We start from the raw sequence: 115,343 nt of genomic DNA, 5'->3' as shown, positions 1-115,343 counted from the left end.
TGAACAGCGGTTCGCTGCCGGCGGCGCGAAACAAACGCTGCAACAGGGACCGGCGCCGGCTGTAGGCTAGCTCGATGCGCCGTTTCAGGGCCGGCCGCAGCCACAATCGCCGGCAGCGACCGCTTTCCGGATCTTGCAGTGCCAGCAACCCCCAATCCGGCAAGGCGCGGTATTCGGCGGCGTCCCAGATCAACAACGGCACCAGTTCGTGGCGACCTACGCTCGCCAATAAAGCAGGCAATTGCGCGGTCGGCCAATGGCCGTCGCCGAGCAAAAACAACAAGGCCCGCCGCCGCGGCAAGTAAGCGCCGGCCTGCCACAAACCTTGGCAGCCGCGTTGCTGCGGCAATTGTTCGATGATGCCGCTCAAGGACGACAACCAACTCAGATCGCCGCCGGGCGGCGCATACAACAAGGGCTTCTCGTCGGGACCGAAACCGGCAAAACCGATCCGATCACCGCAAGCCAAAGCCGATTCGGCGATGGCACGAATCAGGTCGAGCATGACTTGGCGTTTATCGAAAACGCCGCGGTAAGCCAGCGACGCCGACAGGTCCGCCAATACCATGACCTCGACCCGGTCATGTTCCTGGTAGGCCTTGACCCGGTATTGGCCGAACGGATCGAGCAGACTGGCGCGCAAATCCAGCCGGCGCGGATCGGGCCGCGCCAGTAGCGCCTCATGGCGTTTGAATAATTGGCCGTTGCCGACCATCTGGCCGGGATGGGTGCCGGGGTAAACCTCGACGGCCGGTCTGGGCAAACGATAGCAGAAAGGTTCGATACGGGAGGCCATGGCACGGTTAGCCGGAGACATGCTGACGGAATGAGGTCTGGCTATTGGGTGACGACGACCTGCACTACCAGCCCGGTCACCAGTAAATAACCCGGCAAGGCATATTTCAGCGGCGCATTCACCAGCAGTTCCACCACGCCGGAATAACCGCGCTGATTGCGGCTGTAAATCGCCTCGCCCAGCAGCCACAGCAGCGAGTCCAATATCAACAGCGCAACAATGGTGAAGAAGCCGACGTCGCTGAACAGGAACGACTTATTGGCCAACAGCGAAATGCGTTCGTTGGTATCGAAAAAGTTGGCGGTCAAAATGCCGATCATCAACGCCCCTTCGTCGAACGCGACCAGGAAGAAGGTGTAGGTAAAGCGGCGCAAGCGCGCCGAAAATCCGGCCAGTTGCGGCAAGCGCAAGGACAAGTACAGCACCGGCACGCTGACGCAAAACAGCAAAATGCCGATCACCGACAACAAAATCCAGAACTTGAAGCCGACCGCGTCGTTCAGCGCGCTGGTGTAGTAAGCGGCGTACGGAATGTCGGAATAGGCGTCCAGCATGCTGGCAATCAAGGAACTGATGATGCCGACACCGGACCAGGTCAAATAGGTTTCCAGCAAATGGCCGAGCCCGGCGTGCGGGACCAGTGCGGGTAAAAATCGTTTCCAATCCATAAGTTTAGGGTGCGGCGATGCGCTGCAAGATTTGGTTGACCAGTTCCGGAAGCAAGACCTCCCGGCGATAGGCGTAAATGGGGTTTAAAAACAGGCGATGGCTCATGGTCGGCGCATACACGGCCTGCAAGTCCTCCGGCCACAAGCTGTCGCGGCCTTCCAGCCAGGCCCTGACCTTGGCCGCACGAATCAGATAGCTCATGCCGCGCGGGCTGGCGCCGGATTGCAGCAATTGGCCGATGTCGACGTCGCTGAGGCTAATGCCGTAAGCCTGCGGCTTGGCAGTCGCCTGCCACAGCTCCAGCGCATATTTGTGCAGGGCCGGCGCGGCCTGCACCCGCTGTTGAATCGCTGCGCCCAGCGCGTTCAGGTTTTGATAACCGATCGCCGACGCCGGCATTGCCTCAATCAAGGCATCGACATCGTGGAAACGCGGGTCGAACATCAACTGATCCAGTACCGCGTCGTCATCGGGCGCGGCGATGTTGATTTCCATCAGAAAACGGTCGCGGGCGGCGGCCGGCAATTCGAAGGTCTCCTCGCGTTCGACCCGGTTGCGGTCGGCGAATACCAGCATGTGCGGCATCCGGTATTCGCGGTTGAAGGCGCCGACGGCGCGCTCGGCCATCACCCGCAGCAGCAGCGAATGCACTTGCGGCCGGGCGCGATTGATTTCGTTGAAGAAAAATACCGCCAGTTCCTCGCCCTGTTTCAGCAGCGGCCCCGGATCGACCCGCGGCCGGCCGTCCTGGTCCAGGTAGGTGTAATACACCAAATCCGACGGCATCAGATCGATCGTGCCCTCGATGCGTTGGTAACGGCCGCCCAAGCCCTGAGCGACGGTACGCAGCAAGGTGGTCTTGCCGACGCCGACCTGGCCTTCCAATAACACGTGGCCGCGGGCGAACACCGCGATGGTCAGGTTGCGCACCGCGGCCTGCTGGCCGATCACGATGCGGTTGATTTGGCGCTCGAAATTCAGGGCCTGTTCGCACCCGTCGCTGAGTTGATGTTCTGAATTCATAGTCATAAAAAAGCCCCGGCGCATTACTTTGCCGGAGCAGAGTGGTTTTATCCTGTTGGGACGCGTTTACCGCACAGTCCGTTGCCGAGAACGCTTGGGGAGATAGACCGGAATAAGCTGAAAACGCCGGAAACGCCTATCGGCTTATTCCGGCCTACGCCTCATCGACACGCTCATCCCGGACCGAATAAAAGGTTTATGATCGGCAATCGCGGAAATTAGGCCCCGCCTTCCCTGGCGGCTTCCTAAGGGTTCGATAAAGCCTGGTCCGGGTTATTTGTCTTCCACGTCGTAAACGAACTTGCCGGTTTTCGCCAGAACTTCGGTGCGTTTGGCGTTGCGCGCTTCCATTTCCTTGATCGACTGGGCTTGTTTGTTCAACTCGTTCGGATCGTGTTTCGGGTCGTATTTGCTGCCGGCTACTTGCGCCGGATAGCCAGGCTTCGGTTCCCAGCAGTTGCCGGCTTCTTTGCATTTGGTGCCGTCGTAGGCTTTCGCCGTGCCGGACAGCCCCAGGGCCAGCAATACCGCACCTAACAGTACTAATTTGTTCATGTTGATCTCCTAATAAATCAATTAATATCCCTCACCCCAACCTCTCTCCCAATGTGAGAGAGGGTTTTTTTTGGCCTGTTGCGATTTAAGCGGTTAGGGGTTATCTCCCCTCTCCCTCTGGGAGAGGGGCCGGGGGTGAGGGTGTTTATTTCAACCACTCCGCCTTCTTCGGATCGCCCTTATAAATGCTGCGCAAGAACGCCATGATGTGCAGCATGTCGTCGGTGCTGAAGTTGACGTATTGCGGGCCCATCATGCCGTTGGCGCCGCCGAACAGGATTTCGAACAAGCCCTGGTCGGTCAGACCGCGCGGATAGGTCCAGTAGTCGTCGGCCAGACCGGGACCCAGTTTGCCTTCGGCTTCGTGGCCGTGGCAGCCGGAGCAGCCGGTCATGTACAGGCTCTCGCCCTTCTTGGCGGCTTCGGCGTCGCCGTTGTAAGGGTTTTTGCCGGTCTGCATGAATTGCTTGAATTTGTCGGTATTGCCGCCTTTCTTGGCGAAACTCAAATCCAGCGCTTCGCCGGTCAAGGCATGACGCAAGGTGATGTCTGCTTGAACGGCGGACACCGTTGCCAGCGACAGAGTCAGCGCTACGCCGTTGAAAAATGTCTTCAATTTCATTAAATGATTCCTGTTAGTTCATGGACAAGGCGCTAGCGGGTTCCTCCAGCAGCGGAATACCTTCCGCTTCCAGCAGTTCCTCGATATCGTCCTGTTTCTCGCGCACGATTTTGTTCAATTGCTCCAGCAATGCGGTATCGCCTTTGCGCACCCCGATCGCGGTGCTGTAGTGCAGACCGACTTTCTCGCCGTCGGCACGCTTGGCGTTATCCGGAATCAGCGTCATCGTCAGTGGTGTCGCCGCAGCCTTCACGTAACGCGCCGCCGCCGGTCCCCACAAAATCGCGATTTCGGCTTTGCCGGATGCCACTTCGTTGACCAGTTTGTCGTTGTCGTATTTGACGTACTGGTTACGCTTGGACTTGAAGCCGGCCAATTCTTGTTGGTAATTGAACATTTCGTTGTAACGGCCGATGGTCCGCAACATGGTCTCGGCCGGCGTACCCGGCGCGAAAGCGATGCGTTTGGCTTGTTTCAGTGCCGGACTGTCCCAGTTCTGCAGATCCAGCGCATCCTGCTCGCGGCTGATAAAGACGTAACCGGAGCGGTAATACGGCGCCGTAGTCAGCAGGCGCGGATCGCCGGCATCGACACCCATCACCACGTCGCACAAGCCCTTGTCCAGGTAGTCGCGGATGAAGTAACGCGGGTCGGTCCAGGTCACCGTTTCCAGCTTGCGGCCCATTTGCTCGGCTACGTAGTGCGCCAGCTTGTTCTCGAAGCCCTCGCCGGCTTGGTTGGCATAAGGCATTTCGTTTTCGGCGGTGCAGACTTTCAACGCCGGTTGCTCGGCTTGGGCCGTGGCAAAACCCAGGCCCAGAGCCAATGCGGTAAAAATGCGGATAGTGTTTTTCATGTTTTCCAATCTGACGTAGGGTGGGCACCACGTGCCCACCGAATTCGGCAACCAGGTGGGCATAGCATGCCCACCCTACGATTTACAGCGAGAACACCATCACGCCGCCGCCCATTTGGGTGTAGTGCGCCAATTCCTTGAACGCACCCACCGCGCCCAGACCGGCGGTCGGGTCGGCCAGGTCGAATACCAAACCAACGCCCGGCCAACCGCCGACACCGTAATAAATCGCAACATACTGTTTGTTGTTGTGTTTATAGGTGATCGGGTGACCGATAACGCCGGAAGGCAGTTTGAACTTCCACAGCTCTTCACCGGTTTTGGAGTGGCGGGCTTTGATGTAGCCGTCCAAGGTGCCGTAGAAAACCAAGTCGCCGGCGGTGGCCATGGTGCCGCCCCAGACCGCGAATTTCTCCTGAACTTCCCATTCCATTTTGCCGGTGACCGAGTTCATGGCTTTGACTTGACCCAGGGTGCCTTTAGGACCCGGATACATGTTCAACGTCGCGCCGACGAAGAATTGGCCGGCCCGGTAAGGCAGCATGAACGGTTCCCAATCCATACAGATGTGGTTGACGCCCATGAAGAACAGTTGCTTATTCGGGTCGTAAGACTCGATGCCCTGGTTGTGGTAACCCATCGCCGACGGGCAGATGCCGGTGGCTTGGTGATCCATGTGGGTCGAATATTCCGGATCGCGCACCGGCAGACCGGTTTTCAGATCGACTTTTTTCACCCAGTTGACAGTGTCGTCGATCTTGAAGGCATTGATCAGATCGCCGTTTTCCCGGTCCAGGGTGTAAACGATACCGTTACGGTCCGGATGGGTCAGCAGTTTGCGTTTCTTGCCGTCGACCACTTGCTCGGACAAGCCCATGTAGTTGACGCCGGCATAGTCCCACTCGTCGTGCGGGGTTTTTTGGTAGCCGAATTTAGCTTCGCCGCTGTTGATGTCGCGGCCCCAGATGGTCATGGTCCATTTGTTGTCGCCGGGACGCATGGTTTCGTTCCACGGTGCCGGGTTGCCGGAGCCGTAGTACAACATTTCTAACTCAGTGTCGTAAGCGTACCAACCCCAGTTGGTGCCGCCACCGATTTTCCAGGCGTCGCCTTCCCAGGTTTTCAGACCCAGACCGAACTGGCCGTAATGCGGGTTAGCTTTATTGAAGTCTTTCGACAATTTGATGTCTTCGTCCGGACCGGTGGCGTAAACCCGCCACTCTTGCTTGCCGTCCTTGATGTTAAAGGCGGTAGCGTAGCCGCGCACACCCAGTTCGGCGCCGGAGGAACCGACGATGACTTTATCCTTGGCCACGAACGGCGCGACAGTCAAGGTCGAGCCCATGGCGATGTCGGAGTTTTTCCATTTTCCAACGCAGCTCGCCGGTCTTGGCGTTCAAAGCCACGACGTGACCGTCCAACTGGTTCAAGAAGATCGTGGCCGGATAATCCTTGCCGGCCGGCGCATAGGCCAGACCGCGGTTGACCACGTCGCAGCAGGCAACCGCGCGGGCCGCCGGGTTTTGTTTGGGTTTGAACTGCCACAGGATCTTGTCCGGCTCGTTCAAATCGATCGCGAACACGTTGTTCGGATACGGGGTGTGTACGTACATAATGCCGTCGACCACCAGCGGCCCGCCTTCATGGCCGTTCAGTACGCCGGTCGAGAAAGACCATGCCACTTTCAGGTTCTTGACGTTGTTGGCGTTGATGTCGATCATCTCGCTGAAATGGGTGGAGCCGTAATCCTTGGTCTGCATCACCCAATTGGTGTTTTGTTTGGAAAGTTGCTCCAGCTCTTTATTCGCTTGCGCCGATTGCGGCACGCTCAACGCTGCTCCGGTCAAAACGGCCGATGTCGCCACGTTCTTGGCAAACCGTGAAATTTGCATGAATCCTCCTATGTTGTTTATTAGAGTGCATGGCCCGGCAAATCGGTTGGTTAGGGGAGCCTTCCGTTAAAAGCGGATACGCGACGGGCGTATCCGGGCAAAATCAATAGCAAGCTGTGCTTTGATTTTGGCGTTTATCCGTTAACGCGAGACGCCGCAGTACGGCAATCTCCTGACTTTTTCAGATCAGCAGTCTCGATCAATTCGCACACATCATTGACTTAGACCTACCGGGCCATGCTGACGGGAAATGGTAAAGAAACCGCCCGGCCCGGCGTTACGGAATAATCCACGAAAAGCACGGGAAAATCGCGTGAAAAGCAGCGGAATCTTTCCCATCGCCAACCAACTGCAAACAGGAAAAGCTCCCATGGTTTCGCAGATCAAAAAACGGCATGATGGCCGCGGCCGCGAGCATAGAAACGGCCGGAAACGATTCAGCAATCCGCGAAAGAGGAAGTATTGCCTGTGGCAAACAAAATCAGCGTGTTATTGGTGGACGACCACGCCGTGGTCCGAGCCGGTTACAAGACCTACCTGTCGCTGTCCGAGCGCATCGGCGAAATCTACGAAGCCGACCGCGGCGAAACCGCCTGCCAGATTTATTCCAGGCACACCCCGGACGTCGTGGTGATGGATTTATCGATGCCCGGCCTGGGCGGTCTGGAATCGGTGCGGCGCCTGCTGAGCCGGCACCCGGCTTGCCGGATACTGGTCTTCAGCATTCATAACGAACTGGTCTACGTCACCCGCGCGATCAAGGCCGGCGCCAAAGGCTACATCACTAAAAACAACGAACCGGACACCTTGGTCACCGCCGTCTGCGCCATCGCCGAAGGCAACACTTACATCGACCCCGACCTGGCCCAGCAATTGGCGGTCAACATGGCGGTAGGCCAGGACGAGTCGTACAAGATCAAATCGCTGTCGCCGCGCGAGTTCGACATCTTCTGCCTGCTGGCCAACGGCCTCAGCACCCGCGAAGCCGCAGAAAAACTGTGTTTGAGTTACAAGACGGTCTGCAACCACAGCACCGCAATCAAGGAAAAGTTGGGCGTTAAAACGATGTCGGAAATGACGTTGCTCGCCAGCCGGCAGGGGATTGTTAAGAGTTCGGCGGCTTAAGGGGATTGGTTATCAAGACAGAGGTCAACGGTTCCGCTGTCCGGGGGCGCTTAGCAAACCCTAACCATCAAGTGCATCCAGCTTGGCTTGCACCCATTTCAAATCGTCTGCAAATTGCGGCACCTCCGGCAATACGGCGGTCAAACGCTGACAAATCGCCAAACTCTCGGCATAGGCGGCACGAGCCGCTTGCAGCCGGCCCTGGGCTTGCTTGATGTCGCCGACATTGTTCAACGACAGGCTCAAGTCGCGCAGGGTTTGCGGGGCGTCGCCCAGCGCGTTGCGCAGTTGCTGGCGCAGTTCCAAGCTTTCCGCATAGGCGGCGCCGGCCGGTTCCAGCCGGCCCAGGGCTTGCTCGACGTCACCGAGCTTGATCAACGCCACGCTCAAATCGCGCAGGGTTTGCGGGGCGTCGCCCAGCGAAGTGCGCAATTGCCGGAACAAATCCAGGCTTTCCGCATAGGCGGCGCCCGCCGCTTCCAGCCGGCCCAGGGCTAGCTCGACGTCGCCGAGCTTGATCAACGATACACTCAAGTCGCGCAGGGTTTGCGGAGCGTCGCCTAGCGCAGTGCGCAGTTGCCGACGCAGATCCAGGCTTTCCGCATAGGCGGTGCCGGCCGCTTCCAGCCGGCCCAGGGCTTGCTCGACGTCACCGACATTGCCCAACGCCACGCTCAAGTCGCGCAGGGTTTGCGGGGCGTCGCCCAGCGCGCTACGCAGTTGCCGGCACAATTCCAGGCTTTCGCCATAAGCGGCGGCGGCCGCTTCCAGCCGGCCCAGGGCTTGCTCGACGTCGCCGAGCTTGATCAACGACACGCTCAAATCGCGCAGGGTTTGCGGGGCGTCGCCCAGTGCGCTGCGCAGTTGCCGGCGCAGTTCCAGGCTTTCGCCATAGGCGGCGCCGGCCGCTTCCAGCCGGCCCAGGGCTTGCTCGACGTTGCCGACATTGTCCAACGACACGCTCAAGTCGCGCAGGGTTTGCGGGGCGTCGCCCAGCGCGCTACGCAGTTGCCGGCACAATTCCAGGCTTTCGCCATAGGCGGCGCCGGCCGCTTCCAGCCGGCCCAGGGCTTGCTCGACGTCACCGAGCTTGATCAACGACACGCTCAAATCGCGCAGGGTTTGCGGGGCGTCGCCCAGTGCGCTGCGCAGTTGCCGACGCAGCTCCAGGCTTTCGGCATAGGCGGCGCCGGCCGCTTCCAGCCGGCCCAGGGCTTGTTCGACGTCACCGACATTGTCCAACGACACGCTCAAGTCGCGCAGGGTTTGCGGGGCGTCGCCCAGCGCGCTGCGCAGTTGCCGGCACAATTCCAGGCTTTCGCCATAGGCGGCGGCGGCCGCTTCCAGTCGGCCCAGGGCTTGCTCGACGTCGCCAAGCTTGTTCAACGACACGCTCAAGTCGCGCAGGGTTTGCGGGGCGTCGCCCAGCGCGCTGCGCAGTTGCCGACGCAGCTCCAGGCTTTCGGCATAGGCGGCGCCGGCCGCTTCCAGCCGGCCCAGGGCTTGCTCGACGTCACCGACATTGTCCAACGCCACGCTCAAATCGCGCAGGGTTTGCGGGGCGTCGCCCAGCGCAGTGCGCAGTTGCCGACACAATTCCAGACTTTCCGCATAGGCGGCGCCGGCCGCTTCCAGCCGACCCAGGGCTCGGTCGACGTCGCCGGCGTAATTTAAAGCGACGCTGTAATTGCGCAATTGGTCCGATGGCGTATTTTGCGGCTCGGCTAACGGCTTCAGCAGCGGCAACAGTTGCCCGACGATTTGGCCGGCGGCGGCGTAATCCATGCGCTCCAAAGCCTCTGCGGCGGCAGCGAAGCCGGCCTCCGCCGCCAAGCGGGATTTGTCGGCGGTGGTTTGCCAGAGCCGCTGCCATTCGCGCTCCGCCGCCGAGGCTTGGCCGCCAGCCGGCGCAACGGCCGGTGTCGCGGATTCGGGTTGGCGGGCGGGCGGTTGTTGCAGCGTCGGCAGCGGCAAGTCGGCGGTAAAGCTGCGGATACTCCACAAGTCCGGCAGCATGACGGGCACTTCGGGGCGCAGTTCGGCGGGCAGTACCAGCACCAACGGGCAGGCCATGTCCCGTTCCAGCAAAAAACGCCGTTCGTTGAGGCGGGACAACAATTGCCAGACCGCCTGGCGCTGGGCGGCACCGTCCAGCCGCGCCTCCAGCCACAGCGGCGGCCGGGCGGCGGCTAACGGCCGATACCCAAACACCGCTGCCAAGGTGTCGTTCAATTGTTCGGGATGCTGTAAAACCAAGTGCCGCGCCGGCAAGGTATTGAAAGCCAGCAAATCCGACAGGCGTTGGCGTAGCGCCTCGGCCGGGGCCGGATGGCGGCTGAACAATATCGCCAGTTTGAAGCCGTCCGCCCACTCCAGATGCGGGCGCAGCCGGCGCCAGATAGCGTCCAGCTCCGCCCGATAGGCAGAATCAGCCGCCACGGGCCACGCTGTCGCGCAGCAGCGGGTGTACGTCGTACCAATCCACGCCGTTACGGTAATTGAGCAGATATTTGCCTTCGATCAGGCGAGCAAAGTCCGGCAGTTTGTCCAGGCTTTCCAAGGGCCGTTCATGAGTATTGAGTACCCGCGATAATTTTTGCCTGTCGTCGTCGGCCAACGGCATGTCGTTGCGTAAGGCGCTTTCGGCGGCATTTAATACGCTATCGGGCAGCGGCAGGCTGGTTTGGTACAAAGCCTCGGTAATGCTCAAACCGACCATGCGGAAAAAGTCGCGCAGGTCGCCGCCGGAGTTGGCGGCCAGCCGCAGCAATTGTTCCCCGGTAAAAAATTGGCTCCATTCCGGAAAACGGCGGCCAACCACTTCCACCATGGCATTCAGCCCGGTCGGCGAAGGCACTGGGGCTTTGCCATCCTCCGGGCGGTTTTCGTAAACGTGGACGCTGGGTAGCATGTAAATCCGCCCACCGGAGTATAGCGCCGCCAAACTGCCGGCCAGTGCGGTCAAATACGGCGGCACGGTGCAAACCAAATATAACGGCGACAAGCGCAGCTTGTCGGCGTGGCCGGAAAATATGGTTTCCACGCTTTTAAACACTTTACCCACGTCTTCGCTATCGCCAACCCCACGCAAACGCTCTACCGAATCCAGCAACAGCACCACTTTTTTGGCCGGATCGCCGCTTTGTTGGCGGATGTACTCGACGGTGCTTTCCACGAATTGGCGGGATTCCTGCATCAACTTGGCCACGTGGCCGCGGGTACTTTCCTGGAGCTTTTGCTTGAAGGTCGGGTTTTCGCGCAAGGACATTTTCAGGCTGGCTTTAATGTCATCTCCGCCTTCCAAACCGAGTTCATCTATCTTGACTTCGCTTTGCAAGAAATTCCAAACCCGTTCGAAAAAGCCGGTCCGCGCCGGGTCGTCGCCGAAACGTTGTTCGACTTTTTCCGACAAACCGCCCAGCATGCTGATCAGAAAGTCGGTGATTTCCACCGCCATGGTCAGGTTGAGATATTCGGCCATGTCCACGTAAAACACTTCGCAACCGAAGCCGCGCAACATTTCGGCCAGCCGCATCAATTCGGTGGTTTTGCCGGTGCCACGATTGCCGGAAAACAGATAGGTACCGCCGCCTTCGTCGAAATCGATACGGTCGGCCAGCACTTGCACCAACGCACGTTCCGAGCCGTGCAAACCTTCAACGTAAAGTTCCTGGCTAACGCCTCGTTCGATCAACGGATGGTCGCCGAAAACCACCGGCTTGGTCGCATCCAGCGCGTTAAGGCATTTTTTGATTTTTGGGCGTAACGCCGTGGGGTCGATCATGAGTTACCGGTCATTTCCGTCATTACCATTAGGTGCTTAATAGTAGCACGGGCGTTGAATTTCCAGGTCTCCCTCGTTCTACCTGGGAACCGTTTGACGGGACGCTGCGCCTCTTCAACAGCATAGCGATTGAATCGGCGTTTCGGACGCCAAATCGCCGGAAAAATGATTTTTTTGGTTCTCCTCACCCTGCCCTCTCCATCAGGAGAGGGTTATTGCGGCTTCGCCACCTTCTGCATGGATGCAGGAGGTAGAGCAACGCATGGAGCAATTGCCGAGGCCAAGCAAAAGAAAGTATCTCGGCTGTCGGGCCGAGACCCGACTTTAAAACCCGTCGCGTCAGCGACACAACTGACGTCTACAGGCGGACAAAACAGCCGCCGCTACTTCTCCAACTTCGCCTTCAACCCATTCAAGCCATCTTTAAAAAACCGGGTCATGGCCTCGACCGCGGCGGCGTCGCTGAGGTTTTCCGGCGGGGTGTTGCCGGTGTCGCCGCGGTAGAAGCGGCTTTTCAGCGTGACGACAGTGGAATCGGTGCTGTCGCCGTGCGCGACTTTCAGATCGACGGTGTGCGAGCTGGTCGGCAAGGCTTTGACGTTTTCGGTTTTCAGCCGGTAGCTGTATTCGTGTTCGGCGTCGTTGTAGTAATCGAGTTCTTCGACGATGCTTTCGCCGTTTTGGAAGGTCAGTTTGCGGGTGCCGCCGGATTGGTTTTTACCGTCGCCCTCGGCCGCCTTCAAATCCGGATGCCAATGGCCGATATCGTCGAAGTTTTTCACCGCTTCCCAGACCTTGGCGACCGGCGCCTGAATCGTCACGCTTTCTTTGGCCTTTTGCGGGGTCGGGCCGTGGGCCTGAGCTTGGCTGCAGAGCAGAGAGAATCCGAGGGCGTAAATGATCTGGCGCATACTAAATACCGGTAAAAGTTAAAACCGGCATTATCGGCAAGCGCGCACATTCTGCCTTGGGAAGAATGCCCGTTATGCGCTAGGCAGTTTTCATTTATTAAACCAGCCCTGTGGTGCCTGACCTTGGATTCGGGGCTGTTTGAACCCATGTGATGCCGCCCTCCCACACCCTCGGGACCAACGGTTTTAGGGCCGGCAAGCGCCGGCCGGCTCAGGCCGGCTTGCTGATACCCAAACGCTCCATCCGCGAACGCAACGTGGTTGACGGCACACCGAGGATTTTGGCGGCGCCCTGGTTGCCGGCGATGCGCCAGGAGGTGGCTTCCAGCGCTTTCAGAATGTGCTGACGTTCGGCTTCGTCCAGCGTCACGATCGGCGCTGAGCTCGTGGCCCCGACCGGCGCGGTGGCGTGCACGCATTCGACGTTGGCCAGTTGCGAGCCGTTGGTCAGGATCACCGCGCGTTCGATGATGTGTTGCAATTCGCGGATATTGCCGGGCCAGATGTAGCTTTGCATGTCCGACATCAGCCGATCCGGAATCGCGCTGATCTTCTTGCCGAATTTGGCGGCGTATTTGTTGATGAAATGCCGCACCAGATGCGGGATGTCTTCCTTGCGTTCGCGTAGCGGCGGCAAATGAATCGGAAACACGTTCATCCGGTAATACAGGTCGGCGCGGAACCGGCCCTCTTGAGAGAACTGGGCCAGATCGCGGTGGGTCGCGGCGATGACCCGCACGTCGCATTTCAGGGTTTGGGTGCCGCCGACCCGTTCGTATTCGCCCTCCTGCAATACCCGCAGCAGTTTGGCCTGCATTTCCAGCGGCAGTTCGCCGATTTCGTCGAGAAACAGCGTGCCGCCGTTGGCCAGCTCGAACCGGCCCAGTTTGCGGTTGATCGCGCCGGTGAAGGCGCCCTTTTCGTGACCGAACAATTCGCTTTCCGCCAGGTTTTCCGGAATCGTGGCACAGTTCAATTTGACCAGCGTCTTGTCCTTGCGTCCACTCAGATTATGGATTGCCCGGGCAATCAACTCCTTGCCGGTACCGGTCTCGCCGGTGATCAAAACCGTCGCGTCGGTCGCCGCCACCTGCTTGACCAGGGCCATGGCCTGACGCAGGCCGGCCGAGTTGCCGATCAATTCCTCGCCGTCGCGGCTGGCCAGGACTTCCTCCTGCAGGTAGGAGTTGATGCCGCGCAGGGTATGGCACTCCGCTTCCGCCTGCTCCCGCGCCTTGCGTTCGTTGATGTCGCGCAGAATCAGGATGTAGAGCTGCTGCCCGGAGGCTTCGACCCGCGATATCGTGGCTTCGATCGGGAATTCGCTATCGTCGCCGCGGCGGGCGGTCATGCCCTCGGATATCCAGATCGCCTGTTTGGCCGGCACGCCAGCGCGAAAATTGGTCACGGTCTTGTACAACTCCGGCGACAGGAAGCGATCCACAGAACGGCCGATGTTGTCGCCGGCCTTGCAGCGGAACATCTGCTCGGCGGCGGCATTGAACATGGTAATCCGCCCGTCCTGGTCCAAGGCCAGAATCGCATCCATCGCGTTTTCGAAGATGCGCGATAGGCGTTGCTCCTTTTCCTGCAGCTCGGATTTGAGCTTTTGCAAGGTCAGATGGGTTTGTACCCGGGCGATGACTTCCTCGTACTGAAACGGCTTGGTGATGTAATCGACCGCGCCGACATGAAAGCCCTGCACCTTGTTGGCAGTGTCGGCCAGCGCCGTCATGAACAGCACCGGAATCTCGCGCGTGGCCGGATGGCTTTTCAAGGTGGCGCAAGTGGTGAAACCGTCTACACCCGGCATCAGCACGTCCAGCAACACCAGATCAGGCTGCCGGCTTTTCGCCAGTTCCAGCGCGGTTTCGCCGGTCTCGGCGCGCAGCACGTCGAAACCGGCATCGTTCAATAAAAACGCCAGCTCTTCCAGATTCACCGGATTGTCGTCCACCATCAAGATGGTGGGTTTGGCGTCGGACCGGGCGGGGTTTGTCATACGCTGTGCTCAGCCAGGAAGGTTTGAATTTCAGGCTCCAGACGCCGCATCGCCACGTGCAGCAACGGCAAATCGGTTTCGGCATCGTCGAATGCGGCTTCCAGGCCGCTACTTTCCAGGCGCTGGGCGATCTGACCGAATTCGAAAGCGCCGATGCTGTTGGCCGAACCTTTCAGAGTATGGGCCGACAGGCGCAAGGCTTCGCCATCGCGGCGTTTGATCGCCTGGGCGGCGTCTTCCAGCAATCCCGACGACTGTTCCAGAAACAGCGACATCATTCTGCCCAGCAATTGGCCGCGGCCCCGTACCCGGTTCAACGCCTCCTGCCATTCCAGCGCCGGCGGCTCGGCCGCCGCCCCGCCATCCTGCGTACCAAGCTGTTCCGCTGCCATGTTCCAACACTCCACAGTTGCCAATAATTCCTGTTCCTGCACCGGCTTGGCGATGTAATCGTCCATCCCGGCGGCCAGACAACGTTCCCGGTCGCCCTTCAGGGCATGGGCGGTCATCGCCACGATGCGCTGGCGTTTTTCGGTTTGCGCTTCGGCGGCCCGGATCGATTGAGTGGCCTGAAAACCGTCCATCACCGGCATTTGCACGTCCATCAGGATCAAATCGAATTGGTCCTGCTGCAAAATATCCAACACTTCCTGGCCGTTATTGGCAACCTGGACGCTGTGTCCACGTTCTTCCAACAAGGCCACGGCCATGAATTGGTTCACCGGATTGTCTTCCGCCAACAAAATTTTCAGCAAGCGCGGCGGCTGGGCCAACATTACAGGCTGGTTGCCGGTTTGCCTTGAATCCGCCTTGCCCAGCGCGGATTGGATCGCATGCCACAATTCGGAGTGTTTGACCGGCTTGCGCACGTATAAATTGATACCCAAATCGCGGCAGCGTTCGGAATCGTCGGGACGGTCGGCCGAGGACAGCATCATGATCGTCACCGGCTCCAGCCGCGGGTCTTCCCGGATCGTTTTCGCGACCATGAAGCCGTCCATGATCGGCATCATCGCATCGAGCAGGATCAGGGAATAGGTGCCGCCGGTTTCAGCCATGCGCTGCAAGGCCTCAATCGCCGCTTCGCCGCTGTCGACCGTGGTCGGCGCCATGCCCCAATGGTGCAGGATTTCCTCGAACACCCGCAAATTGATGTTATTGTCGTCGACGATCAACACCGGCAGGCCTTTGACGTCGATCAGGGCCGGCGCCGCGGCATCGGCTTCGCTGCCGGTATAACGCTCGAACCAGGCGCTGAAATAAAAGGTGCTGCCTTTGTGCTCCTCGCTTTCCAGCCATAACTGGCCACCCATCAATTCGACCAGCCGCGACGAGATCGATAGCCCCAGTCCGGTGCCGCCGAATTTGCGGGTCGATGAGGCGTCGATTTGAGCGAAGGCCTCGAAGATTAACTGTTGTTTGTCGTGCGGAATGCCGATGCCGGTGTCCTGCACCGCAAAATGCAGCCGCACCCGGTCGTCGTTGACCGCCTCGGGTTTCACCTGCAATACGATCTCTCCATGCTGGGTGAATTTGATCGCATTACCGACCAAATTGATGATGACCTGATTCAAACGGCCGATATCGCCCATCAGATCGTCCGGGGTTTCCGGGTCGATACGCAGCATCAGTTCCAGGCCCTTTTCGTGGGAATGGCCGCCCAGCAGCTTCAAGGTGTCGCCCAGACTCTCGCGTAATTTGAACGGTGCGTGATCCAGCTCCAGCTTGCGGGCGTCGATCTTGGAAAAATCCAGAATGTCGTTGACGATGCGCAGCAAGGCGTCGGCCGAACTATTGGCCATCCCTAAAAACTCGCGCTGTTGCGGCGTCAATTCGGTACGCAAGGCCAAACCGATCATTCCCATGATGCCGTTCATCGGCGTGCGAATCTCGTGGCTCATGTTCGCCAAAAACTCGGTCTTGGCGCCGGCCGCCTGCAACGCCGCATCGCGGGCCGACACCAAGGCCAGCCGCATTTTTTCCAGATGCTCGGTCAAGGCCAACACTTCGCTGATTTTGGTACCGGAACTAAATTGGCGGGCGTGGTTGCCGGCAGCGATCTGTTCGGCTTCGTCGCGCAAACGTTCCAACGGGCTGACCAAACGGCGGCCGAACAAACCGACGACCAGCAGCGACAGCCCCAAATAAACCGCGACGAAATAGGCGCTGCGCTGGTAAATGACGACAATGTCGTGCCGCACCTGGCGTTCGTCGTAACCCAGCCGCAGCATCACCAGCGAACCGTCGCTAGGGTTGGCGACCGGCACGGCCAGAAAATAGATGTCGTCGCCGTGTTCGCCGAAAAAAAGTCTTCCTGGAATTGCTGTTTGGCGTTGAGTTCGACGTCGGCGTGCAATTCGCCGCTCTCGCTGACGATGTCGGCATAGGCCAGGCGGCCGTTCAGCAAAAACTCGCCCAACAATTCCTGCAGCTCGCGGCTTTTGGCGCCGCCCAGGCGCGGGGCGATCAAATTCCCGAACAACAGCGCGTCCGACCGGACGAAATTAACGAATTGCTCTTCGACGCTGGGTTTGATCACCCGATAAATGCCGAACAACAATACCGGTACCAGCAACAGGTGGATGCCGACCACCGCCAAAATCATCCGCCCGTTGAAACTGTGAAAAAACCGCATCATTCCGCTGCTCCTTGCCATAACACGTTTACCGCTTTGATACCTTGATTGGCCCGCACCTGGTCTTCCCACAAATAGGTCACGGTGCCGGGATGCTGCTGCAATGCCGCCAGCAAATCTTTCAGATCGCTATAGCTCTCCGGCCGTTTGCCGCCCAAGCGAAACACGACCGAGATCGTCTGGTTTTCATAGGCGTTGGCCGACATGAATGCGACTTTTTGCAGAAAAACTTCGTAAATCAGTGGATCGCTGGTATTGAGCAACGGCACCGGCCGTTCGCCGTCTTTTTCCAGCGGCACCCCGAGAAACAGTTTCCTGGCCTCCTGCACGGTCAGCACCGGAATCGTCGAGGCCGAGCCGGTCACCAGCACCAAGGATTGTCTGGTAACCGCCTTCAGGCTTGGCACGCCCAGCAGTATCAGCAATCCGAACAGGTAAAGGCCCCGGCGCAGTTTCATGGGAATACCGCGCTCCACTGAAACATCACCACGCCGAAATGGTCGTCGCGCAAATGGTCGCGCGAGGCCTCGACCTTCAACGCCATGTTGTTATTGACTTTGTAGCGTACGGCGCCCATGAAACGGTCGTCGACGAATTTGGGGAACATCGCCAGATAGGGGTCGCGGTTGGCGCCGAAAGTGCCCTCCACCCGGCCGACCAGGGTCCAGCGCGGCATCACCTCCCATTCCACCTGGCCGTAGGCGCTGAGAAAGTCGTCGTTCTTGGCGCCGCCGTGCGGATTTTCCAGCCGGTTATTGACGTAGACCAGTTCGCTGAGCAGCGTAACTGCATCGATCTGGTGATTGGCGTAGGCGGTGGCGACGTATTGGGTGACGTTGTTGACCGCCAATTCGTCGGAATGGATCTGGTTGTAAGCGCCGGAGATGCCGTACTCGTCGACGCCGAAACTGACCGGTTGATAACCGAGCCGGAACGAAGCGGCCGGTCGGTGCGAGCCGGCCGGTTCGACCAGATTGAAGGCTTCCAGGCCACGGTTGATTTGCGGGCCGGCGCCGGCGCCGATCGTGTAATAAACCCCGCCTTCGCCGAGCTGGTGCACGCCTTCCCATAGAAAACCGGTCAGATGGTAGGGAATCACGCCGCCGGCGGTTTCGAAGGCCATGATGCCGGGCCGGCTGATCGTGGTCTGCAAAAACGCGCCGTGGTGGAATTGCATGTTCCAGTAACCGATCGGGTTATGAAACCGTCCCAGCCACAGGCTGGATTCGTCGCCGAGGTGCAGGCCGAGTTGAAAGCGTTCCAGGTTATGGGTTTTGCTGCTGACCAGCCATTCGCCCAGAAAACGGAAACGCTGGTAATCGGCGGTGTAAAACACGTTGATCGCGGGGATCACGTCGCCGGTACTGAGCTTCTTTTGCGGCTCCTGGTCGTAGCGGACGATGCCGGTCAAATCCGGAAACAGCAGCAGATCGCCCGGCAACAGGCTGGAATCGGAACTCGAGGGATGGCCGGCGTGACCGGCGTGGCCGAGGCCGGCCGCTTGCACAGAACCGCCAGCGGCGGCCAAGCCGCAAATAGCCGCGGCCAGCATTCGCAGATTACGGGAAAAGTTCACTAAACGGTTCGGTCGCCGCATGTTGGGGAGTCTCTGCCGAAAGCAGCCTGGCTCGATTGCTATTGGTTGAAAGTACAAGTCCGGGTAAAAATTTAGCGGAATGTATCACATTTCCAAACATTGTTAACGCGATTTCGTAATCGCCGCCGCCAGATACTGCCATCCCGCGGCTAAGCGATAATATTTACGAAATGTCGTATCCGCTACGAATATTAGTAACGACTTTCGCCATTCCCACTCGCCGCCACCCCCGAAACATCTCCATCAAAAATCAATAAAACCTATTAGGTTCAAACACTTAAAAAAACATAGCCCGGGACTGGGTTATTTGGCCCGAGATTTGCCACAAGTGAAATAGTTCTCTTATCCGACAGCGATAAAAGTTGTTAAATCCTATTCAACCGAACCGGAGCCGATTGCCATGACCAGATCACGCCATCCTCATTTTTGCGACAGATGCGGTGACCCGCTATCCCAACACGAACAAAGACTGTTCAGCGGCGACGAAGCTTTGTGCGGATTCTGCGAGCAAATGCGCTGCGAGGCTTTGGAAATCTACCAGCAAAATTTGGCACGGAAAGCCGAGACCCCGCGCCTGCGGCCGGTCCGAAACGCTTGCTTGTAAGCCACCGGCAAATCATTAGCGCCACCAGGAGCCTGCAAATGAATCATTCCAAACTATTGGCAACTTGCCTGCACGAATTGAAACGCTGCGCCATCAGCCTGCTGTTCATAATCGTCGGTTTGTTTCTGGCTACGGCCAATGCGCCGGCGGCGGAACGCACCGAGTCAATCTATGCAGCACCATCAACAACCTTAAAGCCCCCATCGAATTTTGTTTAGTCAGCGGTAACAGCAACCTCCAGTCGGACGAACGCTAGCCAGCGTCCGTCCGGTTTTTTTGCAAGCTCCCGGTTTGACTGCGTCGATGCACGCGGTAAGCTGAAAACCACGGGGTTGGCGTCCGGTCAAGACTGTATCCCTCGTTGCGCATCCGAAGGCGATCGCCGCCATCCCCACCCGAAAACACGCCGCGACTTGACTACGCCAAGTTGCAAGGTAACTTTCCTTCGGTGGTGCTCGTGCTGATTCGGTTTAGGTTGGAGATAGCTAAAACGGACACATTAGCGCCACTGATTTGCTCAGCCAGTTGCCAAAACAAGCCCGCGCCCGGGCAACGTCGCGTTTACAACGGAATGAAAACGAAAGCCAACACATCGTTACGGTAAGCGTCCGCGGTTTTGAATTCGCGATACCCCTTTCCGGCCGCAACTCCCAATACATAATTCGCCCCCTCGTGGCGCAACAGCGACGAGCTGGTCTGGCCGTTTTTCAGTGCAAAGTGGACGTCGTCCAGCAGCAAGCGCTCGCCGATGCGGTAGTGGTTGTGGTTGGCAAGCCCCAGAATTCGCCCTTGGCGATCGGTAAAAACCGCAAAACTGTTTTTTAGCGGCGCACCGCCGGCTTCCTGCGGCAGGATTTCCCGCAGCATCGCGCTGAATTGCGGCTCGCTGTCGAATACGATGCCGATTCCGCCGACCACCCGGCCGTTATCGGTCGGATCGGTCACCGCGGCGTTATATATATAAGTGTGGCGACCTTGATAGAAGCGGGTCGGCCCGAAACCGGAGACCCCGTAATGCTGACTGTCCACGCGGCCCATGACGCTCCGGTAGCCGGTGGCCTCTTCGACCTTGCTACCGATCAGCGATGTTTGCGTGGCGTCCGATACCGCGACGATGTCGCCGTGGGCGTCGTACAGATACAGATTGGTATAGACCGTGTAGAGCGCATTGATATAAGCCAGAATTTCGCACATTTGCCGCTTCTCGGCGGCACTAATTTCGGCTTTCGCCAGATTACGGCGGAAAGCCGAAGTCAAGGCCCACCAACGGCAATCGTTGGCCCGCTCGTACAGATTGCGGTCCATGATGTTGACCGCCAGCGACGCCAGGAAACCGGCGTTGTTCAGGTGCGACGACATCACCGTCACTTCCTGCAAGCTATTCACCGACGCCGCGAAAATGCCGGCGATGTCGGTACCGACTTGCTTGATCGCTTCCAGCACCGGCATGAATTCGGCCGCGTTCTGTCGGGCGGAAGCGATTTTCCCGTTCAACACCAGCAGCCCCAAATCGGCGTTGATATCGACCGAAGCCTGACGGATTTCCTTTAACTCCTGCGGAAAGCTGTCCGATTGACCAATAATCTCGCTATAGTCGGCACCGCCGCACCCGCCCGTCTCGCGGCCGAAGGCAACATCCAGCCGCGTCATCATCTGCCCGCGCCAGCCCAAACCGCAATAACCCTGATAACCGTTACCGGGCAGGCTATTGACGATGTAGTCGTGACCCTGGAAATTGATCAGGCCGATCGCGTCGTCGCGATGGAAGCGGGTATCCACCGGCAACAACTGTTCGTTACTGCTGGCAATCACCCGCCGCTCGGTGTCGAGGATGGCAATGATGCCCCGGTCGCCCGCCGCCAACAGATCGGCAAAGATACCGCGCATCTCGTCCTCGAACCGAAAACACAGACACAGTACGCCCAGTACCCGCGAATTTTTTTGGTCGGTTTCGGTGATCTTGCAGGAATAGATCAGCGAGCGGCGGCGGTCGGCTTGCAGCGCACTGTAACGGAAGGTTTCCAGATAAGGGCTATCACTGCGTAACGTCTCCGCCACCAGCGGATCAGTATCCTCGATCCGGTTATCGGCGTCCAAATGCGCTCTGAGCCGACCTTGCGCATCGAATATGGCGATTTCGTCGTAGACGCTGTATTTTTTTACGTATTCGCGCAGCCGGTTTTCGATGAAACCGACCTGTTCCGGCTCCGGCTCAGCCTGAGCCAAAAACACCCGAATGTCATCGTCGGTGGCCAGAAAGCCGACATCGGCGGTGCGCTCGAACAGGTTGCGCACCAGCAGGTCGATCGCCACCTGCGCTTTCGACGCATTGTCCAACACCAGTTTCTGCAAGTTTTCCACCAGCAGATTACGCGTCAGCTTGCGCTGCAACTCGCCGAATTTGTTCTGGGTGCGCGCCATGTCGTCCAGAATGGTCGGCGCGACATTGTGGCTGTTGATTTTGCCGATCAGTGTGATTTTTCCCCACCAATTGTTCAGTTGCGCCAGACGGGTTTCGAAATTTCTGACGTCGACCATTGCATTCAGCAGTTTGGGCGTGTGTTTCTCGATCAGTGCATTCATTGTGGTTCAATCCCTGCAAGGTTACCGGTTACGGAACGGCAGCCGCGAATTTGCCGCGTCCTCGGCGGAGTTTGGGAGCAGGATTTGTACCACTACCAATGTCAGCGGCTTTTGTGAAATGCATCTCACCCTCAGCCAACAATGCACCAGACCGACGCATCACGCACCAACAATGACGCCGCTGCTTTGCCCAAAATTAAGCCCAAAGCACTATAACCGAGCAGAAAAGCGGGGATCGGATGTGATTTGCCGGCGCCAATGCCCGACTTTTGGGGCAGGTACGAAATGTGCTTGTCACCTAGCTGGTTTAATCACCGAACACCTGCATGGCAGCCGACTCCGAACCCGCTTCCGCTGTGGTCGAATTTTCGCCGCACCTCAGCCCGAAATTGCGCGCACTGATCCAAGACCGCGAGCGTATGCTCGGCATGTTGATGAGCAATTTGCAGGGCATCGTCTATTGCTGCCTGCTGGACGCCGACTGGACCATGGTCTTCGTCAGCGAAGGCTGCCGGGCGCTGACCGGCTACGCGCCGAGTGATTTGCTGTTCAACAAACGCATTTCCTATGAGGAATTGACCCTGGCGGAAGACCGGCGCTGGGTGCGCCAGCTGATCGAAACCTCCGCCCGGACCCGGAAAAAGTTCGACCTGGAATACCGAATCGTCCATGCCAACGGCAGCATCCGCTGGGTTCAGGAGAGCGGTTTTCCGCTGTTCAACGAGCACGGCGAGCTGGTCGCTTTGGAAGGCTTCATTCAGGACGTGACGGCGCGCAAACACAGCGAGCAAGCGGCCCGCGACGCCGAAGCGCGTTACCGTTCGATTTTCGAAAACGCCATCGAAGGGATTTACCAGACCACGCCGAGCGGCCAGTACCTGGATTTCAACCCGGCACTGGCCCGCATCTACGGTTACGACTCGATCCAGGATTTACGCAACAGCATTTCCGACATTCAACGCCAGCTCTATGTCGACCCGGAAAAACGCGCCGAGTATATCGACATCATGCAGGCCCACGGCGAAGTGCGTCACTTCGAAGCCCAGGTCTACCGCAAAAACGGCGACATCATCTGGATTACCGAGAACGCCCGCGAAGTGCGCGACCGCGACGGCCGGCTGCTGTTTTACGAAGGCACGGTGGAAGACATCTCGGAACGCAAATATTACGAGCAGCAAATCGAATACCAGGCCACCCACGACACGCTGACCGGGCTGCCCAACCGCACGGTGTTATCCGACCGGCTGCAGCAAGCCATCAATTTCGCCGCCCGCTACGGCAATATTCTGGCGGTGGCCTTCGTCGATCTGGACCAGTTCAAATTCATCAACGACAGCATGGGCCACCATGTCGGCGATTCGCTGCTGGTGGTGATGGCGGAACGGCTGTCGCAGTGCGTGCGCGACTCGGACACGGTGGTCAGGCTGGGCGGCGACGAATTCGTGCTGCTGCTGTGCAGCCTGCAAAAGATCGAAGACATCAGTCACAGCATGCAGCGAATCCTGGCTGCGGTGGCGGCGCCCTGCACCATCGACGGCCTGGAGTTTGTGGTCTCCTGCAGCATCGGTATCGGCGTCTATCCCGGCGACGGCCACGACGCGGCCACGCTGCTGAAACATGCCGACTCGGCGATGTACAAAGCCAAACAACTCGGCCGCAATAATTTCCAGTTTTACACCCGCGAGTTGAACCAGGTTTTGACCGAACGGATGGCGATAGAGTACCGGCTGCGCCATGCCATCGAAAATGCCGAATTTTTGCTCTACTACCAACCCAAAATCGAATTGGCCAGCGGCCGGATTTGCGGTGCCGAGGCCCTGATCCGCTGGCAACCGCCCGATGCGCCGCTGGTGTCGCCGTTGAGTTTTATCACGATCGCCGAGGAAACCGGCCAAATCGAGCAAATCGGCCGTTGGGTGCTGCATCAAGCCTGTCTGGCCGCCAACCGCTTCCAGCACATCCTGGGCCGGCCGCTGCCGGTCGCGGTCAACGTCTCGCCGCGCCAATTCCGCCAGCGCGATTTGATCGACACCATCGCCGAGACCCTGGCGGCCACCCAAGTTGCCGCCCACACCCTGGAACTGGAAATCACCGAATCCTGCCTGGTCCACGACACCCCGCAATTCATCAAAACCCTGCACGGTTTGAAAGCGTTGGGTTTGACTTTGGCGATCGACGATTTCGGCACCGGCTACTCCAGCATGGCCTACCTGAAGGACTTTCCGGTAGACCGCTTGAAAATCGACAAGGCTTTCGTCGGCAATCTGGAACAGGAATCCACCGACGCCGCGATTCTGAAAGCCATCATCGCGCTAGGGCACAGCCTCGGCCTCAAAGTAGTGGCCGAAGGCGTCGAAACCGCCCAGCAGTCGGCATACCTACTGGAAAACGCCTGCGACGAAGCCCAGGGTTATTGGTTCGGCCAACCGCTGCCGGAAGCCGAATTTTGCGCCTTGCTGGCCGGCCGGATTGAAGCCGGCTCATGTTCGCAACGCCGGACCTAAAATCCTATCGGCGCTGCCTGCCGGGTTTAATGCCGAACCATTGCCCTGATATTTAGCCGGCGCTGCCGTTGGGCCGCCAATCGCAACAGCTCCATTCTCGACCAGCGACGCTCCTAGCGCGGCAGCCTCGGGTCCAGCCTTCATCACCGGCTTCGGGGCGGGAGCGGTTTCCTTGGCTCGACTGACGCCGGAAGAATTGGCCTGGGTCGAGGCCAAGCCGTTGGTCAACGGCAGTAATATTTATTCCGCAAAAATCCCGTTCACGTATGACGTGCCACTCTACATCGCCAGTTATCTCGGTGTGGAAGCGCTGGGCGATGGTCTCGCCGATTTTTACGGCACCGCCTATTTCGGTATCAGCGCGCCGGATGGCAAGACGCTCGCCAGCGCCTCGGGAACCGCATATCGATCGGCTGCCGCCGTCGTGCCCGTTCCTGGCGCCGTTTGGTTGTTTGGCTCGGCCATCGCCTGGTTAGGGACATGCAGCAAGCGCCGCACCGCGCCCGCCGCCCGCTAAAGCATGGAACGCGGCTCCCGTTGCCGAATTGTCAGCCGAAGGTCGCGCCGCCATCGACCACGAGATCCTGCAAAGTGATATGCCCGGCCGCATCCGACAACAAAAAGGCGACCGCGTCGGCAATGTCGGCCGGTTGCGCCAGCTTGCCGAGCGGAATGCCAAGCCGGTGTTGCTCCAGGCACCCGGCAATGATCCGTTCTGCGCTGCCGGCACCGCTAAGCCAGTAACGGCGCTGCATTTCAGTTTCGGTGGAGCCCGGCGAGACCAGGTTACAGCGAATCCCATATTCCGCCAGTTCCAGCCCAAGACAGCGCATATAGTGGGCGGCAGCGGCCTTCGAGGCGGCATAGGCCGCCATGCCGACGCGCGGCGTGGATGCTGCGTTGGAGCCGACCGTGACGATGCCGCCGCGCCGCCGTTGCCGCATCCGCTGCGCAACCGACCGGCTCAGCGCAAACACGCCATGGGTGTTGACCGCGAAACTCTGCAGCCAATCGGCGTCGCTAAGCTCCAGCGCGCTACCCGGATACAGCACGCCAGCCACATTCACCAAATACTCTATCGCGCCGAGTTCGGATTCGACCGACGCCACCGCCGCTTCGATGGCCGCCCAATCGCGCAAATCCAGTTCCAGCGGATGTAAGCCCGGCAGTACCGCGCAGCTTGCGCGCAAGGCCACAGCGTCGAGGTCTGCGGCGGCCACCGTAAGCCCATGACCGGCCAGGGCGGCGGCAACCGCGAGGCCTATGCCCTGGGCCGCGCCGCTCACCAACGCCACGCCGGGACGCAACCCAAAGCGGGAGCCGACGGGTGTGCTACGGCTCATTCCGCAACCTCGCCGACGGTTGAACCTTGCCCCACCACCGAAGCCGCCACTGCACTGGGCCGGGAAGTGCCGGATTGGCGGCTTAGCCAAAACAACAAGCCTAAGGTCAGCAATGTCACGCCGGCGGCCAGCCAACCGACGCGCTCGAAGCGGTATAAACCGACCGTTGCGCCGGTCGTCATCATCCCGCCGCACAGAGCCGCCAAACCCGACGCGGCTTCGGTACTGGCCGTATTGATAGCCAGATAGCGGCCGCGCAGCGGCGGCGGCACCCGGCTAACCAGCCAAGCGGACGCCGGAATCGCCCGGGTCGATGTCACAACCATAAACAGGGTAAACGCCAAAGCGGTGTGCGGAAGCGGCACCGGATCGAGTCCGGTCAGCCATAGATGCGGAACGATGCTGGCGAGCATCAATCCCGCCAATACGCGGCCCGCGCCGTAACGGTCCGCGGCCAGGCCGACGGCTCGGGCCGCGGCAAAGGTCGCCAAACCGGCCCCGAGATAGAGCCCGGATAGCTCCTGCAGCGTGACGCCCAGACTGCCGTTCAAATGCGCCCCCAGATAAGGCACGATTAAAAAGCCGGCGAAGACGATACCGAAACTCAACAGCCAGCCCAGCGCCAGGCGCGGCGTAAAAAGTCCGGTATCAGCGCCGGCGGTGGCAGGCGCCGCCGGCAAAGCCCGGCGCAATATCAGCCACCAACCGGAGGCCAACACCGCCACCGCAAAGAACGGCACTCGCCAACCGCCCAGCGACGCCAGCCACAGCCCGGACGGTACCCCGAGCACCGCGCAAATGCCGAAGGCCGACATGACCCCGCCTATCGCTTGTCCGCGCCGTTCCGGCGCGATACGGTCGGCAATCAGCGCCATCATCGATGCGCTCAACAAGCCGGCGCAAGCGCCCGTCAGAGCTCGCGCCGCCAGCAAAACCCCGAATCCGTCCGCCAGACCGCAGGCCAAGGTCGCAACGACAAATCCGGCATACAACAACAACACGCTGCGCTTGCGATCGCCGCGATCCAACAGCCGCCCTCCGGCCAGGCTGGCCGAAGCCGAGGCTAAAGTGTAAACACCGACCACCCAGCCGAACTGCGCCGGCCCGATATCGAAATCGCTCATCAACGCCGCACCCAGCGGCATCAGCACCATGTAGTCGAGTAACAGCGTGAACTGAAGGACGGCGAACAGCCTCACCAAGCGCCGTTCGGCATCCAACGCCGGGACTCGGATTGTAGGCTTTACCGATGCCGCCGCCCGCTGCGGCAACGGCCGTGGAACCGGTAACGGCCAATCGGCCGGCCGAACCGGCACAACGACCGGGTTGCCGTCCGGCACCTGTAGCACATAACTGTCGATGCCGTAGAGACTACGCATCAGGACCCGATCCAACACATCGGATGGCGGGCCGCAAGCCGCAAGTCGGCCGCTGTCCAACGCGACCAGCCAATCCGCGTGGCGCGCCGCGACCAGATCGTGCATGACCACAACGACGGTCCGGCCCGCATCCGCCAAGACTCTGAGCAGTGCGAACAATTCCAACTGGTGGCCCGGGTCGAGCATACTGCCCGGCTCGTCCAGCAACAGTACCGGCGTCGCTTGGGCCAGCAGCATTGCCATCCAGGCCCGTTGGCGTTGGCCGCCGGATAAGACATCCAGCGGCTGTCCGGCAAGCTCGGTCAAATCGGTCAAAATTAAGGCTTCGCTCACACTGTCCGCATCCTCATCCGACCATTGCCGCAACCATTTCCGGTGCGGATGCCGGCCGAGCGCTACCAATTCCTCGACCCGCAAACCGGACGGCGCTGACGGAAACTGCGGTAAAAAGCCGACGCGCCGCGCCAACTCTGACGGCGGCATCCGTGGCAACGGTTCGTCGTCCAAGTAAATATGTCCGCTGCCCGGCCGATGCAAACCGGCCAGACAGCGCAGCAGCGTACTTTTGCCGCAGCCGTTGGCGCCAACGATGGCGGTAATGCGTCCGGCCGGTATCAACAGGCTAAGGTCGCGTAGCACCGACTTATTGCCGTAACCGGCGGACAGATTGTCGACTCGAAATTCGGCCATCATGCGGCTCCGTGCGGCTCCGGCCGCATCAACAACCAAAGTAAAAACGGTCCGCCCAACAGACCGGCAACAACGCCCACCGGAATTTCGACCGCCGCTGCCGATATCCGCCCGAGCAAATCGGCACTCGCAACCAATGCGGCGCCGATCGCGGCCGCCGTCCAGAATAACGCTTGCCCCTGCGAGGCCAAGCGCCGCGCCAAGGTCGGCGCGGCAATCGCCACGAATCCGATCGGCCCGCCGATGCTGGCGGCAACGCCGGCCAGTCCGGACGCCGCCAGCAATACCGCCAAGCGCAACCGGCCGGGACGCACGCCGAGGCTGCGCATGCTGTCGTCATGCAAACCCAACAGTGTCAGCTTCAATGCCAACGGCCAGCTTGCGGCCATCAGCATTAACAACAACACGGCGGCAACCCCGACCTGAGGCCAACCGCGGCCGCTAAGGCTGCCCACGCTGATGGCGTAGAGACCCGCGGCATGAAACACCGGGAGCGTGGCTAATGCAAACTCGAATCCAGCCCGCAACAAACCGGCAACGCCCAAGCCCACCACCAACACCCGGTAACCGCGACTGCCGACACCGCCCGCCGCCAAGACCACCAACCCGGCCGTCAGCAGCGCTCCGGTCAATCCACACCACCAAGGCCCCAGCAAACCAGCGGGACTCAGCACCAAACTCAGCGCCAATGCCAATAGTGCGCCGTCGTTCAGTCCCAGTACGTCCGGCCCCGCCAGCCGATTGCGCGCCAAGGCTTGCAACAACGCGCCGGCCGCGCCCAAACCGAGGCCCACGACGAATGCCGCACACAGGCGCGGCAATCTGATTTGGGTGAGCAAAGTGGTACGCCAAACCGGTCCGTTGCCGCTCAAACCGTCCAGCAATTGCACCGGACTCAAACCCGGCTGGCCCGCTGCCAGCTCGGCGTACGCCAGCGCCAACAGCAGGAGCGGCAGACCGCTACGCGAGAACGCAATCATCGCTCCGCTCCGTGCGGGCTAAAGCCAAGGTTAGGTTCTCGATGCACGATCCAGATCAACAACGGCGCGCCGATCAACGCCAGCACCGCGCCGACCGGCGCTTCGAAAGGTGCGATAGCCAGTCGGGCGGCCAAATCGGCCGCCATCATCACGATGCTGCCCAGCGGAATCGCGTAGGCAAGTTGGGCTTTTAGCGAGACGCCGGCCAGCGCTCGAGCGCAATACGGTGCGAGTAATCCCAAAAACGAAATAGGGCCCGCCAGCGCTACCGAAGTACCGCTCAACAGCGCAACGGCGCCGACGGCGCAAACCCGGACAGTCGCGGGACGATAGCCGAGCGCGCTGGCCAGTTCGTCGCCCAAGACCAGCGCCGATAGCGGCCGCACCAGAGCGACAGCCGCACACAAACCAAGGCCGATCAAAACCAATCCCGGCGCGAGCAGTCCTGCGTGCGGGTGAGCCAGCGAGCCGAGCAGCCAGAAACGGAACCGGTCCAAGTTGGCGCTACCGGCCAACGCAATCCAGGCTGTCGCACTCTGACAGGTAGCCCCAAGGGCCAATCCCGCCAACACCATGCGTAGCGGCGACATGCGGCCTCGCCCGGCGCCGGCCAAAAAGAGTACCAGCGCGCAACCGGCCAAGGCGCCGGTCAGCGCCCAGCCGATTTGATCGGCGGGTCCCGATTCTCCCAACCAGGCAATCCCGCCCGCCACGCCCAAGGCCGCGCCGCTATTCACGCCCAGCAAACCGGTGTCGGCCAGCGGATTGCGGGTCGCCGCCTGCAACAATACCCCGGCCGCGCCGAGTGCCGCACCGAGCGCCACGGCCTTCAACAGCCTCGGCAGGCGCAAGTCCACCAGTACCAATTGGGCATGTGCGTCCGCCGCGCGGCCCAGCAACCAGTCGAGGCCGTCTTGCCAATTCACTTCCCCGGGGCCCAGGCTCATTGTGGCTAACGCCAACGCCAGTGCCGCCGTCAACAGCAGAGCGTAACCGGTTCCAGCTTTGTAAACGGCCATGCTCATAAGCTGTTGCCGCGCGCGGCAAAAGCCGCTTCGATATCGTCCAGTACCGCTTGCGCCGCCACCGGCCCGCCAACGACCGTCCACAACGCCGCATCGACCTCGCGCACCCGACCTGTTTTGACGGCGCGCAGTTCGGCGAAAGCCGGCTCGTCGCGCAAGGCGGCCACGCCGCGCGGATCGGGCGAAAAGTTGCCGATGAATAGCCAATCGCCGTCGATATCCGCCAGCATTTCCCGGCTCAATGGCGGTCCATGTCCGGCGCCCGCTTGGCGTTGGGCCGGCGGTCTGGTCAAATCGAGATCGGCCAATACCCGTCCGGCAAAAGCTTCGCCGAGCATATACATTGGACCGTTAGGCGTCAGGCGAACGATGCTGACAGATTCGCCGCGGTGCCCGCTCAGCGCCGCGCGCAACTTGCCGACCCGCGCCCGGTAAGCCTGCAACAACGGCTCGCAGGCTTGTGGCCGCCCCAACGCGACGGCAATCCGCTGCAGGCTGTCTTGCCAGGGTTCGCCGGGATAAAAACTGACCACCATCGGCGCGATCGCCGCCAATTGCTCCAGCATAGCCGGATCGCTTTGGCCGCCGGCCAGGATCAGATCCGGTTGCAGCGCGACAATCCGGTCCAGCGAGGGTTGGGCAAAATCGCCGACGCTGGCTACCGCACCGGTATATTTTTCCAGATAAGCCGGCGGCCGGTCACTGCCACGGCCGTTGACGGCTCCCGCCGGAGTGACCTGGAGCGCCAACGCCGCATCCAAATCCAATTCGCTCAGTACCACAACCCGTTGCGCGGTCGCGGGCACTGCCACCTTGCGGCCGTAAGCGTCGGCGATTTCGCGCGCCGTTACCGGCGGTGCGCTGGTTTGCTGTTCCCGCCCGCAAGCCCCGAGCGCCAAAATCAACGCCAGTAAGGCGCCAGCCGCAGCGGTTTTCATCGGCACGCCTCCAGCGAGCGATGCCGCTCGTCGTGGTACTGTTCTTCGCTACGGCCCCGCCGCCAGTACGGCACGGCATACATCGCAGACAACGGCAAGCCGCGCTCCCGCAGCAGATGGGCTCTGATGGCCAACACCGCGTCGTTTTCTCCGGCTACGGTGGCAAACACATCGGCTCCGGCCGGCCACTGGGTTCGGCCGACGGCCGCCGCCAAGCCGGAAGCCGCATGCGAATGCAACCAATACGGCGTCAGTCCGGGCGGATGTTGCAAACTCAATTGGTCGGCAACATCGGCGATCTCGATCAATGCCGCACCCACGGCCGAATCCGGCAAGGCTTCGAGTACCGCGGCGATTGCCGGTAACGCCGACAAATCGCCGGCCAACAGATGAAACTCGGCCTCCGGTCGAAATAAGCGGGGTCCGCCGACGCCGACCAAACCGACGCTGTGGCCGATTTCGGCACGGCTTGCCCAGCGCGAGCCCGGACCCGCGCCGTGAATGACGAAATCGATATCCAGCGTGCGCCGGCGCGGATCGGCGCGGCGCAGGCTATAGGTCCGCGCTATCGGGTTGTTTTCGGCGGAAAATGCCGGATCGCAGTTGGCCGATTGAGCCGAGAGCGGCGTATCGCCCGCGATAGCCGGCAGCAACAACTTGAGGTGGGCGCCCGGGCCGGCATCGGCCAAGTCTTGCGGTTCCGTGGCCTGAAACCGGATGCGGCGCAGATTCCTGCCCAGACTGAAGGTCTCCCGCACTGTCAGTTGCCGAAGGCGGCGATGTCGGTTATGTTCTGAATCGGACATGGTCATGCGCCTTCTGGTGTTGTGAGTGGAGTGCGGCCACGGATTATACGGGCCGCAACCGGCCGACACGCCGCGCATCCGGCGGATTGACCGCCGCGCAAATCCTTCCGCTCGTTACGCAAAACCCGGCCGGCTCCGCAACAGTAATTCGCTGGGCGCGACGCCGAACTGGCGACGAAATGCCGTGGCAAAATTCGCGGCATTGGTATAGCCGGCGATGTGTGCTGCTTCGCCGACGCTGACCCCGTCGCGCTCCAATACGCGACGCGCTTCTTCCAGCAAGCGGCGGCGCTGGTATGCAAATACGCTGGAACCGGTGTATTGCCGAAAATAGCGTTGCAAGGTACTGGGACTCATCCCAATCCGGTCGGCCAACGCCTGCATCGACCAGCCGTCGCCTTCGCCGCTATCGAGAAATGCACGGAATTCGGCCAAGCGCCGCCGCTCGCGCGGCCGCAATCCCGAAGACTCGCGGGTGTCTACGCTGGATAAGGCGGCCAGAGCCTCCGCGGCGATGTCCAGGCAACGACTCTCCAACGATAAATTCATCAGCGGTGCGGTCGACCCGAACAACTCGAACAGGCTGCCCGCCAAGGCCTGCAACCGCGCCGACAAGCGCCATTGCTGCACGGCAAGATGCGTGCCGCGTAAACGCGCCAACCCCGGATGGCCAGCCAAAACGTCTTCGTGATCCGCCAACCAGCGCTGGCCCAATGCCAGACTCACCACCCGCCTGCGCGCGCCCGGCCGCAATCGCCGAATAAATTGTTCCCGCCGCGTCAAGCCGAGGATCAAACCTTCCCGGCCACCGCTTCCGCCACGGCCGCCCAACTGAAAGCGCCGACCACCATACGAGACATCGGCCTCGCCGTTCAGCGGCAGTACCAACAACAAGCCCGGCTGCAACACGTCGTTGACTTCCAAATCCAGCTCGTCCCTGACATCGGCCGCATACAGCGACAAGTCCGGCCGCAATTGCAATTCCCGGAATCGGCCGCTGACCACCGGCGCCCCACCGGTAGCCTCGGCGGCGACCGCGCCGCCCGGCTCGGCCACACCCGGTCTGATCAAGTCGGAACAGTCGATTTTGGGCGAAACAATGGGCTGAGTTCGATTCATAGGCATTTTCCGATTAATTCCATGTAAATCCAGGCTAAGACGCCGTCTGAGCGGCCCGCAAAGCAATCTGCTTCCGCCGCAAACGCGCAAACCGGCTTTGGACCGGATAATAGCAAACACCAAACGTTAATGTAAATCATTCTTATTTACGGCGAACCATGAAAACTCACCCATTTTTTTGCGCTAGAAATCCCCTCCAGTTAACCGCACTTGCATTGATTGCGGCGCACCAGCCGCAGGCGAACGCAGCCGAAGCTGACTCCGATCGATCAATAGTGATGGAAACCGTCAAAGTCACGGAGAAGCGAGCCAAATCGAAGCCGGCGACCGAGCAGGTCGAGGACACACCGTCGACATCGATCAAAGACGTGTTCGAGAAAAACATTTCGGTCGGCGTCGGCGGCCCCACCCAAAGCGCGCAAAAGGTTTACGTTAACGGGATCGAGGAAACCAACCTCAACGTGCAGATAGACGGTGCCAGACAATCGAATAATCTTTGGCACCACAACGCCAACCTGCTGCTCGATCCCGGCATGTTAAAGGCCGTGACTGTAGACGCCGGTGTCTCCGCGGCCGACGCCGGTCCGGCGGCGCTAGGCGGTTCGCTGCGGTACGAGACCAAGGACGTCGACGACCTGTTGACCCCCGGCAGAGATTACGGCGCATTTCTTTGCGGCGGCTTCGCCAGTAATTTGGATACCTTTACCAAATCCGGCGCGGCCTACGGGCGCAGCCAAGGCGTCGAAGCCTTGGGTTATGCCTCCCATGCCGAAGGCGGCAATTACGACGCCGGCAATGGCGACCCGGTGCCAGGCACCGGCACCAATCTGCTCAGCGCCTTGGGTAAAGTCGCTTATACGGCGGCTGGCGGCCACCGCTTCGAAGCGTCGGCCCAACATCTGGCCGACGACGAGATTCGACCGTTCCGGGCCAATTTTGCCGCCGTGCGCGGACGTACCTTATTGTCCGAAAACATCTTCAAACGCAGTACCGCCAACTTCAAATACAGCAACCGTCAACCCGGTAAATTTTACGATCCGGAAATCCGGTTCTATTACAACGATACCGCCCTGTCGCGTCCCAACGCCAACGGCGGATTCCGGCCCGGATATTTCGACTCTGCCATCGAGAGCTTCGGCGCCACCGCCCAAAATCGATTCGCTACCCCGCTCGGCGAAATCACCGCCGGCATGGATTTTTACAACGACCACGCTCAGACCGATAACTTCCGGGACGCTATGTTTACCGAAACCGCCCGCAATCTGGGCGGATTTGCCCAACTGCGCAGCCAGCCGCTGGACTGGCTGAAACTATCCGGCGGTCTGCGTATCGATTCGCAGGAATTCGATTCGGTCGACCACAAACACTTTGAAAGTACCGGCGCCAGCCCCAATGTCGCGCTCGGCATCACTCCGCTGCCCGATCTGACCTTGAGCGGCAGTTATTCCTATGTCTTCGGCGGCATCCAGCTCGCGGAAGCGGCGATATTTCACACGATGCCCTACGCAAACTATTCCGCCGGCGTTGCCGCGCAACGCGCCACCAATGCCAAAGCCGGAGTGAGTTACGTCGTTGCCGGGATTAAGTTGGACGGCGAAGTGTTTTCAACCCGCATCCAAAATACGCCAGCCTATCTCGAAGGCGAAGACAGTTTCACGCGCATCAACGGCCAGGCGGTGAAAACCGAAGGCTTTAACCTCGGTGCCGCTTACCAACTGGCGGATGCTGATTTCGGCGCCCATTACACCAACACCGAGGTCACTTACGATGATTCGCAGCTAGGTACCTTAGCCTTCTATCTGGGTTCCCCGGTCGGCGAAATTATCAAATTGCACGCCGCCTATGCTTGGCCCGAATTAGGGGTAAAAGCCGGTGTCAGCTCGGAAATCGCCTTGAAATACCGCTACGCACCGGAGTCAGGCAACCGAGATTTGGAGGGTTACCACGTCTATAACCTATTCGCCCAATGGCAACCCCGGTTTTACCGGGGTCTGACGCTGCGTGCCGAGGCCAACAACCTGACCGATGAGGAATACGTAGACCGCTACACCGCCGGCAGTGCGGTCGGCTTTATCACCCCGCTACAAAACCCCGGCCGTAGCGCCGTCATTTCCGCCCGACTGGAGTTTTGACCGCCATGTTTACCGACACCCAGCACGCCACTCCAAGTTCCAATGCCGCGCTGACCGAGGCTGGCGTAACACCGGACGCCGGCACTCTGCTAAGCCGCTTCGGCACCGCTTCCAGTTTTTTTATGGCCACGCCGGAACTGACACTACACGGCATCGGCGTCCGCGATCAGTTGCATACCGGCGCCGATCAATCCATGGAGGACGCCTTGCAACGCCTGTTTGCCCTCAACCGCGAGCACGGCGACGCCTCAAGCATTGCCGTCGGCGCGCTGCCGTTTGCAGCGGATGCGCCGGCAGTGTTGTTCATTCCGGAACGTCTGGAGCTGGCCGGACGCCTGGAGCGGCGTGGCGCGCCACCTGCGGGGCCGGCAGTCGGCGGTGCGGCGACCCAAGAACGGCCGTCCCGGGAACGCTACGCACAAGGGGTGGCACAAGCTCTCGGCATGATGCGGCAATCCGGACTCAAAAAAGTGGTCCTGTCGCGGATGCTGGAAGTCGTCGGCGAACACGACATCGACCAAGCCCGGCTGTTGCGCAACCTGGCCGCCAATAACCTATCCGGTTACACCTTCGCGCTGAATCTGCAGTCGGAGACCCGCAGCATCCGCCGCCTGATCGGCGCCAGTCCGGAATTATTGCTGCGGCGCCGCGGCATCAATCTGGAGGCTAATCCGATTGCCGGTACCGCACCGCGCAGTCGCGATCCCGGCGAGGATCTGAGCCACTCCCGCAGACTGTTGCACTCGGCCAAGGATCGTCACGAGCATGCGCTGGTAGTCGAAGCGGTCGCCGACGCTCTCGGTCCTTTTTGCTCCGCTCTCGAAGTACCGCCGATACCGGAATTGATTGCAACCGCCCGGGTTTGGCACCTTTCGACGCGGATTCGCGGGGTACTGCGCGACCGCGAATCGAGTTCATTGACCCTGGCGCGTGCCTTGCACCCGACACCGGCCGTTTGCGGCGAGCCGCGCGAGCTGGCCCGCCAGGCGATAGCCCGTTTGGAATGTTTCGACCGCGGCCTGTTTACCGGCTTGGTGGGTTGGTGCGCCGCCAACGGCGACGGCGAATGGGCGGTAACGATCCGCTGCGCGGAAATCGAAGCCAACCGCGCCAATCTCTACGCCGGTGCCGGCATCGTTCCTGATTCGCAACCCTGGCAGGAAGTCGACGAAACCTCGGCAAAATTTCGGACTCTGCTCGACGCTTTGCACGGGAGCCGACCATGACCGACGCCGACTTCGTGCCTTGGCCGGACCGGCTCGCCGCCCGCTACCGCGCGCGCGGCTGGTGGCGCGGCCAGACCTTGGGGGCCTTCCTGCGGGAGCTGGCACAGCGCCACGGCGACCGCACCGCGCTGGCCTGCGGCAGCCGCCGCTGGTCCTATCGCGACTTAGACGAAGCAGCGGACAGACTGGCCGCCGGCTTTGTCCAATCAGGTCTGCGCGCCGGAGAACGCCTGGTGGTGCAACTACCCAATATCGCCGAGTTTTTCACGGTCTGCTTCGCCTGTTTCCGGATGGGCCTGATTCCGGTGATGGCATTGCCCGGCCACCGCCGCGCCGAAATCGGCGCATTTTGCCGGGACGCGGACGCCGTCGCCTATGTGATTCCGGACCGCCACGACGGTTTCGATTACCGGGTCCTGGCGCGGGAAATCTTGGCTGTGGCGCCCAGCTTGCGCCAAGTCATCGTCGTGGGCGCAGCCGCAGAATTCACACCGCTGGACGCGCTGGACGCCGAGCCGCGAACGCTGGCGGCACCGGTAGCCGGCGACATTGCCCTGCTGCAACTGTCCGGGGGCAGTACCGGCACCCCGAAACTGATTCCGCGCACCCACGACGATTATCTCTATAGCGTGCGCGCCAGCGTCGAAATCTGCGACTTTACTGCCGATACGGTTTATCTGGCCGCATTGCCGGTAGCCCACAATTTCCCGTTGAGCTCGCCCGGCACCTTGGGCACTTTGCAGAGCGGCGGCCGTATCGTCCTGCTGCGCCGGCCGGAGCCGGAAGCCGCTTGCGCCGCCATCGCCGCCGAGGCAGTCAGCCACGTGGCCTTGGTACCGTCTTTGCTGCTGGCCTGGCTGGACTATGTCGAACGCACCCGCCCAGTCCTGATCAGCCTGCGTCTGGTGCAGGTCGGCGGCGCCAGCCTGGCCCCCGAACTGGCAGCCAGAGTCGAACCGGTATTCGGGTGCCGGTTGCAACAGGTATTCGGCATGGCCGAGGGCCTGGTCAATTACACCCGGCTGACCGATCCGGCGTCGGTCGTGCTGGAGAGCCAGGGCCGGCCGATCTCGCCGGACGACGAAATCCGCATCGTCGACGATGCCGACCGGGACGTGGCGGAAGGCGCCACCGGACACCTGCTGACCCGCGGCCCTTACACCATTCGCGGCTATTGGCGCGCCGAGGCATACAACCGCACCGCATTCAGCGCCGACGGCTTTTTCCGAACCGGCGACTTGGTGCGACGCCGGCCGGACGGGAATCTGCAGGTCATGGGCCGCGCCAAGGATCAGATCAACCGCGGCGGCGAAAAAATCGCCGCCGCGGAAATCGAAAGCTATCTGCTCAGCCATCCCAGGGTGCGCAATGCTGCGCTGGTGGCGGTACCCGATGCCCGGCTCGGCGAGCGCAGTTGCGCCTTCATCGAATTGGCCGACGCTAACGCGACCGAGGATCTGAGTCAACTCGCGCTAACGCTGAAACTGCATTTGCGCGACCGCTGCGGAGTCGCCAACCACAAAATCCCGGACCGCATCGAATTTCTCGACCGATTTCCGCTGACGGCGCCCGGCAAAATCGCCAAACCGCAACTGCGGGAACTCGCCATCAAACAGACCCGGAGCCCGATATGAGCATACCCAATATCCCAAGTTACGAAATGCCGACCGAACTGCCTGCCGCCAAAGTGCAATGGCACTTGGACCCAAGCCGAGCAGTCCTGCTGGTACACGATATGCAGCAGTACTTTCTCGACTTCTACGATCCGTCCCTAGCGCCGATCCCTACCCTTATGGAAAACTGCATCCGGCTGATCGCCGCCTGCCGCAGCCATGGCGTTCCGATCCTGTACACCGCGCAGCGCGGCGGCCAATCGGCGGCCGACCGCGCGCTTCTCACCGATTTTTGGGGCCCTGGGCTGCCCGCGCAAGCGGCATTGGAGCGCATAGCCGATGCGATTGTCCCCGAAGCGGGCGACGAGGTCCTGCCGAAATCGCGCTATAGTGCCTTCAAGCGCAGCGATCTGGAACAGCGTCTGCGCGCCATGGCGCGGGACCAACTGGTAATCTGCGGCATATATGCCCACATCGGTTGTCTGATGACGGCGGCGGAAGCCTTCATGCTGGATATTCAGCCGTTTCTGGCCGGCGACGCCCTGGCCGACTTTTCCAGGGAGGAGCACGGTATCGCATTGCGCTATGCCGCCGGCCGTTGTGCCAGCGTCTGCAGCAGCCAGGACATCGTGACGGCATTGACTTCACCGTATCCGAGTCTGCAAGCCTTGCGCCACGAGGTGGCGGCGGCGATTGCAATCGAACCCCACCGGCTCGGCGATCACGACGACCTGTTGTTGATGGGCCTGGATTCGATTGCTTTGATGACCTTGCTGCAAGGTTGGCGGCAACGCGGACTTCAAGCCGATTTCGGCGATCTGGCGCCGACGCCGACGCTGGCGGCCTGGCACGGTTTATGGCAGGGTGGCTCGGCCATTGCAGCGGCCGGCTCATGATACCCGACAGCCCCCCATTGGCATTGACCCAGGCCCAAGCCGGCGTATTGCTGGGCCAGCACCTCGCCGGCAATGCCGACGTGTTTTATGCCGCCGAATACACCGAATTGCGCGGCCCGCTGGAACCCACGCTGTTCATGGAAGCGCTGCATGCGACGTTGGCCGAAGCCGATTCGCTGCGGTTCCGTTTGATCGACACCGACGACGGTCCGCGGCAATTGCCCATCATCGCCCCGGTACCGATTCCGCTGCTGGTCGCGGCGGAAGATCTGGACGAAACCGAGTTCCTGGCCGAACTGTCGCGCCAATCCCGCCAAGCCTTCGCCTCGGAAGACGGTTTTCTCTACGAACACCGGCTCTACCGGCGGGCGGCGGAGCGCTACGTCTGGCTGCATCGAGCCCATCATCTATTGTTGGACGGCTACGGTTTTCAATTGATCGCCCGCCGGACCGCGGCCCGCTACGCGGAACTGGTCGCCGGCAACGGTCCGGTTAGTGCCGAATTCGGCAATCTGGCGGCGGTAGTCGACGCAGACCTCGCCTATCAGAATTCTGCGGCACGGGAAGCCGACCGGCAGTATTGGCTGGACACATTGGTGGGATTGGCGCCCAAATCGCTGTGTCGAAACCCGATACGCGGCATCGGCCGCGGCCGCCGAGTCGGCGGCGTACTGCCGGATACGGTGGTCACCCGTCTCAAGACCCGAGCCGTGGAGTTGGATTTGAGCTGGCCGGAATTGTTGATTGCCGGATTTGCCGGTTATCTGGCCCAATTTGGGCACGGCGACGACGCGGTCCTCGGCCTGACTACGATGCTGCGCGCGTCCGGAGCGGCGGCTCGCACGCCTTGTACGGCGATGAACGTGATGCCATTGCCGTTTGTGCACGACTGGGATCGGCCGTTGGCCGAGATCGGATCAAAATTGCGCCAAGACTTGGCCCGACACCGGCCGCACCAGCGCTATCGTTTCGAGCATTTGGAGTTCGACCTGGAACAAGCGGGTTATCCCCCAGGCTTACTCGGCACCGAAATCAATATTATGCCGTTCCAGGCGCCGACCCGCTTCGGCCCGTGCGAAGCCATGACCCGCACGTTGGCGGCTGGCCCGGTAGAGGATTTGGCGGCAGTGTTCATGGCGCGCGGCGATGTCATCGTCCTTGATCTCGACGGCCGTATCGAAAATTACGACGAACCGGCTTTGCGGGACCATTGGCAACATATCGTCGGCTTTTTGGCTCAAATTCTGGCGTAAGCTGCCGAGTAAACCCGCAATCCTTTTCACTTCCACCGCTTCGGCCGCGGGCGACAACTGCGGCCGGTCCACCACCCTAAGCTGCCGTCTCCGCATTTTGCCGCGAAGACGGCTTTAGTACGCTAAGCCCTCTGGCGAACGGCAAACTCGCCTTGCTCCAGTTCGGAATAAAGTCGGTAGCCGATTTGGTAATCCTCGTCCCACAGCGGATTTTGCAGAATGTGGTCGACATCCAGCATATACGGCGTGCGCAAACCGCGGTGTTCGCAAGGCTCTGCCACTTGGCGCATATCGAAACCCTGTTTTTTCACGGCGTAAGCCAAGGCCGGCGCCACCAGTATGAACCAGTGCTTGATGCCGTTTTCCGCCGAGTAGTCGACCGCAGCGCGGTACAGACCCCACATGATGCTGCGGCTTTGCTGGCGTAAGGTGTTGAGGTACTTGACGTTGCTGGCCGGATCGGTGTCGACGGCGGCTTGGGAGCGGGGAGCGAAGCGCCGGGCTTCGCGCAGTACGCAAAGGCGGGAAATTTCAATAGAGTCGCGATGATGGGCATCGGCCAGCGGCTGGTCCTGTTCGTATTTTTCCGCGAAAGGAAAGGTTTGCCCCTGCGGACTGACTACGCGCAATGCACCCAGCCATTGGCCGGTGAAACGGTGGCGGACAATGAAATGCACCGCATGCTGGTCCCAATCGTCGAATTCCAATTGCTGCGGAAACAGTTCCTTATCCTCGTATCCGAGTTCGTCGCAGTAAACTTGATACCTGAGGTGGTAGTGGATTCGCTTGCTTTCCGGCGTATCAGCTAAAAAAACCTCAAAACAGTTGTCGAAAGAATGCTTTTCAGAAATCAAGGTGAAACTCCATAACAAAATTAATCAAATCCCTTATTTCCAGGCGCTAGTACAACGCGTCTCTGTCTTGACCGCAAAGCGGCTTTCGCATGCGCCGTGTCGGGGAATAATGTTTTCCATTCAGCTATTTGCGTGTATTTCTGCCGATAAATCGCGATAGCGGTTTGTAAACTACAGGCCTAAGATTAAAGAAATCCTGCAATTTTGATTAAGGAAAGATTAAGAAACGGTATTCTCCAAGCAAAAAAGCCCGTCAGGACCAGGAAATTTACTAGAGCCGCAGGCCTTGTCCGACCTGGGTTTGCGGCGAATTGCCGGAATCAGTCCGCTTCCGGCGGTATGGATGAGGCAAACGGACTCGACCAGTAAGCCCGGTGCAAACTGAAATAGCGGTTGAGGCCGGCCGGCAGACGCCGGTGGCAGGAACGGCCGATTTTATAGCCCGACCATTTCAACATGGTTCTGACAAACGCAGACGGCAGCATTGCCGGAGCGTGTCGCAGTAAATAGCGGATTTCCGACACGACGAAACGCCTGCCCTCGCCGGCAGCGCCGCCGAAAGTCCGCTGCAACCACGGCACCCGGTTATGGAACACGCCGATATCGAAATAGCGGCGGAACTCGTCGGCAAAACCGTAATCGTGGGAATGAAACACCCTGGCGTCGGCGCAATATTTTATTTTCCAACCGCACAGCAACATCTTCCCGGCCGCGAAGGTATCTTCGTTCATCACCGTATGCCGCGGAAAGCCACCGGCTTGCACCAGCGCGCTACGGCGGTAGCCGGCAAAAGAATTGGAGATAAATACGGTCTTGATGCCGAAGCGGTCGCGGTCGGCCAGACCGCGCAACTGGCTGTGCTCGGGATAATTGAACAATCGGGCGTGAGCGCCGATCGGGCCGGCGCCGACGTGCGGCAATTGCCGGCCGTAGGCGGCACCTACTTCCGGATTCTCGAACGCCGCCAGCAAATTGGCCAGGGCCTCCGGATCGGCCAGTAAGGCATCCTGGGTCAGAAACAGCAAAATCTCGGCATCCGCCAGATAGTCAACCCCAAATTGGCGGGTACCGCCGTGATTGAAGTCCTGGCGGGCGATGATTTTCACTTCAAATCCGGCCGCCCGCGCCAGTTCGACGGTCGCGTCGCTGGACGACGAATCGATCAGCAACAGATAGTCCGGCTTGCGGCTTTGCCCGGCCAGCGCCCGCAACCATTCCGGCCACATCTTGCCGGCATTCAGCGTCGGCACGATCAGTCCCACTTTGCTCATGTGCGCTGCTCCGCCAAACCGGCAACCGGACCGAGTTCGGCCGGTTCGGTCAACGCCCGCCAGACCCGGTCGCCCAGCGACACGGCATCCAGCGCTTGTTCGGCATGGCGCCGCGCGGATTGCGACATCTGCCGCCAGCCGTCGGCGTCGGTCTCTTGCGCCGCCCGCAATACCTGGCAAACGGCAGTGTGGTCGCGTTCGAACACCCAGCCGGCGCCGATCTGCGGCAGATGATCCCAGGCCAAACCCTTGGCAACCAGCGCCGGCCGGCCGCAAGCCAGGGCTTCGGCGACGACGTTGCCGAAATTCTCGCGCATGCCGCCGGCCTGCTCCAATCCGGACGGAAGCACCAGAAAATGACTTTGCGCCAGCAATAGCTTGACTTCGTCGGCCGCCAAATAGCCCCGGTACTCGATCGCACCCTCGGCTGCGGCGACCAGTTGCAAAAACTCGTCGAAATAGGCGCCGTCGACGCTACGGCCGGCTACGACTAACCGGTCGTCCCTGCGCCGGGATTGCAACCAGGCACGAATAAAGCCATTGATGCCTTTCTCCTGTTGCACGTGGCCCAGAAAGCATAACTGCATGCCGGGCCGAGCCGGATAATCCGCGACCTGGAACGCCCGGCTGTCGATGCCGTTCGGCACCAACAGTATCCGCCCCTGCCCGGCCAAGGCCGCGCTAACGCCGGCAGCTTCGGTATCGCTGGTGCAATGCACCGCCAGCGCCCGGCGTAAGCTCGGGAAGGTCAGCCAGCGGTAAAACAGCCATTTGTGCGGCTTGCGGCTTTTGATCAACTCGACGTGTTCCGGCATCAGACCGCCGTGCACCGCAACGATGAACGGCTTGCGCAGCAGGCGGCAAAACACCCCGGCCAAGGTCGACGGCCAGGTGGCGATGCCGTGAATGTAAACCCGCGGCGCTTGCCGGCATAGATTCCAAATTGCCGGAATCGCCCCCAAACCGAAGCCCCAGCGGCGCCAGCCGTAACAGCGATAGAGCCGGACCGCGACCGTATCACCCAATTGCACCTCTTCGACGTGCAAGCGGCCGGAAATCGACTCGTCGGACGCGACCAGCGCCATGCGATGGCCGCGCTCGGCCCAGGCCTGGGTCAATACGCCGCAAGTCACGGCTACTCCGCCGTAGCCCTTGGCCGGCGGCACGTGCGTCGCGATTATTCCCGCATCCATCCTCTTCTCCTCAAACTAAAGGCAACCGCTGTTGCGGTAAGCAAAAAATCCGCGCCAGACGCCGACCAGGCTGTAATACCAATAGGCCAGCTTGGCGCGGTTGCCGGACAACGCCGCCAGCAGCATTTTCAAAACCGGCGCCAGCAACATTTTTCTGGCGATGTAATAAGCAATGAACCAATCCCGTTGATTGGCGAATTTGCGGATATAGGCACCGATACCGGTCGAGTACATCAACATCCGGGCGTTGCCCAGGCGGTAGTGGTCCTTGTCCGGATGGTAGATGCGGATCTCCGGTGTATAAAACGCCTTGCCACCGGCGCGCAGTAGCCGGTACAGCATTTCAAAGCCCTCGCCGCCGGCATATTTGGCGCCGATACCGAAATCGTGGTCCAGATAAAACTGGCTGCGATCAAGCCGATCGAGCGCGAAGAACTGGGTAAACTCCACTCCCATCATGCTCAGGCGCGAAAAATAACCGGCTTTGCGGCTGTTGACGCCGATGCTGAAGCCGCGAGTGTCGGCGTCGTATGAAGCCCCGACCAGAATCGCCAACTGCGGCCGCCGTTCGAATTCGGCGACCACCCGCTGCAACACATCGGCGGCATAGCAGCAATCGTCGTCCGGAAAGGCCACGATAGCCCCTTGCGCCAGGCCAATGCCGTAATCGCGGGCGCGGGCGTTGCCGGTGAAATCGACTTTGACGTGGACGATGCGCAGCGCTGGCCGAAACGATTCGACGATCGCGTCGATCTTGCCGTCCCGGTTCTGGTCGATCACGATCAGTTCGAAGTCTTGCAGCGTTTGCGCTTGCAACGCAGCCAAGAACTCGGCGACCTGCCAGTCCCGACCCAAGGTCGCCAGAATCAAGGATACGGTCACGGCCGCGGCTCCGCCCATTTACCGGCTTTGGCTTGCAGATAAATCGTCGCCTCGTACCAGGTAAACATCAACGCAAATTCCAGACCGGCGGCACCGTCCAGAAAACCGCCGCGCAGCAAATAGTGGTAAGCAAACCGCGCCACGATCCGCAGCCAGGAACGCCCCAACCAGACGCTGATCCGGCCGCGCGCGGTCATCAAGGCGCCGGCGGTAGGTTGCAACTCGATTTCCTGCGCGGCCTTGCCGACGTGTTTGTGCATCCAGGCCACGATCTCGCCGTGGTAAAAATAATGCTGGTAGGGAATATCGGTCACCGCCACCCGGCAGGTGTCCAGCACCGCCTCGCCGTGGCCGGTATGGTTGCGGACGAAACCGACCGTCTCCCGCCGCACCAGACGCGGATGGTAAATCGGATAGCCCGGCGCGTGTTTCAGGCATTTGCCGCGCAAATACAGCAGCGACGGCACCATCAACACATCCATGTCGCGCGAGGTGGCCCATTCCGCGTCGAATTGCTGGTAAAACAGCGGCGGATAAATTTCGTCGGCATCGACGAACAATACCCACGGCGTCTCTATGCCGCACTGCTGCAACGCAAAATTGCGCTGTTCGGCAAAGCCCGGCCACGGATTATGCAACACCAGGCAACCGCGGCGCTCGGCGATGGCGACGGTATCGTCGCTGCTGCCGGAATCGACCAGCACGATCGGGTAGCGCTCCGGAATCGCCGCCAGACAGCGCGGCAGGTTCGCAGCTTCGTTACAGGCCAGAATCACCACGGTCAGCATAAACGCCTCACTTGCCCGCGGCGGTCTTGACCGCGTAGACGTTCAGGTAAATCCCCATGCCGAACAGATTCATCAGGCCGTTGAACGGCATTTGCGCATATTTGACCAAACCGTTCAGCACCGCCGCCAGCCGGCCTTTGGCACCCAAGCGCCGCGATAGGGCATCGAACGGCACCCGGGTAATCTGCTCGGTCTTCACCACCTGCAAACCGTTGCGTTCGAACAATGTGCGCAAGCCCTGCTCGGTAAAGAAATTGACGTGCTCCGGCACCCACAGGCAGGCGTTTTCGTTGGCGCCCAGCAGCTTGACCAGAAACGAGGCGTAATTCGGCACTGCGCAGGCCAATACCCCGCCAGTCTCCAACAAGGCCGCCACCTTGCGCAACGCTTGCTCAGGCTCCAGCAAATGCTCCAACACCTGCGACATCACCACCACGCCGAACAGCTCGTCGCTGCGGTAGTCTTCGAACATCACCGGCAACGGCAAATCGCCGTTCATTTGTTCGAATACATTGTTTTCGTAGGCGCCGGGGTTGATGCTGACCGTGCGGTAACCCAGCAGGCGCAAGGCCCGGGTATAAAACCCGAATCCGGAGCCGATATCCAGCGCCCGGTAATTCAAGGTATTGTTGTAGCGGTCGGCATAGTGGGCGATACGTTTCGCGTCCAGTTTGCAATTCGGATAAAGCTGCTCGCGCCGCAGCACTTCGTCCAAGCCGATCTCGGCGGTCAGGGCCTGACCGGAATGTCGATAAATCTGCTGCAACCACTCCCGGTGCGGCGGCTGATTCAGAAAGCCGGTGCCACACACCTGGCAGCGGTAAATCCGAAACTCTTCGGCATCGGCGTCGGCCGTGTACTGGTAGTGTTTGTGTCGCCAAAAGCGGATGCGTTCTCCGCCGCAGGCGACGCAATGGTGCAACAGTTCGCCGTAAGTTCGGTTAGCCATGCTGGCATAAGTCATCGTTTTCACAAGCATCCGCCATAAGTCGAAAAGATTTAATGTCAAAAAAACCGATCAGGCCGGCACCCGCTGCTCCGCGTCGGCGGCAGCCGAATCAGCCGGCTGCGGACCGGCGTCGCGCAGCCGCCAAGGTTTGGCCAACCAGGCCAATACCAAGGCTTCGATGCCGAAATACACCGGGTTGGCCCAGGCCGCGCCGGGCAAACCGTATTGCAGAATCAGCACCGGTAAGGCAGTGATAGCCGCCAGAGCCCCGCACAAGCGCCCTTTCAGCAACACTCGCGTGCGTTTTTCCGCCAGCAGCGGCTGCGCCCAAACCGTACCCAACGTATGCAGCAAACAGCCGCAACCGATAGCCGGCAACAGGGCCGCGACCGGACGGTAGGCCTCGGCCAACAGCAGGCTCACCAGCCAGTCGCCAAACCAGGGCAAGGCCAGCAGGCCCAAGCCGCCGCCGGCCAGCAAACTGCGGGTCCATAACCGCAACACCGTATGGGCGCGGCGGTACTCGGCGGCGGAAAACGCTTGAAAATAAGCCGGCTGGAAAGTCCTCAGCAACACCATCGCGCCGCGGTTGAAGGCTTCGTTGACCAGGGTGTAGCCGGCCGCATACAAACCGACATCGGCGGCGCCGAGGAAGTAGGCGATCGCATAACGGTCCCCCACCCCATTCAGCCAGAACACCAGCTCCATCGGAATCAAAGGCCAGGCATAATTCCAAATCTTGTCGGCAAACCGGCGCACCCTGCCCCGAGTTGCCGCCCCGCCTGCGCCGGCGCCATCAGGCCGCCACCAGAGCAGATTGGACATCAGCGTCGCCGCAGCATAGCCGGCCAGAATCCACTCCACTCGCGCGCCCAGATAGCTCACTGCGGCGACGGCCAGCACCGGTCTTAAAATTGAGTCGCCGGTTTGCCATAACGCGGCCCGACGTTGGCGGCGGCCGCCAATCGCCAGTTGCACGCCGAATTCGCGCCAGACCGTTACCGCCAGCAACGCGCCGGCCAACAAGAACGGCATCATCTGCGTTTGGTTCAGGTGAGCGTAGTAGCCGCCACTGATCAGCAACAAACCAAGTGCCAACAAAGTCGCCTGCAAGGTCAAGCCAGCGACTGCCCGCTGCAGTTGGGCACTTTGCGCCGGGCCGGCGCACTCCGGCAGCCAGCGCATGCCGCCGCAGATAAACGGGTAGGAAAACGCGGCAACACCCAGCGCGACACAGCCGTTCAGCAGTGCGACCTGGCCGAACACGTCCGGCGTCACCCGCTCGGTCAATAGCCGGGTCCCCGCCAACAGCGCGATCGCCGAGGCCAATTGGCCGAACAAGGCCCAGAATGCATCGCCGCATAAGCGCGATTGCCGCAACCGGATTAGCCTGCGCTTAACCATAAACCCTCGCCGGTTGCAGCCCGGGGTTCGCCGGCACCGTCGATTCGGGCTGACGGTGGTGTCCCAGCATCGCCCCCCATAAAAACATCAGCACCGCGTTCTGCGGAAAGTACTCCCACAAATTGAAGGTCAAACCGGCGACGAAAATAAACATCGCGACCAAGCCCTTGGCAGGGTGGACTGACATCCTTGTCGTTGCCCATAAAAATCCCAGATAGGCCAGCAAACCGATCAGGCCGTAGCCGTTCAGTAGAAACAGATACAAACTGTCAGAATCGAACTGGCCGGGAAAATGTTCGGCGCCGAACAGCAAGTTAACGGTGTTGGAACTCAAACCCAGGCCCCAACCGAACAGCAAATCGGCGGCATCGTGCACGTGGTTGGCAAACACCCGTTGCCACAGGGCAATGCGGCCGTCCTCGGTCGGATCGGCATCGTCGCGGCCGCTTAATAGCGGACTGGAGGCCAGGATCAAGGCGCCGACCGCCAACATCGGCGCCGGCATCCACAAGGCCCAGCGGTCGCGCGGTCGCAGCGCGGCATAGATTTGGAAAAACACCACCAGCAAGCCGCTGAGAAATGCGGTGCGCGAGCCGCTCAACAACGCCAGCAACACGCTCAGCGCCAGCCAGCGGCGCATGCCCGGCACCACGGCGAATACCAGCGCGCAAGTCGCCATCGCCGCGCCGAACAGATTCGGGCTGACGAAGGTACCGAACGGCCGGCCGCCGCCCAGCATCGACACGCCGAACAAGGGCGGCGCCCACAATGCCTGGGCCAGGGCCAGCCCGGCCTGTAATACCAGGTAGTAACGCAAGCAGCGGGCGAACCGGCCGATCACCCAATCGGCAACGCCGCGCCGACCGCAGACGAAGCCGATCAGCGCCAACGGCAAATATTCGAACACCCTGAGTCCGGTCAGCGGCACCACCAACGGCAAGTCCAGATAGAGGGCGTAGCCGATTTCGAACAGAACGTAAGCCGCCACCACGCTCAAAAACGCCAGCACCGGACCGCTAACGATGCCGTTGCGCAAACGCGGTTCGGCCCAGGCGTAGCACACCAGCAGCGCCAGCATCGCTTCGCGCAGCAAGCGCAGGCCCATGTCCTGTTCGCCGTAGACTTCCTTGATGCCGGCCCAGGCCGACTGCACCTGCGGTAACGCGGCGACGGTGGAAGTACAGACCAAGCCGAACAGCAGCAGCGGCAGATCTTTTTCCAGCCTCAGCAGCATGGCCGCCTTAACCCCGCTCGTCGGTTTCGGCGGCGGCCGGTACCCAGTCCCGCTCCAGTTGCTTGGTCAGCCAATCGCCGACGGCGTGGTATTTGTCGGTCCATCCGGCAGCGGCGGCCGGCTCCTGGTCGGCGCGTTGGTAGGCGTAGCCGTAGTACGGATAGTAGGACGAGCCTTCCTTCATATCGTTGATGATGAAGCCGTTCGGTTTGATGCCGACTTGCTGGAAACGGCGGGCGCTGACTTCCAGCTCCTGCGCGGTATATCGGCCTTCCTTGACCACCAGGAAGGTGGCGTCGGCATGCTTGCCCAGAATCGCGGCGTCGGTGGCACCCAGAATCGGCGGCGAGTCGATCACGATGTGGTTGTAAAAGCTTTTCAGTTGCTCCAGGGTCTCGGCCAGTTCGCCCAGCACCAGCAGTTCGGCCGGATTCAGCACCATGTTGCCGCGCGGAATCAGATCGATACCGACTTCCGGCAGGCTGACGATGACTTCGCCCAGGCTGGCGCGGCCGGCCAACAGATCGGACAAACCGGGCTGTTTACCGATGCCGAAAGTTTCGTGCAGGCGGCCGTTACGCATGTCGGCGTCGATCACCAGCACCCGTTTCTTGATGCTGGCCAGCAGTGCCGCCAGGTTGGAGCTGACAAACGACTTGCCCATCGCCGGCGCCGGACTGCTGACCATGATGACCTTGCTTTCATGGTTGGCCAGCGTCGCCTCCAGCGTGGTGCGCAATCCGCGCAGCGATTCGACCGAGATATCCAGCGGATCTTCGTTGACCAAGATGCCGCCGTCTTTGTCGCGGCCGAGCAGACCGGCCAATTTGCGTTGTTTCTTGCTATGCGGGATGGCAGCGAACATCGGCAGCCCGACCTGGTATTCCAGCAAGGCCGGATAATTGTCGTGGCGCTGCAGCGAGTGGCGCAGGAACACCCATGCCGATCCCAGGCTCAGGCCCAACAGGCTGGCGATCGCCAGCAGCAGGCCCGGCTTCGGCCAATACGGTTTTTCCGGCGTCACCGCGAAATCGACGATCCGCGAGTTGCCCAACGAGCCGGCGGCGGCGATGCGTTGCTCCTGGGCGCTGTTCAGTAACGAGGTGTACAGTTCGGTATTGACCTGCACATCGCGCGACAGGCTCACCATATTTTGCTGGGTTTTTGGCAAATCCTTGATGCGTTTTTCCAAGGCCGCCAACTTGCCATTCACCCGCTTGATCTGGGCGTTGGTAGCCATCATGTCGGGATGCTCGGACTCCAGCCGCTGGCTTTGCTCGTCGTATTTTTGCTTGAGCTGGATGCTCAGGGTTTCCATGTCCGAAGCCTGCTTCAACAGAATCTCGGCCTCGGCGGAAATGTCCACCGCGCCGTGCTGTTGTCGGTAGGCGCTCAGGCCCTGCTCGGCTTTTTCCAGGCGCTCTTTGACGATCGGCAGTTGGCTTTCCAGAAAGGCCAATTTTTGCGAGGCTTCGGCCGATTCCCAATTCACCGTGGCGTTGACGTAAATCGCGGCGATGTCGTTGACCGATTTGGCCAATTGCTCGGGATCGCGGCCTTTCAGTTCCACACTCAAAATGTCGGTATCTTTCGACACTTCCTTGACGGCAAAGGCTTTTTGCAAAGTTTCGATCGCCGATAAGGCGGTGCGCCGCACCAGCTCGAAATGGGTGCCGGGATGGGCGTCCAGGACTTCGATTTTAATCGTCACCGGGGTTTTCTCGCCGATTTCGGCCGTGACGACCTGGCCGACTTCTCCGGTCAACAACTCGGCGCCGTTCGGTGCCAGGATCTGGTAGCGGCCGTGTTCCAGTGCGATCAGGGTAAACTCCTTTTCCAAGTAACGGTCCGGAACCTCGAACGCGGCCACCTTGGCCTTCTCGCCGCCCCAGGCCCAACGGCCGAAGCCCCACCAAGCGCCGGCGACACCGTCATGGCGATCGTGTTTACGGGCCAGGGTTTCGCCGATCAGCGGAAAATAACTGGGCTCGATTTCAATCGCCAGATTCAGATTGTCGACCACCTTACCCAGCACCGAACGTGAACGCAGAATCTCGACTTCGCGCTGCGCCCGCGGGCTCTCGGCTTCGGCCGGAGTCTGATTGTTGTCGCCGTGCAGATTGGCGGCCAGCAGGGCTTTGTTCTTGTCGATGCGCAGCAAGGCATCGGCTTTGTAGGTCCGCGGCGCCAAAACCAGGTACACCAGCGTCACGGTCAACACCGCGGCGAGGGCGATCAATAGGGTTTTACGGCCTTCGATCAGCAAATCCACGTAGTCGCGAATGCTGACGCTCTGCTCTTGCAGGCGGTTTGGATTCGGCAACGGTAACACCGGAACGGCTTCATTGGGTGGATACATACTTTTCACAACCTTTTCGCTTGAAAACATTCGATTCCCCTCTGCGCATACCAGCAGCCGGGGGCGATTTTTTAACTACATGCCCATCAGTGCCGCTTGCGACATGATCGCGGTAAACGATCCGGGCAGAATCTGGTTCAACACCCGCGACCACTGGGTAACGCCGGCAGTACCGACGAACAAGGTGTCGTGGGCTTGCAGCGGAAATTGCTCGGCCAGGATCATCGCGTCGGGCGATTCGGCATTGAGCTGGAAGATTTCCGGTTTCATATCGCCGGCCCGCACCACATAAATGTCGCCCGGACGCGAGGTGTTGAAATCGACGCCGTAGGCCTCGGCCAATGCCTGGGCCAGACTCATCCGGCCTTTGTTTATCTGCACCGCCTGTTGCCGGCCGACCTCGCCCATCACGTAGACTTTGCTGTCCTTCTGGTCGCCGACATTGAGCACATCGCCGTCTTTCAATAGCACGTTCTGCGTGGTCAACCCCTTTTCATACAGGGCTTGCACATCCAGTTTGTACAGTTTGCCGTCGCGGGCCAGCGCTACGCTGTTCATGTCCGAATCTTTGGTGGCGCCGCCGGCGCGGCTGATGGCCTCGGCCACGGTCAGCGGAGTTTCGTTCATCGCCAACACCCCCGGTTGCTTGACCTCGCCGACCACCGCCACCCGGTGAGCCTGAAACGACAACACCCGAATGTCGAGTTTGACCTTCTTGAAAAAACGCGACAATTCGCGGGTCAGCTCTTCGCGCACTTCCGGAATGGTCTTGCCGCCGACATGAAGATTGCCGACATAGGGGTAATACAGATCGCCGTTGTCGTCGACCACCTTACCTGCCATCTCCGGCAGAATTTTTTCGCCGCCGGGATCGTTCAATTCCGGGTGCTCCCACACCGTAATCTGCAACCGGTCCTGCGGTCCGATCCGATAACTGGTCTTGGTATTGTCCACCGGCAGCAATTGGCCGACCGCCTGTTGCCGGGCCACTTCCTTCTCGATGATCAGGTCGGCGGTGATCGGCATGACGCGGACTTTCTCCTTCACCAACTGGCCGTCCTTTCGGGCCGGCAACTCGATTTCGGTCAAGCCGTTACTGTCGGTGTTCATGTCCATGCCCGGCGCCAAAAAACAGCCCGGTAGCGCTAACGTCAACAGGATGGGAAGCAGTCTGTACATGCTCAGGTTTCCTTAATAGGCGTTTTTGTTGATAAAACCGGTCAGCACGGTGCGGAAAGCGATCTCGATATCGAACCACAACGACCAGTTCTGGATGTAATACAAATCGTGCTCGATGCGCCGGTTCAAGTCGGTGTCGCCGCGCCAGCCGTTGACTTGGGCCCAGCCGGTGATGCCGGCCTTGACCATGTGTTTTTTCATGTAGTTGGGTACTTGTTCCTTGAACACTTCGACGAAGTCCGGCCGTTCCGGCCGCGGGCCGACCAGAGACATGTCGCCGCGCAAAACGTTGATCAATTGCGGCAACTCGTCCAGGCTGGTTTTGCGCAGGAAGCTGCCGAACGGGGTGGCCCGGTTTTCGCCGGGCTTGGCCCAGACCGCGCCGGTTTTGGACTCGACATCCACCGGCATCGAGCGGAATTTCAGCATGGTAAATTTGCGGTTGTTCCAGCCCACCCTGACCTGACGGTAAAACACCGGGCCGGGCGAACTCAACTTGACGCCGACAGCGATCAACAGCATCAGCGGGCTGATCAGCACCAGTAAAATCAAAGCCAGCAAACGGTCTTCGACTTCTTTGATGTAGCGGTTGACGCCGTGCAGCGGCGACACCGAAAAATCCAGAGTTGGAATGCCGGCCACGGTGTTCAGGCTGAGAAACTTGCTTTGTTTGAAGGCAAAGCAATCGATCACCAGCCGGATGCTGACCGGCAAATGCCGCAATTGGTATTGCGCCCGCTCGGTCAGGGATTCGCCTTGATAAGCCACCCAGACCTCGTCGATAGCGTGCCGGTCGATCAGGGCCGGCAAGTCAGCCAATCTGCCCAGGCACGGCAGGTCATGGTCGTTCAGCGGCTGCCGGCCAGCGCCGCGGTCGTCGACATAACCCACCGCCTGCAAACCGGCCCAGGGCGAATGGTTCAACTGCCGCGCTACAGCTACCGCCATTTGATTCAGGCCAACCATGATGATTTTGCCCTGCGACCAACCCCGTGACCGCAGCCAACGCAAAACCTGCGACATCACCGAGCGCGCAGCCAATACGCAGACCAAACCCAGCACGCCCCAGGAGGCAATCCAGCGGTAACTGGAACCGAACCAGACATGCAAGCGCACCAGAAACACGATGGAAACCACCGCCAGCAGCGCCAGCAGCCAGGCTCTAACGATGCGGGCGATCTCGCCGCGCATCGCGTCGTTGCGCCAGGGCCGGTAGACTTGGCCGATCTCGAAGAAAATGATCGCGCCGAGCACACCCAACGCAGTTACGATCCGGTAATGCTGGTCGACCGTATATTCGCGCAGCCAGAAAAAATGAGCCGCCCAAGCGGCGGTTAACAGCATGGCCACGTCGATGATCCGTAACAGCAGAATCACGGTATGGCCGTATTGGCGAAAGAGTCCGTTGAAGATATTTCCGAAGCCGAGCGGCATAGCGGCGTTCCCCCTGTTGCGTCTAGTTCCGAAGACTTAAGGACGCCATCCTTGGCATCCTCAACCTGTTGCCGGGTTTGCGATGCAGCAGTGCCGGCTTGGGTACAAAGCTTACCGGCGCAAAATGAGAGAAAACCTGGGGGTTTAATTAAGAGCAGATGAGAGGGAAATTAGAGTTGGATAAGCGCGCCGAATGGTTCAGCGTCATCGACTTCAACCCAATCGCAGGCCCGGAAATGAGCCGCTCCCGCTCAGTGAACGGATAGCCAAACAGCCCATGATCATGGATTGAGATGGGGTGCTGCGGGAGCGCCCCTCGAATTCGGCGTTATTTTGTGCAGCGTCACATTGCCGAATCTCGGTTTTGCGGGATGCCAAAAGGCAGAAACAACTCTCAAAAAATTATGACTTAATTTTCTTAAATATCTCCCGAACAGCGACTTCGCCAAAGCTGCAGGCCGATTCTGGTGCAGCAATTTTCAGGGGGATACATCAATGAACAACCAAACCTTCATCGCTTCCGCGCTACTCAGCTCGTTGTTGGGTTGCGCCGCAACGTCCGAACAAACGGCATCGATAGACGCCGACCCCAGCCAAAGCTTACCGGCCACCGCAGCCGGCATTCCCACGGAGACTATCTACTTTGCATCACGCGAAGACGCGGAAAAGGCATTGGTTGGCTACAACTACGGCCTCACCATGCTCGCTGACGGCCGGGTACAGGCCTTTGTCTCCGGGTTGAACGGTTCCGGTCAGTCCAATCCCTTGTCGGTCATCAAGGACAACGCCCAAAAATCCTTGTCCAATGCCACCCAAGCTAGCCAAACTGCGGAATCCGAAACCCCGTTTCCGACGATTACCCTGCCCGGCAATGTGAACGGCCAAGCCGCCATCGACGCATTGGGCAGTAACTTGCCGCTGGTGGCTCAGGCTTACGACATGTCCGCCGAACGCCTGGAAAACATTCTGCAAACCGATCAAACCGCGTGGATAGACCAAGGCGGCCGCTTGCTTTACGTCGAATCCGATACCAAACCGGTACCCGCGCCCCAAGGCGGAAACAGCGCCGCTAACGAAGCCTACGCAACCACGGCCGAATCTTCGACCTTTTCATCGTTGGCAACCTCGACGGCAGATCCGTTTGCATTGCACAGTAAACCCGGCTCGAACCGGGTCATTTATCTGGATTTCAACGGCCACGTCGCCAGCAACACGGCCTGGAACAGCGGCACGTTGACTGCTCAGGCCTACGATACCGACGGCAATCCGGGCGCATTCAGTAGCGCGGAGTTGAGTAATATCCGCGAAATTTGGCAACGCGTCGCTGAAGATTATGCGCCGTTCGATGTGGACGTCACTACCCAAGAGCCGACGGCGGACGCGCTGCAACGCACCAGCAGCAGCGATATCCAGTACGGTACCCGAGCCGTGATCACCCGCTCCATGCCGGAACTTTGCAGCCAGTCCTGCGGTGGCGTGGCTTATGTCAATGTTTTCTCATACTATTCCTCCACCACGCCGGACCGTTACCAACCCGCCTGGGCGTTCTTCGATAAATTAGGCAACGGTTTTCCGAAATATGTTGCCGAAGCGGTATCGCACGAAGTCGGGCATAACCTGAACCTGAATCACGATGGTACATCGACCGTCGGCTATTACTCCGGCCAAGGCAGCGGCGCCACCGGTTGGGCGCCGATTATGGGGGTCGGCTATTACAAACCGGTGTCGCAGTGGAGCAAAGGCGAGTATCCCGACGCCAATAATCTGCAGGACGATATCGCGGTCATCAGCGCGGCCGGCGCTCCGATCCGCGCAGACGACTATCCGAGCACAACCGCAAGCGCCGCGCCGCTGTCGGGCGATGCCGCTGCCGTATCGCAAACCGGCGTGATCGAGCGCAATACCGATGTCGACGTGTTTACCTTCTTTACCGACGGCGGCAACGTGCAGTTCAACGTCGGTTCCGGTTCGGTGGCTCCGAATCTGGATATTTCCATGAAACTGGTCGACAGCGCCGGCAATACCGTGGGCGCGGCAAATCCGGCGGATAGCCTGTCCGCGGCAGTAACCGCGACCTTGCCTGCCGGCCAATATTTTCTGCAAGTGGAAGGTGTCGGATTCGGCGACTTGACGACCGGCTACTCCGACTACGGCAGCGTTGGGCAATATCAAATCACCGGCAACTACCCGAAAAGCTCGAACACGCTGGTTTCGCCCACCGCGGTAATTTCCGCATTGCCGACCAGCGGCGATGCGCCGCTGACCACCACCTTCAACGGCTCTGGCTCCAGCGACCAGGACGGCAGCATCGTCAGCTACGACTGGAACTACGGCGACGGCAGCAGCAGCGGCAGTAGCAGCAGCGCAAGCCACGTCTACAACACACCGGGCAACTACACGGCAACTTTGACCGTAACCGACAATAGCGGCTTGAAAAACAGCACGACGCAAACGGTTAACGTGACGCAAACACCGGTCGCGGCGAACATGACGGTAGGCAGCACAAAGATCTCGCGTAAATTATTGAGCAGGGGCAAGTCGCAGTGCGTGGCCAGTGTCACGGTCAACTACGGCACGTCCGGCGTCGCCAGCGCGACGGTATATGGAAGCTGGAGCGGTTCGGTCGCCACAACTTCGGGCTCCACTGCGGTAACGGGCAAAACGTCCGGAACCACGGCTACCAACGGCAGCGTCAGCATCAGCAGTTCGACTTTGCCGAGCAGCACCTCCGGTACCTGCGCGTTCACGGTCACCAACGTCGTCAAATCCGGTTTCAATTACGACGGTAGCGGTCAAGTTGCGGGCAGCTTTTCCTGGTAAGGCACCAGAGTATGCAACGGGTGCGGTTAACGCCGCGCCTAGTTTGCGATTCCACTCGCCGCCAACGGGTATCCAAACAGATACCCGTTGGCCTCCAACATTCCGGCAGCAACGGCACATCCCATTAGCCCGCAGTTAAAAGACGGTAAACGGCCTCGGGTAGGACATACACCGGGCTAGCCGAAATCGGCACGCCGGCGATACCTGACGCATCGGTCGCCAATTTCTGCATCTGCCCGACCACATTCACCAAAACCCATTGCCGCTCAGAGTCGAGTTGTACCGGCCACACACCCTCGCCTTGCTCGCGCCACACCATCAAGGTCTCGCCGAAATAGCCGGCCTGGACGTTGACGTCGTGGGTAGCGACCGGCCGGTACGGCAGGCCGTCGATCAGCGCGCTGGCGGTGTACAGCGCTGCTTCGCCGGGTTTATGGCCAAGCGAATAATCCCAGATCCGGCCGTAGGCCAGGTCGTATTCATGGGCGATGCAAAGCGCCACCCCCAAATAATCAGGGCGACTATTCACCCAAGCCACGATTTTGGCCACCTGCTCCGCCTGCCAGCGCCGACCGCTGAAACCGTGCATGGCCTTGGCGCCGGTTTCGCCCAGCCAGAACGGCAATTTATTGGTTTTGCCCAGGCTGGCATGAGCCGCCAATACGCCGCGCTCGTCTTCCAACTCGCCGTTGCCGATCGGTCCGCCGAAACGCGGCGGCCGTTGCGGGTAGGCGTGCACGTCCCAGGCATCCTGGACATTATCCAAACCCAGTTGCAACACCTGCTTGAACCAGTCGCCCTCGCCCGGCCGCACCAGGCTGCCGCCCAGGTAATGGGCATCGTTGCGGGCTTGATGGGCCATTTGGTATTCCGACTTCGCCCGTTCCAGCCAATGCTTAGGTTCGCGCAGTTTTTGCCATTCCGGCTCGTGGCGAATGTCGATCTCGTTGCTGGCTTTGAAGAAGCGGGTAAAACCGGCGGCAGCATCGATAAAACGGCGGCCGTCTTCAGATTTGTCGTTCAGCCAATGACTATCGCCGGCCGAGTCGGCAAACAGGTCCAGACCGCGCTGTTTGGCTTGCTCCCACAATAGCCGGTATTGCGGATCGAAGCCCGGATAACTGCCCAAGCTTCTGAAAATAGCCATCCGCTCCAGCCAATCGAAGTAAGCGCCGGTTTGGCGGAAACTTTTGTCGCCGTCAGCCAAGGCATAGTAATCGTTGTTCCAGACTTTCTTTTGCACCAGCCGTTGCTTTTGGGCGTTGTTGCCGGCGACGACGCTAAAGCCGTCGGCCGGATAGTGCATGATCGGCCGGCCGTCTTCGGTGTACAAAGACGGATACACCGCGTAATAACCGGTCTGCGTCAGGGGGCCAAAATCGGCTTCGACCTGGGCGGGAAAACGGCCGCGAATCTCCCGTTCGGCGATTTGCCGACCGCTGTAATCGACCAACCACAGACGCAATTTGGCCGGGAAGCGCGGCAGCGGCGTCTCCAGTTTGGCTTCCTCCAAAATCGGCTGCCAGCGCAGATCGATACTCAGCTTGATCGGCTCACCGGGATGCGGAAGATTGGCCGGGGCAGTATTGAAAATCACCGGCCTGAGTTTGGCGGCGATATGGTTTAAGGCCAAATCGGCGTCGGGATCGGCGGTTTGCGTCCGCAAGCCGTCCAGCGGTTTGCCGCCGGCGTCGCTGAACAACCCGGCAAAGTAAAAGCGCTGGCCCTGATCGTGTTGCATCACCAGTTTCACCAGCAAGCTATGCCAACCCGGCGTCAAATTTAACGCGGCCACTTGCGGCGCTTGCGGCCGCTCGGCGCTGGCGGTGGCCAGCAAGCCTTCTGTGGTCAAGCCGTGCAACAGGGCTTGAGCTTGAGTGCCCAGCGAGGCCTTGAAGCCCCCTGGCGGTTGCCCGTCATCCGTCAGAGGCAATGCCTGCCCGTCCAGCCAGGCTGCCGCTTTAATGCCGGACTGGCGCAGATGCAATTGCGCCTGCAGAGGACGGTCGGCGTGCAGATACAACTGGGCGTAGCCGGTGCCGCGCGACCAGCCGTAGGCGTGTTCGGTGCTGTCCATAATCGTGGTTTCACCGTTGGCATCGGTCGCCGCCACCCGCCATTTGCTTAGTTTTCCGCCCATCATTGCCAGACTCAGATAGGACTGATCGGGATTGGGCCTGGCAATAGTTTCCGTGTCCAAACCAAATACCGACAGACCGGCTTGACCGTCCTGCAAACCGCCGACCAGCCAGGCGGCCGGGATGCCGTTTTTTAACAGCACTGGCGTTGGCGCCGGGATTGCGACAGGTTGCGGCATCCAGCCGATTTGGTCCGGCTCGGCTAGAAATTTTGCCACGCTTGCTGCATCAGCCGGCTGCGTCAACACGCCCAGCACAGTGTGATGATCGTCGGTGACGATGGCCGCCGGCAATGTCGGCAAATTCAAATTGCGGGCCATCGTCTCGGCGGCTTGGCCGATCAAATAAGTCACCGGCATGTTTTGATAATGTGCTCTTGCCGCATCGGCGGACAAACCGCGCAACAAAGGCTCGCCGTGCGCGCCGCTACCGTCCAGCACCACTAAACGCCGCGGACCTTTGGCGTCGGGCCGGGTCAAAGCCAAAAACCGGTTGCGCAGTTGCGCCTGCTCGCCGGTCATCGCCGCGGCTAGCGGCTGTTGCAGTTGCAGCAAAAAGGCGTCGAACACCTTGGCGCCGTCGGCCTTGCCGCTGTTTTCCAGAGTCAGCCAGCGATCGCCGGGCAACAAAGTCACTGTCTCGGCGGCGGGCAGCCATTGGTAGTCCCACGGCGTGGTGTTGGTCAGGGCAAATTCGCCGCGGCTCGCCAACTCCTCCGGCTTGGCACCGGCCTTGACGCTAAAACGCTGCTCGACTTGGGAGACCTCGCCGCCGCTTTTGTAACGCGCCCACAACCGGTATTGGCCGGGCTTGCTGTCCGGAGGCAACGCAAAACGGAAGCTGCCGCTCCAGTCACCGAAGCCGGAATGGAACAACAAGGCTTCGTCCTGCTCGATCGCCAACGCACCGGTATTGGTGCCGGCCTCGGCCGTGCCCTGCACCACCGTCAAATGGTCCGGTTTCGGCAAATCCAGCAAAGCCGGGGCCTTGCCCAGTTCCAGCAGTAGCGCCGGTTGATTGGCGGTCGTGGCCACCGGCAACTCCGCCCACGGCGATGCCAGCAAAAACGCATCGAACACTTTGGCATCGTGGCCGGCGCCAATGTTGCGCACTTCGATGACCCGGTCGCCAGCCTTGAGTTGAATCGGTTCCGGACTGCTCAACCAGGCGTACTCCCAGCCTTTCGGCGTCAGTTGTACGCTGCCGCGTTGTTGCAGATGGTTAACATCCGGCCCGGCCCATATAGCAAAGGTCTGTCGGCACACCGCCGGATCGCCGCCCTGACGCCAGCGTGCCCAAAACCGAAAATCGCCGGAGACAGCCTGAGTCAAATGGAAGCGAAACGCCGCCCGCCATTGACCAAAGCCCGGATGCAATACGTTGACCGCCTCCGGCTCGACTTGCCAAGCAACCCCGTGCTGAAAATCTGGCAACAGTTGGCCGGAAACAGCTAGTACATTCGCCACTAAGCCGGATGGAGCGCTTGCCGCGCTGCCAAGTTCGAGTAACACGACCGGCTGACCGGTTAGCGCCGAAACCGGTATCCCTGCCGCCTCGCCGCCATCGGCTGTCGCCGGCCGCGCACCGGCGATTGCCAACCATGCGACAAACACTATGGCCGCGCGACACCCCCGAATACGGGGGGATGGGAATGTTCGCCAAGACACCAGATAATGCGAAATCTCGGCGGCGAATTGCCGTAGAACGGCCAATGAAAAAATAAGCATGCAAGTCCTTGTCGATTAGCAACACTCCGGGCAGCCCCGGAATCGTAAACATCCCTGTAAACTGCATCATATGACAATCCGCATCGTTTTCCGACAACCGGGAAACGCCAAGGCCGACGCAATACCGCTGGCAACTCAAATACGATTTTTTGCAGGCCCCGTCACGAATTTCATCAGCCAAGCTATACTATTGCGGATTTACAGACGCTGTCGCCAAGGATGAAATTCAAAAACCTGCTGTCTCTGAAATCCCTGATTGTGCTGGGATTTGTCATTGCCGTGATCCCGCTGTTCCTGGCCGTGATGTACGCTGCATTCGGCATGCGCCAGACTTCGGCTTTGGGCCGAACCGTCAATTCGCAAGTATTCGAACAAACCAAAACCATCCGCTTGGTATTGCAACGAGCCTCCGATATCGAGCGCAAAGCCAAGTTGTTCGTGCTGCTATCCGACCCCGAATTGCGCCAACCTTACGAACGCCAGTCCTACGAAACAGTCCGCGCTTCGTTCAAACAGGCATTGAGCGATCTGTTGAAACTGCAGGTCGACAACCGCATCGCGTTGCTGGTCAACGAATTGTCGGAAAAGGAAAACCTGATTTACCAGCAAATCATCGGCTCGGAGGGCGACAACAACCTGAAACTGCCGCTGGACGAAGCGTTTCAAGGGCTGCGCGAATCGTCATACACGTTGTCGCGCGAGTTCGAAAGCCACGTCGACCATGAATTCAACGAGCTCCGGCAAATGTCGGAATCGCTGGAGCAAGGCTTGTTAATCAGAGGCGCCGCGCTGTTGGCCTTGTCGTCAGCCGCAATTGCGCTGCTGTTGCTGGTGATTTCGCGCTCGATGCGACAATTGGATTCCTCGATCCGACGTTTGGGTGCCGGGGAACTGAAGGAGCCGGTAGCCGTCAGCGGTCCGTCCGATTTGGCGTTTCTCGGCAACCGCCTGGAATGGTTGCGCACCCGGCTGATGGAGCTGGAATCGTCGAAGCAGCAATTCATCCACAACGTCGCCCACGAAATCGAGGCGCCGCTGGCCGGCATCCGCTATGGCGCCGAACAAATGGCCGACGAGGCCGAACTGGACGGCAATCTGCGCCAACAGGACATCGTCCGCAAGCTGGGCGCCAACATCGACAAACTGCAAGCCGTTTCGGACGACTTGCTGCGTTACAGCAAATTGAGCGCGCAAAGCGAAGCCAAACGCAAACAAACTTTGAATATGAAGGAGTTGCTGGAAACGGTGGTCGCCGAGTTTCAACCGGCGCTGGCAACCAAATCGATCGAAATGCGCATGTTGTTGCGGCCGGTGCATATTTCCGGCAACGCGCCGCAACTGCGCGGCATCATTGAGCAACTGCTGGACAATGCGGTGAAATTTTCGCCGCCGAAAGGCGAAATCCGCATCATGCTGCGCGATACCGGCACTCAGATGGAGCTGGAAGTCGAAGACGAAGGCCCGGGAATTCCACTGGACGAACGGGCCCACGCCTTCGAACCGTTCTACCGCGGCAAGGCGGCGCAGGCCGAGGACATTCCGGAAGGTCCGGGCCTGGGGCTGGCCATCGTCAAGGAATACGTCGCCAACCACCAGGGCAATGTCGAAATCATCGACGCCCGACAAGACCAACACGGCGCCCGTATCCGGGTGCAATTGCCGCTAAACGGGGAGTTCTAAACCAACCATGACGTTTTTCAACCCGCGCCTGTTACTACCGGCGCCGCTGATCCTATTATTCGCCGGCTGCGCCGAAGTCGATTCCAACGTGCGGCAGGGGCCGCCGGTGGCCGCCGCTGCGCCGACCGTCCATTCCGACTTCGAGGATTTGCTGGATTTCGGCGCCAACCTGGCGGCGATGAACAGCCAAGGCCGAAGCGAAACCTGCCGCGGCCTGGCGAAACGGCATAAGGAAAACCCGGACAAGACCATAACCCTGCAATTGATGACCGGCCGCCTTTTGTCGGACGCCTGCGGCGACATCCCGAAAATCCTGGACGAATTGGCCGACATCCCGCCGGAAAGCTACGCCGATGACCGCACCCGCCGACTGGTGGCGATCCATACCGAAGCCTTGAAGCGGATCAACAGCACCAACAAGAAAGTCGGATCATTGGAACGCAAACAAAAATCGGTGCAGAACGTGCTGGATGCCAAGGAAACCGCCGGTTCGAAAAAAACCGAATCGCACCTGCTGCGGGAAAAACTGGAAGCCATCCGTTCCATGGAAAAACAGTTGGACGAAACCGGCGACGCCAAATAGCAACCATGTTTCGGTTTCGGCTGGCCATAGTCATGTTCATTTCGTTCGGCTTCGTCCTCAGCCTGGGCGTGGCCCTGTATCTGGGCGCCGACGAAATGGCCCTGCACTTCCAGCACAGCCAGACCGCTTACGAAACCTTCGACGATTACGAACAGTTATCGCAGGAAGCCTACCGCCATTTCAAACAGCGGATGGATCGGCTGATTACCGCGAATCCGAATTCGGAAACCGGCGTCGAATCGTCCAAGCGGCGGCTGCAAGCAGCGATCCAGGCGCTGAGGGACACCGCGGTCAAGGAACCGGTGATCGGCGGCGAGACTTGGGTCGACAAGCCGGCCGAGCTGGAGCGCGTCGCCCATTTGACGGCGTTTTTGGAAGCCAGCGAATACCGCTTCGAAGAGGTGGAGCGCTTGCGCCTGCAAGGCAAACTGGCGAACGCCGTGCAGGCCTTGACCAAATTTACCGAAGAAGAAATCGACGGCAAATTTCAGCCCTTGATCGATGCCGCGATCGACGCCGAACGCGAAAAGGCCAAGCAAGCCAAGCGCGAATTGGAAAGCCTGGTCCGCCAGTCGCGACTGACCGCTATCCTGGCGTCCGTGACGGCCGCGCTGTTCAGCCTGATGTCCGGCATCCTGTTGATGCGTCGCTTCCGCCGGCCGATCCAGGCTCTGATGAAAGGTACCGACGAAATCGCCAGCGGCAATCTGGAATACCGGATCAAACTCTATACCCGCGACGAATTCGCTTATCTGGCCAGCCACTTTAATCAAATGGCGCAAGAACTTGAAGTTCAACAAAACAAGTTGCGCGAAAGCCGGGCGGTACTGGAGCAGCGGGTAGCGGAACGGACCTTGGAATTGAATCTGTTGAACGAGGAATTGAAGCGGATGGACAAGGCCCGCCGCGAGTTTTTGGCCGACATCAGCCACGAATTGCGGACACCGATTACGGTAATCCGCGGCGAGGCCGAAGTCACCTTACGCGGCGAAGACCGCCATACCGAAGAATACAAGGATGCATTACAACGCATCGTCGAACTGGCGATGCAGCTTGGTAAATACGTCAACGATTTGCTGTTTCTGGCCCGTGCCGAAACCGCCCATCTCCAATTCGAGTGGGGCAAGGTCGATCTGGCCGAGCTGGTCGGCAATGCGGTCGAGGACTTTCAGGTCATGGCCGAGGAGCGTTCGCTCAGCGTATCGTTCTCGGGTCCGGAGCACCCGGTCTGGGTACGCGGCGATAAGCAGCGCTTAAGACAGGTGCTATTTATTTTGGGAGAAAATGCGTGCCGCTACTCAAATCCCGGGGGGCATATTTCGGTAGCCTTATGGGTGCAGGGTAAGGAAGCGAGTTTCAGCCTTACCGACCAGGGGATCGGTATTCCCAGCGGAGATTTGGAACGCATTTTCGAGCGACACTTCCGTAGCGATAACGCGCAAAGTTCGCGCGACGAAGGCTCCGGCCTGGGCCTGCCGATGGCAAAATCGATTACAAAAGCGCACGGCGGGCGCGTTGCGGTGGACAGCCGGGAGAACCTCGGCTCGACCTTTACCGTAACTTTGCCGTTGCTACCCAGTACATAGGAATAAGCACACATGAGCGATAAATACACATCATCCGGTAATTTGAGCGGCATGGGCTACATGCGCGTGCTGCTGGTGGAAGACGACGAACGCATCGTTGATTTCGTCCAGCGCGGCCTGAAGGCGGAAGGCTATTCCGTGGAAGTGGCTCGTACCGGCCAAGAGGCAATTGCCCTCGGCGGCGAAGGTTCGTTCCAGGTGATCGTGCTGGACCTGGGGCTGCCGGACATGAACGGTCGCCAGATTTGCGAACGCCTGCGTGGTAACGGCGTCGATACGCCGGTATTGATGCTGACTGCGCGCGACACCGTGCAGGATAAAGTTTCCGGTCTGCGCGCCGGCGCCGACGATTACATGACCAAGCCGTTTGCTTTCGAGGAATTGCTGGCGCGGATCGAAGTACTGCTACGCCGCCGCGGCGGCGACATCAAATCGGAAGCCAAAGAACTGCGCATCGCCGATCTGGTATTGAATGGCGAAACCCACGAAGTACGCCGCGGCAATACCGCGATCGAGCTGACGCCGAAGGAATTCGCGCTATTGGAATGCTTCATGCGCATGCCCGGCAAGGTCTTGAGCCGTACCCGGATACTGGAGCAAGTTTGGGGCTACAGCGCCGACCCGCTGACCAATGTGGTCGACGTTTACATCCGCCAGTTACGCCGCAAAATCGACGACGATTACGAACAAAAACTGCTGAAAACAGTGCGCGGTTTCGGCTACAAACTGGAAGCGCCTTAAGTCCTGCCTCAAGCCGGCCGGGCGCAGACCGGCCGGGCCGAATTGTCTATAATCCGCGTACCTGACAGCCGCGGCTTATCGCATGCAACTCACCTTACTCGACTCCGACCAACCCGAACAGGCTTTTCCGCCTTTAGATAAGGCACTGAAAGAACCCAACGGCCTGCTCGCCTTCGGCGGCTGCCTGTCGCCGAAACGGATCGTCAATGCCTACCGGCACGGCGCCTTTCCCTGGTTCAACCCCGGCGAGCCCATCCTGTGGTGGTCGCCGGACCCGCGCCTGGTCCTGTTTCCGGAGCATTTGCAAGTCTCGCGCAGCCTGACCAAAACCCTGCGCAAAGGCCGGTTCGAGATCCGCTACGACACGGCGTTCAAAGAAGTAATTGCCGCCTGCGCCGCGCCGCGTAGCGACAGCGGCGGCACCTGGATCACCGAAGACATGTGCCGGGCTTACCTGACCTTGCACCATCTCGGTATTGCCCACAGCTGCGAAGCCTGGCTGGACGGTAAGCTGGCCGGCGGCCTCTATGGTTTGGCCATCGGCCAGGTCTTCTTCGGCGAATCGATGTTCCACCGCGAAACCGACGCCTCGAAAGTGGCGTTCGTCAATCTGGTCGAACGTCTGAGCGGCTGGGGTTACCGTTTGATCGATTGCCAAGTACGCAGCGAACATCTGCTCAGCCTGGGTGCCGAGGAAATTCCGCGCCAACGTTTCGCCGAATTGCTGGAACAGCTTTGTCGGCAAGCCCCCGCAGCCGAGGCCTGGCGCTGATGGGCAGCTTGCCGATTTGGCTGGACGACGAACACGCGTGCGGCTACCTGTCCGACCGGCAGGCCCGCTCCGGCTTCGTGCATCCGTCGGTAACAATGACGCCGCAACTATACTCCCAACTGATCGCGCTCGGCTTCCGCCGCAGCGGCAACTACGTTTACAAACCCTATTGCTCGAGTTGCCAGGCTTGCATACCAACCCGGCTGCCGGTCGCCGCGTTCGCGCCGGACCGCCGGCAAAAGCGTTGCCGCAAGCGCAACCTCGATACCCGCAGCGTCGTCAAGCCGGCCGAATTCGACCCGCGCCATTTCGACTTGTACCGGCGTTATCTGGCGGCTCGCCACGACGATCCGCACAAAGAACCGATCGAACCGGATGATTATCTGAATTTTCTGGGCAGCCGCTGGTGCGATACCCGCTTCGTCGAATTTCTGATCGGCGGCCGGCTGGCGGCAGTTGCGGTGGTGGATATCGTCGACGACGGCTTATCGGCGGTCTATACCTTCTTCGATCCCGAGTTCGCCGACTACAGCCCAGGCGTCTATGCCGTGTTATGGCAAATCGAAACCGCCGCGCAATGGGGCTTACCTTACGTTTATCTGGGCTTTTGGATCGAAGACTGTCGTAAAATGCGCTACAAAATCGAATATCAGCCGCTGCAGGGCTTGATCCGCGACAGGTGGCAACCCCTTTCAAATCATACAATTAACGAGGAATAAGCAGTGCCGAAAGCCAACGAACTGAAACTGGGAACCGCGATCGAAATCAACGGCGAACCGTATGTGGTCAAACACATCGACGTGCGCAACCCGACCTCGCGCGGCGCGACGACGCTGTATAAAGTCCGCTTCAACCACATGAAAACCAAGCAGAAGCTGGACGAAACCTTTAAAAGCGACGACATGCTGAAAGCCGCCGATTGTTCGCGCTGCAACGTGCAGTTTTCCTACCAGGACGGCGACACCTACTACTTCATGAACAGCGAGACCTACGACCAATACGCGCTGTCGGCCGAGGATTTGGAAGGTCAAACCTTATACCTGACCGACGGTCTGGACGGCATCATCATGTTGCTGATGGACGACGCGCCGTTGGGCATCCAGTTGCCGACCACGGTAACGCTGCAAATCGTCGAAACCCCACCGGCCATGAAAGGCTCCAGCGCCACCAAGCGGACCAAGACCGCCAAACTTACCACCGGCCTGGAAGTGCAGATTCCGGAGTACATCGAGTCCGGCGAACTGATCAAGATCAACAGCGAAACCGGCGAGTTCTCCTCGCGCGCCTAAGTGCTTGATGCTAATCAGGCCACCACGTTACGGACGCATTGCCGGGCGTAGGCATTGATGGGCACGTTACTGTCCAGATAGTGATTAAACAATTCATTGATCGTAACCGGATTCAAAAAGGCATAAATGCCGCAGCCGGTTATGGCAATGAATTGCCGGCTCAAGGTTTCGATGAACACAATCCGCAAATTGTTGATTTCGTTAGTTTGATGCATAGTTTCCATGACACTCTCCCGAGGCTGTTGATCGAACTCGATCAAGTAAATGCATTAGTTGCGCCAGCAGAAAAACCCCTATAAAAATCAGAATCATAAATTCTGGTCGTTATTATCGGCGGCCCATTCCGTGACGACCTGCCGTCACGGCTTACGGTATCTCGTACCAGCGCAGTTTTCGCTTCACTCCGGCGTCATCCGCCACCCTTGTTCGCACCGAAAATCCAGGTATCGATCCGGGTCGGTTTGGCAGGCCTGGCATTAGCCGGGAATTGAGGCTTGGATCAAGGGTAATGGTGGCAGTGGTGTTTGTCGGTGGCGCGCACCACTGTCCGGCGGTGATTTTTTTCACAGTGACCGGGCCAAAACGGCGGGCGCCAGCGCCCCTGGTCCATCGATAGCCAAGACCAGGGATATTTAGATACCGCCGCAGTTGAGCGCCACCGGGCAATGCAGTATAGTGCCGCGGCATGAAGATTCGGCCGATGTTTACCGCACCCACAGCAAGCCGCACGCCGGCTGCCACCCGCTTGCCGTCCGGGCTGCCTCTAAGACTGCTGCCCTGAGGGGCGTGCAATCTTTCTTTATCAAGTAAAATCACCCTTTTCCATATTCTCGGCTCGAGGCCGAACGTTTCATGAACGGAGCCCTCATGAAAGACCAATTGATTATTTTCGATACCACCTTGCGCGACGGCGAACAAAGCCCCGGCGCGTCGATGACCCGCGACGAAAAAGTCCGCATCGCGCGGGCGCTGGAGCGGATGAAAGTCGACGTGATCGAGGCCGGCTTCCCGGCCGCCAGCCAGGGCGATTTCGAGGCGGTCCAAGCCGTCGCCGATGCGATCAAAGACAGCACCGTCTGCGGCTTGGCGCGGGCGCTGGACAAGGACATCGACCGCGCCGGCGAAGCCTTGAAAGGCGCGAAAAGTTCGCGGATTCACACCTTCATTGCCACCTCGCCGATCCACATGGCGAAGAAGCTGAACATGCAGCCGGACCAGGTCATCGAGTACGCGGTCCGCGCCGTCAAACGCGCCCGCCAGTACACCGACAATGTCGAGTTCTCGCCGGAAGACGCCGGCCGCTCGGAAGAGGATTTCCTGTGCCGGATCTTGGAGGCGGTGATCGACGCCGGCGCCACTACTCTGAACATCCCGGACACGGTCGGTTACAGCATGCCGCAACAGTTCGGCGCCACCATCGCCAATTTGATTCAGCGGATACCGAACTCGGACAAGGCCATCTTCTCGGTGCATTGCCATAACGACTTGGGTTTGGCCGTGGCCAACTCGCTGGCGGCGGTGATGAACGGCGCGCGCCAGGTCGAATGCACCATCAACGGTTTGGGCGAACGCGCAGGTAACGCCTCGCTGGAAGAAGTGGTGATGGCGATCCGTACCCGCCAGGACTTCTTTCAATGCGACACCCGCCTGGATACCCGCGAGATCGTCACCTGCTCGAAACTGGTGTCGTCGATCACCGGCTTCCCGGTGCAGCCGAACAAGGCTATCGTCGGCGCCAACGCCTTCGCCCACGAGTCCGGCATCCACCAGGACGGCGTCCTCAAGAACCGCGAGACCTACGAAATCATGCGAGCCGAAGATGTGGGTTGGACCACCAACCGCATGGTGCTGGGCAAGCATTCCGGCCGCAACGCCTTCAAGACCCGGATGGCCGAATTGGGCGTGGAGTTCGCCGGCGAAGCCGATTTGAACGATGCGTTTTACCGTTTCAAACAACTGGCCGACAAGAAACACGAGATTTTCGACGAAGACCTGCAGGCCTTGATCTCCGAACAAAGCTTCGAGGCCGAAGACGAACACATCAAACTGGTGGCACTGAAAGTCTGCTCCGAAACCGGCGAAGTGCCGAACGCCACCGTGACCATCCTGGTAGACGGCAAGGAAATGACCGGCAGCGCCAGCGGCGGCGGCGCGGTCGACGCCAGCCTCAAAGCTATTGAAAGCCTGGTGAAAACCGGCGCGACGCTGGCTTTGTACTCGGTGAACAACATCACCACCGGCACCGATTCGCAGGGTGAAGTAACGATCCGGCTGGAAAACGCCGGCCGCATCGTCAACGGCTCCGGCGCCGACACCGACATCGTCATTGCCTCGGCCAAGGCTTACATCAACGCGGTCAACAAGCTGCAAAGTCCCGAGCAGCGCCAACATCCGCAGAAAGGCGATGTCTAGCCGCTGACGATGGAAGAATCGGTCCGCTTGCAATATCTGGAGGCGATGGGCATCGATGTCTGGGTTCCCCGGCATCCGCCCGTCGTCGCCGAGCAAGCGGTTACCCCCCTGTAGGGAGGGCATTGCCAAGCGAAGCCGACCGCGTCGGCTCCCCCGCCAACAAAGCTGCGCCAACAGCGGAACATTCGGCCAAAGACGAAACTACCGTCAATCACCAGAACGTAGGCTGGATTGAGCATCGCGATACCCAGCATCCGGCCGCTGACGCATCCAGCCAACCGGGTTCGCCCGCGATCTCTACAGCAACCACCGTATCTGCAACGGCCGGCGGCGAGACCATTCCCACTCCGCCGCCAACTCGTATAAGCCTGGAGTTGACGACCGGACCCGCTCTAGTTTCATCGCCACCGCACCACCCCAAACCCCATACCGACGACCTCGCCTGGAAAGACCTGCAACACCAGGTCTCGATCTGCCGTGCTTGTTCGTTGTGCGAAACCCGCACCCAGACCGTGTTCGGCGTCGGCAACAAACATGCGGATTGGCTGCTGATCGGCGAAGCGCCCGGCCGCGACGAAGACCTGCAAGGCGAACCCTTCGTCGGTCGCGCCGGCCAGTTGTTGAACGAAATGATCCGCGCCATCGGCCTGCGCCGCGAGCAAGTCTATATCGCCAATATGCTGAAATGCCGGCCGCCCAACAACCGCGACCCGCAGGCCGATGAGGTCGCTGCCTGCCACGGCTTTTTGAAACGCCAGATCGAACTGATCCAGCCCAAGTTGATTCTGGCCGTGGGCCGCATCGCCGCACAAAACCTGCTGCATACCCAGCAACCGCTGTCGCGGCTACGCGGCATGCGCCACGAACTGGAAGGCATTCCGCTGACGGTGGTGCACCACCCGGCTTATCTGTTACGCTCGCTGCCCGAAAAAGCCAAAGCTTGGGAAGACCTGCAATTCGCGCTCTCCGTTTACCAATCCCTAGAACAATAACAACGATGTGGAAACTGTTACATAAACTGAAATCAGCCGTGGTCTACGACGCCGACCGCGAGTTTTACGCCAAAGTGTTCCCGGACTCGGTGGAGGCGCGCGACCTGCTGCGCTTGCGCAAAATGGACCACGCCGACCTGCCCGGCGTGATGGCGATCGAAACCATCAATTACGAATTTCCCTGGTCGGAAGGCGTGTTCAAGGATTGCTTCCGGGCCATGAACTACACCAACTGGATTTGCGAAGCGCCGGACGAAACCATCGCCGGCTACGCCATCATTTCGGTCGCCGCCGGCGAAGCCCACATCATGAACATCAGCGTCAACCCGGCGTTTCAACGCCAGGGCGTCGGCCGCAAGATGCTGGAACATTTGATCGAATACGCCCGCCCCCGCGCCGAAACCCTCTTTCTGGAAGTCCGTCCCAGCAACCCCGGAGCGATTCATCTGTACCGCAGCAGCGGCTTCCGCGAAATCGGCATCCGCAAAAATTACTATCCGGCCAAGAACGGCAAAGAAGACGCCATCATGTTTGCGTTGGATCTGGTGCCGATGCTTTGAGCGCGCGAGCGTCGCTAGCATAAAACGATAACCACAGGAGACCCACTATGGCATTTCCCAAACGTTTGGAATACGGCGGCCACGCCCTGGTCTGGTCCGGCGACTGGTCCGAAGCAGGCGCCCGCAAAGCCATCGCCGGTGCCGCCCGCGCCGGTTACGACTACATCGAAATCGCCCTGCTCGACCCGTGGCAAATCGACGTCGCCCTGACCAAAGATTTGTTGCAGGAATACAATCTGCGCGCCCACGCCTCGTTGGGTTTGTCGGCCGCGACCGACGTCACCAGCACCGACCCGGCCATCGTCGCCAAAGGCGACGAACTGTTGCGCAAGGCCACCGACGTGCTGTACGCATTGGGCGGCAGCGAATTGTGCGGTGTGATCTATTGCGCGCTGGGCAAATATCCCGGCCCGGCATCCAGGGAAAACCGCGCCAATTCGGTGGCGGCGATGCAGCGTCTGGCCGACTATGCCGCCGACAAAGGCATCAATATCGATCTGGAAGTGGTAAACCGCTACGAAACCAACATCATGAATACCGGCCTGGAAGGCCTGGCGTTTCTGGACGAAGTCGACCGGCCGAACGCCTTCCTGCATCTGGACACCTACCATATGAACATCGAGGAAGACGGCATGGCCAAGTCGGTATTGGCCGCCGGCGACCGGCTGGGTTACGTGCATATCGGCGAAAGCCACCGCGGCTACCTGGGTACCGGCAACGTCGATTTCGCCAGTTTCTTCAACGCGTTGAAACAAATCGATTACCGCGGCCCGATCACCTTCGAATCGTTTTCGTCGGAAATCGTCGATCCCAAACTGTCCAACACCCTCTGCGTCTGGCGCAACCTGTGGCACGACTCCGACGACCTGGCCGGCAAAGCCTTGGACTTCATCAAACAGCGCTATTAAGCCATGAAACGGGCCATCGTCTACCTGCACGGTTTCAACTCGGCGTCGCTGGATTTGCACGGCAATCTCTTGACCGCCAAAGAAAAGCTGGCCGTGCTGCAAGCCTTCTGTAACGAACGCGACGTAATGCTGTACGCGCCGAACCTGGATTACCGCGACTTCCAAGGCCTGATCGAAGACCTGTTGTTCGAATGGAACCAACTGCTGGACCAAGGTTACGACGTGGTGTTCATGGGCTCGTCGATGGGTGGCTTCAGCAGCGAATACCTGGCTTATAAGACCGGCGCCAGAGCGATCATGATCAACCCCGCCGTCAGCCCCAGCACATTGCTGCCGCAGTTCATCGGCGTCACCGCCAATTTCGAAACCGGCGAACCTTACGACTGGCAGCAAAACCACTGCGACCAGTACCCGAAATTCGAGCAAGAACTGGCGGCGAACCGGCAAAAACTGGATTTGACGCTACTGCTGGACCTAGACGACGAACTTCTGGACTCGGCCGCCACCCGCGACCTGTACCACACCAAGGCCCGCGTGGTTTGCTTCGAGGGCGGCTCGCACGGCTTCGAACACATGCGCGAGGCCTTGGCGCTGGTTGAGCGGGTGTTGTTTGGCGAAGACGAAAATCCTGTGTCCCGATTGAATTGAACTGGCGGTTCCTGCTTCCACCCACTAGGTACTCATAAAACACGGCCACTGCAGTCATACGACAGGTGCGAGGAATTTTGAAACATCAGTTGTCGTCTATATTGAGCTTTACCGCATGAGAACGAAGGTCATCTACAAGATTACCTACCCAAACGGGAAGATATACATCGGGAAGGACCTAACCGGCACCTTCACGTACTTTGGTAGCGCCAATGGCGCTTTGGTTGAAAAGGATTTCACGCCCGAGCAACGCCGGATACTAACGGTTACAAAAGAGATTCTATGGGAATCAGCAACGGCAGAAGATAGCGAAGTCAATAAGAAAGAAGTCGAGTTCATTCTCTCGAATCGCTCAAATGATCCTGCCATCGGCTACAACCAGTGGCCGAAGTTCAAGAGGACAAGCACGTGACGTGGCACTATGTGTTCCAACAGAAGGTTCTCACCACGCCTACGCCAATAGCTCAACCGCACCTTACGACGCCTCCGCCACCAACACCAAAGAATCCCCACTCTGCTCGATCCGGAAATATTTCAACGTATTCATGCCGACCAGCACTTCGTCCAGATAGCGGTTGATATGGGCGTCCAGGTCGCGCAATTCCAGATTGCCGAGTTTCAGGCTGGCGATGCGAGTCTGGTAGTCGGTTACCCGGCCGCCGGCGGTTTCGGCTTGCACTGCGCCGCCGACGGGCAAACCGGCGGCACGCGCGTATTTTTCCGGAATCGAGGTTTTGGTGGCGCCGGTATCGATCATGAACGGCATCGGCACGTTATTGATCAACAAGGTGCCGCGAAAATGGCCTTGGCTGTCGGCCTTGATTCGGACTGCGCCTATACCGCCGACCTCGCCGTCCGCCGTAGCCGGCAGCACAATTTCCGGTAACGGGTGGCGGGCCGCGGCCTGCTTTGCCAACAGCGCATCCGCGCCGTACCAAAGTCCGGCCAGGGCCGCCAGCGGCATCAGCAGATACCGCAACGTACCGGCCGAACTGTGCCGGCCGGATGCGACAGTCTGCTGGCGCGGTTCGCCATCAAGCGGCCGGCTCGCCCGTTTGCGCAGTTGCTCCCGGTAATAATCCCGATCTTCGAATCCCATCGTGTTTACCCTCCGCAGACACAAAAAAGCCCCCGCCGGTTGGCGGAGGCTTTTGCCGATTATGCCAGGCTATGCCACCTGAGCAGGTCCGGTGCTAGCGCATCAATCGTCGCCGCCGAATACGCCCAACAACTGCAGCAAGCTGACGAACAGGTTGTAGATCGATACGTACAACGATACCGTCGCCAAAATGTAGTTGGTTTCGCCGCCGTGGATGATTTCACTGGTTTGGAACAAAATCATGCCGGACATCAACAGGATGAACATGGCCGAAACCGCCAACGACAAGGCCGGTACCGAGAACAGGACCGCGGCCAAACCGGCGAAAAACGCGACCAGCACGCCAACCATCAGGAATCCGGCCATAAAACTGAAATCCTTACGGGTGGTCAAGGCGTAGCCGGACAAGCCCAAAAAGATCACGCCGGTACCGCCCAACGCGGTCATGATCAATTGGTGGCCGTTGCTGAAAGCGTTGACGTACATGTTCAAAATCGGACCCAGGGTCATGCCCATGAAGCCGGTCAGGGCGAATACCCACACCAAGCCCCAGGCGCTGTTACTGAACCGGGTGGTCAAAAACAGCAAACCGAAATAGCCCACCATGCTGACGATCATGCCCGGATGCGGCAGATTCAATGCCATGGACAAGCCGGCCGTCGCCGCGCTGAACAACAGCGTCATCGCCAACAACATGTAAGTGTTTCTCAAGACCTTGTTGGTCGCCAGTACACTGGCTTCCGATCGGGTGGTTGCAGTTGATAATCTCATGGTCAATTGTCCTTTGAAAGTTACGAACGAAACTGTGACCGCGCAAATGGGCCGGAGTTTCCCGCCATTGTCGGCGCCGTCTGCTAGTATACCTAAACAAAATGCAGCTACGAGGTTAATTCAAGCATGAGCACGACGCCTTACGACCTGATCGGCGGCGAAACCGGCATCAGACGGCTGGTGGACAAATTTTACTTTTATATGGATATCCTGCCGCAGGCCAAGGGCATCCGGGCAATGCACTCGCCCAATCTGGCTTCTGCGAAAGACAAGCTATTCAAATTCATGTCGGGCTGGCTGGGCGGTCCCAATCTGTTTATCGAGGAATTCGGCCATCCGATGCTGCGCGCCCGCCATTTTCCATTTGCGATCGGCGAAGCCGAACGCGATCAATGGATGCTGTGCATGAACAAGGCCTTGGACGAAATCACGATGGATTCCCGGCTGCGCGAAAACATCCGCACCGCCTTGCAGCAACTGGCCACGCACATGATCAACCAAGAAACCACGGAAAACTGAACGCCATGTCGTTATCCAAACAACTGTTAATTCTGATTTCGGCGCTGTTCCTGATGATTTTCAGCGTCAATTTCGCGCTCAGCGTCAATAACATCAAGGATTATCTGGAAGGCGAATCCAAAAACCACGCCCAGGATACCGCGACCTCGCTGGGCCTTTCGTTGAGCCCCTACATGGCCAACGACAAGGACCCGGTCATCGAGACCATGATGAAGGCGATTTTCGACATGGGTTATTACAAGGAAATCCGTTTAGTCGACGCCGAAAATAAGGAATTGGTGGCGCTGGTCAGCGACAAGGCGGTGGCAGGCGTGCCGGACTGGTTCATGGAACTGCTGCCGATGACTTCCGCGACCGCCGAAAGCGAGATCAGCTCCGGCTGGAATCTGAGCGGCGTGATCTACGTCACCGTCAATTCCGGCTACGGCTATTTAAAACTGTACGAACAAGCCAAATCCGGCTTTTATTATTCGCTGGCGGCGTTCATCGTTTCGATCGGCCTGCTGGCACTGACCTTGCGCTTTACCTTGGCGTCGCTGTCGCGGATCGATCAACTGGCCCGGCAGATCAGCGACGGCCAGTTCGAGAGCATTGCCGAACTGCCCTGGACCCGCGAGGTGCGTAACGTGGCGATGTCGATGAACACGATGTCGCAAAAAATCAAAACCACCATCGCCGGGCTGCACGGCAAGCTGGACAGCATGGGCGCCAGCCTGTTGCGCGACGACCTGACCGGCCTCTACAAAAAGTCGGTGTTCGAGACCGACATCAAGCACCTGGCCCTGGAAGAAGCCGAAGCGTTTATCGTGCTGGTTAAAATCGACGGTTTGCTGGAATTGGTCAAAGAACTCGATAGCGATGCCGTCGACCGCTTCATCAAAGCCGTCGCCGCCACCCTGGAACACGTCGCCGCGACAGCTGGTAGCGACGCCGGCAAAGCCTACCGTTTCTACGGCGCCGAATTCGCTCTATTGGTCAAAACCGCAGACCGGCCGCAAATCGAATTGCTGGCTAAAACGCTGAGCAACCGCCTGGGCGAACTGGGCGAGCAATACCAAAAGGCCGATCTGGCCCATATCGGCGTGGTAGCGTTCAATCCGCTGACTACCAGCGAAAGCATGTTGGAAGCCGCCCACGAAGCCTACGAACAAGCCCATTTGATCGGCGCCAACAGTTATTTCATCCGCAGCAGCGACAATTTCGCCCGCGACATCGCCACCTGGAAGGAACTGGTGTTCGATTGCGTGGACAACACCGCTTATTCGATCTGGTACATCGGCCCGATCCACGGCATGAAACACGGCGAGCTGATGATGGAGGAAGCCTTCATTCAGGTCCACGACCGACAAGGCGAACTGGTAGCGATCGGCCCGTTCATTTCGATTGCCGAAAAATTCGCCAAAATCGTCGATCTGGACAAAGGCGTGATCGGCATGGTGATCGACCATATTCTGCATAACCACGTCGAGCATGCGATTGCCGTCAACGTCTCGACCCGCACCATCAAGAACGGCGACTTCCGGGTCTGGCTGGAACGCTTGATTCAGCGCAATGCCGGCGCGGCCAAATATCTGGTGTTCAGCTTGTCGGCCTACGCAGTAGTCAAAGACATCGAGGCTTACAAGGCCTTTATCGAGGTGGTGCACCAATGCGGCGCCAGAGTCATGATCAAACGCTTCGAAACCCAATCGATGTCGGCCGAGTTGATCAAACAACTGAAACCGGACTACATCCGGCTGGCGCGGGATATCGGCAACGGCATCGCCGACTCGCAGCAAACCCACGCTTTCGTGCAAACCATTGCCGAAATGGCGGCTTTGCTGGATATTTCGGTGCTGGCCGAAAACGTGCAAGCCGATTCCGACTTTGCCGCCCTGCGCGGCATAGGCATCGCCGGTGCCAGCCGTTAACACCGGCCGCTCCCACCTCGCCGCTCTCGCCGTTTTTGCCGTCAGCCTATGCTGCGGCATCGCCCTGGCCGGCAGCCTGTTTTTCGATGAAGAATTGCTGGACAAAGTCGGCAATAAATACGGCGCTGCAGCCCGGCAGCGCTTCGTCGATTGGCAAAACCTGATCGAAACCGGCAAAGATTGGTCGGATACCGAGAAATTGCGCCGGGTCAACGATTTCTTCAATCGCAATGTCGAGTTTGTCGACGACATTATGCTGTGGAACAAAATCGATTATTGGGCAACGCCGACCGAGTTTCTGGCCAAGGGGGCCGGCGATTGCGAGGATTACTCAATCGCCAAATATTTCACGCTGGTGGAAATGGGCGTCGACGAAAGCAAACTGCGCATCACTTACGTCAAGGCCTTGGAACTGAACCAGGCCCACATGGTACTGACCTATTTCGAATCGATGCGCTCGCCGCCGCTGGTGCTGGACAATCTGAAACCGGCGATTCTGCCGGCCACGCAACGCAGCGATCTGCAGCCGGTCTATAGCTTCAACGGTACCGGTTTATGGCTTGCCAAAAGCCGGGGTTCCGGGCAACATGTCGGCGGTTCGGACCGGTTAAGCCTGTGGACCGAACTCAAGTCTAGAATGTTGGAATCGCCTTTTTGAACGCCCCAAGTTATACCCTGCGCCGCAGTAGCCGCGCCAAACATACCCGTATCGTGGTCAAAGCCGGCCAAATCGAAGTGGTAGCCCCGCCCAAGGTTTCGGAACGCAACATTCACAGCTTCGTGCTGGCGCAACGGGACTGGATCGAGTCGGCGTTGCGCCGGGTCGCCGCCAAAACCCGCGAGGTACCGACATTGGCGCCGGCCAGTTACCGCGACGGCATCGCCATTCCCTATCTCGGCCGGCTGCTGCCGCTGCGCATCGAAACCAGCCACAACAAAACCCCGCGTTTTGATTTGCACGACGACGCCTGGTTTTGCGCCAAATTGCCGGCCGGCATTGCACCCGACCAGCATTCCGAACTGGTCCGCCAAGCCTTGATCCGCTGGATGAAAAGCCAGGCCCGCCAGCAGGCGCAACGCTTCATAGACATTCACGCGCCGCGCCACGGCTTGTACCCGCGCAGCATCCGCATCAAAACCCAAAAAAGCCGCTGGGGTAGTTGCGGCCCGGACAACGACATCAACCTGAATTGGCTGTTGCTGCTGGCACCGCCGGCGGCTTTGGAATACGTAGTGGTTCACGAGTTGTGCCATATCCGCCACAGAAACCACTCCGCCGCGTTTTGGGCGTTGGTGGCCGAACATGTGCCGGATTACCGCCAGCGCCGCTTGTGGCTGAAGCAGCACGGCGCCAGCTTGATGCGGGGTTTGTGATGCCGAAAAAGGAATGGGCGTTTTACCTGTTCGCCGCGCTGTTTATTTTCGGCGGCCAATTTCTGGCGCATCGGGATTTAGTCACCGGCACACCACCGTCGATTACGCAAACCGCGCTGAACGGCGAAGCCGCCTTGCAGGCGCTCGGCAAGCGGCCGGCCTTGATTTATTTCTGGGCGGAATGGTGCGGGGTCTGCCGTAGCATGCAAAATTCGGTGACGCAGGTCGGCAAAGATCATCCGCTGGCGACCGTCGCGATACGGTCCGGCGACGACGCCAAACTGCAAAGCTATCTGCAGGACAAGAATTTGAATTGGCCGGTCGTCAACGACAACGGCGGCGAAATTGGCCAGCGTTACGGCGTCAAAGCCGTGCCGGCCCTGTTTTTCACCGACCGGAACGGCAGCATCGTATTCGCCACGGCCGGTTATACCTCGGAATGGGGCATCAGAGCCCGTTTGTGGCTGGCGGGACTGTTCTAAACCGTAACCGCAGACCTTAGGAAAAATTACCCAGCGCCGACAGCTCGCGTTCCAGCAGTTCGCTGTCGCCCAGATTCAACTCCACCAGACGCCGTAATAAGGAAATGCTGTCGATATCGATATGCGCACAGCGGAATCCGGCCAGATTGCCTTCCGTATGCGTTGCCACGATTTCCATCCGAATCACGGCTTCCGGCGACAATTCGAATGTCAGCTCGTAAGACTGGTCGCTGATCTCGGCCAGCGGCGCAGACAGTTCCAGTAGACAGCCGCGCAACGACAAATCGACAATCTTGCAACTCTGAGACTGGCCGCCGGTCGCTGCCACTTGGGCGTCGGCATGATAGAAAATTCGGTGAAAGCGGCGTTTTTCTTCGGTTTTTTCGCTCATGCGCCTAATCCAGGAAAAATTGCATGGAAGTATGGTCGACCACGACCACGTCGTTGTTTTGCAAATGCACGGTACGATCGCCCAAAGGCTCATTGTTCACCGCAAGCCCGTCGTGACCCTGCAAGGCCGACAAATAGTAGCCATCCTTGCGCCGGGCGATGACGACAATGCCAGCCCCCTCGTGACCGAGCCGGGTCATGGCTTTTTTTAAAGGCAAGATACGGCCGATATGGACTCCGTTCAGAACTTGCAGGCTGGCGTCGGGCGTTTTTACCGTTTCCTCGAGTTTTTCGTTCAAGGCCTGAAGATCGGCATCGGTCGAATTCCCCAACGAACTGACCAGCACTGTTTCCGGAAACTCGTCTATCGTGTGGTAAACGATGTAGTGTTTGCCGATGTTGATGATGTCGTTGTTTTGCAAATGACATTCCTTGGTCGGCTGATTGTTCACCACCAGCGGAAACTTCTCGTTCATTTGCTTCATCACGCAACTGCCGTTTTTGATCACGACCACGGCATGCGCCGGCGCCACCGCCAAGCTATCCACCACCAAATCGTTGGTTTCGTCACGGCCGATACGGACGATGCCGGAATCAAAAACGCCTGTGTGGATTGCTTTATCTTTGAAGTAAACGGTAAATTTCGCCATCGCTGTTGGTTGGTAATTCCCTGCGCCCGGCTAGTAGTATAGCCACTAAAGCCAAGCTTGCAGATTAATCGAGATTAATTTCGAGTATCGAACAAACCGCGCCCGCTCGCGGAAATTACTACTAGGCCTGCAATCGAGTAAGCGGGTAAAGTTTCTGACGCCATCGCCGTACTGGTTTAGACTTTAGCGTAAACAGCCATCCGCAACGACCATGAATTCCACGACCGACGCCGCCTGTTTTGCCCAAGACATTTACATCGCCAGCCTCGACGAAGGTAACGGCAAAACGCTGGTGATGCTGGCGATGATGGAAATGCTGTCCGGCCTGGCCGACAATATCGGCTTCTTCCGGCCGATTATCCACAGCACGCCGGATAAGGACGATTTAATCCAGTTCATCAGCCACCGCTACCCGGTCAACGTACCGCACACCGCGATGTACGGCTGTACCAGCGCCGAAGCCCGCGAATTGCTGGCCAGCGAACAATACGACGAACTGGTCAAAACCATTCTCGGCAAATTCCGGGCCTTGAAGCGGCAATGCCTGCACGTACTGTGCGTCGGCTCCGATTACAGCCACGGCAATGCGGTATTCGAATTCGACTTCAACGCCGACGTCGCCAATAACCTGGGCTGCTTGATCATGCCGGTGATTCAAGGCCAAAACCGCAGTAACGAACAACTGCTGAGCAGCATCGCCAGTTTGAAACACTCCTTGCACGAGAACGATTGCGAGCTGCTAGCCAGCGTCGTGATGGGCGTAGCCGGTAACCAATTGGCCGGCCTGCGCCACGACCTGAACTCTGCCAAGGATTTCCCGATTTACCTGGTCCCGGCCGAAGCCTCGTTGGAAAAACCCAGCGTCGGCAACATCGCCAAAGCCCTGGGCGCTAGAGTACTGTGCGGCGAGGCCGCGACGATGAGTCGCGAAGTCTACCACTACAAGGTTGCGGCGATGCTGATTCCGGATTTTCTGGATTACGTCGAAACCGGCGATCTGATCATCACCCCGGGCGATCGTTCCGACATCCTGTTGGCCAGCATCATGGCCTACAGTTCGGCCAGCTATCCGCAGATCGCCGGCTTGATTCTGACCGGCCACCAGCAACCGCCGCCGCAAGTGCAAAAACTGATCGACGGCCTGGGCGGCATCCCGTTCGCAGTGCTGGCGGTCGATTCCGATACCTTTACCACGGCGATGCAAGTCAGCCAGGTACCGGCCAGCTTGCATTCGCAGGATGAGCGCAAGATCGCCGCGGCCTTGGGCCTGATCGAAAGCAACATCAACATGGTCGAGCTGCGGCTGCGGTTGTGCAGCAAAGTCGGCCACAAAACCACGCCGCTGATGTTCGAATACGACATGCTGCAACGGGCCAAAGCCCGCAAGCAACACATCGTGCTGCCGGAAGGCAACGAGGAGCGGATTCTATTAGCCGCCGAAATTCTGCTGTTACGTGACGTGGCTAAAATCACGCTGCTGGGCAATGAGAGCGAGATTCGGCAAAAAATCCAGAGCATGGCGTTAAAGCTGGATGCGGTCAACATCATCGACCCGGTCAGCTCCGAACTGCGGCCGTTGTTTGCCGAAACCTATTACCAGGCGCGCAAACACAAATGCATCTTGTACGACACCGCTTACGACTTGATGGCCGACCCCAGCTATTTCGGCACCTTGATGATTCATCTGGGTTACGCCGACGGCATGGTCTCCGGCGCGGTGCATTCCACCCAACACACGATCCGGCCGGCGTTCGAGATTATTAAAACCAAACCCGGTGCGTCCATCGTCTCCAGCATCTTTTTCATGTGTCTGGAGGACCGGGTACTGGTCTACGGCGACTGCGCGGTGATTCCCAATCCGGACGCCGCGCAACTGGCGGACATCGCGATCAACGCCGCCGAAACCGCGCGCATATTCAATATCGAACCGCGCATCGCGATGCTGTCCTACTCGACCGGCGAATCCGGTAAGGGCGAAGCGGTGGACAAGGTGCGCGAAGCGGTGAAAATCGCCAAGGCGTTACGCCCGGATTTGCTGCTGGAAGGCCCGATGCAATATGACGCCGCCGTGGACGCCAGCGTCGCCAAAACCAAATTGCCGGACAGCCAGGTCGCCGGCCGCGCCACGGTATTCATCTTCCCGGACTTGAATACCGGCAACAATACCTACAAAGCGGTGCAGCGCTCGTCCGGCGCGATTGCGGTCGGCCCGATTCTGCAAGGCCTGAACAAGCCGGTCAATGACCTGAGCCGGGGCTGCACCGTCACCGACATCGTCAACACCGTGATTATCACGGCAATTCAGGCTCAGGAGGGCGGTAAATCATGTCCATAATTCGCAGCTGTTTTGCCCTGTTGCTGGCGTTGGCCGCCCCCCTGGCCGAAGCGGAAACCCGAGTCGCCGTGCTCGATTTCGAGTTAAAAGACCTGACGCTGGCGCCCGGCATCCCGGCCGAAATCGCCCGCACCGCCTCGATCAAGCCGTTACTGGCCAAGGAGTTACAATCGGCCGGTTACCAAATCGTCGAGATTCCGGCCGAATCGAGGAAAGCGGCGGACAGCGGCGTCGGTTACTTGTTCGACCACGCCGACGCCGCGGCGACCCTGGGCAAGGGCTTCGATGCCGATTACATTGTGGTCGGTCGCCTGCATAAGCCCAGCTTTCTGTTCGCCTACCTGATGGCGCATCTGATACGGGTAAGCGACGGCCGTTTGATCGGCGATTACATCACCGAATCCAAAGGCCCGAATGTCGGTCTGACCGGCAAAGCGGTAGAGAGCTTGACCTTGAAAATCGACCGGGATTTGGATAAGCGCTACTCGCCGCCTCCGCCGCAAAAACGGGTGATCGACTCCAAATGAAAATTCTGGTTCTAAACGCTGGCAGTTCGTCGCTGAAATACAGCCTGTTCGACATGGCCGGGCAAACCGCATTGCTAAGCGGCTTGATAGAGCGCATCGGCGCAGCCGGCGCCAGCCACCGCTATCGCATCGGCGCATCGGATCCACTGCAACAGCCAGTGAGCTGCGATCACCACCGCGATGCGCTGCAAGCACTATTCGCTCTGTTAACCGAAACGGTACTACCGGATTTGAGGGAACTGGCCGCCGTCGGCCACCGCGTCGTCCACGGCGGCGAATTCTTTCGCGAACCGGCGTTGATCGACCGTCAGGTCATCGCCCACATCGCAGCGGCCAGTCCGTTGGCACCGCTGCACAATCCCGCCAACCTGCTGGGAATCGAAGCAACCTTGCAGCTATTGGACACGGTGCCGCAAGTTGCGGTGTTCGATACCGCCTTTCACCAGACGCTGCCGGACTACGCCTACCGCTACCCCTTACCCGGCCGTTTGTACACCGAGTACGGCGTGCGCCGCTACGGCTTCCACGGCACCTCGCACGCCTACATTGCCAAACAGGCGGCCAATTGCCTGGGCAAACCGTTGTCGGAGACCCATCTGATTACCTTGCACCTGGGCAACGGCGCCAGCGTTGCCGCAATTGCCGGCGGCATCAGCGTCGATACCTCGATGGGCATGACGCCGTTGGAAGGCTTGATGATGGGCAGCCGCTGCGGCGACATCGACCCGGCCATCGCCTTTTATCTGGCACGCACGCTGGGCATGGAACTGGATGCGATCGACCAGCTTTACAACAAAGCCAGCGGTTGCCTCGGCGTTTGCGGCGAAAACGACATGCGGGCGATCCATGCCAACGCCGAAGCGGGCGACGACTCGGCCAAGCTGGCATTGGCGATGTACGCCTACCGCATCAAGAAATACATCGGCGCTTATTACGCGGTGCTGGGCCGGGTCGATGCGCTGGTATTCACCGGCGGCATCGGCGAGAACGACGCCTGGCTGCGCCAGACTTGCTGCGCCGGCCTGACGGCCCTAGGCATCGCCGTCGATCCGGCGCTGAACGCCGCGCCGGCCAAACCCGCCGCAATCGTCAGTCCGCCGGACTCCGAGATTGCGGTCATGGTGATCGCGACCAACGAAGAACTTGAAATCGCCTTGCAAACGGCGGAGTGTGTGGCGAAATCAGCCAATACCCTGGCCGTGGCCGTTCAATCGCCAGCCTCCGCGGCGCCGATAACGGAATGACATTGTATAGCCGGACTGCTTAGACAGCGCCGACCTGATCTGCCTGAAGCGCCGGAGGCATACAGACTCAAACTTCGCAGCAAGTGGCTTTGTTATAGTGTTGCAAAATCAATGGCAACAATATAACATTTTTGACCCGCTTTCCTGGTCCAACTCTGGTTATGAATAAATTGTCGCCCTTTCTGTTGCTGCTACCCGCCAGCCTGCTGCACGCAGAAACCCAAACGGACAACAAGCTGGACGAAATCATCGTCACGGCACCGCTGCCGGTCAGCAAAGCCGACGCCAGTTCTCCGGTCACCGTGTTGAGCGACGACGAATTGCGTCTGAAAACCGGTCACAGCATCGGTGATACATTAAAAAACGAGTTGGGCATTTCCAGCCAATCCTTCGGCCCCGGCGTCGGCACACCGGTCATCCGCGGCCAGGCCGGCCCGCGGGTGCGGGTATTGAATAACGGCATCGGCGCCAACGACGTCTCGGCCATCAGCCCGGACCACGCCACCAGCGTCGAACCTCTGCTGGCCGAACGCATTGAAGTCTTGCGCGGCCCGGCGACCTTGCTCTACGGCAGCGGCGCGATCGGCGGCGTGGTCAACGTCATCGACAACCGGATTCCGGGCAGAGCGTTCGATAAAGCTTTGAACGCGGCACTTGAACAACGCTTCGACTCGACCAGCGACGAAACCAGCACCACGATGAAGGTCGAAGGCAGCAAGGATCACATCGCCTACCACGTGGACGGCTTTTATCGCCACCGCAACAACATGGACATTGGTGGCCAGGGCATCGATACCGCCAAGGTAGGAATTACGGATCCATCGTTAGCAGTCGTCGACAATCCGCGCGGCTATTTAAACAACACCGGCGCCGAAGCGATCAGCGGCTCGGCAGGTTTGTCGTGGGTAGACGACTTCGGTTTTGCCGGGGTTTCGATCAACAACCTAAATAATACCTACGGCATCGCACCGGACGGCACCGGCGAAGAAACCGTAAGAATCGCAATGCGGCAAAACAAATACGATTTCAAAAGCGAGCTGAACAACCCGCTGCCGTTCGCCAAAAGCCTGCGCACCCGCCTTGGTTACACCGATTACCAACATACCGAAGTGGCGAACGGCGAACCCGGCGCCTTTTTCACCAACAAAAGCTACGAAGGCCGAATCGAATTGAATCATCACGACATCGGCCCGTTACGCGGCGCCGTGGGTTTTCAAGCTCAGGTCAGCGACTTCAATGCCATCGAAAAACTGACCGGAGCCAGCATCGTGCCGCGTTCCGACACCTATAGCTACGGCGTGTTCGGCGTCGAAGCCTTCGACCTTGGCCCGGTCACCTACCAATTGGGCACCCGCGTCGAGCAAACCGACATCCACCCGGACGGCTTCACGCCTCTGAGTTACACACCGGTCAGCGCTTCGATGTCGGCCTTGTGGAAATTGGATAGCCGCAATAGTGTGAATCTGGCAATAACCCGCTCGTCGCGGGCGCCGAATGTCCAGGAATTGCTAGCCAACGGTTACCACGACGCCACCCGCAGCTTTGAAATGGGTCGCCTAAGTTTGAAGGAAGAAACTTCCTATAATTTGGATCTCGGTTACCGCTTTAAAAGCGACTGGATGCGCGCCGAACTCGATTTGTTCCACAACTGGGCCAGCGATTACATTTACCAACGCCGTACCGGCGAATTCGTCGACGAAGACGGCAACCCTTGCGCCGTCGATTGCAAACCCGTCGTGCAAAGCAGCCAGCAGGACGCCATTTTCAAAGGCTATGAAGCCAAGCTGATTTTTCCTATGATGGAAAACTACCTCGGTCTGCTGGAACTGAGCTTGTTCAGCGATTACACCCGCGGCCAATTCGTGAATGGCGGCGACGTGCCGCGCATGCCGCCGCTGCGTTACGGCCTGCAGCTGGACTACAACCGGGACAAACTCTCCAGCTACCTGCGCCTGACTCGGGCCGACGACCAAACCCATGTCGGCGAGTTCGAGACCTCGACTGCCGGTTACTATCTGCTCAATGTCGGCGTCAATTACCAGATCAAAGCCGCCAGCGACGCCAAACTGATGGTGTTCGCCAAAGGCAACAACCTGCTGGACCAAAACATCCGCAACGCCACTTCGTACCTGCGCAATTTCGCGCCGGAAGCGGGACGCGGCGCCGAAGTTGGGTTTCGGTTGAGCTATTAAATCCAAGCCCGTTAACAAAGGCGCGCCGGAAAACGCGCCTTTTTTTGAAATTCCAATTGTTATAATATAACATCTACACCCATGACACCGAATCCATCCGCCGCATCCAAATTACCTGTCACCGTGTTGTCCGGCTTTCTCGGCGCCGGCAAAACCACGCTGCTGAATCATATTCTCAATAACCGCGAAAACCGGCGGGTGGCTGTGATCGTCAACGACATGAGCGAAGTCAACATCGACGCCGCGCTGGTCAAAAACGAGGTGCAACTGAATCGTGGCCAGGAAAAACTAGTCGAAATGAGCAACGGGTGTATTTGCTGCACCCTGCGAGAGGACTTGCTGATTGAGGTCGGCAACCTGGCCAGGGACGGCCACTTTGATTATTTGGTGATCGAATCCACCGGCATCGCCGAGCCGCTGCCGATCGCCGAAACCTTCACCTTTCGCGACGAAACCGGCGCCAGCCTGGCCGACATCGCCCGACTGGATACCATGGTAACCGTGGTAGACGCGGTCAACTTCATGCGCAACTACCAGGAAGCCCTGAGTCTGAAGGAAGCCGGCGAGGCTTTGGGCGAAGACGACGAGCGCAATGTCGCCGACCTGCTGGTCGATCAAATCGAATTCGCCAACGTGATCCTGATTTCCAAGATCGATCTGATCAGCAGTGACGAAATCGTCAACCTCAAGGCCATCTTGCACAGCCTGAATCCCGACGCCGAAATCGTGCCGATAGTCATGGGTCAAGTCGACCTCGGCAAAGTATTGAATACCGGGCTATTCGATTTTGAAAAAGCCGAACAGGCACCCGGCTGGCTCAAGGAATTGCGCGGCGAGCATGTTCCCGAGACGGAAGAATACGGCATCAGCAGCTTTGTGTACTCTGCCCGCCGCCCTTTCCACCCAACACGCTTTTACCGGCATTTGCACGAAGGCGAGTGGGAAAACGGCACCCTACTGCGCTCCAAAGGCTTTTTTTGGCTGGCTTCCAGACCCGAGCACGCCGGCAACTGGTCGCAAGCCGGCGGCATCATGCGCCACGGTCTGGCCGGGCGCTGGTGGGCGTCGGTGCCGGAGGATCAATGGCCGGAAGAGTACCTGGAAGACATTCGCGAACATTGGCAAGAACCCTATGGCGATTGCCGCCAGGAGCTGGTGTTCATCGGCCAAAACGTCGATGCCGAACAAGTCTGTCGCGAACTCGATGCCTGCCTGCTAAACGACGCGGAATTGGCGGCAGGACCGTCGGCTTGGCGCCAATACGCAGATCCGTTTCCGCTTTGGTTCGCGGAATGACGCGCAATGTAACGGTTTCACCCGCCGGCGATGCAATCCGCTGCGCCGGCCTACTTTTCCGACTTTTGCCTTGGAGGGCAATACCATGAAAAAAAACCAACTGTTATCGGTCGCCCTGATTGGCATGGGGTTGACTGTATCCGCTCAGTCTCAAGCTCACGAAAGCGGTCTGGCCGGCTATTACATCGGCATCGACGGCAGAGCTGGCATCACCTCGGGTACTTACAACGGTCTTGCCAATCCCAATTACGGCAATCTGACCTTGCTGTTAAACCACGGCGACCACTACCACGGCATCGGCGCCTACGCATACAGTGGCCCGGCAGGATCGCCAACGACCAACGACACCAATACCAACAACCGCGTTCCGGAAATTTCCTCGCTGGATGCGCCATTGGCGCTGAATTGGGGCAGCGGCAGCCTGTATAGCGGCAAACTTACGTCCCAAAACAATTCGTCGGAAGACTACGGTAACCTGACCTTCGCCAGGGTAGACAGTTTGGCCGGACACGAAACCGGCAGCGAAGAACAAATCCTGTTCAGCAGCAGCGGCAACCGCTGGTCGACCTTGTTGGGCAATACTGCTATCGGCTTGCAACTGATTTCCGCCACCGCCGGTTTGTTCGTCGGCGACCACCAAACCGCCAATCTGTTTGCCAACGGCGACACCATCAGCCTGGATAGCTTTCTCGACGATGGCTTCGCGCCGATCTTCTGGACTGCCGCCAACGTTCCGGCCGGCACTTATACGGCGGAATTTCGTCTGGTCGGCCTGAATGACGCCAGCATCAATTCCGGCCGTTTCTATTTCGACTTCGCCCCGGTAGCAGTGCCGGTGCCGGCCGCAGCCTGGCTGTTCGGCTCCGGCCTGATCGGATTGCTGGGATTGAAACGCAAAGCTAAGCCGCTGTCGGCATAGTCCCGATGCAACGCCGTGTTAGCTTACCCAAGGGTGAGATTACGGCGTCGGCCAGCAGCGGCAGCGGATTCTCCTGTTCGCTTGCTGGCACCGACTTGCCGCCGTCGCATCGCGACGGCGGCATTCTCGGCTGATTATCTCGACACGCGATGGATTAGAACATGGTCGATACCGACACTTACCTGCATCTAATTGGGCTGGAAGTGCTGGCCATCCTGGGCATAACCATGGCTTTGCAGAGTGAAAAAACGGCGAAACGGGCACTGTCCGGCGCATTTTTGCTCGTGCTCGGCATCCTGTTAGCCCATTTTGTTTCACATATCCTGCCCGACCGTTTCGCTCATTTCGTCTACGGCACACATCGCGAATACCGATCCTTACCGCGCCAGGAGTAACGCCGCCATGACTATTTATCTCGCCACCATCGCCGCCAGTCTCGCCGTCAGCTTGTGCTCGTTGTCCAGCGCCTTCGCGCTATGGCTGCCCGCGGAAACCTTGAAACGCATCGTACCGTTTCTGGTGGCGCTGGCGGTCGGCGTGTTGCTCGGCGACGCCTTCATTCATCTGATTCCGGATGCGGTCGCCCGCCACGGCTCGGTCAGCGACGTGTGTTTGACCGTGCTGGTCGGCGTGTTCGGCTTTTTCGTGCTGGAAAAACTGGTGCGCTGGCGCCACGACCACAACGTCGATACCCGGCCCGGCGCCGAGATTTTACCGCTGGCGAAAATGAACCTGATCGGCGACGCCATCCACAACTTCGTGGACGGCATTTTGATCGCCGGCAGCTTTTTAGCCGACCCGATATTGGGATGGACCACCACGCTGGCCATCGTCGCCCACGAAGTGCCGCAGGAACTCGGCGATGTCGGCGCCTTGCTGCGCGGCGGCTACCGGCCCCGGCAAGCGGTGCTGTACAACTTCTACTGCTCGCTGAGCGTACTGCCGGGTGCCTTGTTCACACTGCTGCTCAGCCAAGTCGCCGAATCGTCCTTGCTGGTGTTGCTGCCGGTGGCCGCCGGCGGCTTTATCTACATCGCCGCTTCGGATCTGATCCCGGTGTTGCACGAGCGTTCCAGCTTCCGCCATCTCGGCGGCCAAAGCGCCTCGTTCGCGCTCGGCATTGCCTTCATGCAAGGCATCGTCCTGTTCGAACAATCCCTGTTAACCCCTTAAGGAGCTCCCATGTTTTCTCGCGTGCCTCTTGCCCAGCCTGCCGCCGCGCCGGCGATATTTTCCGGCCCATTCCGGTCGCTGGCGATACGTCCCGCCACCAAAACCGTGATTTCCAACCGCTTCGCCGATTTGGCGCGGATTTACGAGGACGACGTCAACCTGTGTCTGATCGAGCGGCCGCTGCCGCGCGACATCGAGACCTTCGTATATGCCGCGCTGACCGGTAAGGTCGGCGTGGAGCTCAGTGCCCTGGTCGATCCCGAACATTACGACTTCGACCGGCTCTGGCCGCAAGCGGCGCAATTGTCCGGTTACCGAGCCTGGCTGGACGACCTGCGACTGCTGACCGCCGCCTTCTGCGAACTGTTCGGCCAGCGCGAGGCCGGCCTGCGCCTGCGCACCCTGGACAAGGCCATGTGTCCGCGGTTTCACGTCGATAGAGTGCCGGCCCGGCTGATTTGTAGCTACGGCGGCATCGGCACCGAATGGCTGCCCGAATACGCCGTTGACCGCACCAAGCTGGGCATGGGCGCTTGCGGCCAGCCCGACGACTGCTCCGGCCTGATTGCCGATCCGACCGCGATTCAGCAAATGCCGGCCTATGCGGTGGGCCTGATGAAGGGCGAACATTGGGAAGGCAACGAGGGCCACGGCCTGGTGCACCGCTCGCCGGCCCCGACCGCGGTGCAGCCGCGCCGGCTGTTGTTGACCTTGGATATGTTGTAAAGCGTAGGCTATGCGTCCGTAGCCTTTGACCATCAATTCATCCGTAACCTTGAACATGTTACGCGATGCGTATCCCCCAATGTCGCCAGGCTTAACCGTTCATCCCGAGTTTGTCGAAGGACGAATGGTTAAGCCTTAACTTAATGCCACTGGTGCGTACCCCCACATGCTGATCAAACTCCACAATGGATCGATTTACGACCCCAGCCAAAACCTGCACGGCCAAGCCGGCGACCTGTTCATCCGCGACGGCGTGATCGTCGCCGATCCCGGCCCGGATGCCCGTCTCGACGCAGTTTACGACGCGACAGACAAGATCGTGATGGCCGGAGCCATCGACATCCACAGCCACATCGCCGGCGGTAACGTCAACACCGCCCGGCTGTTGCTGCCGGAGCAGCACCGCAACCATATGGCGCGTCGGCTGAATCACCCTTTTTCCACCGCCAAATGGTCCAGCACCGACACCGGCTACCGCTACGCCCGCATGGGCTACACCACCGTGGTCGAGCCGGCGATGCTGCCGGTCGGCGCCTTGGACGTACACCTGCAAATGGCCGATATTCCGATTCTGGACACCGCCGCGCTGGCGATACTCGGTAATGACGATTTACTGCTGCGCTTGATGCGGGCCAAGGCCGGCCAGAACCAGATCAACGATTACGTGGCCTGGACTTTGAACGCCACCCGCGCCCTGGGTCTGAAAATCATCAACGCCGGCGGCGCCAACGCCTTTAAAAGCAACGTCCGCCAGTTCGGTTTGGACGATATCGTGCCGGATTACGGCGTCAGCTCACGGCAGATTTTGCAAACCCTGCAAACGGCCGTGCATCAGCTCGGCGTGCCGCACCCACCGCACGTTCACTGCAACAACCTGGGCATTCCCGGCAACGTCGATACCATCGTCGCGACCATGGAAGCCGCGCAAGGCCTACCGATGCATCTGGCCCACGTCCAGTTTTACGCTTACGGCACGGAAGGCGCCAAAGGCTTTTCCTCGGCGGCAGCCAAGCTGCTGGAGGCCTTCAACCGCCACCCCAACATCACCATGGACGTCGGCCAAGTGTTGTTCGGCCAAACGGTGACCATTTCCGGCGACGTTATCGCCCAATACAGCCGTCACGCCGACGCCAGCCCCGGTAAATACGTGATGTGGGACGCCGAATGCGAAGGCTCGGGCGGCGTGGTGCCGTACCGCTACCGCCAAGCTAGCTTCGTCAACACCCTGCAATGGGCGATTGGCCTGGAACTATTTTTACTGGCCGAGGCGCCGGAGCGCCTGTTCTTCACCACCGACCACCCCAACGGCGCGCCATTTACAGCCTATCCGGAACTGCTGCGCTTGCTGATGGACGCCGACTACCGGCAAGAATGCATGGCACACTTGAATCAGGAAGCGCTGGCGCTCACCTTGTTGCCGGGCCTGAAACGCGAATTGAGCCTGAGCGAAGTTGCAACCATGACCCGCTCCGCCGCCGCCAAATTGTTGGGGCTCAACGATCGCGGCCATCTCGCCCCCGGCGCCGTGGCCGACGTTGCCGTGTACGATCCGGGCCAGCACGCTGGCGCTCGTCCCGACTACCGGGCCGTCTTCGCCGACGCGGCCTTGCTGTTCAAAAACGGCCAGCTGGTGGTGAAGGACGGCCAGATTCTCGACCGCCCGGCCGGCTTGGCGCAAACCGTCGCCCCGGTCTACGACGCCGGCATCGCCCGCACCGTCAAACACCACTTCGATCGCTTCTACAGCCTGAAACTCGGCCAATACGCGGTCAACGACGCCGACTTCGGCGAACGGCCCAGGTTTAAGGTGCATGACTGACAATATCGAATGCAGGCTGGAGAGAGTGAAACGAAACCCAGCATTGAAAGCCTATCCGCTGAGTTTCGCTTCGCTCTACCCAGCCTACAAAACGCCACAGAACCGTAACAGCCATTAAAACCCATGATCCCCATCGAAGACATCCAAGCCCGTGCCGACAGTCGCCGCATCGCCATCGACAAAGTCGGCATCAAAGACATCCTGCATCCGGTGCGGGTCAAAGACCGGAGCTGCGGCGAACAACATACCGTGGCTCGTTTTGATATGTACGTGAATCTGCCGCACGACTTCAAGGGCACCCACATGTCGCGCTTCGTGGAAATTTTGAATAGCCACGACCGGGAGATCAGCATTGCCTCGTTTCCGGTCATGTTGCAGGAAATGCTACAGCGACTGGAAGCCGAATCCGGCTATATCGACATGCGCTTTCCGTACTTCGTCGAAAAAGCCGCGCCGGTCAGCGGCGTACGCAGTCTGTTGGATTATCAGGTCAGCTTCATCGGCGAAATCGACAGCAACGGCTGCCGGATCAAAGTCAAAATCGTAGTGCCGGTCACCAGCCTGTGCCCCTGTTCCAAGGAAATTTCCGAGCGCGGCGCCCACAACCAGCGGTCGCATGTGACGATTACCGTGGCGGCCAGCGAATTTATCTGGCTTGAAGAGTTGATTGCGCTGGTCGAAGCCGAAGCCTCGTCGCCAATCTACGGCTTGCTGAAACGACCGGACGAAAAATACGTCACCGAATACGCCTACGACCACCCCAAATTCGTCGAAGATATGGTGCGCGACGTCGCCGCCCGACTGGACGCCGACCCGCGCATCAACGCCTACACCGTGGAATCGGAAAACTTCGAGTCGATACACAACCATTCCGCGTATGCCCGCATCGAACGACTAACCCATCCTTAGCGCTAAGGACCACGGCTATGGCCGCTGCCGCGACATATCGGTTTATGGTTTGCTAATACTGAATTCGGCAAAGCACAAGATGAATTAAAGCAAATTCCCGATTGCATCGCATATCAGTAATGTTATATTGTTGCATCGTGAGACACCTCACACTTCCTCGTATTTTTTGTCAGGTTTTTATTTTTGTTTTAAGGAGATCGTTCATGCGTAATCAATGGATAGCACCAATTTTGGCACTGGGTTTGAGCTTGAATTTAACCGCGGCTTCGGCCGCCGACCAACACGACGGCGACATTCAGCCCTGGAAAGCCAATGGTCAAATCTTCGTCAACGGCGATTGGTTCGAAGCCGATTTCGGCGATTTGTCGGGCGGACTTTACCGCACCGACGATCCGGGCTACGACGCCAACACCGCATTGGGCGCCTTCGGTGCCGGCAACTGGTTATGGTTTAGCGGCCTGGGCAATTTGAAAGTCTGGGACGGCAGTATCTGGTCGAACTCGGCACCTAACGGCGAGCATATCGAAGTCTCCGATGCCTTGGGTAACGTCACCACGTTCACCACATCCGGCGTGCAAAACGGCCCCGGCGTGATCGGCCAATTCGGCAATACCGGCGACATCCACGAACACCTGGACATGGCCATCCGCAACGCTTCCAATGCCCTGGGAGGCAGCGTCGGCGCCTACTGGATCACCCTGCAATTGTTCGAAACGCTCCCGAACAGCACCACACCGGTCTCGGCCGCATCCACACCGTTCCATATCGTATTCAACCGCGGACTGGCGCACGACGCCTTCGAAACGGCCGTATCGGCTGCCGCAGCAGTACCTCTGCCCGGCGCGGCTTGGCTGTTCGCTCCGGCAATCGCCGGCCTGGTGGGTTTCGGCCGCCGCAAATCGGCCGCGTGAACCAAGCAAACACGCAGCAGCGTTGTCGGGCTATGCAAGCCCGGCAACGCGTTTGCGACATGGAACAATGCAACAATCTCGATGAAAGCACACGCTTTAGGACTACTGTGGCTGGCGGCATCCGCTGCATTGCCGGCCGCGGCAACGGACACACCGGATCCGGTCTCGGCCGCTGCGGCAGAACCGGAAACGGAATTGGAGGCATTAGAAGTCACTGCCGACGCCCCCAAACAACGCATCACGCCCAGCTTCAGCTCGATTAAAGGCGACGCGCTCAAATTGCAGCAAGCCGACAATCTGGGCCAAACCCTGCAAAACCAAATGGGCGTGGCCAACGCCTCGTTCGGCCCCGGCGTCGGCCTGCCGGTGATTCGCGGCCTGACCGGTTCGCGGGTCAGAATCATGCAGGACGGCATCGGCAGCCACGACGCATCGTTTCTCAGCCCCGACCACGCCAGCGCCATCGAGCCGCTGTTCGCCGAACAAATCGAGGTCGCGCGCGGCGCCGACACCATCCGCTACGGCGGCAACGCCATCGGCGGCATGGTCAACGTCAAGGACAACCGCATCCCCGAGCGGGTACCGGAACGCTTGCTGCAAGGCGCGCTGGAACAGCGCTTCGATACCAACGCCGACGGCACCAACGCCGGCTTCAAACTGGATTTGGGCCGGGACCAGCTCGCGTTCAAAATCGGCGGTTTTCACCGCAACCGCAACGACACCGAAATTCCCGGCGAAGCCATCGCCGCCGACGCGGTCCGCGAACAATTCGGCCTGAGCAAGATTCTGAACGCCCGCGGCACCATCCCCAATACCGACAGCGAGAGCGTCGGCGGTTTTCTGGGTGCCTCCTGGCTGGGCGATCACGGCATGGCCGGCATGTCGGTCGGCCACTTCACCAACCGCTACGGCATCCCGAAAGGCAGCCACGGCGTCGACGCGAGCAGCCTGGACGGTCTGGAACTGATCCTGCCGGACATCGACCCGGCCTTGCTGGAGCAGTTCGCCGACATTCTCAGCATGGAAGCCCTGAACCCTGACATTCGGATCGACATGCGCCAGACCCGCTACGACTTCAAAAGCGAATGGTACGAGCCGGTACGCGGCATCGACAAAGCCGCATTCCGCTACGGTCTGGTCGACTACATTCACACCGAATGGGAAGGCCGACTGCCGTTTACCACTTTCAACAATCAGGTTGGCGAGGGCCGCTTCGAGATCGAACACCATTTTCTGGAACCCTGGTCCGGCACCCTCGGCGCCCAATGGCAGGATCGCTATTTTTCGGCGCTGGGCGTAGAAACCTTCGTCCCGCCCACCAACGGCGACACGCTGGGCCTGTTCAGCCTGCAAAAACTGAAATTCGGCGAGTGGCAATTCGAACTGGGTTTGCGTACCGAACGCAGCCGTATCAATCCAACGGCGACGCAACTGGCCTTTCCGGCTCCACCGGGACAAGTGCCGATCTACTCGGCCGTGACCTTGCCGGACTCTTTGAATTTCCGCGCCGACTCGGTCTCGCTGACCACCAGTTGGCAAGCCACGACAGAAGCCACGCTGAGCCTGTCCTTGAGCCGCTCCAAGCGCTCGCCCGATATCCAGGAATTGCTGGCGCTGGGCCCGCACTTGTCGACCCGCAACTTCGAGATCGGCAATGTGCGTCTCGGCAACGAGACCTCTAATCTGGCCGACCTGGGCCTGGATTGGCATAGCCAAAGGCTGGCGGCAAAATTCAACGCCTACGCCAACTGGACCGAAAATTATATTTACCAGAAGCGCCAGCCCGAGGTTTTTTACAATTACCACGAAGCCCAGTTCTACCCGGCCTGCGTCAACCTGATCGAGTGTCTGCCGGTCTACGCCTACAACCAGCGCGACGCCTTATTCCTGGGGTACGAAGCCGAAGCCCAGACCACCCTGGCCGATACCCGCTTCGGCCAATTGAAGCTGACCCTGTTCTCCGATTTCGTCCGCGGCCGATTTGTCGATGATGACGTGCCGCGCCTGCCGCCGCTGCGGCTGGGCGCGGAAATCGGCTTCGGCGACCAGCGCTGGAATGCAGCACTACGTTACACCAGAGGCCAAATGCAAAACCGGCCGGGCAACGACGAGACCGCCACCCCAGGCTACCACTTGCTCAACGCCTCCGCCGATTACCACTGGCGCGGCCTGGAGCCGCTGGATCTGTGGCTGTTCGCCAAAGCCAACAACCTGCTCAACGAAGAAATCCGCAGCTCGGTCTCGTTTTTACGCAACTTCGCGCCGGAGCCGGGCCGCAGCGTCGTGCTCGGCTTCCGCGCCACGTTCTAGCGACAACACCCTTGTTTCAGTCAACCCTACCGCCATCCAGGAGTTAAACCCATGCCAGCTTCGATACAGCGATCATTCTTAACCACCCGCCCATGGCTCCCCGCTCTGCCCTTGCTGCTCGCTTTGTCCGCGCCGGCACAAGCGGTGCATCTGGACGTGGAAATCTGGGGCGACGGCAATGCGATGCAAGCCGGCTTCTGCCGCACGCCGGGCGCGGTCGGCTGCGATCTGGCGCAACTGGTCGCCGGCCTGAACTTGCCGCCGAACACGCTACCGATCGAAGGTGCCACCGGCCAAATGGTGTTTTTGAGCGATTTCCGCGACTTTTCCGGCGGCCCGAACAAAACCCCCAATCCCGGCTTCCAAGCCGTGCAAAACATGTTGAATCCGGCCGAACTGGTGCGCTACCGGGCCATCGGCAAATTGCGCTACTGGAGCACTGCCGCCGGCGCCTGGGCCGACGCGCCCGGCAACGTCCGCATCAAATTGGCCGGCGGTATCGATCCGGCCACGGTCATCACCGATTACAACCAATGCGGCGGCCAACTGTTCTGTTTCACACCCGGCAGCGGCCAGGAAAGCTTCACCTTCTTTACCGGTACCGGCATCGGCGGCAAAGCCGAAATGATCGTCGACGCCGCCAATAACCAGGGCAGCCTGCACACGCATTTAAACTTCTTTCTGGAAAGCGCGATCGGCGTGGCCGGCGGCCCGGTCGGCGCCTATTTGGTGGAGCTACAAGTCACCTCCAACCAGCGCAGCCAGGCCTCCGAACCGTTTTACGTGCTGTTCAACGCCGGCCTGAGCGCCGCCGACTATTCCGCCGCCCTGCTCGATCTGGTCGACACCCTGCCGCCGCCTCCGCCGCCGCAATTACTGCCAAAAGCCAATGCCGGCGCCGATCGGGTGATCCGCCTGAACAGCAGCGTCGGCCTGAACGGCAGCGCCAGCAGCGATCCGCAACCCGGCCCGAGTCCGCTCAGCTACGCCTGGCAGCAAACTCAAGGCCCGGCCGTGACCCTGGTTGGTGCCGCGACCGCGACGCCGAGCTTCCTGCCGCTTAAAACCGGCAATTACACCTTCAAACTGACGGTAAGCGACGGCGCCAATCCCGGCTATGACGAAGTCACCTTCAGCGTGCCGGCCTTGGGCGACATCGATCTGGACGGCGATATCGACCGGATCGACATCGCGCTGATTCTGGCCGCAGCCAGTAAAAGCCCGCAGGCGACCGCCAACGACGTCCGCGACCTGGACGGCAACGGCACCATCAACGTCCAGGACGGCAAGCTGGCCCAAGCCCGCTGCACCCTGCGCCTGTGCTACCCGACCCGCCGTTAACCACGCCCCTTGAACGGAGACTACCGATGTCCGCTACAGCCAAATTGAACTACCCGGTGCCGGTCACCATCCTCACCGGCTTTCTCGGCGCCGGCAAAACCACGCTGCTGAACCGCATCCTCACCGAACACCACGGCCGCCGTATCGCCGTGATCGAAAACGAATTCGGCGAAACCGGTATCGACAACGAACTGCTGGTACAAGCCGACGAGCAAATCGTGACCATGAACAACGGCTGCATCTGCTGCACCGTACGCGGTGACTTGGTGCGCATCCTCGGCGAATTGTCAGAGCGGCGTGAAACCGGCGACATTCACTTCGAGCGGGTCATCATCGAAACCACCGGTTTGGCCGATCCGGCACCGGTGGCGCAGACTTTCTTCATCGAAGCGGACATCGCCGAAAACTATAAATTGGATGCCATCGTCACCGTGGTCGATGCGGTGCATGCTCATCAACAATTGCAGGAACACCACGAAGCCCAGGAACAGGTCGGCTTTGCCGACCGCATCCTGTTGTCCAAAACCGATTTGCAGGAAGCCGAAGTGGTTGCCGATCTGGAAACCCGCTTGCGGGCGATGAACCCCAGGGCGCCGATCAAGCGCGTGCATTTCGGCGCCACCGAGCTGCACGACATCCTCGACATCGACGGCTTCAACCTGGACGACATTTTGAAAGTCGAACCGGATTTTCTGGAAGACGTCAGCCACGAACACGAAGACGACATCAGTTCGTTCGTGTTCCGCACCGCGCGCGAACTGGACGCCGCGCGCATCCTGGCCTTTCTGGACATCATGGTGCGCGACTACGGCAACGACCTGCTACGCTACAAAGGCATTTTGAACATTGCCGGCTGCGACAAAAAAGTCATCTACCAAGGCGTGCACATGCTGATGACCGAAAGCTTCGGCAGCCCTTGGCAGCCCGACGAAAACAAAGAATCGAATCTGGTTTTCATCGGCCGCAATTTGCCGCGGGAAGACATGTTGGCCGCGTTGGAATCTTGCCAAATACCGGCTTGACGGAACCACCACCGGAGCGCATGAAGGTTTAAAGCCAATGCTCTTAGGTTAGTCAGCCCGGCTGGAAAAATACCGCCAAGGATGGCGTATAACAGATTCCACACCCCTGTGAACGGGCGACCGCGAGCGCCGGCCCGGCGCCATGCTAAACTCGCAGCCAGAGCGTCGTTAACTCGTCAGGACCGAACATGACCACCGTGCGCACCAGCCATAGCCACCCTTTACAAATCGCCGAAGTGCGGGCCAGCCCGGCCCATGGCCGGATCGGCATTACCTTTTGTCCCGGCAAACACGACCGTTTCGCCCATACCGGCGCCTGGGAGCGCGACCTGGGCATCGATCTGGACGCCATCGCCGCCTGGGGCGCCAAGCTGGTGCTGACGCTGGTCGAACCGGCGGAATTGATCGCCCTGAAGGTGCCGCAATTGGGCCACGAAATCAAACGCCGCGGCATCGACTGGCGGCATCTGCCGATCGCCGACTTTTCGGTACCCAGCCACGATTTCGAACAGCAATGGGCAAGCCACGGCCGGGACATCCGCGACCTGTTGCGCAGCGGCGGCGACGTGCTGGTGCACTGCAAGGGCGGCCTGGGCCGGGCCGGCATGATCGCCGCCCGCCTGCTGGCGGAACTGGGCATGCCGCCGGACGCTGCGATTCAAACCGTGCGCGGCGCGCGTAAAGGCGCCATCGAAACCCCGGCGCAACTGGCCGTGGTCCGCCGCACCCTGCCCATTCCCTGAGCCGGCGCATGGCGATTAGCAGGGATTTGCCGGCCATCGACACCGCCGCGCTGCAGCGAGTGAGCGGACAACTGGGCAGCAACCCGGCCGGCATCTTTCAAGACCCAGCCGGCAAGCGTTACTACGTCAAAACCCTGGAGTCCCCGGCCCACGCCCGCAACGAATGGCTCGCCGCCCAGCTCTATCAACTGGCCGGCGCGCCGACTTTGACTTACGTCGCCACACGAGCACCGGACCAGATTGCCACCGAGTGGCTCGCACTCGCCAAGACCTGCGTCGCCCATCTCGATGCCGGCGAGCGCAGTCAGGCGCAACGCTGGTTCGGCGTCCACGCCTGGACCGCCAACTGGGACGCCGCCGGCTACCACGGCGACAACCAGGGCGTGGCCGCCGGCCGAGTGCTGACGCTGGACCTGGGCGGTGCACTGGCCTTCCGCGCCCAAGGCGACCCAAAAGGCAAAGCCTTCGGCGACCGGGTCGACGAAATCGATCAATTACGACAGGACAGCGGCAACCCGCACGCCGTCGCCCTGTTCGGCAGCATGACCCCGGCCGACATCGCCGCCGCTATCCGGGTGGTGACGGGGATTTCAGACGAATCGATATGCCAAACCGTCCTAGACCACGGCGGCACGCTCAACCTGGCGGAAAAACTGATCGCCCGCAAAGCGGATATGGCCGGGCGTTTGCCTGACTGGAATTGACGCGGCTAATTGAACGGGGCGTTAGCGAAATCCGCCGGCAATACTACAAGCTCGGATCGCCATCCGTATCGGATTCAGGAGCGTCGTCCCCAACCAACACCGTCCGGCCGTCCTGCCAAATCACCGCATAATGACCCAAGCGACGTTTGCGTTCCAAGGTTTGTTCGGCGGTTTGGCGTAGGCATTCGAGGATAGCGAGGGCGTCAGGCGGTATCTCAGGCTTGTCGGATGTGTTCATTGGTTATACTGATTCAAAAAATCTGGTTAGTATCAATTGAAGACGAATGGGAGAGAAATTTCCCAGGCCATGGATTATAAGTCCGCTTAGACTGGAAGCATCCCGTAGATTTTTACCGGTTCAAAAACGACATATCTAAATATAAATATCACATTTACTAAATAATCTTACTGTAGATACCAATTTACCAAAAAATATTCCGTTAACCATCTATTTTTGGCCATGTTATTCAAACCATTTTCGGGTAATTAATAAATAATGAAAAAACAAATTTCCTTCCCACAAAACAGAAGCGGAAAATCTCTAATCGAGTTCGCAAAAAGCATAATGGTCGTAGGCGCAAATGGCGCAGGCAAAACTAGGCTGGGAACACAGATAGAGTTTTCCCCACAATATCAGAATATAGTTCATCGCATTTCAGCTCAGAAATCACTAGCAATGCCAGATTCAACGACACCTAAATCTATAGACTTGGCAAGGTCGGAATTATGGACAGGAAACGAACGCGCTTTAGCCGAAAATAATTTCGCTGCATACAAACACGGGCATAGATGGCGAAACAAACCAGCAGTTGGCCTTCTTGATGATTATCACCAGTTGATGGTGTTTCTTTTTTCAGATCACACCGAAGAGAGTGCAAAATACCTCAACGCTTCGAGACTAACAACGGCCAGAGTAGAACCGCCAATTACAAAATTGGATGTGGTAAAGGAAATTTGGGAAAAAATACTCCCCCACAGGGAACTTAATATCAGAGGACTCTCGATTCAAACAAAAACAAAAGGTGAACAGGAGAGGTTTTATAACTCATCAGAAATGAGCGATGGAGAAAGAGTTATATTTTATCTTATAGGCCAATGTTTGGCTGCACCGCAAAAGGCAATAATCATTGTTGACGAACCAGAGCTACATCTCCATAAATCAATTCAAGCACCATTATGGGATCAGATAGAACAATCCAGGCCTGACTGCTCTTTCATATATCTGACTCACGATGTAGATTTTGCCTCCGCCATGGAGGAGTCGACAAAGGTGTGGTTAAAGTCTTTTGATGGCGATCATTGGGATTGGGAATTGATAAAGCCAGATGAAAATATCCCGGAGGAATTACTCTTAGAGGTATTGGGTAGCAGAAAACCCATCCTTTTTGTCGAAGGTATCTCCGGTAGCTTTGACACTGCCCTTTATGGAGCAATCCTAAGTAATTTCCTAGTAATACCGGTAGGCAGTTGCAGTCAGGTAATTCAATCCGTTAAGGCTTTAAAAGCAAATCCCCAGCTTCACCATCTAAATGTTTTTGGAATTATTGATCGAGACCGACGAGTCCCTGCGGAAATTCAGAAGTTGGAACAAGACTCGATCTTCGTCCTCTTGGTAGCGGAAGTAGAGAATTTATTTTGTACCAAAGAAGTTTTAGAGGTAGTTAGCAAACGTCTTGCGCGCGATGTAGATTCCGACTTCAGGGCGGTTTCTTCAGAGATATTCTCTAGGTTAAATCAGGAATTAGAAAATCAGGCTTCACTTCGCGCCGCGAGTGAAATCAAATATCAACTCAGCATGTTTGATGAAAAGGCAAAGGGCTCTGCGGCTTTAGCGGAAGCGTTACAGTCGCTTGCTAATGGCATAGACGTAGAGGCCATCTATTCTCAATCTCTTGCGGAATTAAATAAGGTTTTATCGACAAACGACTTTCAAGGACTCTTGACACTGTACAACCGCAAGTCACTATCTTCTCAGGCAAGTTCAGCACTTGGTCTTGCTAACGGAAGCCTCCCTGAGTTGGTTGTTCGGTTGGCTAAAGGCGAATGCCGTGAAGAATTAACAAGATCGCTTAAAAAGTACTTTGGCAACTTCGCATGTCATATAGTTTGACAATTCGTTACGTGGCAGTGTGTGCCCGAACAAGCACCAGTGTTTCCGGCAAGGTCTAACTCACCGGCAAAGTTAAGCATCGCGCGGTAGCCCCCCACCGTAAGTTGGGTACCATTCCGGCAGGGATATGGAAAATCTCGCCATCCTTGGCAACTAGCCTCCGGCATTCCCCGCCGGGATGACGTGCGTTTGTTAAATCAACACTACACTCCCATCACCTCACCAAGGTCGCCCGCTGTTCGTCGGTCATCAGGCGGGCGGCTTGTTGGCGGGCTTGGGCGGCGGCGGGGTCGCCCAGGGCTTCCAGGGTTACCGCGTAATTCAGCCACAGGTTACCGTGGGACGGAAATTTGCGGGTTGCCTGCTCCAGCACGGTTTGCGACTCGAGGTCGCGGCCGAGGCGATGCAGGAAAAAGCCGTAGCTCGACACCGCATCCGGATTGTCCGGCGCCAGCTCCACCCATTCTTTAAACGCCGGTTCGGCGCGCAGGTTGTCGTTGGCCATCGCCGCGGCGGTAGCCAAGGCCGCGGCGGCCATAGGCTGTTTCGGGAATTTTTCGCTGACGCCGATCGCAACCGTCAAGGCCTCGTCGTAACGGCGGCTTTCGATCAGCGCCCTGACATGCTTGTAGGCCAAATACGGGTCGCCCGGTTCGCGTTCGGCGGCGCGGCGGGCCGGGTCGATGGCGCGTTCGGGCCGGCCGGTTACTGAAAAATAGCGCGCCAAGGCGCTCTCCAGCGCCGCGCTGGACACGGGTTGCGCGGCAATCACGCCGGTAATCAGGCTATCCGCGCGCTCCCGCTCGCCGGCCAGCCACATCAGCCGCGCCAGACTATACAAAGCCTCGGGCTCCGCCGGATGCCGCGCCAACACGGTTTCCCAGGCAGTCCGCGCGCCGCCGAATTCACCCATCCGCTCCGAGATACGCGCCAAATCGGCGTATACCCGTTCCGGCGCGCCGGCCTGGCTTGCCAACCGTTTCAGCAATTCCAGCGCTTGCGGCAATTGGCCGCGCGCCTCGAATAACGCCGCCTGCAATTGCTCCGGCAGGATGTCGCCAGCCCGCAGGCTGCGTGCCTGTTCCAGCGCCTGCTCGGCTTCGGCGAAATGGCCGGTGCGGAGTGCGGCTTCGCTAAACATGATCTGAAAATCGAAATTGTTGCGGTAATTGGGCTGAACGGCGGCAGCCAAGGCGTAACCCTGGGTGAATTCGCTGCGTTTGATATGTTCGAAAGCTTTTGAACCCGCCGCTTCGATACCGCCGGCCTCGCGAACGATACTGTTATTCCCGGCATTACCGAGCCAGCCGGCCGCCAAGCCGCCGACCACGGCGAGAACCGGAAAAAAGCTCAGCGCGGCAGTCAGCGGTTTGAAAGCCGGGGTATGCACCAAAGCGCCGGCCCGTTCCAGCGCGACGGCGCGTTGCTGGCAGTAGCCCGGCCATTGTTCGGCGGCGATTTCCGCGGCGGTACTTTCCCAACGGTAATCGAAGCGGACTTCGCGCCGGCGCGACCGGATATCGACCCGATAACGAAAGCCCGGCCCTTCGTGGCGGAATGCGCCGGGTTTCTGCTTCTTCACCGTTTTGCCGCGGACGACGACGCTGTGGCAGACCCGCAGCGGATGGCGCAATTGGAAAGGCTGTGCGCGCTGCTGGTGCGGATCGATGGTTTCCACCGCCAAAAACAGGCCGTGGGCGCCGTAACTGAAAAAGTCGGGCGGTTTGCGTCCGGCCTGGCCCCAGGTCGGCAAGCCGTGGCGGCTGCGTAATGCGATGCGATTGCCGTCGCTGTCGTCGTCGAGCTGCAGGCTGTCCGGATTCGGTTGCAGTGCCGGGAAATTTTGCTGCAAGGCGTCGGCCCGATGTTTGGCAAATTGGCGTTGGCCTTGGTTAAGGATTGCCGCGCGAATGTCGTCGGCCAGCCAGCCGCTGGCCTCCAGCACTTGCTCGACGGCACCGTTAACCCCGCGCCGATCCAGTATGAAGGTTTCGGTCAAGGTCAATTCGGCGAGCGCCGCTGGCGGCAAGTCGAGTAAACCCGCCGTTGCCTGATCGATTTCCAGGCCGGCCGCGAACGGCGGCACGCTCAGGTTTGCCAGATCGCCGCCCTGGCCGACCACGGTCGGATCGGCGAAATAACGTTGGCCGTCCAGATCGAACATGACGATAACGTGGTTGAAACAGGCCGTGGACGGCATCAAGCGTTTGATGCCGTCGCGCCATGTGCTGGCGACCAATACCGGCCGTGCCGCGACGCCCAGCTCGCGCAGCAAGGCCACCAACAAGATCGATTTATCCTTGCAGTCGCCGAATCTCCGCCTCAACACCGTGCCGGCGCCGTTCGGCAACATGCCGGCGCCGTGGCCGAAATCGACGCTCAAATAGCGGATCTCGTTTTGGACGAAGTGCAACGCGGCCAGCGCGGCGTCGGCAGCGGTTTTTCCGGCGGCTAATCGCTCGGCTTCCGCAGCGATACTCGCCGAATCCTCGGTTGCAGCGTCAGCCCAAAGTTCGGCGAAAAAGGCCGAAACTTGGCCCCAGGTCTGCCAGACGGTGGCTTCCAATACAGGAAACGGCCAATGCCCACCCGGCACGTTGCCTTCGGCCTGAAACAGCGGCGGCCGCTCGAATTGCCAGGTGACGCGATCCGCTGCCACCGTCTCGGCCGGCGCCGCAACCGCGTCCGGCACCAGCAAGCGCCAGCGCAGGTCCTGGCCGAAATACGCCGTCAAGGCCAGATAATAAGTCGCCACCGGCACGCTCCAGGCCAGGAAATGCAGGGCCGTGAAACGCAGGCCCGGCAGCGGTTCCCGCGGCGACAGGGTCCAGGACAAGTCGATCACGTCACCGATCCGCACGTCTTCCAGCAACGCCACCAGCGAGACATAGCCTTTCAGCATTTGCTGTTCAAATTGCTGCTCGCGCTGCCTGAGCAGAAACGCCTCTTTGGCCACCGGCTCGCGCTTTTGCCAGGCGCCGTCGGCGGCCATGCGCCAGATCGCCAGCTCATGAAGTTGCAATCGCTGGGCGGCCGGATCGAACTCGACCACCACCTGGCTTTGGGTCTGCACCGCCGACAGCGAAGCCAGCAGCTTGACGGTGCGCGCAAAAATGGCCTGGCTGGCCACGTGGTGTTGTTCGTCGATCAGTAAATAACCGAAGCCGTGGCCCTCGCCGGGCCGCCAGGCCCAATCCACGGAACGCTGTTGCACCCAATCGGCCGGCGGCTGCACCGACCATTCGGCGTGTTCGATCGGCACGTGTTTACGTATCGACATGAAAGTCCTCTTCTCGTTATTTTATCCAATGGGCTGTTTGCTCGGTCCGCCGGGTTGTTCCGAGAACGCCAACCATAACGGCCCAAAGCAGCGGCGCCAAGCATGCGGTGAAAGCAGTCTAGTGTCAATCGTCGGTGCAGCCGCTGTTTAGGAACTTCGGCATGCACCGACGGGCTCGTTTTCAGCGGCGAAAGGTTGGATACCCGGCCACGCGTAACCGCTGGGTGGATGGCTAGTCGATGATACCCTTGGCTGCCAGAGCCGCGCGGGCCAGCTTTGGCCGGAGCGCCAAATCGTCCTTGCCGCGCAAATCGATGTTAAGCGCAAACAGCCAGACCTCGCCGCGGCTCTCGACGTAACCGACGTACCATCCGACTTGCGGATCGACGCGCGCCGCCCAGCCGGTTTTGGCCCACAACGCATAATCCGGAGTTTGCTCGGCCAGCATGATCTCGCGCAAGGTGTCGTAAGCAAATCCATCGAACGGCAGCGAGCGCCGAACCAGTTTGCGCAGAAATTCCAGCTGTTCCGCTGCGCTGATCCGTAACGAGCCGTCCAGCCAGAACTCGCTCAACCCGAACGGCTCGCGCAATTCGCCATATTCGGTTTGCCGCAAATAGTGGCGATAGGCATCGGCACCGACCCGCCGCGCCAAGTCCTGGTAACACCAAACGCAGGACACCTTGAACGCCGAGGCCAAAGTCTGGTCGCGGTTCCAGTCCGGAACATCGCGGATTTGTCCATCCCAGTGCAAAGTGTCGTCCTTGCCGGCAATCGCCCGTTCCTGCAGCGCAATCAGCGTGTTCAGGATTTTAAAGGTCGATGCGACCGGCAAGCGCCGGTTGGCGCGGGCGTCGTTGTGAACAAAAGTCCGGCCGGTCCGAACCGAGGAAATCACGACACTGCCATCCAGGCCTTGCTCGGCAAACAGCTTGGCCAAGACTGGGTCTTCGGCCTGAACCGGATCGGCTATGGAAACGGCCAACAACAGAATGGCAAGGCTGGTTTTGAGTATTTGGGTTGGCATGATTTCAATGGGTTTTGGTCGACGGGAATCGCTAGGGCGTGGCGGCAGCCGGTTATTCGCGGTCGAAATCCGCGCTAGCGGGGATACCACCATCGCCCCAATTTAGCGGATACCAACCGCTGGCGACGAAATGACGGAAGGAACTGTGCGGCCAACTCGCCGGCGCATCTGCCAATCCGTGCTTGACCGGATTGTAGTGAATGTAATCCAGGTGGCGATGAAAATCGGCTTCGTCGCGGATGCAATGTTCGAAAAAACGCGGCTGCCAGACCGTTTTGGTGCCATCGCTTCTGACCGGAACCGAGAGCTGGCGAGAGAAGGCGGTTTTAACCATTTGCCAGCGTGTCGAATAATCGGCATCGCCGTCCGGTAATTGCCAAATACTGTGTAAGTGGTCCGGCAAGACGACCGCAGCAGTTAACTCGAACGGCCGCTTGGCCTTCACAATTTTAAACGCTTGCCGAAGCCATGCCACATTTCGCTCGTCAGCAAAAATCGGTTGCCGCCGGTAAGTCACCACCGTGAAAAAATAGCAGCCACCGGGTATGTAAACGCGTCGATAATCGCTCATCGGCCTTTCCGAGCTTCCGGAGGGGGTAAATCATTCCAAACATTGTAGGCCGGAATAAGCGCAGCGTTTCCGGCGAAATCCACGAGCACGGCGTATCTGGCAAATTTAAAAACTTGCCGGAAACGCTTCGCTTATTCCGGCCTACAGGGCTTAGCGATTAGCTCAACGGGGCGTCAACGGAGTTCACTGGAGCATTTTGTTGGGCGTGATCAGTATGGATGATTACCCAACGTGATTGAATAGTGTCTGCGGAAAGGTCTGCACCGCAATCCCATTCAATAAAGTACTTACCGTTATGAATTCGTTCAAACTCGGCTTTATCTTTCAATGGAGCGAAAGCTTCGGATTCAAGATAGGGCTTTACATCGAATAAACCAGTTTTGCCATCTTCGGCCTTGATGTACAGCGTGTAGTTTTCTTTAGCGATTATCTCAGAGATATTCATTGGTCAAGCCCTCGAATTGGAAATGGTTTTTTGCCATTGACAGCCAATTGCCAATCGGCCAGCAAATCCTCTTGGTGTATTTCAATCCATGCAACAACTAACTTGTGTCTTTTCGCTGGAAGTTCACCGGCCAAGACGGTTCCATCGAGAATCGAGTAAACGGCTACTTGCCCTTGATATTCTGCATGAATATGCGGCATGTTGTGCTTATCCGTGTCATAGAAAAACATTCGAATAAGGATGCCGTAGAACATTGAAATTGTAGGCATTACAACGATTTCTCCTCGTGTACCCAACGTGGAAGTGAGCGGCCTGTCCGGCTCTTCGCGTTTTGGTTTCTTTCTTTTGGCCAAGCAAAAAAAGAAACTCGGCTTTCGGGCCGAAACCCGACATTTAAACTAGCCTTCGCTGCAGAGAAACCATTAAAACAAAAAGCGTTTAAAACGAGCGGACGCCTTTCTACTCTATCGATGCGCTTCACGTTGTTCAGCACATCCTATGGTCCTAGGTGGAGTGGGGAGGGCGAGAGAGAAACTCGCCCTTACCCGATTAGGCAAATACGTTATTCCTAATTCAGCTGAACCGCTGGCGCGTTCCACCTTACGGGTTTCAGACCCAACAAGCCCAAGCCAGAGAGAAAAAGGAAAATTGAAGCAGGAACCGGTACCGGGGCCGTAAGATCTATGCCGGGCTCAGACTGGATGGCCCATCCCTTTACAACATGACCATTGCTGTCCAATATGTTTGAAATCCCGCCCCAATTAACCGTATGGTGAAAATTTACTTCCGCCAGCGAGCCTACAGTGCTATAGCTTTCCGCGACTGCGGTAGCATCTGCTGAAGCCCATAGTTCCATGCTAAAGTTATTAACATATCCAAATCGAACCGGTATGGATAAGGTGAGCGTCCCTGGTATTGTTGCGTAAGCGGATGATTGCCCACCGTAATTGCTTACTTCGTTACAAGCACCAGCAGCTGACCTACAGTTGTTATCTGCCGCAAGCCCCGTTGCCCATAAAAGTGCATAGGCACGGTTATCAGCTGTACCAAATTGAGAAGCCCCGCCCGTCAGAATATTACCGGACACTAAAAGAGGAACAACCATAGTTCCATATTGACCAGTTAATCCTGGGGCATTTACTTCAAAATACCGAGTAAGACTGGCTTGACTAAATGCAGTACCACCCGTTCCATAGAAACCAGTTACGCCATTTGCAGCTGTCACATGGACATTTGCCGACGCGCCAATCGATAGACGACTAGCAAAAGCAAATGCGTCTGCGGTCAACTTTACTGAATGAATAGTGTCTCCGTACCGATTACGTTCAACAACTTCATCCCCTGCAAAAACACTGTCTGCAATACCCAGACTTCCAGTTCCCGATTGGGAACTGGAGTCACTGTTGTGATAAGCATTAACCCGCATGGATATAGATTGGGAACCTAACGGAATAATTGCCCCGTAGGCAGTCTGCGCAACCATCATTGTCGAACAGATTAATAAAGCTTTGTTGACGCTGTTCATGTTAATTCTCCACTGTGGGGTTGCCCACCTACCTAACTAGTAATCAAAAAGTTCCGTATATCACTCATTCCGAGCTGAAATACAACCCGGCCCATTCTAACAAACATCTCCATCCCCGGTTAAATCTCGCCAAACTACCAAACTCCATCGGCTACCCCAGACACCGTATAATCCCAAAATGCAATAACCACCCGACACCCCCATGCTCAAACACGCCAACGCCTGGAAAGACCAGTTCCCGGAATTCGCCTGCTGTGGCGACGCGGTGGTGGCGCAATTGATGGCGGCGGCGACGCTGGTGACGGTACCGGCCGGGCAGCAGGTGTTTTATCCGGGCCAGGCTTGCGAGAATTATTTATTGCTGCTGTCCGGCAGCGTCAAGGCGCAGATTTTGTCGGCGGACGGCCGCGAGGTGTTGTTGTACCGGGTGTTGCCGGGCGATTCCTGTGTGCTGACCACCTCCTGCCTGCTCGGCGATAGCGCTTATCCGGCGGAGGGTTATACCGAATCCGACATCAGCGCGTTCGCGATTCCGGCCCACGTATTCCACCGCTGTTTGCAGCAATCGGCGTTTTTCCGCGAGTTCGTATTTCGCAATTTTTCGGGGCGTCTGGCCGACGTGATCAAACGCATGGCGGCCTTGAGTTTCGCCAGTATCGACCAGCGGCTGGCGCAAACGCTGTTGGCGGAAAAGACTAATCCGATCCGGAAAACCCACCAGGAACTGGCGCTGGAATTGGGCTCGGTGCGGGAAGTGGTGTCCAGGCATTTGAAGCGTTTCGAAAGCCTGGGCTGGCTGAATTTAAGCCGCGGCAGCATCGAAATCGTCGACGCCGCCGCGTTACGCGACATGCTGTCCGCCGGCGATTAGTCGTCGCGCTGTTGGCGCTGCTCGTTACCGACCAACTGGATAAAAATGAAGCCGAGGATAAAGCCCAAGCCCGCCGCCAGCATCAGCGGCAATGCAAACGGGATGTCGTGCGGATCGCGCAGATTCATCTGCAGGATGTTCGAAGCAAAACCGAAAATGAGTTCTTTCATAACCGATACCTACCGTCTTGTTGTTAGAGTTGCCCTATTCGACCGGCTCAGCCGGCCGCAAGGCGGTTACAATGTAACGCCGGCCGGCCACTGACTCAGTGACTAAGTCACCAACCTCGGAACCCAAACGATTTGCTTAAACCTGCAACCAACGCCCCTCTTCCCAAAATCCCGGTCGTGTTGATTACCGGCTTCCTCGGCAGCGGCAAGACGACCTTGCTGAACCGCTTGCTGGCAGACGGTATCAACACCGCGGTGGTGATCAACGAATTCGGCGCCGAGCCGGTCGACCAGGATTTGCTGCAACGCCAGGACACGCCGCTGACGGTGCTGTCCGGCGGCTGTTTGTGCTGCCAGGTAAAAGGCGCGCTGGCGCCAACCTTGAAAAATTTACGGATGGCCTGGGACGCCGCGCCAGACAAACCGTTCGCCCGCGTCGTGATCGAAACCAGCGGCGTCGCCAGCCCGGCGCCGATTCTGGATACCCTGTTGCGCGAGCGCTGGCTGGCCGGCCGTTACCGGCTGCAGGCTGTGCTGGCGACGCTGGCGATCCCGTCGGCGATCCAACAAATCGAACGTTTTCCGGAAGCCGCGGCCCAGGTCGCATGGGCGGACCGATTGCTGCTGACGCATGCCGATCTGGCCGCTGCCGGGCAACGAGATGCGTTGGCGCAACGCCTGCGTACATTGGCCCCGGCGACGCCGACTCTGACCTTGCAACCGGGTACGGACCTTCCGGCGGAGATACTCGGCCTGGACACGCCGCAATTGCGGCGTTTACCGGGCGCCGCGCCGATTGCGCACGGCTTCAACAGCCTGTCCGTGGCCTTGGCAGCTGCGCCGGCCTGGTCAAGGTTGGCATCCATCCTCAGTTCACTGCTCGCCGGCCACCCCGAATTGCTGCGTATCAAAGGCGTGGTTTATCTCGCCGACCGTGCGGAGCCGGTTGCGGTGCAGGCGGCCGGGGAGCGCTTGTATCCGCCCCAGGTGTTGCCAGCGCGCGATGACGGCGACCACTACGGGCGCCTGGTATTCATCGCCGACGGGAATACCGACGCGTTAGCGGAAGATCTGAGCAAAGCTTTCGGCACGGAAACCGGCACGAGGATCTAGCGCTGATCCCGCCCAACCCGGCGCTGCGGGCGGGTTTTACGACGAAAACCGGATACGGGGCTAGGTTATTTGTATTACCATAGCAGGCAGCGTAATTGCAGACATTCAGCGGGAGGCAGACCATGCAAGGCGACAAACAAGTCATTAGCTACTTGAACGAATTACTGGCCGGCGAATTGACGGCCATCGACCAATATTTCATCCATTCGCGGATGTACCAAAACTGGGGCCTGGAAAAGCTGTACGAACGCATCAACCACGAAGTCCAGGACGAAACCAACCACGCCGACGCGCTGATCAAGCGGATTCTGTTTCTGGAAGGCACGCCGGATTTATCGAAACGCGAACCGCTGGCGGTGGGCGCCACGGTGCCGGACATGTTGAAAAACGATCTGGCGGTCGAGTTAAAAGTGGTGGCCGATTTGCGTAAGGTCATGGCCTATTGCGAAAGCGTCCGCGACTACCAGACCCGGGAAATTTTGAAAGTGATGCTGGACGATACCGAAATCGACCACGCCCACTGGCTGGAAAAACAACTGGGTTTGATCGAAATGGTCGGTTTGGAAAACTATCTGCAATCGCAGATTTAACCGCACTCGCAACGCACTCAGCCGGCTTGCGGTTCGACCAGCCCGCCATCAAGGGCGGTCGACCGTTTCAGCTCCCCTGACCGACGCGTGTTAAAACAGGCGTTATGGCCCGCCCGGCCGCCGGATTACCGCAGTTACAGCGGGCCGGATTCCCCGCCCAGGCCGGAATTTCCGGTCGCCTTATTCAGCAATGCCAACGCCGCTACGAAATTGAAGCCGTCGATTTGCCGGCTAAATTCGGCGTAATCCTGCCCCAACACCGCGGCCAAGGTTGCGGCGTACTTTTTGGCCAGACGGCAGGCCAGCGCGTTGTCCTCGCCCAGCAGATTCTGCAATTCGGCAATCGCGGCGTCGGCGCGAACGTCGGTAGCGGCATCTGCGTCGGCAATCGTCTCGGCTTCGCCCATGGCCTCGATTCCCGCCAACAACGGACTCAGTTCCTCTTCGCATAGTCGCACCAAATCCAGGCAGCCGGCCAGCTCGGTTTCCTCATGCAAGGCCTGATCCAGTCTGGCGGCCGCGGCGGCTACGCCAAAGGCCCCCAGTGTAGCGGCGACGCCTTTCAAGGCATGGGCCAAGGCCCGGGCTTCGGCCCGGCGTTGCTCCAGCAGCGCATCGACTATCCGTTTCGTATCGTCGCGATGAGCGTCTCGGAACATCCGCAACAGCCGCCGGTATTTTGCCCCGTCTCCTCTGACGACGGCCAGACCTTGCAGACTGTTCAAACCGGCAATCGCAATCGGCGCTTCCGATCGCTTGGCGTCCGCCGAGCATCCGGCAGACGGCAGCTCGGCAGCCGGCGCCGGGGTAACACCTCGCCCGAGCCAGTCCAACAACGCCCGATACAAGTCGTCGGGAACCACCGGCTTGACCACGAATCCGTTCATACCCGCGGCCAGACATTCCTGCCGGTCTTCATCGAACACGTTTGCCGTCATCGCCAAGATCGGCAACTTGGCAAATTCCGCCCGCTCCCGGATCAGTCGGGTCGCTTCCAAGCCGTCCATTGTCGGCATTTGCACGTCCATCAACACCAAATCGAACCGGTCGGCAAAGACTTTATCGACCGCAACCCGGCCGTTCTCGGCCGTAGTCACGGCCAGGCCCATCCCGTTCAGCAATTCCAGTGCGACTTCGCGATTGATAGGATTGTCTTCCACCAACAGAATACGGGCCCCCGGATGCTGGAGCTTCAAGGCGTCTTCCGCGCCACTGGGTTTGGCGACGCTACATTCGCCCTCCCCGTGTCCGCGCTGCAAGCGAGCCGTAAACCAAAACCGGCTGCCCTGTCCGGCGCAGCTGTCGGCACCGGCTTCTCCGCCCATCATCCACGCCAGACGCCGGGTAATGGCCAGCCCGAGGCCGGTACCGCCGAATTTGCGGGTGGTCGTGACGTCGGCCTGGGCAAAGGTTTCGAATAACATCGGCATTTTGTCCGCCGCGATCCCGATGCCGGAATCCTCGACCGCAAAACGCAAAGTCAAACCGTCCGCGTCTTCCGCCAACAACTCGGCCAGCAGCCGGATCTCGCCGCGCTCGGTAAATTTCACGGCATTACTGGCGTAATTCAACATGGCCTGCCGCAACCGGGTCGGGTCGCCGCGCAACCACTGCGGCACGCCATCCTGATCGATCACAAGCTTCACACCTTTGAGCCGGGCCTGATCGGCGATGAGCGAGCGCACATGGTCCAGCAGCGCCGGCAGCGAAAAATCGGTGTGTTCCAATTCCAAGCGGCCGGCTTCGATTTTGGACAAATCCAGGATGTCGTTGATTACCGCTAACAGATGCTGGGCCGCATTATCGATTTTATCCAAACGGTCGATCTGCTCGGCGTCGACGCGGCTTTGCCGCAATAGATAAGTCAGACCGATGATCGCATTCATCGGCGTGCGGATCTCGTGACTCATGTTGGCCAAAAACGCAGTCTTGGCCTGGTTGGCCGCGTCCGCCTGCGCCCTGGCCGCCGCCAACTCGGCAGTGCGGCTGGCCACCAATTCTTCCAGGTGATGGCGATGCCGGTCCAATTCCGCGCCGATCCGTTTTTTTTCGGTGATGTCTTCCTGCACCGAGACAAAATGGCTGACGCGGCCGTCGGGTTGGCGGATCGGTATCACGCTGACAAACTCGGTGTATTCCCGGCCGCGTCTGTCGCGGTTGATGAATTCGCCTTTCCAAACCCGGCCTTCTTGCAGCGTTCGCCACATTTCCCGGAATACCGCCCGCGGGGTTTTCCCGGATTGTAAGAACCGCGGGTTGGCGCCCAAGACGTCTTCGCGCTTGTAACCGGTTTGAGCCAGAAAAGCTTGATTGACGTACTCGATTTTACCGTCGGCGTTGGTGACGATGATGCCGGACGGATTCTGTTCGACGACCTGAGCCAGTTTCATCAAGTCTTGCTCCGCCGTTTTACGTTCGGTAATGTCAAGATTGACGCCGAACAAGCGGATCGGCTTGCCGTCCGCGTCGTACTGAGCCTGGCCGCGGCTGACCATCCAGCGGATTTCGCCGGAACGGTGCAAAAACCGGAACTCGATGTCGATCGGCAGATGTTGCATCACCCGCTCCCGCCATTGCGCCTCGATCAACGGCTGATCCTCGGGATGCACCCGCAGCAGCCAATCGGCATTGCTGCGTAAGTCGCCCGGTTCCAGCCCGTAAAGCCGGGTGCATTCCGGCGACCAATGGCACACGTCGTTGACCACGTCCCAATCCCAGATACCGACGTGCGCCCCCTCTTGCGCCATCCGCAGCCGTTGCTCGCTCTCGCGCAGAGCAATGCTGGCCAGCTCCGCCCGCTGCTGTGCCATCAAGGCTTCGTCCACCAAATTGGCCGCCTCGGCTCTGGCTTTTTGCAGCTCCCGGTTGCGGCGCCGTTGCAGCAGCAAGCCTGCCCAGCAAACCAACACCGCATTCGCCAGAAAAAGCCAGAAGGAAAGGCCGGCTTCGCCCGCCGCCGCCCCCGTTACCATAACGGCTGCGGCCGCCAGTGTTGCAACCACACCCGGCCCCGGCCCGCAAAACAGCGCGCAGGAAATGATCGGCAACATCAGCCACAGCAAACTGGCTGGCGTCTGCCCGGTGGCGGGAAAACCCTGGCTCACTGCAAACACCGCCGCAACTGCTGCCACGGCAAAGAGATAAGGGATGATCGTCCGGCTACGTTTGAGGCTGGACATGGGAATTCGCGCGGTAACCGAAGGGAAGAGAGCAGCGGACCGGCCCGAAAAATTGCGCGGTGCCGGCCGCCTCCGCGCGCGAAGCAAACCGTACAACAAGGCGACTGGAACGGGGCAGCATTGGTTTTAACCGGTCGAAACGTACCGATGCATCCTCATAACTTGAAACGGGCGATGGCGGTATTGCCGTTTCCGACATATTCCAGACTGTCGAAACTCAAATGCCGCGCCATCGCGATGCCGCGGCCGTGGATATCGAAAGCCCGTTCCGGAGAAAAGTCCAGGTATCCCGAGCAATCGAAGCCGCTGCCTTGATCGGTGATGGTGAAGCGCAATTCGTCGTCGCCGCGCAGGAAGCAGACCTCGGCGAAAAGTTGCCGATACTCGGGCAATTGCAGCCTGCGGTCGATTTCTTCGGTCCAGGTTCCCGCCAATACGAAACGGCCTTTTTCGGCGTAGGAAATTCCGAGGTTGCCGTGTTCGACGGCATTGATCAGCAGCTCTTGCAAGCCCTGCACCGCTCGCTCTGGCTCCGGGCAGATTCTGGCCAGATGAGTCGCCAACACCCGGGCGTCTTCCAAGGTCTGGAAGCTGAACCGGCCTTCGCGCATCAATACCAACGGCCGTTCCGCGCTGCGCAGGTTTTCCACCATTTCGCGCAACTCGCTACGCTGCTCCAACGCGGCATCGACAACGGCCAGCAACACCTCGGGCTGAAAGGGCTTGGTCAGATAGTAATAAGCGCCCTGGCTCAAGCCCTGCTGAATACTGTTTTTATCGCTACGGGCGGTTTCGATGATCACCGGGATGTCAGCCAACACCCGGTCGCTTTTAATCAAATTCAACAACTCGATGCCGTTCAGGCTAGGCAAGCCCCAATCCAGCAATACCAGATCGTAGGCAGCCGGATCGGCTTGCAACTTTTCCCAGGCATGCATGCCGTTACTGCAAAGGTCTATCCGATAACCTCGGGTCTGCAATATGCTTTCGATCACTATGGATATGATCTCTTCGTCTTCGACCAGCAATACGCTCGGTGCCGTGTTCATACCGCTACCTCTCCGGACCGTCAGGGTTGCGGCGGGCGATTTCGCAATAGAAATCGAAGTCCTCCAGGAATACCTCGGCCATGTCC

General features: G+C 59.2%; 100 protein-coding genes and 1 pseudogene (2 of these 101 cut by a window edge). 50 read left to right on the top strand and 51 right to left on the bottom strand.

Annotated features, from left to right (window positions below):
* The 7 genes and pseudogenes from PL263_RS00780 to PL263_RS00750 all read right to left on the bottom strand — a co-directional run.
* Positions 1–796, bottom strand: partial view of an MxaS protein gene (locus tag PL263_RS00780; RefSeq protein ID WP_278211234.1) — the 5' portion only. It extends 59 nt beyond the left edge of the window; 796 of the gene's 855 nt are visible here — the first part of the coding sequence; its start codon is at positions 794–796; its stop codon lies beyond the left edge, outside the window.
* A gap of 41 nt (positions 797–837) precedes the next feature.
* A complete protein-coding gene (locus tag PL263_RS00775) occupies positions 838–1,464 on the bottom strand; it encodes an MxaP protein (protein WP_140911125.1) in 627 nt (208 codons plus the stop codon).
* A gap of 4 nt (positions 1,465–1,468) precedes the next feature.
* Positions 1,469–2,488, bottom strand: a complete 1,020-nt coding sequence (locus tag PL263_RS00770) for a MoxR family ATPase (RefSeq protein ID WP_278212842.1) — start codon at positions 2,486–2,488, stop codon at positions 1,469–1,471.
* A gap of 273 nt (positions 2,489–2,761) precedes the next feature.
* Complete coding sequence (locus PL263_RS00765; RefSeq protein ID WP_278211233.1) at positions 2,762–3,043, bottom strand: methanol dehydrogenase; 282 nt, start codon at positions 3,041–3,043, stop codon at positions 2,762–2,764.
* 145 nt (positions 3,044–3,188) lie between these two features.
* Positions 3,189–3,665, bottom strand: a complete 477-nt coding sequence (moxG, locus tag PL263_RS00760; RefSeq protein ID WP_140911123.1) for a cytochrome c(L), periplasmic — start codon at positions 3,663–3,665, stop codon at positions 3,189–3,191.
* A gap of 13 nt (positions 3,666–3,678) precedes the next feature.
* Positions 3,679–4,521, bottom strand: coding sequence for a methanol oxidation system protein MoxJ (gene moxJ, locus PL263_RS00755; protein WP_278211232.1), 843 nt, complete (start codon positions 4,519–4,521; stop codon positions 3,679–3,681).
* An 82-nt stretch (positions 4,522–4,603) separates the two neighbouring features.
* Positions 4,604–6,413 (bottom strand): annotated as a pseudogene (locus PL263_RS00750) (methanol/ethanol family PQQ-dependent dehydrogenase).
* Between the two features lie 468 nt (positions 6,414–6,881).
* Between PL263_RS00750 and PL263_RS00745 the strand changes: the two are divergent.
* The gene (locus PL263_RS00745; protein WP_278211231.1) at positions 6,882–7,538 is read left to right on the top strand and encodes a response regulator transcription factor; all 657 of its coding nucleotides are present in this window, start codon (positions 6,882–6,884) and stop codon (positions 7,536–7,538) included.
* A gap of 60 nt (positions 7,539–7,598) precedes the next feature.
* Here the strand turns inward: PL263_RS00745 and PL263_RS00740 are convergent, their stop codons facing one another.
* The 8 genes from PL263_RS00740 to PL263_RS00705 form a co-directional block, all read right to left on the bottom strand.
* Positions 7,599–9,977 carry a tetratricopeptide repeat protein gene (locus PL263_RS00740; RefSeq protein WP_278211230.1) on the bottom strand — a complete coding sequence of 793 codons (2,379 nt, stop codon included), beginning with the start codon at positions 9,975–9,977 and terminating at the stop codon, positions 7,599–7,601.
* Positions 9,967–11,322, bottom strand: coding sequence for a hypothetical protein (locus tag PL263_RS00735; RefSeq protein WP_278211229.1), 1,356 nt, complete (start codon positions 11,320–11,322; stop codon positions 9,967–9,969). The genes PL263_RS00740 and PL263_RS00735 overlap by 11 nt, the downstream gene beginning before the upstream one ends.
* Before the next feature lie 383 nt (positions 11,323–11,705).
* Positions 11,706–12,233, bottom strand: a complete 528-nt coding sequence (locus PL263_RS00730; protein ID WP_278211228.1) for an SRPBCC family protein — start codon at positions 12,231–12,233, stop codon at positions 11,706–11,708.
* Between the two features lie 211 nt (positions 12,234–12,444).
* The gene (locus PL263_RS00725; protein ID WP_278211227.1) at positions 12,445–14,235 is read right to left on the bottom strand and encodes a sigma-54-dependent Fis family transcriptional regulator; all 1,791 of its coding nucleotides are present in this window, start codon (positions 14,233–14,235) and stop codon (positions 12,445–12,447) included.
* Positions 14,232–16,502 (bottom strand): response regulator, encoded by a 2,271-nt coding sequence (locus tag PL263_RS00720; RefSeq protein ID WP_278211226.1) that lies wholly within the window; start codon positions 16,500–16,502, stop codon positions 14,232–14,234. Before PL263_RS00720 ends, PL263_RS00725 begins: the two co-directional genes overlap by 4 nt.
* Positions 16,466–16,873 carry a hypothetical protein gene (locus PL263_RS00715; protein WP_278211225.1) on the bottom strand — a complete coding sequence of 136 codons (408 nt, stop codon included), beginning with the start codon at positions 16,871–16,873 and terminating at the stop codon, positions 16,466–16,468. Before PL263_RS00715 ends, PL263_RS00720 begins: the two co-directional genes overlap by 37 nt.
* The gene (locus tag PL263_RS00710; protein ID WP_278211224.1) at positions 16,870–17,328 is read right to left on the bottom strand and encodes a hypothetical protein; all 459 of its coding nucleotides are present in this window, start codon (positions 17,326–17,328) and stop codon (positions 16,870–16,872) included. The genes PL263_RS00715 and PL263_RS00710 overlap by 4 nt, the downstream gene beginning before the upstream one ends.
* Positions 17,325–18,446, bottom strand: coding sequence for a hypothetical protein (locus tag PL263_RS00705; RefSeq protein ID WP_278211223.1), 1,122 nt, complete (start codon positions 18,444–18,446; stop codon positions 17,325–17,327). The genes PL263_RS00710 and PL263_RS00705 overlap by 4 nt, the downstream gene beginning before the upstream one ends.
* 663 nt (positions 18,447–19,109) lie before the next feature.
* On the opposite strand from PL263_RS00705, the gene PL263_RS00700 reads away from it, so the two are divergent.
* Positions 19,110–19,289: a hypothetical protein gene (locus PL263_RS00700; protein WP_140911112.1), complete on the top strand. Its 180-nt coding sequence runs from the start codon at positions 19,110–19,112 to the stop codon at positions 19,287–19,289.
* 343 nt (positions 19,290–19,632) lie between these two features.
* On the opposite strand, the gene PL263_RS00695 is transcribed toward PL263_RS00700, so the two are convergent.
* Positions 19,633–21,654, bottom strand: a complete 2,022-nt coding sequence (locus PL263_RS00695; protein ID WP_278211222.1) for a cache domain-containing protein — start codon at positions 21,652–21,654, stop codon at positions 19,633–19,635.
* A gap of 326 nt (positions 21,655–21,980) precedes the next feature.
* Between PL263_RS00695 and PL263_RS00690 the strand changes: the two genes are divergently transcribed.
* Positions 21,981–24,158, top strand: coding sequence for a bifunctional diguanylate cyclase/phosphodiesterase (locus tag PL263_RS00690; protein ID WP_260839196.1), 2,178 nt, complete (start codon positions 21,981–21,983; stop codon positions 24,156–24,158).
* A 172-nt stretch (positions 24,159–24,330) separates the two neighbouring features.
* Positions 24,331–24,675 carry a hypothetical protein gene (locus PL263_RS00685; protein ID WP_278211221.1) on the top strand — a complete coding sequence of 115 codons (345 nt, stop codon included), beginning with the start codon at positions 24,331–24,333 and terminating at the stop codon, positions 24,673–24,675.
* 31 nt (positions 24,676–24,706) lie between these two features.
* Here the strand turns inward: PL263_RS00685 and PL263_RS00680 are convergent, their stop codons facing one another.
* The 7 genes from PL263_RS00680 to PL263_RS00650 form a co-directional block, all read right to left on the bottom strand.
* Positions 24,707–25,501 (bottom strand): 2,3-dihydro-2,3-dihydroxybenzoate dehydrogenase, encoded by a 795-nt coding sequence (locus tag PL263_RS00680; RefSeq protein ID WP_278211220.1) that lies wholly within the window; start codon positions 25,499–25,501, stop codon positions 24,707–24,709.
* Positions 25,498–27,573, bottom strand: a complete 2,076-nt coding sequence (locus PL263_RS00675) for an MFS transporter (protein ID WP_278211219.1) — start codon at positions 27,571–27,573, stop codon at positions 25,498–25,500. The genes PL263_RS00680 and PL263_RS00675 overlap by 4 nt, the downstream gene beginning before the upstream one ends.
* Positions 27,570–28,550, bottom strand: coding sequence for an iron ABC transporter permease (locus PL263_RS00670; protein WP_278211218.1), 981 nt, complete (start codon positions 28,548–28,550; stop codon positions 27,570–27,572). The genes PL263_RS00675 and PL263_RS00670 overlap by 4 nt, the downstream gene beginning before the upstream one ends.
* On the bottom strand, positions 28,547–29,575 hold the full coding sequence (locus PL263_RS00665) for an iron ABC transporter permease (protein ID WP_278211217.1): 1,029 nt from the start codon (positions 29,573–29,575) through the stop codon (positions 28,547–28,549). The genes PL263_RS00670 and PL263_RS00665 overlap by 4 nt, the downstream gene beginning before the upstream one ends.
* Complete coding sequence (locus PL263_RS00660; protein WP_278211216.1) at positions 29,572–30,513, bottom strand: iron-siderophore ABC transporter substrate-binding protein; 942 nt, start codon at positions 30,511–30,513, stop codon at positions 29,572–29,574. The genes PL263_RS00665 and PL263_RS00660 overlap by 4 nt, the downstream gene beginning before the upstream one ends.
* A complete protein-coding gene (locus PL263_RS00655) occupies positions 30,510–31,319 on the bottom strand; it encodes a siderophore-interacting protein (protein WP_278211215.1) in 810 nt (269 codons plus the stop codon). Before PL263_RS00655 ends, PL263_RS00660 begins: the two co-directional genes overlap by 4 nt.
* Positions 31,320–31,433: 114 nt before the next feature.
* Complete coding sequence (locus tag PL263_RS00650) at positions 31,434–32,438, bottom strand: AraC family transcriptional regulator (RefSeq protein WP_278211214.1); 1,005 nt, start codon at positions 32,436–32,438, stop codon at positions 31,434–31,436.
* Positions 32,439–32,716: 278 nt separating this feature from the next.
* On the opposite strand from PL263_RS00650, the gene PL263_RS00645 reads away from it, so the two are divergent.
* Genes PL263_RS00645 through PL263_RS00625 form a run of 5 tightly spaced genes read left to right on the top strand, consistent with a single transcriptional unit; the run spans position 32,717 to position 39,558 of the window.
* Positions 32,717–34,570 (top strand): TonB-dependent receptor, encoded by a 1,854-nt coding sequence (locus tag PL263_RS00645; protein WP_278211213.1) that lies wholly within the window; start codon positions 32,717–32,719, stop codon positions 34,568–34,570.
* A 5-nt stretch (positions 34,571–34,575) separates the two neighbouring features.
* Positions 34,576–35,796, top strand: coding sequence for an isochorismate synthase (locus PL263_RS00640; protein WP_278211212.1), 1,221 nt, complete (start codon positions 34,576–34,578; stop codon positions 35,794–35,796).
* A complete protein-coding gene (locus PL263_RS00635) occupies positions 35,793–37,430 on the top strand; it encodes an AMP-binding protein (RefSeq protein WP_278211211.1) in 1,638 nt (545 codons plus the stop codon). Before PL263_RS00640 ends, PL263_RS00635 begins: the two co-directional genes overlap by 4 nt.
* Complete coding sequence (locus PL263_RS00630) at positions 37,427–38,305, top strand: isochorismatase family protein (protein WP_278211210.1); 879 nt, start codon at positions 37,427–37,429, stop codon at positions 38,303–38,305. Before PL263_RS00635 ends, PL263_RS00630 begins: the two co-directional genes overlap by 4 nt.
* Positions 38,302–39,558, top strand: a complete 1,257-nt coding sequence (locus tag PL263_RS00625) for a condensation domain-containing protein (RefSeq protein ID WP_278211209.1) — start codon at positions 38,302–38,304, stop codon at positions 39,556–39,558. Before PL263_RS00630 ends, PL263_RS00625 begins: the two co-directional genes overlap by 4 nt.
* A gap of 122 nt (positions 39,559–39,680) precedes the next feature.
* On the opposite strand, the gene PL263_RS00620 is transcribed toward PL263_RS00625, so the two are convergent.
* The 11 genes from PL263_RS00620 to PL263_RS00570 all read right to left on the bottom strand — a co-directional run bounded on the left by PL263_RS00620 (position 39,681) and on the right by PL263_RS00570 (position 53,105).
* Positions 39,681–40,412 (bottom strand): PEP-CTERM/exosortase system-associated acyltransferase, encoded by a 732-nt coding sequence (locus tag PL263_RS00620; RefSeq protein WP_278211208.1) that lies wholly within the window; start codon positions 40,410–40,412, stop codon positions 39,681–39,683.
* A gap of 320 nt (positions 40,413–40,732) precedes the next feature.
* The gene (locus PL263_RS00615; protein WP_278211207.1) at positions 40,733–41,683 is read right to left on the bottom strand and encodes a glycosyltransferase; all 951 of its coding nucleotides are present in this window, start codon (positions 41,681–41,683) and stop codon (positions 40,733–40,735) included.
* Complete coding sequence (locus PL263_RS00610; RefSeq protein ID WP_278211206.1) at positions 41,680–42,876, bottom strand: glycosyltransferase family 4 protein; 1,197 nt, start codon at positions 42,874–42,876, stop codon at positions 41,680–41,682. Before PL263_RS00610 ends, PL263_RS00615 begins: the two co-directional genes overlap by 4 nt.
* A 15-nt stretch (positions 42,877–42,891) precedes the next feature.
* Positions 42,892–43,758 (bottom strand): glycosyltransferase family 2 protein, encoded by an 867-nt coding sequence (locus PL263_RS00605; RefSeq protein ID WP_278211205.1) that lies wholly within the window; start codon positions 43,756–43,758, stop codon positions 42,892–42,894.
* The gene (locus PL263_RS00600) at positions 43,755–44,546 is read right to left on the bottom strand and encodes a glycosyltransferase family 2 protein (RefSeq protein WP_278211204.1); all 792 of its coding nucleotides are present in this window, start codon (positions 44,544–44,546) and stop codon (positions 43,755–43,757) included. Before PL263_RS00600 ends, PL263_RS00605 begins: the two co-directional genes overlap by 4 nt.
* A 7-nt stretch (positions 44,547–44,553) precedes the next feature.
* Positions 44,554–45,510, bottom strand: coding sequence for a class I SAM-dependent methyltransferase (locus PL263_RS00595; RefSeq protein ID WP_278212841.1), 957 nt, complete (start codon positions 45,508–45,510; stop codon positions 44,554–44,556).
* Positions 45,511–45,564: 54 nt separating this feature from the next.
* A complete protein-coding gene (locus tag PL263_RS00590; RefSeq protein WP_278211203.1) occupies positions 45,565–46,899 on the bottom strand; it encodes a lipopolysaccharide biosynthesis protein in 1,335 nt (444 codons plus the stop codon).
* A complete protein-coding gene (locus PL263_RS00585) occupies positions 46,892–48,133 on the bottom strand; it encodes an O-antigen ligase family protein (protein WP_278211202.1) in 1,242 nt (413 codons plus the stop codon). The genes PL263_RS00590 and PL263_RS00585 overlap by 8 nt, the downstream gene beginning before the upstream one ends.
* A 7-nt stretch (positions 48,134–48,140) precedes the next feature.
* The gene (locus tag PL263_RS00580; RefSeq protein ID WP_278211201.1) at positions 48,141–50,492 is read right to left on the bottom strand and encodes a polysaccharide biosynthesis tyrosine autokinase; all 2,352 of its coding nucleotides are present in this window, start codon (positions 50,490–50,492) and stop codon (positions 48,141–48,143) included.
* Between the two features lie 75 nt (positions 50,493–50,567).
* The gene (locus PL263_RS00575; protein WP_278211200.1) at positions 50,568–51,671 is read right to left on the bottom strand and encodes a polysaccharide biosynthesis/export family protein; all 1,104 of its coding nucleotides are present in this window, start codon (positions 51,669–51,671) and stop codon (positions 50,568–50,570) included.
* A 12-nt stretch (positions 51,672–51,683) separates the two neighbouring features.
* Positions 51,684–53,105, bottom strand: a complete 1,422-nt coding sequence (locus PL263_RS00570) for an undecaprenyl-phosphate glucose phosphotransferase (RefSeq protein ID WP_278211199.1) — start codon at positions 53,103–53,105, stop codon at positions 51,684–51,686.
* A 495-nt stretch (positions 53,106–53,600) separates the two neighbouring features.
* On the opposite strand from PL263_RS00570, the gene PL263_RS00565 reads away from it, so the two are divergent.
* A complete protein-coding gene (locus tag PL263_RS00565; RefSeq protein ID WP_278211198.1) occupies positions 53,601–55,925 on the top strand; it encodes a PKD domain-containing protein in 2,325 nt (774 codons plus the stop codon).
* A gap of 124 nt (positions 55,926–56,049) precedes the next feature.
* Here the strand turns inward: PL263_RS00565 and PL263_RS00560 are convergent, their stop codons facing one another.
* Positions 56,050–59,676, bottom strand: coding sequence for a hypothetical protein (locus PL263_RS00560; protein WP_278211197.1), 3,627 nt, complete (start codon positions 59,674–59,676; stop codon positions 56,050–56,052).
* A gap of 333 nt (positions 59,677–60,009) precedes the next feature.
* On the opposite strand from PL263_RS00560, the gene PL263_RS00555 reads away from it, so the two are divergent.
* From PL263_RS00555 to yeiP, 7 genes are all read left to right on the top strand, one after another.
* On the top strand, positions 60,010–61,470 hold the full coding sequence (locus PL263_RS00555) for an ATP-binding protein (RefSeq protein WP_278211196.1): 1,461 nt from the start codon (positions 60,010–60,012) through the stop codon (positions 61,468–61,470).
* A 7-nt stretch (positions 61,471–61,477) separates the two neighbouring features.
* Positions 61,478–62,053, top strand: coding sequence for a hypothetical protein (locus PL263_RS00550; RefSeq protein ID WP_278211195.1), 576 nt, complete (start codon positions 61,478–61,480; stop codon positions 62,051–62,053).
* A gap of 32 nt (positions 62,054–62,085) precedes the next feature.
* Positions 62,086–63,639 carry an ATP-binding protein gene (locus tag PL263_RS00545; protein ID WP_278211194.1) on the top strand — a complete coding sequence of 518 codons (1,554 nt, stop codon included), beginning with the start codon at positions 62,086–62,088 and terminating at the stop codon, positions 63,637–63,639.
* Positions 63,640–63,651: 12 nt separating this feature from the next.
* Entirely contained in the window at positions 63,652–64,380 is a 729-nt protein-coding gene (locus tag PL263_RS00540) for a response regulator transcription factor (protein ID WP_278211193.1), read from the top strand.
* Positions 64,381–64,462: 82 nt separating this feature from the next.
* Complete coding sequence (aat, locus tag PL263_RS00535) at positions 64,463–65,152, top strand: leucyl/phenylalanyl-tRNA--protein transferase (protein WP_278211192.1); 690 nt, start codon at positions 64,463–64,465, stop codon at positions 65,150–65,152.
* Complete coding sequence (locus PL263_RS00530; RefSeq protein WP_347568926.1) at positions 65,116–65,871, top strand: arginyltransferase; 756 nt, start codon at positions 65,116–65,118, stop codon at positions 65,869–65,871. The genes aat and PL263_RS00530 overlap by 37 nt, the downstream gene beginning before the upstream one ends.
* 3 nt (positions 65,872–65,874) lie before the next feature.
* On the top strand, positions 65,875–66,441 hold the full coding sequence (gene yeiP / locus PL263_RS00525; protein WP_140911084.1) for an elongation factor P-like protein YeiP: 567 nt from the start codon (positions 65,875–65,877) through the stop codon (positions 66,439–66,441).
* Between the two features lie 14 nt (positions 66,442–66,455).
* Here the strand turns inward: yeiP and PL263_RS00520 are convergent, their stop codons facing one another.
* On the bottom strand, positions 66,456–66,665 hold the full coding sequence (locus PL263_RS00520; protein WP_140911083.1) for a hypothetical protein: 210 nt from the start codon (positions 66,663–66,665) through the stop codon (positions 66,456–66,458).
* A gap of 643 nt (positions 66,666–67,308) precedes the next feature.
* On the opposite strand from PL263_RS00520, the gene PL263_RS00515 reads away from it, so the two are divergent.
* The 6 genes from PL263_RS00515 to PL263_RS00490 all read left to right on the top strand — a co-directional run bounded on the left by PL263_RS00515 (position 67,309) and on the right by PL263_RS00490 (position 72,373).
* On the top strand, positions 67,309–68,853 hold the full coding sequence (locus tag PL263_RS00515) for a 2-isopropylmalate synthase (RefSeq protein ID WP_278212839.1): 1,545 nt from the start codon (positions 67,309–67,311) through the stop codon (positions 68,851–68,853).
* Positions 68,854–68,975: 122 nt separating this feature from the next.
* Positions 68,976–69,845, top strand: coding sequence for a uracil-DNA glycosylase (locus tag PL263_RS00510; RefSeq protein WP_278211191.1), 870 nt, complete (start codon positions 68,976–68,978; stop codon positions 69,843–69,845).
* A 5-nt stretch (positions 69,846–69,850) separates the two neighbouring features.
* Positions 69,851–70,405 carry a ribosomal protein S18-alanine N-acetyltransferase gene (gene rimI, locus PL263_RS00505; RefSeq protein WP_278211190.1) on the top strand — a complete coding sequence of 185 codons (555 nt, stop codon included), beginning with the start codon at positions 69,851–69,853 and terminating at the stop codon, positions 70,403–70,405.
* 47 nt (positions 70,406–70,452) lie between these two features.
* Positions 70,453–71,313 (top strand): sugar phosphate isomerase/epimerase family protein, encoded by an 861-nt coding sequence (locus PL263_RS00500; protein WP_278211189.1) that lies wholly within the window; start codon positions 70,453–70,455, stop codon positions 71,311–71,313.
* Positions 71,314–71,316: 3 nt separating this feature from the next.
* Positions 71,317–71,961, top strand: coding sequence for a YqiA/YcfP family alpha/beta fold hydrolase (locus tag PL263_RS00495; protein ID WP_278211188.1), 645 nt, complete (start codon positions 71,317–71,319; stop codon positions 71,959–71,961).
* Positions 71,962–72,076: 115 nt separating this feature from the next.
* Positions 72,077–72,373, top strand: a complete 297-nt coding sequence (locus PL263_RS00490) for a hypothetical protein (RefSeq protein WP_278211186.1) — start codon at positions 72,077–72,079, stop codon at positions 72,371–72,373.
* Positions 72,374–72,436: 63 nt separating this feature from the next.
* On the opposite strand, the gene PL263_RS00485 is transcribed toward PL263_RS00490, so the two are convergent.
* Both PL263_RS00485 and PL263_RS00480 read right to left on the bottom strand, forming a co-directional pair.
* Complete coding sequence (locus PL263_RS00485; protein WP_278211185.1) at positions 72,437–73,060, bottom strand: retropepsin-like aspartic protease; 624 nt, start codon at positions 73,058–73,060, stop codon at positions 72,437–72,439.
* A gap of 102 nt (positions 73,061–73,162) precedes the next feature.
* Complete coding sequence (locus PL263_RS00480; protein WP_278211184.1) at positions 73,163–73,831, bottom strand: Bax inhibitor-1/YccA family protein; 669 nt, start codon at positions 73,829–73,831, stop codon at positions 73,163–73,165.
* Positions 73,832–73,957: 126 nt separating this feature from the next.
* Here PL263_RS00480 and PL263_RS00475 point away from each other — a divergent pair, with 126 nt between their 5' ends.
* The 5 genes from PL263_RS00475 to PL263_RS00455 are packed head-to-tail and all read left to right on the top strand — an operon-like array spanning position 73,958 to position 78,116.
* Positions 73,958–74,350, top strand: a complete 393-nt coding sequence (locus tag PL263_RS00475; protein WP_278211183.1) for a group II truncated hemoglobin — start codon at positions 73,958–73,960, stop codon at positions 74,348–74,350.
* Positions 74,351–74,355: 5 nt separating this feature from the next.
* Positions 74,356–76,260 carry a LapD/MoxY N-terminal periplasmic domain-containing protein gene (locus PL263_RS00470; protein WP_278211182.1) on the top strand — a complete coding sequence of 635 codons (1,905 nt, stop codon included), beginning with the start codon at positions 74,356–74,358 and terminating at the stop codon, positions 76,258–76,260.
* The gene (locus tag PL263_RS00465; protein ID WP_278211181.1) at positions 76,247–76,918 is read left to right on the top strand and encodes a transglutaminase-like cysteine peptidase; all 672 of its coding nucleotides are present in this window, start codon (positions 76,247–76,249) and stop codon (positions 76,916–76,918) included. The genes PL263_RS00470 and PL263_RS00465 overlap by 14 nt, the downstream gene beginning before the upstream one ends.
* Positions 76,915–77,634 carry a SprT family zinc-dependent metalloprotease gene (locus PL263_RS00460; RefSeq protein ID WP_278211179.1) on the top strand — a complete coding sequence of 240 codons (720 nt, stop codon included), beginning with the start codon at positions 76,915–76,917 and terminating at the stop codon, positions 77,632–77,634. Before PL263_RS00465 ends, PL263_RS00460 begins: the two co-directional genes overlap by 4 nt.
* Positions 77,634–78,116 carry a protein disulfide oxidoreductase gene (locus PL263_RS00455; protein ID WP_278211177.1) on the top strand — a complete coding sequence of 161 codons (483 nt, stop codon included), beginning with the start codon at positions 77,634–77,636 and terminating at the stop codon, positions 78,114–78,116. The genes PL263_RS00460 and PL263_RS00455 overlap by 1 nt, the downstream gene beginning before the upstream one ends.
* A gap of 16 nt (positions 78,117–78,132) precedes the next feature.
* On the opposite strand, the gene PL263_RS00450 is transcribed toward PL263_RS00455, so the two are convergent.
* The gene (locus PL263_RS00450) at positions 78,133–78,507 is read right to left on the bottom strand and encodes a PilZ domain-containing protein (RefSeq protein WP_278211176.1); all 375 of its coding nucleotides are present in this window, start codon (positions 78,505–78,507) and stop codon (positions 78,133–78,135) included.
* Positions 78,508–78,511: 4 nt separating this feature from the next.
* Positions 78,512–79,156 (bottom strand): FHA domain-containing protein, encoded by a 645-nt coding sequence (locus PL263_RS00445; RefSeq protein WP_140911070.1) that lies wholly within the window; start codon positions 79,154–79,156, stop codon positions 78,512–78,514.
* Positions 79,157–79,367: 211 nt separating this feature from the next.
* On the opposite strand from PL263_RS00445, the gene pta reads away from it, so the two are divergent.
* From pta to PL263_RS00355, 18 genes are all read left to right on the top strand, one after another.
* Entirely contained in the window at positions 79,368–81,491 is a 2,124-nt protein-coding gene (gene pta, locus PL263_RS00440; protein ID WP_278211175.1) for a phosphate acetyltransferase, read from the top strand.
* On the top strand, positions 81,482–82,018 hold the full coding sequence (locus tag PL263_RS00435; RefSeq protein WP_278211174.1) for a DUF2380 domain-containing protein: 537 nt from the start codon (positions 81,482–81,484) through the stop codon (positions 82,016–82,018). The genes pta and PL263_RS00435 overlap by 10 nt, the downstream gene beginning before the upstream one ends.
* A complete protein-coding gene (locus PL263_RS00430; RefSeq protein ID WP_278211173.1) occupies positions 82,015–83,262 on the top strand; it encodes an acetate kinase in 1,248 nt (415 codons plus the stop codon). Before PL263_RS00435 ends, PL263_RS00430 begins: the two co-directional genes overlap by 4 nt.
* Before the next feature lie 161 nt (positions 83,263–83,423).
* Positions 83,424–85,454, top strand: coding sequence for a TonB-dependent receptor (locus tag PL263_RS00425; RefSeq protein ID WP_278211172.1), 2,031 nt, complete (start codon positions 83,424–83,426; stop codon positions 85,452–85,454).
* A gap of 81 nt (positions 85,455–85,535) precedes the next feature.
* Entirely contained in the window at positions 85,536–86,750 is a 1,215-nt protein-coding gene (gene zigA, locus PL263_RS00420) for a zinc metallochaperone GTPase ZigA (protein ID WP_278211171.1), read from the top strand.
* 85 nt (positions 86,751–86,835) lie between these two features.
* The gene (locus PL263_RS00415) at positions 86,836–87,669 is read left to right on the top strand and encodes an all3515 family Zur-repressed PEP-CTERM protein (RefSeq protein WP_278211170.1); all 834 of its coding nucleotides are present in this window, start codon (positions 86,836–86,838) and stop codon (positions 87,667–87,669) included.
* Between the two features lie 5 nt (positions 87,670–87,674).
* On the top strand, positions 87,675–87,803 hold the full coding sequence (locus tag PL263_RS00410; RefSeq protein ID WP_278211168.1) for a hypothetical protein: 129 nt from the start codon (positions 87,675–87,677) through the stop codon (positions 87,801–87,803).
* Positions 87,804–87,830: 27 nt separating this feature from the next.
* Positions 87,831–88,064 carry a hypothetical protein gene (locus PL263_RS00405; RefSeq protein WP_278211167.1) on the top strand — a complete coding sequence of 78 codons (234 nt, stop codon included), beginning with the start codon at positions 87,831–87,833 and terminating at the stop codon, positions 88,062–88,064.
* Positions 88,065–88,071: 7 nt separating this feature from the next.
* Positions 88,072–88,842 carry a ZIP family metal transporter gene (locus PL263_RS00400; RefSeq protein WP_278211166.1) on the top strand — a complete coding sequence of 257 codons (771 nt, stop codon included), beginning with the start codon at positions 88,072–88,074 and terminating at the stop codon, positions 88,840–88,842.
* A gap of 9 nt (positions 88,843–88,851) precedes the next feature.
* Entirely contained in the window at positions 88,852–89,568 is a 717-nt protein-coding gene (locus PL263_RS00395) for a DUF1826 domain-containing protein (RefSeq protein ID WP_278211164.1), read from the top strand.
* Positions 89,569–89,734: 166 nt separating this feature from the next.
* The gene (locus tag PL263_RS00390; RefSeq protein WP_278211163.1) at positions 89,735–91,387 is read left to right on the top strand and encodes a formylmethanofuran dehydrogenase subunit A; all 1,653 of its coding nucleotides are present in this window, start codon (positions 89,735–89,737) and stop codon (positions 91,385–91,387) included.
* 123 nt (positions 91,388–91,510) lie between these two features.
* Complete coding sequence (gene folE2 / locus PL263_RS00385) at positions 91,511–92,296, top strand: GTP cyclohydrolase FolE2 (protein WP_278211162.1); 786 nt, start codon at positions 91,511–91,513, stop codon at positions 92,294–92,296.
* A gap of 203 nt (positions 92,297–92,499) precedes the next feature.
* A complete protein-coding gene (locus PL263_RS00380; RefSeq protein ID WP_278211161.1) occupies positions 92,500–93,207 on the top strand; it encodes a hypothetical protein in 708 nt (235 codons plus the stop codon).
* A gap of 81 nt (positions 93,208–93,288) precedes the next feature.
* Positions 93,289–95,517, top strand: coding sequence for a TonB-dependent receptor (locus PL263_RS00375; RefSeq protein WP_278211160.1), 2,229 nt, complete (start codon positions 93,289–93,291; stop codon positions 95,515–95,517).
* A gap of 51 nt (positions 95,518–95,568) precedes the next feature.
* Positions 95,569–96,858 (top strand): hypothetical protein, encoded by a 1,290-nt coding sequence (locus PL263_RS00370; RefSeq protein ID WP_278211159.1) that lies wholly within the window; start codon positions 95,569–95,571, stop codon positions 96,856–96,858.
* 26 nt (positions 96,859–96,884) lie between these two features.
* A complete protein-coding gene (locus PL263_RS00365; RefSeq protein WP_278211158.1) occupies positions 96,885–97,880 on the top strand; it encodes a GTP-binding protein in 996 nt (331 codons plus the stop codon).
* A 188-nt stretch (positions 97,881–98,068) separates the two neighbouring features.
* Positions 98,069–98,623 (top strand): cyclin-dependent kinase inhibitor 3 family protein, encoded by a 555-nt coding sequence (locus PL263_RS00360; protein ID WP_278211157.1) that lies wholly within the window; start codon positions 98,069–98,071, stop codon positions 98,621–98,623.
* An 8-nt stretch (positions 98,624–98,631) separates the two neighbouring features.
* Entirely contained in the window at positions 98,632–99,327 is a 696-nt protein-coding gene (locus tag PL263_RS00355) for a hypothetical protein (protein WP_278211156.1), read from the top strand.
* Between the two features lie 43 nt (positions 99,328–99,370).
* On the opposite strand, the gene PL263_RS00350 is transcribed toward PL263_RS00355, so the two are convergent.
* Positions 99,371–99,565 carry a hypothetical protein gene (locus PL263_RS00350; RefSeq protein ID WP_278211155.1) on the bottom strand — a complete coding sequence of 65 codons (195 nt, stop codon included), beginning with the start codon at positions 99,563–99,565 and terminating at the stop codon, positions 99,371–99,373.
* A gap of 258 nt (positions 99,566–99,823) precedes the next feature.
* Here PL263_RS00350 and PL263_RS00345 point away from each other — a divergent pair, with 258 nt between their 5' ends.
* Positions 99,824–101,437, top strand: a complete 1,614-nt coding sequence (locus PL263_RS00345) for a DUF4435 domain-containing protein (RefSeq protein WP_278211154.1) — start codon at positions 99,824–99,826, stop codon at positions 101,435–101,437.
* Between the two features lie 214 nt (positions 101,438–101,651).
* Here the strand turns inward: PL263_RS00345 and PL263_RS00340 are convergent, their stop codons facing one another.
* The 6 genes from PL263_RS00340 to PL263_RS00315 form a co-directional block, all read right to left on the bottom strand.
* Positions 101,652–104,717 carry a DUF3857 domain-containing protein gene (locus tag PL263_RS00340; protein ID WP_278211153.1) on the bottom strand — a complete coding sequence of 1,022 codons (3,066 nt, stop codon included), beginning with the start codon at positions 104,715–104,717 and terminating at the stop codon, positions 101,652–101,654.
* Positions 104,718–104,949: 232 nt separating this feature from the next.
* Positions 104,950–105,744 carry a class D beta-lactamase gene (gene blaOXA / locus PL263_RS00335; protein ID WP_278211151.1) on the bottom strand — a complete coding sequence of 265 codons (795 nt, stop codon included), beginning with the start codon at positions 105,742–105,744 and terminating at the stop codon, positions 104,950–104,952.
* A 52-nt stretch (positions 105,745–105,796) separates the two neighbouring features.
* Complete coding sequence (locus PL263_RS00330; RefSeq protein ID WP_278211150.1) at positions 105,797–106,315, bottom strand: transposase; 519 nt, start codon at positions 106,313–106,315, stop codon at positions 105,797–105,799.
* Positions 106,316–106,472: 157 nt separating this feature from the next.
* A complete protein-coding gene (locus PL263_RS00325) occupies positions 106,473–106,760 on the bottom strand; it encodes a DUF2442 domain-containing protein (protein WP_278211149.1) in 288 nt (95 codons plus the stop codon).
* Positions 106,757–107,029: a DUF4160 domain-containing protein gene (locus PL263_RS00320; protein ID WP_278211148.1), complete on the bottom strand. Its 273-nt coding sequence runs from the start codon at positions 107,027–107,029 to the stop codon at positions 106,757–106,759. Before PL263_RS00320 ends, PL263_RS00325 begins: the two co-directional genes overlap by 4 nt.
* A 299-nt stretch (positions 107,030–107,328) precedes the next feature.
* The gene (locus tag PL263_RS00315) at positions 107,329–108,285 is read right to left on the bottom strand and encodes a hypothetical protein (protein ID WP_278211147.1); all 957 of its coding nucleotides are present in this window, start codon (positions 108,283–108,285) and stop codon (positions 107,329–107,331) included.
* Between the two features lie 202 nt (positions 108,286–108,487).
* On the opposite strand from PL263_RS00315, the gene PL263_RS00310 reads away from it, so the two are divergent.
* On the top strand, positions 108,488–109,156 hold the full coding sequence (locus PL263_RS00310; RefSeq protein ID WP_278211146.1) for a Crp/Fnr family transcriptional regulator: 669 nt from the start codon (positions 108,488–108,490) through the stop codon (positions 109,154–109,156).
* On the opposite strand, the gene PL263_RS00305 is transcribed toward PL263_RS00310, so the two are convergent.
* Positions 109,153–109,326, bottom strand: coding sequence for a hypothetical protein (locus PL263_RS00305; protein ID WP_186289476.1), 174 nt, complete (start codon positions 109,324–109,326; stop codon positions 109,153–109,155). The two genes, PL263_RS00310 and PL263_RS00305, sit on opposite strands and share 4 nt — an antisense overlap.
* 132 nt (positions 109,327–109,458) lie before the next feature.
* Between PL263_RS00305 and PL263_RS00300 the strand changes: the two genes are divergently transcribed.
* Both PL263_RS00300 and bfr read left to right on the top strand, forming a co-directional pair.
* Positions 109,459–110,439 (top strand): GTP-binding protein, encoded by a 981-nt coding sequence (locus PL263_RS00300; RefSeq protein WP_278211144.1) that lies wholly within the window; start codon positions 109,459–109,461, stop codon positions 110,437–110,439.
* Between the two features lie 122 nt (positions 110,440–110,561).
* On the top strand, positions 110,562–111,029 hold the full coding sequence (gene bfr, locus PL263_RS00295; protein WP_278211142.1) for a bacterioferritin: 468 nt from the start codon (positions 110,562–110,564) through the stop codon (positions 111,027–111,029).
* Between the two features lie 134 nt (positions 111,030–111,163).
* On the opposite strand, the gene PL263_RS00290 is transcribed toward bfr, so the two are convergent.
* The 3 genes from PL263_RS00290 to PL263_RS00280 form a co-directional block, all read right to left on the bottom strand.
* Complete coding sequence (locus PL263_RS00290; protein WP_278211141.1) at positions 111,164–114,208, bottom strand: PAS domain-containing hybrid sensor histidine kinase/response regulator; 3,045 nt, start codon at positions 114,206–114,208, stop codon at positions 111,164–111,166.
* A gap of 155 nt (positions 114,209–114,363) precedes the next feature.
* Positions 114,364–115,257 carry a response regulator gene (locus tag PL263_RS00285; protein ID WP_140910998.1) on the bottom strand — a complete coding sequence of 298 codons (894 nt, stop codon included), beginning with the start codon at positions 115,255–115,257 and terminating at the stop codon, positions 114,364–114,366.
* A 4-nt stretch (positions 115,258–115,261) separates the two neighbouring features.
* Positions 115,262–115,343 carry the final stretch of a two-component system response regulator gene (locus tag PL263_RS00280; RefSeq protein ID WP_278211140.1) on the bottom strand. It continues 1,019 nt past the right edge of the window, so only the last 82 of its 1,101 coding nucleotides appear in the window; its start codon lies off the right edge, out of view; the stop codon is at positions 115,262–115,264.

The sequence above is a fragment of the Methylomonas sp. EFPC3 genome, from assembly GCF_029643245.1.
GTDB classification, from domain to species: domain Bacteria; phylum Pseudomonadota; class Gammaproteobacteria; order Methylococcales; family Methylomonadaceae; genus Methylomonas; species Methylomonas koyamae_B.
Note: the sequence above shows the minus strand (reverse complement) of the source record. Positions and strands in the feature narration are given on the sequence as shown.

Excerpts from the sequence above, each read along its gene's own strand:
- PL263_RS00775 (WP_140911125.1), bottom strand. The coding sequence starts at position 1,464 with ATGGATTGGAAACGATTTTTACCCGCACTGGTCCCGCACGCCGGGCTC.
- PL263_RS00770 (WP_278212842.1), bottom strand. The coding sequence starts at position 2,488 with ATGAATTCAGAACATCAACTCAGCGACGGGTGCGAACAGGCCCTGAAT.
- PL263_RS00765 (WP_278211233.1), bottom strand. The coding sequence starts at position 3,043 with ATGAACAAATTAGTACTGTTAGGTGCGGTATTGCTGGCCCTGGGGCTG.
- moxG (WP_140911123.1), bottom strand. The coding sequence starts at position 3,665 with ATGAAATTGAAGACATTTTTCAACGGCGTAGCGCTGACTCTGTCGCTG.
- moxJ (WP_278211232.1), bottom strand. The coding sequence starts at position 4,521 with ATGAAAAACACTATCCGCATTTTTACCGCATTGGCTCTGGGCCTGGGT.
- PL263_RS00735 (WP_278211229.1), bottom strand. The coding sequence starts at position 11,322 with ATGATCGACCCCACGGCGTTACGCCCAAAAATCAAAAAATGCCTTAAC.
- PL263_RS00730 (WP_278211228.1), bottom strand. The coding sequence starts at position 12,233 with ATGCGCCAGATCATTTACGCCCTCGGATTCTCTCTGCTCTGCAGCCAA.
- PL263_RS00725 (WP_278211227.1), bottom strand. The coding sequence starts at position 14,235 with ATGACAAACCCCGCCCGGTCCGACGCCAAACCCACCATCTTGATGGTG.
- PL263_RS00715 (WP_278211225.1), bottom strand. The coding sequence starts at position 16,873 with ATGATGCGGTTTTTTCACAGTTTCAACGGGCGGATGATTTTGGCGGTG.
- PL263_RS00710 (WP_278211224.1), bottom strand. The coding sequence starts at position 17,328 with ATGAAACTGCGCCGGGGCCTTTACCTGTTCGGATTGCTGATACTGCTG.
- PL263_RS00700 (WP_140911112.1), top strand. The coding sequence starts at position 19,110 with ATGAATCATTCCAAACTATTGGCAACTTGCCTGCACGAATTGAAACGC.
- PL263_RS00695 (WP_278211222.1), bottom strand. The coding sequence starts at position 21,654 with ATGAATGCACTGATCGAGAAACACACGCCCAAACTGCTGAATGCAATG.
- PL263_RS00690 (WP_260839196.1), top strand. The coding sequence starts at position 21,981 with ATGGCAGCCGACTCCGAACCCGCTTCCGCTGTGGTCGAATTTTCGCCG.
- PL263_RS00680 (WP_278211220.1), bottom strand. The coding sequence starts at position 25,501 with ATGAGCCGTAGCACACCCGTCGGCTCCCGCTTTGGGTTGCGTCCCGGC.
- PL263_RS00675 (WP_278211219.1), bottom strand. The coding sequence starts at position 27,573 with ATGATGGCCGAATTTCGAGTCGACAATCTGTCCGCCGGTTACGGCAAT.
- PL263_RS00670 (WP_278211218.1), bottom strand. The coding sequence starts at position 28,550 with ATGATTGCGTTCTCGCGTAGCGGTCTGCCGCTCCTGCTGTTGGCGCTG.
- PL263_RS00665 (WP_278211217.1), bottom strand. The coding sequence starts at position 29,575 with ATGAGCATGGCCGTTTACAAAGCTGGAACCGGTTACGCTCTGCTGTTG.
- PL263_RS00660 (WP_278211216.1), bottom strand. The coding sequence starts at position 30,513 with ATGAAAACCGCTGCGGCTGGCGCCTTACTGGCGTTGATTTTGGCGCTC.
- PL263_RS00655 (WP_278211215.1), bottom strand. The coding sequence starts at position 31,319 with ATGTCCGATTCAGAACATAACCGACATCGCCGCCTTCGGCAACTGACA.
- PL263_RS00650 (WP_278211214.1), bottom strand. The coding sequence starts at position 32,438 with ATGAATCGAACTCAGCCCATTGTTTCGCCCAAAATCGACTGTTCCGAC.
- PL263_RS00645 (WP_278211213.1), top strand. The coding sequence starts at position 32,717 with ATGGAAACCGTCAAAGTCACGGAGAAGCGAGCCAAATCGAAGCCGGCG.
- PL263_RS00640 (WP_278211212.1), top strand. The coding sequence starts at position 34,576 with ATGTTTACCGACACCCAGCACGCCACTCCAAGTTCCAATGCCGCGCTG.
- PL263_RS00635 (WP_278211211.1), top strand. The coding sequence starts at position 35,793 with ATGACCGACGCCGACTTCGTGCCTTGGCCGGACCGGCTCGCCGCCCGC.
- PL263_RS00630 (WP_278211210.1), top strand. The coding sequence starts at position 37,427 with ATGAGCATACCCAATATCCCAAGTTACGAAATGCCGACCGAACTGCCT.
- PL263_RS00625 (WP_278211209.1), top strand. The coding sequence starts at position 38,302 with ATGATACCCGACAGCCCCCCATTGGCATTGACCCAGGCCCAAGCCGGC.
- PL263_RS00615 (WP_278211207.1), bottom strand. The coding sequence starts at position 41,683 with ATGAGCAAAGTGGGACTGATCGTGCCGACGCTGAATGCCGGCAAGATG.
- PL263_RS00610 (WP_278211206.1), bottom strand. The coding sequence starts at position 42,876 with ATGGATGCGGGAATAATCGCGACGCACGTGCCGCCGGCCAAGGGCTAC.
- PL263_RS00600 (WP_278211204.1), bottom strand. The coding sequence starts at position 44,546 with ATGCTGACCGTGGTGATTCTGGCCTGTAACGAAGCTGCGAACCTGCCG.
- PL263_RS00595 (WP_278212841.1), bottom strand. The coding sequence starts at position 45,510 with ATGACTTATGCCAGCATGGCTAACCGAACTTACGGCGAACTGTTGCAC.
- PL263_RS00590 (WP_278211203.1), bottom strand. The coding sequence starts at position 46,899 with ATGGTTAAGCGCAGGCTAATCCGGTTGCGGCAATCGCGCTTATGCGGC.
- PL263_RS00585 (WP_278211202.1), bottom strand. The coding sequence starts at position 48,133 with ATGCTGCTGAGGCTGGAAAAAGATCTGCCGCTGCTGCTGTTCGGCTTG.
- PL263_RS00580 (WP_278211201.1), bottom strand. The coding sequence starts at position 50,492 with ATGTATCCACCCAATGAAGCCGTTCCGGTGTTACCGTTGCCGAATCCA.
- PL263_RS00575 (WP_278211200.1), bottom strand. The coding sequence starts at position 51,671 with ATGTACAGACTGCTTCCCATCCTGTTGACGTTAGCGCTACCGGGCTGT.
- PL263_RS00570 (WP_278211199.1), bottom strand. The coding sequence starts at position 53,105 with ATGCCGCTCGGCTTCGGAAATATCTTCAACGGACTCTTTCGCCAATAC.
- PL263_RS00565 (WP_278211198.1), top strand. The coding sequence starts at position 53,601 with ATGAACAACCAAACCTTCATCGCTTCCGCGCTACTCAGCTCGTTGTTG.
- PL263_RS00555 (WP_278211196.1), top strand. The coding sequence starts at position 60,010 with ATGAAATTCAAAAACCTGCTGTCTCTGAAATCCCTGATTGTGCTGGGA.
- PL263_RS00550 (WP_278211195.1), top strand. The coding sequence starts at position 61,478 with ATGACGTTTTTCAACCCGCGCCTGTTACTACCGGCGCCGCTGATCCTA.
- PL263_RS00545 (WP_278211194.1), top strand. The coding sequence starts at position 62,086 with ATGTTCATTTCGTTCGGCTTCGTCCTCAGCCTGGGCGTGGCCCTGTAT.
- PL263_RS00540 (WP_278211193.1), top strand. The coding sequence starts at position 63,652 with ATGAGCGATAAATACACATCATCCGGTAATTTGAGCGGCATGGGCTAC.
- aat (WP_278211192.1), top strand. The coding sequence starts at position 64,463 with ATGCAACTCACCTTACTCGACTCCGACCAACCCGAACAGGCTTTTCCG.
- PL263_RS00520 (WP_140911083.1), bottom strand. The coding sequence starts at position 66,665 with ATGGAAACTATGCATCAAACTAACGAAATCAACAATTTGCGGATTGTG.
- PL263_RS00515 (WP_278212839.1), top strand. The coding sequence starts at position 67,309 with ATGAAAGACCAATTGATTATTTTCGATACCACCTTGCGCGACGGCGAA.
- rimI (WP_278211190.1), top strand. The coding sequence starts at position 69,851 with ATGTGGAAACTGTTACATAAACTGAAATCAGCCGTGGTCTACGACGCC.
- PL263_RS00500 (WP_278211189.1), top strand. The coding sequence starts at position 70,453 with ATGGCATTTCCCAAACGTTTGGAATACGGCGGCCACGCCCTGGTCTGG.
- PL263_RS00495 (WP_278211188.1), top strand. The coding sequence starts at position 71,317 with ATGAAACGGGCCATCGTCTACCTGCACGGTTTCAACTCGGCGTCGCTG.
- PL263_RS00490 (WP_278211186.1), top strand. The coding sequence starts at position 72,077 with ATGAGAACGAAGGTCATCTACAAGATTACCTACCCAAACGGGAAGATA.
- PL263_RS00485 (WP_278211185.1), bottom strand. The coding sequence starts at position 73,060 with ATGGGATTCGAAGATCGGGATTATTACCGGGAGCAACTGCGCAAACGG.
- PL263_RS00480 (WP_278211184.1), bottom strand. The coding sequence starts at position 73,831 with ATGAGATTATCAACTGCAACCACCCGATCGGAAGCCAGTGTACTGGCG.
- PL263_RS00475 (WP_278211183.1), top strand. The coding sequence starts at position 73,958 with ATGAGCACGACGCCTTACGACCTGATCGGCGGCGAAACCGGCATCAGA.
- PL263_RS00470 (WP_278211182.1), top strand. The coding sequence starts at position 74,356 with ATGTCGTTATCCAAACAACTGTTAATTCTGATTTCGGCGCTGTTCCTG.
- PL263_RS00455 (WP_278211177.1), top strand. The coding sequence starts at position 77,634 with ATGCCGAAAAAGGAATGGGCGTTTTACCTGTTCGCCGCGCTGTTTATT.
- PL263_RS00450 (WP_278211176.1), bottom strand. The coding sequence starts at position 78,507 with ATGAGCGAAAAAACCGAAGAAAAACGCCGCTTTCACCGAATTTTCTAT.
- PL263_RS00445 (WP_140911070.1), bottom strand. The coding sequence starts at position 79,156 with ATGGCGAAATTTACCGTTTACTTCAAAGATAAAGCAATCCACACAGGC.
- pta (WP_278211175.1), top strand. The coding sequence starts at position 79,368 with ATGAATTCCACGACCGACGCCGCCTGTTTTGCCCAAGACATTTACATC.
- PL263_RS00435 (WP_278211174.1), top strand. The coding sequence starts at position 81,482 with ATGTCCATAATTCGCAGCTGTTTTGCCCTGTTGCTGGCGTTGGCCGCC.
- PL263_RS00430 (WP_278211173.1), top strand. The coding sequence starts at position 82,015 with ATGAAAATTCTGGTTCTAAACGCTGGCAGTTCGTCGCTGAAATACAGC.
- PL263_RS00425 (WP_278211172.1), top strand. The coding sequence starts at position 83,424 with ATGAATAAATTGTCGCCCTTTCTGTTGCTGCTACCCGCCAGCCTGCTG.
- zigA (WP_278211171.1), top strand. The coding sequence starts at position 85,536 with ATGACACCGAATCCATCCGCCGCATCCAAATTACCTGTCACCGTGTTG.
- PL263_RS00415 (WP_278211170.1), top strand. The coding sequence starts at position 86,836 with ATGAAAAAAAACCAACTGTTATCGGTCGCCCTGATTGGCATGGGGTTG.
- PL263_RS00410 (WP_278211168.1), top strand. The coding sequence starts at position 87,675 with ATGCAACGCCGTGTTAGCTTACCCAAGGGTGAGATTACGGCGTCGGCC.
- PL263_RS00405 (WP_278211167.1), top strand. The coding sequence starts at position 87,831 with ATGGTCGATACCGACACTTACCTGCATCTAATTGGGCTGGAAGTGCTG.
- PL263_RS00400 (WP_278211166.1), top strand. The coding sequence starts at position 88,072 with ATGACTATTTATCTCGCCACCATCGCCGCCAGTCTCGCCGTCAGCTTG.
- PL263_RS00395 (WP_278211164.1), top strand. The coding sequence starts at position 88,852 with ATGTTTTCTCGCGTGCCTCTTGCCCAGCCTGCCGCCGCGCCGGCGATA.
- PL263_RS00390 (WP_278211163.1), top strand. The coding sequence starts at position 89,735 with ATGCTGATCAAACTCCACAATGGATCGATTTACGACCCCAGCCAAAAC.
- folE2 (WP_278211162.1), top strand. The coding sequence starts at position 91,511 with ATGATCCCCATCGAAGACATCCAAGCCCGTGCCGACAGTCGCCGCATC.
- PL263_RS00380 (WP_278211161.1), top strand. The coding sequence starts at position 92,500 with ATGCGTAATCAATGGATAGCACCAATTTTGGCACTGGGTTTGAGCTTG.
- PL263_RS00375 (WP_278211160.1), top strand. The coding sequence starts at position 93,289 with ATGAAAGCACACGCTTTAGGACTACTGTGGCTGGCGGCATCCGCTGCA.
- PL263_RS00370 (WP_278211159.1), top strand. The coding sequence starts at position 95,569 with ATGCCAGCTTCGATACAGCGATCATTCTTAACCACCCGCCCATGGCTC.
- PL263_RS00365 (WP_278211158.1), top strand. The coding sequence starts at position 96,885 with ATGTCCGCTACAGCCAAATTGAACTACCCGGTGCCGGTCACCATCCTC.
- PL263_RS00360 (WP_278211157.1), top strand. The coding sequence starts at position 98,069 with ATGACCACCGTGCGCACCAGCCATAGCCACCCTTTACAAATCGCCGAA.
- PL263_RS00355 (WP_278211156.1), top strand. The coding sequence starts at position 98,632 with ATGGCGATTAGCAGGGATTTGCCGGCCATCGACACCGCCGCGCTGCAG.
- PL263_RS00350 (WP_278211155.1), bottom strand. The coding sequence starts at position 99,565 with ATGAACACATCCGACAAGCCTGAGATACCGCCTGACGCCCTCGCTATC.
- PL263_RS00345 (WP_278211154.1), top strand. The coding sequence starts at position 99,824 with ATGAAAAAACAAATTTCCTTCCCACAAAACAGAAGCGGAAAATCTCTA.
- PL263_RS00340 (WP_278211153.1), bottom strand. The coding sequence starts at position 104,717 with ATGTCGATACGTAAACACGTGCCGATCGAACACGCCGAATGGTCGGTG.
- blaOXA (WP_278211151.1), bottom strand. The coding sequence starts at position 105,744 with ATGCCAACCCAAATACTCAAAACCAGCCTTGCCATTCTGTTGTTGGCC.
- PL263_RS00330 (WP_278211150.1), bottom strand. The coding sequence starts at position 106,315 with ATGAGCGATTATCGACGCGTTTACATACCCGGTGGCTGCTATTTTTTC.
- PL263_RS00325 (WP_278211149.1), bottom strand. The coding sequence starts at position 106,760 with ATGAATATCTCTGAGATAATCGCTAAAGAAAACTACACGCTGTACATC.
- PL263_RS00320 (WP_278211148.1), bottom strand. The coding sequence starts at position 107,029 with ATGCCTACAATTTCAATGTTCTACGGCATCCTTATTCGAATGTTTTTC.
- PL263_RS00315 (WP_278211147.1), bottom strand. The coding sequence starts at position 108,285 with ATGAACAGCGTCAACAAAGCTTTATTAATCTGTTCGACAATGATGGTT.
- PL263_RS00310 (WP_278211146.1), top strand. The coding sequence starts at position 108,488 with ATGCTCAAACACGCCAACGCCTGGAAAGACCAGTTCCCGGAATTCGCC.
- PL263_RS00305 (WP_186289476.1), bottom strand. The coding sequence starts at position 109,326 with ATGAAAGAACTCATTTTCGGTTTTGCTTCGAACATCCTGCAGATGAAT.
- bfr (WP_278211142.1), top strand. The coding sequence starts at position 110,562 with ATGCAAGGCGACAAACAAGTCATTAGCTACTTGAACGAATTACTGGCC.
- PL263_RS00290 (WP_278211141.1), bottom strand. The coding sequence starts at position 114,208 with ATGTCCAGCCTCAAACGTAGCCGGACGATCATCCCTTATCTCTTTGCC.
- PL263_RS00285 (WP_140910998.1), bottom strand. The coding sequence starts at position 115,257 with ATGAACACGGCACCGAGCGTATTGCTGGTCGAAGACGAAGAGATCATA.